Raw genomic sequence first — 107,422 nt, forward strand, 5'->3', positions numbered from 1 at the left:
GCCTTATCATCGGTGAAATATGGTCCTTCTATCCTAGCTTTGGGCCGCCTTGAAGTCACGCCGGATGGTCCTGAAAACCGGGCTCCGATCACGTTTTTTGAGGTGAGGACGTGACAATTTCACACTGTTTGCTAAAATCATTTTGAACATGATCAAACCAATCGACAGTCAGATTCAGTCGATGCAGGATCTGGTTCCCGTTTTAAGCCGAAACGAAGGATTCGCAGCTGTGGTTGCGGCTCTCCAGTCAGGCCAGAGCGGGACAATTGACGGAGCCTGGGGAGGATCGTGCGCGCTGACAGCGGCAACGATCGCAGAATCTCTCAAATCGACCGTACTAATCATCCTGCCTCGCTTAGGGGAAATTGAAGAATTCAGCGGTGATCTTGTCAGTTTTCTGGGAAGAAATCCCGAAATATTTCCTGCCTGGGAAACACTGCCCGATGAACATGACGTGGCGGACTCGGTTTTTGGCGGTCGTCTGCGAGTATTAAATCAGTTAATGCAGACTGAACAAACTTCCGACAGTCACCCGCAAGTGATTGTGACCTCGTTTCCCGCTTTACTGCAGCCGGTTCCCAGTCGTCAAAAACGTCGCGAAGCGACTCGCACCATCCGGGTGGGGGATGAAATTGATACCGATCCGTTTATGAGCTGGCTCATCGAACGCGGTTTCGAACGAACGACTGCGATCGAACTGCCGGGCGAATTCAGTATGCATGGCGGTATTCTGGACATTTTTTCGCCAGATAGGACGCTCCCCATTCGTATCGAATTTTTCGGCGACGAAGTCGAATCCATCAGACAATTCGATGTCGAAACACAGAGAACCGTCGAAACCTGCGAACAGGTTGATCTGACTCTGATTTCCCCCGTCTCTGCCGCTGAGGAACAGTCACAACGCCCGACACTGGCCAAGGATCTGGATGAGAGCGCTTCTGAAAGTCTGCTGGACAATTTACCGGATCATACCTGTATTATTCTGGTTGAACTCCCGGAACTGATTGATGAGGGCAAACGTTATCTGGATCGCCTGGAAAATCCAAGAGGTTTATTCAGTGTGCCAGCGACGATGTCCCGCTGCACCGATTTTCCAACAGTGACCATCGCCCCTATTTCTGCTGAATCGACGGAGATATCTTGTCATTTACAGATCGAATCAATTGAGCGTTTTTCGCGCGCCAAGTCGGAAATGATCGAGGAATTAGCTTCGATAACCAGTCCTCAGGATAGAGTTGTTATCTGTTGTCATAATCAGGGGGAGGAGGATCGTCTGCAGGAAATATTGGCCGAGTCCGAATTGGAAATCACCGGACGCGTGACAACCTGTATCGGCAATCTGGCATTAGGCTTTCGGATCGTGCCCGAACATCTGGTGGTATTGAGTGATCATGAGCTCTTCGGGCGCGCCGACATTCGACACAAGCCGCGCAAACGCAAAGTCGAAAGCCGGGCCATCGACAATTTTCTCGACTTGAATGTGGGAGATTTTGTCGTGCATCTGTCGCATGGCATCGCCCGTTTCAAAGGCCTGGAGCTCCTGGAGAAAGATGGCTGTCGCGAAGAACATCTGTCATTGGAATTTCGTGAAAAAGTGCAGATGTATGTGCCAGTTTCTCTGGTTCATCTTGTGCAAAAATATATCGGGGGAGGAAAACATATTCCTCAACTCTCCAAGTTGGGGGGCAAAAGCTGGGCTAACAAAAAGGAAAAAGCGGAACAGGCCGTGCGGGATATGGCCAGCGATATGTTGCGAATGCAAGCCATGCGTTCTGCACAGCCTGGCATTGCCTATCCACCTGACAGTCACTGGCAAAAAGAATTTGAAGCTTCGTTTCCGTACACAGAAACAGCCGATCAACTGCATGCCATCAATGATATCCGGCTTGATATGGAGCGGCCTCAGCCGATGGATCGTTTGATCTGTGGTGATGTTGGATATGGCAAAACAGAAGTAGCGATTCGGGCCGCTTTTAAAGCCATTGATTCAGGCAAGCAGGTTGCTGTGCTGGTTCCCACAACTGTTCTGGCAGAGCAACACACGCGAACTTTTAGTGAGCGGATGGCCGATTACCCTATCACCATCGAAGGTCTTTCGCGTTTCAAAACAAAAGCGGAACAGCGTAAGACTCTGGAGGGTATGGCATCCGGTAGTGTCGACCTGGTGATCGGCACACATCGATTAATTCAGAAAGATATCAAGTTTAAAGATTTAGGCCTGCTGGTTATCGATGAAGAACAACGCTTTGGTGTGGAGGCCAAAGAAAACCTGAAGCATCTCAGATTGCAGATAGATGTGCTCACGTTGAGCGCCACCCCGGTGCCGCGGACGTTGCATATGTCGTTACTGGGAATACGCGATATTTCTAATTTGACCACAGCGCCCCGTGATCGAGTTCCGATCGAGACCCGGATCTCCCGTTTTGATCCTGAACTGATCCGGCATGCGATGGTGCGTGAATTGAATCGGAACGGGCAGGTTTATTTTGTGCATAACCGTGTCCACGATTTACAGAAATATGCAGACCGGATTCAGCAGATTGTTCCCGAAGCCAGTATCGGGATCGGGCATGGGCAGATGAAAGAATCAGAACTCGAAGCGGCGATGTATGATTTCGTGTCCGGCAGGATTGATATCTTTGTCTGCACAACCATTATTGAAAGTGGGTTGGATATTCCGAATGCCAATACGATGTTCATTCACGATGCCGGCAATCACGGTCTTTCGGATCTGCATCAGCTGCGCGGACGCGTGGGAAGATCGCATCATCGCGCCTATTGTTATCTGCTGTTACGCGATGGACAGATTTTGACGCCGGTTGCTGCAAAACGATTAAAGGCCATTGAAGAATACAGCGAGCTGGGGGCCGGGTTTAAAATCGCAATGCGCGATCTGGAAATTCGTGGTGCCGGCAACATTCTGGGAACGGAACAGAGTGGCCATATTTCCGCGGTGGGCTATGAATTGTATTGCCAACTACTGGAAAACGCCTGTAAAAAGTTAAAAAACGAGCCACTGCGGGAACACCATCATGTCGCCATCGATCTGCCTTGTACTGCGTATCTGCCTTCCGATTTTATCCCCCCCGGCCGAATCAAAATCGAAATATACCGCAGATTGTCCGCAGTACGTTCCCTGGAAGAACTAACGGAACTGGAAACAGAAATTGAGGACCGCTTTGGTAATATTCCACATCCTGCGCGACAATTAATTATTTTGAAAGAATTACAAATCCTGGCGCAGCACTGGCAGGTGGATCGCATTCGGCTGGAAGATAACTTCGCTGTTTTAGGCTATCGAGATAAAAATCACATCCTGGCTCTGGCCAAAAGTAATCAGAAACGGATTCCTGTTCGCATTGTCGATCATAAGTCAGCATATATTCCCTTGCCGGTTTCTGCCGTAAATACGGAAGCAATCATGTTAGAGCTCAAATCGGTATTGCAACAAAGTTTTGATCCGGCCTATAATCTCGCACCATCGTCCTGACAGGTTGGAAAACGAGTTGATCTTCGATTTATTTTCAATCTTTTTGGATGGTATTGATAGTGGATCAGTCATCTTTCCCTTCCTTACATTTCCTTGTAATTCTGACTGATAACAGTATCGCCCTTAGATTGTCTCTCAAATTCCCGAATTTAGTAATTCATTCATCAGCTGCAGGATGCATCTTGATGCGCTACGCGCAAGTATATATTTTGTTTCTTGTTTCGCTTGGCATGGCAGGTTGTGAAACTACTCCTAAAGTAGACAACCCTGTGCTGGGACCGCCACCGCCGCGCCTGGAATCTGCGCTGAAGCAACAGAAGCTGAGACACGCTGAAATTGCCAGTCGAACGAATGACAGGCAGAATATTCTGGAAGGGGATTTCGAGGATTCCGGCAATCCCTTCGAAACTCCGGTGATCACCGCTTCCACCACTTCGACCGACAGCACTGTTGAAGAAACAGATGACTTTCTGACCGATAGCACGGTCGTTGCCATGGTGAATGGAACACCTCTGTTTGTGTCAGATGTAATTGGTATCTACGATTTTCAGCTCAAACAGGCAGAGCAGAGAATGCCGCCTGAAGAATACAAGAAATTACGCCGTGCTCTGGTGAAACGTGATCTGAAAGGACACATTGAACGCCAGCTCCTGATTCATGAAATGAAGAGCACACTTAAGAAAGAGCAACTGGAGCAGTTGCAACAAGTTTTGGCAAATGCCTTTGAAGAAGAACGAATCCCCGAATTGCAAAAAGGGCTGGGAGTGAGCTCTCCGCAGGAACTGGAAGAAAAACTCAACCAGCAGGGACGTTCTCTTTATCATGAAAAAGAGCTGTTTATGAAACAGCAATCTGCCATTCAGTTTATGCAGGTGAAAGCAAAAGCAGCGAATGATTATAGCCGTGAAGAAGTACTTGCACGGTATAAAGCAAATATCAAAGAATACGAAGTACCGTCCAAAGTGCGTTGGCAGCGTGTCCGAATCACCTATGCCAAGCAGGGGGGTAAGGATAAGGCTGTTGGTCTATTAGATGAAGTGATTCATAAACTTCAGGCTGGAGACGATTTTGGCGAACTGGCCAAAAAATATTCCGATGGAACACGTGCTGAAAAAAATGGTCAATGGGGTTGGACACGTCGAGGCAGCCTGGCAGAGCCAGAAATCGAAACTGCACTGTTTGAACTTCCGATTGGACAAACCAGCCAGGTCTTTGAAACAGCAACTTCATTTCAAATCGTAAAAGTGAATGATCGGAAAGAGGCAGGACACATTCCTTTTGCCGACGTCCAAGGCAAACTTGAGCAATCGATGATTACCGAAGCTCGCATGAAAGCCACAACAGATATTTTAGAGGAACTACACGCGAAAGCGATAATCGAAACGATGTTTGATCTGGATGAGGAAGATGCAGAATCTACCAATCCTGCGGTTCAATAAAGCATTTGGAAAAACAAAACATTAATAGTTCGCTTGTATTTAAGAGTCTGGCATTTATTTTTAAAACCACACAAGTTTTTTTGAAAATATTGTCATAATCATATTGACCTGAAACGCAGAAATCGATTATTAACCCCACACACTTCTCTCAACTCTCAAAAAATCAAATCAATAATTCATATCACTAACAATCGTCTGTTATTTTTGCCGCATGGCAAACATTCAATTGCATTTCGTTTTCTAGAATCCTGATTTCGCATACGAAATTCGTATGGCACTAAATCCGGATTTCGGACTAAAATCCTATCCACTTTTAGATAGCGAGTTGGAAGTCATGATGACTCCTCAAAATAAACATAATCAAAGTTGGTGTTCTGGCTTGAAGGAGGGACCTACATTGGGCAAGGCATTTGGAGTACTGGCCTGTACGACGCTGATCGCAGCGTCAATGTGGCTGGCCAATCTTGGCAACACGACCAGGAAGGTCGCTGCTGATGTCGAGAATGATGGCCAGTCGATTGCGGGGCGTCAACAACGCTCGGCTCGTTACTATCTGAGTCTGGGGACTCGATATTACGAGAGAGGACAATTCGCTGAAGCGGTAGAAGTGCTTGAACAAGCTTCTGTCTCTCCAGGTCGTTTGTCATCTGCAGAGTTTCGCAAAATGAACGACTATCTTGGTCGTGCTCGACAGCGAGCTGCAGCACCTCGGGACAAACGGATTGTCAGAGCACAGTCTCCCGCTGCCGACACCAGTTATTCCACTAATTTCTCCAGTGGGGCAGGGAAGTCGCTCGAAGATCAGAAGCAACTGGCACGTCAGTTACTTCAGTCTGCAAGTGAAGACCTTAAACTGAATGAATTTGCAAAAGCCCGCCAGAAAGCCGGACAGGCTGCATCAATGCGGCTGGAGTATGGTCCGTTTGATGAACGACCAGAACAGGTACTGGCTGCCATCGCTCGCGCAGAACAACGAAATCAGAAGAGTGCTCCGATTCAGCAAGCCGGTGGCTTTACTGATAATCGGTCGAATATCATGCAGGTTGCTAACGTTGAAGAATCTGCTGATAGTAATCCGTTCTCCAATCCTACCGCCAATCCGTTTGATGGAAGTCAGACGAAAAAACTGTCGGAAAAAGAACAGGCCTCTGTGCTGTTAAAGCAGGCTCGTCAAGCCTTAAACGGCGGTCACTATGATGATGCTCGAAACTTGGCGATCCAGGCACAGGATTATGAGGTTGCTTACAAACTGTTCGAAGAACGTCCGCAGCACATTCTTTCTGAAATTGAACGGAAAACTGGTGCTAAGATCTTTGCTGGTCAGTCAACTCCTTCGATGCCAGTCGCTCAATCTAATGCTCAATCTTCAGATAATGATCAGTCTGCAAAACTGTTAAAGCAGGCACGTGCTGAATTACAATCAGGTCACTACGACTCTGCACGCGAACTGGCACTTCAGGCAAGCAATCTGGATGTTGCATATCGACTTTTTGATGATCGTCCTGAATTGATTCTCGATGAAGTTAAGCGGGCACAATCAAGTGGTTCTCTGGCAGCGACTGGTTCCAGTCGTGCTCAGAATACGCCGGTTACAGTTCCTCAAGGTTCATCTAAAACACAGGCGACAGAATTGCTACGCCTGGCGCGTCTGGATATTAAACAACGTGATTTCGACGGTGCCCGTCAGAAGGTGAATCAGGTTCAACAAATGCGGGTTTCTTATGACCTGTTTGATGACCGCCCTGAACTGGTACTGGCAGCCATCGATCGGATTTCCGATGAAGCAGCCATCATTTCAGGGATCAAAGGCCTGCAGCAGAATCAGGATGCTGTTCGTCCTCGGATTAGTCGTTTGATGGAACAGGCTCAACTCGCTTTGCAGCAGGGAAATAAAGACGAAGCATTGATGTTCGCTTCCTCTGCTCAGAAACTGGCTCAATCACTTGATCTTCGCTTCTCAAACACAAATGAATCGCCTGCCGCATTCATTCAACGTGTGGGAGTCAGCTCTGAATCCAGACTGAATCCGGGAACGTCGAGAACAACTGATGGAAAATCGAGTCCAGAATATGCACGTCAACTGCTGGCCTCTGCCCGCAAGGATCTAGCCAATAACCGAGTGGAAGAAGCACGTCAAAAGGCGGAAGCCGCACAAAAAGTAGATACCGCGTACACACTGTTTGAAGATCGTCCTGAACAGGTTCTGGCCGACATTCGTAAAATGGCAGGGCAACCTGGTGGACTTTCACCGGAACAACTTTACGCCACAGAAAATGAGCGTAAGAAACAATTCTCACAAAAACTGATTGCTCAGGCCAGAACAGACCTGAAAGCAAGACGATTTGAAGCTGCTCGTGCGAATGCACAAGAAGCATTGCAGGTTGGCGTTGAATTCAAACCGGGTGAAGACAGCCCGCAAGCCATTCTGCGTGATCTGGAAACCAGAATGGGAACACAACCCACTCAGGTGACGCGTCGAAACAATAACACTGCCAGTGAGATTGCCGTGATTCATCCCGGTGCCTCTGCTTTAGAATTGTATAACCTGGGAATGGAACGGCTTTCTGAAGGAAATCGTGAAGCCGCTTATCAGGCATTCTTAGCCGCTTATCAGTCTGGTGAAAAACTTGACAACCATCGTGCACAACAACTGCAGGATGCCGTTCGCGAGTTGGCACCTTCACGGTCCGACAAGATTCGACTGGTTAAGAATCAGAGCTCATCCTCAAATCCGGTAGCAGACGCTAAGGAATCGAGCACGATTGATCTGGTGGAACAGAAACAGGCTATTGAGTTCAGTCGCCTGCGATCTGATGTTCTGAATGCGATCTTCAAAGCAGAAAGAATGCGTGAGAACGCTCCGACAGAAGCTTTGGAAATTATCGACCAGACGATGTCCAAAGTAGAAAGTTCCAGCCTTAACAAAAAAGCAACAACAACTCTCATCGGTTCGCTGCAACGAACTCGTGAATCCATTGATTCCTTCCGCAAACAGGTTGCTCCTCTGGAAGAATTAAAGAGACGCAACCAGGAAGTGGAAGAACATATCTCTCAGGAAATCAAAACTCGAATTCGGGTTGAGCAGGAAGTTGCCGAGCTGGTTCAGAAGTTTAACGAGTTGATTGAGCAACGACGTTACGCGGAAGCCGAAGTGGTTGCCAAACAGGCCAAAGACCTCGACCCACAGAATCCGGTCGCTGTCACAATGGAATGGAAGGCACGCTTTATTCGACGTGAACAGTCAAATAATGATATGCGTGAACGCAAAGAACAGAACGTCTGGGGTCAGCTGAACGACGTGGAAGAAGCATTGGCAGACGCCTATACTCCTGACATCAAATTTGGTCATGATGCCAAAGAATGGGCCGAGCTCACAAAACGTCGTGACAAGTACCATGCGAAAAATCATACCCAGAAGACAGAAAAAGAAATCCAGATTGAAGAGAGCCTGGATCGTCCGGTAAATCTTCAGTTTGAAGATGAATCACTGGCAAACGTGATGAATAAGATTCAGACACTCACGGGAATCAATATCTTCCTGGATGGTCTCGGTCTGGAAGAGGAAGGCGTCACCACTGATGCTCCTGTGACGATCAACGTCAACGGGATCAAACTCAGAAGTGCGTTGAACCTGCTGCTGGAACCATTGAATCTTTCCTACACGATTGACAACGAAGTATTGAAAATCACCAGCCGCATCCGTCAGCAGGGAACGTTGAGAACTGAAACGTACCCTGTGGCAGACCTGGTGGTACCGATTCCTAACTTTGCCTCCAGCGGCAGTATGGCAAGTAACCCTTACAGCCAGATTGGTGCTGTCAGCTATGGATCAGGTATTGGTGGTAATCAAGGCGCACCTGGAAACTTCCAAGTGGCAGACCCTGTGATGGGCGGAGTGCCCGGATCCAATCCATGGAGCAGTGGCGGTGCCACATCACAAGTTGCTGGCGGTGGTTCTAATATCGACTTCGATTCATTAACCGAACTCATCGTCTCTACCGTGGAACCCGATTCCTGGGAAGAAATCGGTGGTGCAGGCAGTGTGCGTCCATTTGAAACAACCTTGAGTCTGGTGATTCGTCAAACACAAAAAGTACACGACGAAATTGCCAACCTGCTCGATCAGCTGCGAAGACTGCAGGACCTGCAGGTGACGATTGAAGTACGCTTTGTCACTGTCTCCGATCGATTCTTCGAGCGAATTGGTGTCGACTTCGACTTCAATATCGCAGATACCGTTGGCAGTCCGACTGTTGACAATAGTGGAAACCCCGTCCCCGCCTTTGGTCAGGTCGATCTGCTCCAGGGAGCAAATCAGAATGGTGGTCAGGGGGGTCAGCAAGGTCAACAAGGCCAAACGACGTCAGGGCAGACCGGTGGACAGGGAGTTGCTCCCTTCAGTGATCCACCTACGAGAACTTTGCTCAACTTCGATAACTGGCCCAAAAGTGGTACAGTCGTCGGGATGGCTTCGCCAGAATCGTTTACACCGGACCTCGATGTTCAGTTCCGCCAGGGATCATTTGAAATCGGTGTTCCTGAATTCGGAAGTTTCAATGCAAACGCTGGTGTGAATGTTGGTCTGGCGATTCTGAGTGACATCGAAGCCTTCTTCTTCATCAATGCTGCTCAGGCAGATGAACGATCTAACTTGATGTTCGCACCGAAAGTAACACTCTTCAACGGTCAGGTTGCCTTTGTGACCAGTAATGTATCACGGCCCTTCGTGATCAGTCTGGTGCCTACAGTGGGTAACTTCGCTGTCGGATTCACACCTGTGATCGCAAATATTCCGGAAGGGGTCTCACTGACTGTGTCAGCTGTGATCTCCGCAGACCGACGTTATGTACGACTCTCCGTTAATCCGAACTTCACCAACGTGACCGATGTGTTTACCTTCTCCTTCCAAGGGGGCGGTGGCGGCGGCCAGCAGGGTCAGCAAGGCCAGCAGGGTGGCCAGCAAGGTGGCCAGCTTGGTCAGCAGGGTGGTGGAAACTTTGGTAACGGTGTTGGAGCCGGTAATGGTGGTATCGGTGGCCAAGGTGGTGCTGGTGGCCAGCAAGGTGGTCAACAGGGACAACAAGGTCAGCAAGGTCAACAAGGGCAGAATGGTGGTGGTGGCTTGGGAACAACCACCATTCAGCAGCCTGTTGTGGAACAGGTCACGGTGACTACGACAGTCAGCGTGCCCGATGGTGGTACTGTGCTCCTCGGCGGTGTGAAACGACTCCGTGAAGGACGTAGTATGGCCGGTGTTCCGATTCTGAATAAACTTCCCTACATCAGTCGTCTGTTCAAGAATACTGGTGTCGGTCGTGAAACCGAAAGTTTGATGATGATGGTTACGCCCAGAATTATCATTCAGGAAGAAGAAGAGGAAGCTCTCCTCGGGTACTAAGGAATGGAAACGGGATCGCCTGTCGCAACAGGTGATCCCGGGAAATTGCAGATCGCGGGATCTGCAGAGGGGCTGATCGTCAGCAGCCCCGGGCTCTGGCCGTCGCGAATTCTCCCCCCCCCTGATTCGCGGCGGCTTTTTTTACGTAGACACACAAATTATGACTTTGCTCCACGAGCCCGGCTGAAGAACAGGGAATCGCTCTTGTGACAACCACCGGAAATCAATTAGACTTTTACCGGCGTAAATGGAATTCCCTGATCAAGATTCGGTAAAAGGAACTTTTGGTGTGTCTGCATTAAAAACATATCTGATTGTGGCACTGACATTGGCTTCAACACTACTTTCAGGAGCCATAACCGAGGCAGATGCCAAGGCTCCCGAAAAATACCGTGTTAAAATGGAGACGACCAAAGGCACGTTTTACATTGATGTGACTCGCAAGTGGTCTCCCAATGGAGCGGACCGGTTTTATGAACTGGTGAATTCTGGTTTTTACAACGATTGCGCTTTTTTCCGGGTGATCGACGGCTTCATGGCGCAGGTGGGCATCAATGGAACCCCTGCTACACAAGCGAAATGGCGAGATCAGACCTTTCAGGACGATCCCGTTGCGAAACCAAATCTCCGGGGATATGTCTCATTTGCAAAAACAGGCGCTCCCCATTCGCGGACGACACAGTTCTTCATCAATTTCGGCGACAATCGACGCCTGGATGGATATGGTTTTGCTCCCTTTGGTGCCATTTCCCATAAAGAGATGAAAGTCGTCGATGCACTCTATTCCGGATATGGTGAATGTGCTCCTTCCGGACGTGGTCCCTCACAGCAGAGGATGCAGCTGGAAGGAAACCGGTACCTGAAACAGGACTTTCCTCGTCTGGATTACATCACCAAAGCTTCGGTCCTGCAGCGCTAAAAACAGGCAGACTCTTTTATTTGCTGGTCTCGTCTGTCAAATGCGGTTGAATAAACAACGCCTTTTTTTCACCCGGCAAGGTAAAATCAAAACCACAGTTTTGGAAAAAGACGTCTGAGGAAGTCACGACCATGACTTCCAGGATATTGCGCTGGCGGGCTCTTTCCAGGCAGGCGGTTACCAGCTTTTTACCGACTCCAATCCCCTGCCGATGTTCGGCGACGACCAGACTGCGGATTTCCGCTAACTTCCGTGAATAAATTTCCAGCGAGGCGAAGCCGACAATTTCGTCTGTTTGTTCTACAGCCACAAAGCCCGTTTCCACCAGGATATCTAATTCTTCCGAGGTGCGAGGTAGAATTTTCTCCTGTTCCACAAAGGGGACAATAAACTCAGCCAGCTTATCAATATCATCCGGCTTTGTAGAACGTATGTGAATCTGATCGGTCATCTCAAAAGATCTTCATATAAGTCATAATTTTTGAACGGAAACACGGCTTCACTAACCTGCCCCGGGGCGAATGCGAGAGCATCATCACTCGTGGAATGCCGGGATCCGAAACTCCAAAATCAGAGAAATTCGGGGAAATCCCGCACTCTTTTTCTGATCTCGTGAAAAGTAAGACACCTTGATGGTGCAACCTGCTGGTCTATTGGTTATGTTATCGAGCAGAATCACATCTGTGAATAGGGCCGCAGTAAAATTGTTTGCCTGAAAATAAGGTATATTCCCCATGAAAAAAATTCCGTTTTTAATTTTGTGCAGTCTGATTTGTCTCTCTTTTTCCGGTTGTGGCAACAATCTACGACAGGGAGAACAGTCCGAGCCAAACGAAGGCACTGCAAGAATGCAATCAGCTAACTCCTCTCAAACAGAAATGGATACTCAAGTGACTGACGAAAGTGCGCCTGGCTACTTATCGACCCCATCGGGATTAAAATATCGTATCGTTCGTGAAGGCAGTGATAAAAAACCAGGCCCTCAGGACAAAGTAACTGTTCACTATCGGGGAACACTTGAAGACGGAACGGAATTTGACAGTTCTTATAAACGGGGAGAAACGATTTCGTTTCCTCTCGGCGGGGTAATTCCAGGCTGGACAGAAGGCCTGCAGTTAATTGGTGAAGGCGGCGAAGTCGAATTGATCATCCCGTCTGAACTGGGATATGGAGCCGCAGGTTCTCCTCCCGTGATTCCCGGCGGTGCCACACTGCATTTTAAAGTAGAACTCTTTAAAGTAAATTAGCTGAAGTCGCTCAGTCTCAGCCAGTTTTTTCTATGCCTCTACCCGCGCGTAATTCAGGAGAGAAACAGTGACTCACTGTTGGCATGATGTGATTCCCGGGGAAAATTTACCCCGCGATTTCACTGCCGTAATTGAAATTCCCACTTTTTCCAAAGTGAAGTATGAATTGGATAAAACCACGGGCCTGCTCAGGCTGGACCGCATGCTTTACTCTGCCGTTCATTATCCTGCTAACTATGGGTTCATTCCCCAGACTCTGGCCGAAGACGATGACCCGCTTGACGTATTAGTGCTCTGTCAGGAACCAGTTGATCCGTTGACGATTCTTGATGCCCGCGCCATCGGCGTGATGACCATGATCGACAGCGGTAAACCGGACCATAAAATTCTGGCCGTTGCCGTCAATGATCCGGAATATAATCCGTTTACAGAAGCATCGGAACTTCCGCCACATCGTCTGGCGATGCTGCGACGCTTCTTCCAGGATTATAAAACACTCGAAGGGAAGACGGTTGAAGTGGAAGAGTTTCAATCTGCTGCTGCTGCATTTCCTATTATTGAAGACTCACTGCAACGCTATAGCAACCAGCGACGTCGCGGCTTTCTATAAGATTGGCCCGCGTTCCGCCAAAAAGCAAAAAGCAGCTATTTCGTTCGAGAAATAGCTGCTTTTGTCGTTGGTCTGGGTGTCTTCAGATATTGGATTAAATCGGGTTGTCCACACGCACCTGAGCCGTTGGGATGCGGATTCTCTGCAGTGTCGCTCTGATCTGTTCTTGAATTGTGGGGTTCAGTTGCTTAAGTTCCTGAGTGAAGATCTGGTTGCCCATAATCTGATTTACATTTAATTTCGGGCGATTTCCAATATGGTGATCAAGTTCCACCATTCGGACAGACTTTTCTTTCGTGCCTCGACTCAAGAAGACGCGAACGAAGCGTACATTTCCCTGCATATGCCCTTTCATCTGGAAGCGAAAAGTGGGCTTGCCCTGCAAAGCCATTTTCAGCTCTTTCACACGCTCGTTAATCATCATCTGCACATGATCAGGCAGATCAATAATTTGATTGCTGATCTCAACGGGATTCCCTTTAAAGTGGTGTGTCTGCAACGTGTCATTATCGTCCTGGTAACTGACTTCCACCGAATACCCCTTCTGCAAACTGCCAATAAACAGCAAAGAAAGGTTATGGGTCGTCGTAACTGGGATATGACTCATGCCTAAAGGTAGCTTACGCCCCAACAGGTCTGTCTCAGTAGAGCGAGAGGCAATCGGACCATCCTGCACCGCATTCTGAACCGGCTGTGTCCTGGGCCGCGGATTTTGATTTGTTGCCAGCAATGGTTTCTGACCAACCGGACTAATCGAAAATTTATGAAATCGAAACAGTTTCTGAGTGAGTGTGACTTCAAGCACCTGATGCTTTGAAGCCCGGATGACACCAAATCTGACCAGACTTCCTTTTTTGGAATTCATGACAAATTCGCGTAACACTTCTGAGGAAGTAATGGCTTTGCCGTTGAAGGTGGTCAGGACATCAAACATTTTGATTCCCGCCTGCTGGGCAGGGGACTTAGGCAGCACCAGTTTCACGCCGACTCCCTGACCGGCCTTCATCATCGTATTGAGCTGGGCAGCCAGAGCAGCGGGAATCGGTTCTGTCACAATGCCGACAAAGTTTCGCTGTTCTGTTTCTCCAGTCGGACGACTGGTGATAGTGAACTTCCCTTTAACGGCATCTGTGTTTGTACCGTCAACGGGACGCATCTGTTTGGGTTGAGAGGCAGTCTCCGTTTGTGTTGTTTCAGCCTGACCGGGTCTCTTTGCTTCAAGGGGCAGCTCATCAGCAAACGACTGTTGTGCTGCCAGCAGAGAGAAAACGATACCGCTGAAAAAGAACCATTGATACTTTTTCATTGTTCTGCCTTGGAAATGTTTCAAAAAAGACAACTCCCCTGCTTCAGAAATCTTAAGCAGTTCCTGAGTCGGAAGTCTCTTCTTTGTGGCCCGTATTCGAATTCCTACTTATTCCGCTAACTGATCTCTTCTTGTGCTTACTCGCTTTTTATTGCCCGGTGGATTAACGCTACTGACCATTCCAGTCTGACTCTTCCTTGATCAAGGAAAGGCCGGCTTTATTGACGGGAACAAAGTCGATGGTTAATTCCGGCATCGACATCTTTACATTGGCCCCTGTTTCGGGGTTCTGAACGGTAAAATTTGTCCAGGAAAGTTCGGTCCGTTGTTCAACAGGACCCAACTCGGTGTTGTAGAGTATGATATCAATGGAATCTTGTATGGTTTTATCGACTTCGGATGTCATCTCGATAGGCGTACTGCCGTGATCAACGACGGCCAATGCCTTCGATTCGATAAGGTTCGAAAACTGAGGAACCCTGTATGGCTCTGATGGTTGCGTCGGCACAGAAGGAGCCGGCGTTTCCTGTATCACAACAGGTACATTATGGGGCACTGGCTGAAATTGGGTGAATGCAACCATCCCGATGATCAGGCACGCACAAACGGCAGTCATCAGATAACGCAGCTTGAACTGTCCCTGGTGTTGTTTTTCGAATCGATCAGGTACGCCGTTTCCCAAGTGTGTGATCTGCCTGAATCGTTTTTCAAACTCTTCATCAGAAATCTCGGGAAGCTCCTGCAGCTCGAGAGGCATTTCCTGTTGGAAATATTCGCGCAGGACACTCTCCAGCTCATCATCATTCTCGAGCATTCCTGAAGTGTCATACGGTTTCATGATCTATCCCCACTTTTTCCAACTCTTCACAAAGCCGCTTTCTCGCACGAGAAAGCCGCATATCAATCGCCGACGTAGACGTGTCCAACGCGATTGACATTCGTTTCGATGACCATCCTAGTGCATAACGAAGTACGAGAACCTCACGGTCCTCGGCTCGAAGTTGTTGAAGCGATTGCCGGACTCGGCTGTTTCTCTCTTCTTTTTCCAGATCTTCTGACGGATCTGAATGTTTACCTACAATATTATCTAAAAAATCTGCAGGCCTCGCTGCATGGTTCTGCCGTCGGGCATAATCACGCAGCCAGTTTTGAGCAACAGTCAAAACCCAGGCCCGGATATTTCGAATTGACTCGACTTCTTGAGATTGTAAACGTACGAACGCTTCCTGTAGCGCGTCATATGCACGATCCGCGTCAGAGCATTGAGCATACAGTAATGCCCAAATTTCTCGACCTTCACGCAAATACACCGCCTCTATTTCTGCCGACCACCGTTTGGCCTGCTTATCAGGCATGCAAATTCCAATACGCTAGAAGAGGGAAATCTAAGTCTATTGGAGAGTGTTAATGGCTTCATTTCATTTGCCAGCTTAACAACACTCGGCTAACTCACATGCATTAGAATAGACGGAACCCCTACCAGAATCTAACGTCGTTTTAGGATATTTCCCGTTTCCTGAGAGATTCGACAGGCTCCTGCCATCAGCCTTTAACAGTCGTCGCTCGGATCTGGATTCATGAAAAATCCAGATCCTGTTAAAACATAACGACTTAAGTCAAATATCCCAGCTCAACGGCAGACATTTCTCGCTGATCCGAATTTTCCGGGAAGTTCTATTATTCCGGCGGGATCACCAAGTATGTCAGTTAGTTTATGAGAGCCAGCCTCACATTCAACCACCTGTCAGATTACTGAATTTCGGAGAACGATAGCGGCTCCAGATACCATTTTGTGATCTTGGAAACGGTTCCCTTATACTTGTCCATCTTCTTCATCCGGTCCCACTCGGGGTGATTGATAAATCCTTTCCAGTGTTCGTCGTGGGCTTTTCGATTCGGCCCAGACAGCATGTAGGTCAGATTCGGAACGTCATCGCCAATCAGCATCTCGCCAAAGAAGACCGGGCTCAGTTTGACGTTCTTCATGATGTCAATTTCACCGGAATTGAACATGTCCACTTTTAGACGAGCCAGATTCGCATTGCTGCTCTCATAGGTCCGCAGCTCAAACAGGTGCGGGCCTTCTCCTTCCGGAACTTCGAGGACCGGCATGCCACTGAAGGCTTTCATCAATCGGCTCTCAATCCGGCTGTAAGCAGCCGATTTATTCGGCAGCGCGAAAAATGTTTCGGCGGCTTTGTGGTAGGCCGCGTCTTTTTCCAGAACATCATTCACAGCAGAAAACTGGTCCAGGGACTTGAAGGGAATCAGCACATACAGCGAGTGATCGTCTTTGCCATCCATTTCCTTAAAGACGCCGACGCGGTCGATGCCCTGCCGTTTCAAAGCGGGTAACAACGCATTTGCCAGATAATCGCTCACGAGCTTCTGCTTGGCGGCGTCTGCAATCCGATACGTGCGCAGTTCAAAAAACTCTTGCTTCTGCTGTGGCGCTGCGGAGTGAGCCGTCTGTCCCAATCCCAGTGCGACTGCCGCTCCCACACTGCCTGCTAAAAACTGCCGTCGATCTGTTGTATTCTGTGTCATGATGTTCCTCGTTTCGAGTTCGTAGTGATGGAGATGATCACTTCCCGCTTAAACGTCGACCAATCAGGGATTGACCGGTGCGAGAATACGGGAAGCCTGCTGGGGGCTGTGATGAATTTTATTTTTTGCCACAACAACTTTGTCCGGAAATTCAATCGTGATCGGCTCTCCGGTATTCGGATTCGGCTCATAAAACGGTGCGCCGGTCGAAGCAACCGTCACGCGGATTTTATGTCCTTTGTTAAAATTTTGGCTCAACCAGCCGATATTAAACCCCACCTTGTAAACGTTACCCGGCTCCATCAGTTTTTGTTGTTCAAAGCCGTCCCGGTAGCGGGCGCGTCGGATCATATCGATGATCAGGATCGAACGTCCGTCGGGATAAACATCGCTCACACGCACAATAAAATCGGTGTCTTTTGCAGACGAAGAAACCAGTAGCTCCGCTTTCACATTGCCGGTCCACTCGACCGCTTCGGCCAGCGTATCCGTCGTGAAGGTCAGAACGTTTTCCTGCTGTTCCACAACACGGGCATCGCGGGCACCAGGGAAGCCACGCCCTTCAATCTTCTCCGGGTTCAGCGGATCAGCAATCAACTGAGTAAACGAATCACCGGCGGATGGCTTCGAGGTCGCTAACTTACCGCCAGCCTGCAGATAGTAGGGTGTTTCCGTAACCGGGATCGGCCAGTCATTCGCTGAACGCCAGACATTTCCAGGCGCGCCGGGCTCACCCACCGCCCCCATCACGTAGTACCGCACGTTGGGATCTTTCGTGATGCCGTTCTCCACATCTTTCAGATAATGGTCGAACCAGCGGATCATCTCGGCCACCACATCGAACTTCGCATTTTCGGGATACAGCATCTCGGCGACTTTGTTTCCCTTGTTGGTTCGACCATGCAGCCAGGGGCCGATATACAGTTTCTGATGGCCGCGGGAATTCGGTCCCCCTTTGTGCTGGCGTCCGATATAACTTTGAATCGAACCAACGCACATATAGTCGTACCAGCTGCCGACGGTGAAGCAGGGGACGTTCATCTTGTCGAAATGCAGCGTGCAGTCTTCGTCTTTCCAGTACTCATCATAGTCAGGATGCGAAAACCATTCGGCCATCACAGCCCGGTTGTGTGCAGGTACGCGACAGACCGCGTCCATGCCCTTAAACCGATTCGGCTTCCCGGCCCCGCCGATAAAATAACCTTCGTGATACAGGCTCAGTCCGGTATCGATCATGAATTGGCAAACCAGATGCGGCGGCTGAGTGACGGCCAGATAGTTCTGAGCATAGCCCCCCTGCGAACTGCCGAAGGTTCCGATCTTGCCGGTCGACCAAGGCTGTTTAGCCAGCCATTCGACGACATCGTAGCCGTCCCGTTTCTCGCCCCACTGCAAACCGCGGTAAGCGATCCAGGTTCCCTCGGAGATCTGGGAACCCCGATAGTTGACCGCACACACGATATAATCATGGCCCGCCATTTCAGCAAAGGAGAGCCGCGAGCCTTTGCCGCGCAGACTGGCGTACCGCTGTTCCATCAACACCGGCCAAGGGCCTTTTCCTTGGGGGATATAGAGATAGGCGGACAGTTTGACGCCATCCCGCATGGGAATCATCACATGTTTTTCGGTGACCCCTTTGTCAAATTTGAGCGGCGGTGCTTCCTGTGCCGACAGGGCAGGGGAGAGTATGAGCAGCGAAAGCATCATCAGGCAGGCGTTGGCCAGTTTTAGCATGGAATTGTCTCCGGCTGGAAGTTCAGGGCGGGAAATTATCTTCTTCGATTGTGGCTAACCGCCGCCGATTCAGCAAGCATAAACGCCGCTGGATCTGAAGACCCGACCGTGATCCGGTATAAGTGTCAGAACTGACATACCCGCTATTTTCGTGGGATCAGTGTGAATTCATCCCGTTGTTTCCGCTGCCCGTTCCGGCTGGGAAATCAATTTTTCAGCGATGAAATGGGGGCTGAATCCTTTCGAAAACCGAAAAAAGGGGGTATGCTACCGCCAGAGCGGGTCTCAAAGTTTTTCCGCGAGGCCCCTCAAAACGTTTCCCGCCAGGCGAACCTCAGGCACGTCTGATGAATCTATGCTGATAGTATCCGGGAACACCGCCGCCGTAGCTCAGTTGGCAGAGCGACGCATTCGTAATGCGTAGGTCAGGAGTTCGACTCTCCTCGGCGGCTCTTTTTCTGCGCCTCAACTCACCTGTTTGTTGTCTTGGCTCTTCACAATCCTCTTGTGTACTCAAAAGCGTAGGAGTTTAGGACGTTCAACAATCCCGTTGGTTGAATTTCATTATTGAACGCTCCCCCTAAACAGCATTAAAAGCGGCTTCCGGTCAACAGGTTGATATCGGTGTCGGTCACACTGCGAAATGAATTTGTACCGCTGCAGGATGTTTAGGGACGTGAGTAACGCGGTTCGATTGTGGCTTAAATAGAGACACAGTGAATCGAACGTAATGCCATCGCAGGTCGCGTCATAGTGCAGCTTAATAGCTTCGAAGACGCGGTGGTTTCTCTTGCTCAAAATTCTTATATAGTGGGGCATGGTCTCACCTCAACGCGCAGGGGTAACGACTCAAGCACAGGCGCGCAAATTCCCTGTGATTGACTTTCTAAGTTGTGTTGGTCCGGATTCCGAACAGACCAAAAAGAAACGCGGATTTAATAATCAATCGTGATCATCTACAGCAGATCACACGCGGCCGCCACCTGGCGAAAATGGGAGTAGGTAGGCCCAGAGTATATCTAACGTTCAGGCGGCCGCAATGCAAAACCGAGAGGAATTTTCAGATTGTTTTCTGACAGGTTGAGAGGTGCATTATTTCCCAGGAAATAATGCAGTACACTTGAGACTTGATTTGCATACATTCAGACAGAACAATAAATCGAGATGATCGCGATAGCGAAAGCAGATACGCTTTCAACAATAACAAAGAAAAAATAAAGCTGTGCAAAGAAGATCAATTCTTACATCAAATTACATGTTACAACGATGATGTCCGAATCCCCTGTTTTTTCTGTGAGATTACGCGTTCCTCTTCAGGATGTCCCAGAAAGGGATGGTTTCATTTCATTGGATCTCAGAATTGGCTCTTAGAAATGAGGCGTTTTCTTGAGCGTTTCAATTTTTTCCAGTGCAGCCGTGACTTCTGGATCGTCAGGATTCATTTCCTGGAGTATGCGATAGCTGGTTTCTGCTTCCGGGACGAGATTGTAGAACAGTTGGGACTTTGCCAGTAGCTTCAGAATTTGTTGATTCAAGGGAGCTCGCATGTGGGCCTGTTTCAGTAATTTGAGGGCCTTGCCTGGAATTCCCTCTGATTCGTAGATTGAGACCAGTTTTAAAATCGCTGTTTGATGTTGTGGCTCCAATGCATCTATTATGTCTGTGTTCTTTTGGGGATTGAACTCGAATATGTCGGCGAGCGATTCTTCCAACTGGATCCTGTCGCGTAGTTCATTCGCTTCGGCATTCTTTGCTCTCACTTGCTTCAGCGCTTCTACGGCCTGTGGAGTATGCCCTTCCAGTAAATGCAGTCGCGCCAACATCACGTGTGCCTGATCAAGCTCCGCTTGACTTGCCTTGTCTGAATCTAAGACTTTTTGTGTGAATTTGAGAACCCGGTCGAAGTTTGACAGCTTCCAGTATTCTTTTGCAACGAGAAGGTTTCTACCAGGATTGTCTGCTTCTTTGGATGGTGCTGTTGCTTTGTTTTTGTTCAACTGTTGTTGTGCTAAGGTCCCCCCCCGTCGAATCGATTGACTCACTGACGACTGTCCCGGCATCCGCGACGCTTTGGAAAATTCCTGCAGCGCCTGTTGATAATTACGCTGTCCAATGTAGGCCCAACCCAGGAAATTAACGATACGGACATCACTGGCCACTGGCAGCGTCTGGACGAATGAAATGGCTTCGTCATATTTTTCTGCCTCCAGTAATCGACCGAGATAGGCGACCTGTGCCGAGACTCGATTCGGAAATTTGTCGAGCACCTGTCTGGCACGATTCATCGCTTCGTCTTTTTGCCAGTATTGATGCCGAATGGTGCCTTCATAGTTCGGTTGCACTTCGATGATCTTGACTCCTGATTTTGTGTAAACGGGAGTCAGGCGGTAGACCAGATCATTGTCCAATAAGTGCCACGGGAAGGCACCGGCTGAGTTTTTGTCAAAACTAACCAGATAGCGAGGCGAGAATGTTTGAATCAATTCATGAAGTTTGGGTGGGCTTGTTTGCTCAAAATAGACCAGTTTCTGAAAGCGATGACCGGTGGTAGCAACATCGTTTCGGCGTGTGAAAATGCGGGCGTTCTCGGGCGAGTTCTCTTTGATCCAGTGACCGGCTTCGACAAAATTACTATAGTGACTGGAAGGGAACTTCGTTTGATAAAAATCCGTTCCCTGGGAGAGCAGTTGCTGATTGGCATAAATCAGGTTGTAATCTGTAATCGACTGGGCGCAGAGCATCGTAATGCCGGGTACGATTATGATTCCCGTTAAGACTTTTTTCGTGAATGTCGTTGATGCTGCCAGGTGATTGAAAAGGGCGAGAACTCCCACAGGCAGAAAGGCCAGGATGACTGGTAACAGCGGCAGAATATATCGCGGCTGCATCCAAGGCCATAATGCCAGAATTCCGAATGTGATCGCAACATAGAGCAAGCTCACGGCTCCTCCCTTGTTCCAGAGTTTGAGCATGCCATAAAGGGCGATCGAGAGAATCAGGATGCTGGCAAGATAATAAATGAGTTGTGGTCCAGGCAGTACATGATTGCCGTCCAGCAAAAATCGTTCATAACGCGGAACCCCTCCCGGCATATTGGGGAACAGATTATTGCACAGACTTTCAAAGTGATTCAGACTTCGATTCATCATCGAAAGCAATGTGCTGCTGAGGCCCGCTCGCCGTATTTCATCAAACGTCGACGACGTATAAATGTCGGATTTTAGCGAGTTGTTTCGCAGTATCCACATTGCTGTCGCTGCGATAGAACAGGCAACGCTCATCAGATAAGGCCAGCGTTTTCGTTTGAAAACAGCCCAGACAGCGATGGCCAGAATCAGTGCAACACCAATCGTCCGGATGAATGGGAGAAACATTAATAAGCAGGTCAGCAGAATCAAATGACGTTTTTTGATCGTGTCTTCAGCATTGGAAATGAGATACAGAATTGCCACCGTAAACGCCATAAACGGAATTTCACTCATGATGATGGTGGAGAACAGTACGATATAGGGATTGGTAGCCAACAGGAGTATGACGAACAAAGTCAGCCAGCGGATGGTACGATTTGAAACGGGAGCGGTTTCGACCGTGAAATGTTCCAGGCGCGACATCCATGCATACAGCAGCGCCAGCATGAGCAGGCCTGTCAGAATCACCGTGATCTTGGCCGCGATGGCACTATAGGGAGCGACTAAGGCAGCCGGAATCAGCAGCACCGACATTCCCGGCGGTCGTTGTGTGAAATAAGGGGCTCCCGGGAAATCGATTTGGCGGTATTCGAAGTCGTTCACCAGTCCGCGTGCCATCAAGACGTAGTCGGGACTATCCGGGGAATAGAAATAGATCTGATTTAACCGCGCCACTGACAGGACGCCAAAAAATAACAAGATCGCAATCATCAAATTGCGAGTTCGATGACTCTCAGATCGTAATAAACCACTCATCGTCATTCCGTAAGCCGAGACCGTGAATTGAAAAATAGTGCTGAAACAAACCAGGAAAACTCGATCTGGCGTCAGAATCGCAAGTTTCAATCATACACGGGGTCAAAGGCTCTGGCGAAGCTTTTTCCAGGGATTCTGATCGATTCCTCAGTTGTGGCTTCAGCGAACAGCACAAGCGGGTAAAGTCAACACACGCCACAGCTTAGTTGACAGAGCAACACATGCGTAAAGCGTCGCTGAGAAGTTCGACTCTCCACGGCGGCTCTTTTCTGCCGCCGCTCGTTTTATTCGTAGATACGTCCACTTCTAAAGTGGTGATTCGGCTCAAAAAAAATTCGGTGGCGGTACGGGCGGTATTATTCTGAACCTTAAAGGCCCAGGCAATCACATGGACGGCGACTCGCCAACTTTCTACTTCGGTCTTTAATCCCAACGCGAGTTGGCGACTCTGCTTCACCACAGAAGTTTGTCCAACTTCTGCGGGTTGGACTTGACGCCAATCACAGTCGGTTTTGGCGACCGGACGAGCATAACGCCGCGGCTCCGTGTGAAACGGATTGTTATGTTGGTTTTTGTTGAGGTATCGCGCTTCGATTTACTGTGCCGCCGTTTGAGGACCAAAAACGCATTGGGAAAGACCATTCGTTGGAGTAGAAGTGCGGACTTAATTCATTTCGCCGTTCAGCAATGAACATATCGGAAACCGGAAGGCCGGTCACCCTAAGCACGTCAGCATACGACAATGATTGCAGCACTTCCTTCTTAAAGAACTTGTCACCACCAACCAAACCCTTGCAGCATGCAATCAGGTCTTTCAATCCAGAATTAGTCGGCAACGATTCGATCGATGCCAGTAACGGTTCAAGCCATGGGGCGGATTTTGCAGGCTTTCCAACGTGATAGTCCAATGGCACGGCCAAGTCGCACCATAAATACGCGAGATCATCTCTCTCAATCGCCCCGCCACGGAATAATTTGAGAAACAGGTTGCGGGCAATTTCGACCATGCCCACTCCTTTTCCACTCCACTCGAGTGATTTGATGCGTGAGGTGTTGATGCCACGCAAGTAATGATATGACGCAAATTCAGAGACATATCCGTAGTTTTTGGTTACAGCTGCAAGAGTAAAATTTGCCCAGACATGATTGATGGATTGAGCAGCATGCGATTGACGCAAGTCTTTCGACGCGCGATCGAAGTCGAGCGTAAAATCAGGAGGAATCGCTAGCGTTTCGGCGATCCAGTGAAGTTGTTTCTCAGCAGCTCGTGAGAGTTTAGAGTTATTGACCCATCCGATAGGTTCGTTTCTGAATTCCGTGTCATAATCCCACGTGAAATTCGCCAATGCAGACACGAGTTCGAGTTCGACGCCAGAGGCCTTTGCCAAGCTCTTGAGCTTTCGACGTGCCGAATCAGATTGGTTGCGTTCATCGAATGACTTGGCCATTTGGAAATGTCTCAATATTTACAGGATAATGCCCGCGAGGTACGAGCGTCGCCTTTGACGCGATTGTGATACGATTTCTCAAGATCCAAACTACGGCATCTCTTCCGAATACTTTAATATATCGCCGACAAACAGCTCAGAACAACAAATAGACTAACGAAAATATAGATAAACGAAAACGGCTCCAGTTCAACTGTTTCTTAGACAATTCGTTTGGCGATGTTGCAGGCGATTCGAGTCTTCTCCAACGCCAAAATCAGTCTCTGCCGCCGGTCTTCATCAACCGGGGCAATAAATGGCTTCTCTACAAGCGTGTCAGCCAACCCAGCATAGCGTGCTGCCAAATCCTCTCGTGACGAGTCGTAGGCTCTGAAAATCAGCCCGGGGCGATACTGGATGTCTTGCCTGCCAACGATAGTCTCTGCCACGATAAGATGATCTCGCTGTGACCGCATCACACCCTCGATTGATGAAGATGCATCCAATAGAGGCTCAAGTTGGTCGTGGAACCTTCCATCGAGTACCAGCGTTGTGACGGCTGAATGAATCGCCCACAATTCCTTGCGGGGAGTTTCGCCCGACTGGAGACGATCGAGTGCGGATAAAATCTCCTCGCGCGTCCACTCTGTCTCCTTGGATTTGGGGATATTCAGCCCCCGGTACTCGCTATATCGTTGAGGGATCTCTCGGGACATGTGAAAGTGAGAGCACCCCATCGATTGGAAGTAGCGCTTCGCCGCGTCAACACTCGTGATTGGTTCGTCGACTTCCATTTTATTGAGCTAACAATTGATAGACAGAACTTGATTCTATCTAAAGCTATCAGGATTTCTGTCTATTATCAAATGACACTATATGGACTTGTTCAGGGAAGCCCGATATGACAGCGGGGGTTGATTCTCTTCTCTCTATCAGGATCACGCAGCATGACCACTGCCGTTTACCGATCGCCCCAACTCCTTGACCAGTTGCGAAATCAGTTGCGAGTAATGCACTATGTCTGGAAGACCGAGCAGGCTTACGTGATGCTTGCCGGCGGCTTAGCGTTCGTTTCAACACGGGGCCGCTCAGTTGCTTGCCGTCTGATTCAAGTCGCATTTCTTTCGCGAGAGATGGGAACGTTAATGCGTTCATTCCCTCTGATTGTCTCATTTTTGAAAGAATTATGATGATTTTGTCGCAGATCCATTTAAAATGACGAATTGCTGAGGGGACTCTGTTCTTTGGTCTGCTGCCTCATGTTTCTTTTTTCTACTCTTTTCTGATCATTCTGGAACGCGTTCAATGTCCTGTTTTTTAAAACGCTTGATACTGGCTGGTTGCCTGCTGGCAGGCTGTAGCGGAGGGGCCGATCTCGCTTGGGCTCAGTCGACGACGCGGAAGACTGATGCGGCCGGTCACCAGAAAGTGGTGGCGCCGTTCTTGCAGAAGTATTGTCTGAAGTGCCATAAGTCGGGAAGCAAGGACAATGAGTTTCGCGTGGATGCGAGCCTGACGAATGATTTTTCTGATCCGACCAGCACAGGAAAATGGGAAGAGATCGTCAATGTACTAAACGGCCATGAGATGCCGCCCGAAGGAGAGCGGGCACCCAAGGCGAAGGAAGTAGCGGAGGTAGTGGACTGGATCACGGCGCAGATTGTCAAAGCGGAACTGTCGAAACGGGATTCTTCGATTGTGCTGCGTCGACTGAATCGGGCCGAGTATCGGAATACGATCCGGGATCTGATTGGCATCGACTTTGATCCGGCCGGTTTCCCGCAGGACTCGCCTGCCGGGGGCTTCGATAATAATGGCGGGGCACTCACGCTGTCGCCGTTGCATTTGGAACTGTATCTGGAAGCCGCGCGGAAGATACTGGATCTGGCGTTGGTAGAAACGAGCCAGCCCCCCATTTTGAAATGGCGAATTCAACCTGATTCTGGTGATTCGGACCGGAACCGGGTGAATTATGATGGGCAACGCATCATTGTGAACGGCGGCAAAAACCGGGTTGAGAATGGCTTCAAGGTGCTGCATCACAATAGTTGGGATAAGAAACTCAACGCGCGTGATTTCAAATTACCCTACGCCGGTAACTATTTGATTCGAATCCGTGCTGCCGGGAAAGTTCCGGGTCGGGCGGCCGTGGTCGCATCTGCGAAAGCGGCGCTGCAACACCGGATGGAGCAGCAGAACAAAAAGAATCCGAAGGGCGCCAAATGGACGAAACAACAACTTGAGCGGGATCTGAAACATTTTGAAACCGACTCAATGTATGACTATGGCTATCCCCGCTTGAAATTCACGCAGCATTTGGGAGGGCAGCCTAAGGTACTGGCTGAACTTGACATTGATGCGCCGTTGTCACAGCCGAAGGTTTATGAATTTTCCGGTTACTTCTCTACGGAAAAAGCGGGGGTCACAATTGAGTATGCGTATGACCTTCCCCGCGCTCTGGAAAACTTTTGGATGCAGACCGGCGATCAGTTTGCCCGTCCGGAACTGCATGTGGACTGGATCGAAATTGAAGGGCCGCACTATGAATCGTGGCCGCCCGCCAGTCATCGGCAGATTATGGGACGCCACACGAACAAGCCCGGTGATGAGCGACAAGCGGCGAAAGAGATCATCAGTCAGCTAATGCGGCGGGCGTATCGCCGTCCTGTAACCGAGCAGGAAATGGAAGAGAAGCTGAGGCTGTTTGTGTCCGTTCGTAAAGACGCACCTTCTTTTATTGCCGCTCTCAAGGCGCCTTTGATGGCGGTTCTGGTCTCTCCTCATTTTCTGTATCTGGCAGAAGCACCGCGCGCCACGGGCGCTGGTGCCGATAGTCAGTTGGGTTCACGCAAATTAAATGACTATGAACTGGCGTCCCGGCTCTCGTATTTTCTCTGGTCGACGATGCCGGATGAAGACCTGCTGAGTGCGGCAGCGAATGGCAGATTAACACAGCCCGCCGAATTAACGCGACAGGTAGATCGAATGCTGGCCGATCCCAAAGCGAGTGCGTTCACGAAAAACTTTGCCGGTCAATGGCTGGGGCTAAGGGAAGTCGGAGCGAACCCGCCGGCCGCCGATTTGTATCCCCGCTATGATCGTCATCTGGAAACGTCGATGGTTGCCGAATCAGAGGCATTTTTCTCAGAGATTCTGCAGCATGATATCAACATGATGAATCTGGTGAGTTCTGATTTTGTGGTGGTGAACCAACGCATGGCCCGTTTTTATGGAATTCCCGGCGTGAAGGGAGATCACTTTCGCAAAGTGAGTGTGCCCGCGGGCGTACATCGCGGCGGAATTGTGACACAGGCGTCTGTGTTGACGATCACCTCCAACGGCACGCGAACCTCACCTGTCAAACGGGGGACGTGGGTCATGAAGAATCTGCTGGGGTTAGATCCCGGATTGCCGGTGGCGAACGTGGGAGATATCGCTCCTAAAGTTCCCGGCATCGATAAAGCCACGGTTCGCAAACGCCTGGAAATTCACCGTGAACTGCCACAGTGTGCCCGCTGTCATAATAAAATTGACCCGCTGGGTTTTGCGCTGGAGAATTTTAACGCCGCCGGCGAATGGCGTGCGCAGGAAGGCTTTGGTTATAAAGGTCGAATTGGTTCGAATGACCCTCGCATTGATGCATCGGCGAGTATGCCGGATGGAACCACATTTGTCGGCGTCGATGGCTTGCGAGATGCGTTGACAAAACAGGAAACGCTGTTCCTGAAGTGTTTGAGCGGGAAACTGTTAACGTACGCTTTAGGGCGTGAAATGGGTGTTGCCGACAATCCGACGGTGGATCAGGCGGTATCCGAAATCAAGCAAAACGATTATACTCTGAGATCGCTGATCAAATTTGTGGTTCTCTCAGAACCGTTTCGGTCGAAATAAAAAGACGCCGATTGCCGGCGCGCGGAGACACATTGATGACTGCATTTTCACAAGAACCAATGTCGCGGCGACATATGTTAAAAGGGCTGGGGGTCTGCTTAAGCCTGCCTCTCCTGGATGCGATGATTCCCTCTGCCTACGCCCGGCCTTCCACGTTTAAATCCTGGAATCAGTCGGCAGGCAAGCATCCACGGATGCTCTGCTGTTATGTGCCCAACGGTGTGAATATTCTGGAGTGGGTGCCTGCGACCTCGGGCAAGTCGTATCAGCTCTCGCCCACATTGTCGGCACTGAAAGAACATCAGCGCGAATTCAGCGTTGTTTCGGGAGTCGGTCATCTCGCTTCGAAAGGGGGACATTCGGGCGCGGATACGTGGCTGACCGGCGCCGATTTATCGGCCGTGCCTGGCAGCGATTATGCGAATACGATTTCAGCCGATCAGATCGTCGCCGAACATCACGGGAAACAGACGCGGTTTCCTTCGCTACAGATTTCCGATGCTTCGGGCACAGGGAGCGCAGGGCACAGCCATACGCTTTCCTTTGACCGGAGTGGGACGCCAATGCCTGCGGAGAACTCGGCACAGCGTCTGTTTGATCGACTATTTATTCCTGAGACGAAAGCCGGCAAGCAGGCGACGCTCAAACGGTACGCCGAACGGAAATCGATTCTGGACAGTGTGCTTTCGGATGCGAATTCGCTGAATCAAAAACTGGGAAAAAAAGACCAGCAGAAACTGGATGAATATCTTAACTCGGTCAGAGAAACCGAGCAGCGAGTTTCGCGGCTGGAATCATGGATCGATGTTCCGAAGCCGAAAGTGGATCCCGTCGGCTTACAACTGGCCAGTCAGTCTCGCAATGCGCATGACCGTCCGATGTGGATTGATGTGATGCTGGAAATTTCGTATCTCGCTTTTGCGACTGACACGACGCGTGTCATCACGTTTGAATGGTCGCGGGAAGCGGGCGGTTATGGCGGCGGTGGAGAGAACCATCACGAGCTGTCGCACCATGGCGGTGATGCGGGCATGTTGAGTAAGCTGGCGACGATTGATCGCTTTCATCTGTCAAAACTGGCACGATTCATGACGCTACTCAAATCGACGCGCGAAGCGGGCGGCAGCATGCTCGACCAGACGATTGTGATGTATGGTTCCGGCATGAATTCGGGCAAAGGGGGCGAACACTCTCCCAAAAACCTGCCCACGCTGATTGCCGGCGGACAGCAGTTGGGCCTTAAACAGGGGCAGCATCTCGCCTTTGATGTTGAGAAACATCCGCCGTTGAGTAATCTGTTGCTGTCATTGATTCAGGCGATGGGCGTCGAAACAGACCGGTTCCAGGATTCGACATCGACGTTAACCGGACTGGCTTAATCTTTTTTGTACTTTGATTTTGATCCTGCTCAAATCAACTTGGGTAAGAGTGCCTGGGCGAAGGAGAGCACCAGGAAGAAACCGCACATATCGGTGAGTGTGGTCAGGATCGGGCCGGAGGCGAGTGCGGGATCGAGTTTGAAGCCTTTCAGTACCAGGGGAATCAACGCACCCAGGCAGACAGCCATCAACGTGTTGAGAGCCAGTGCACCGCCGATGACCAGACCGAGGTACGGGTTTCCTTTCCACATGTAGGCGACGCCTCCCAGTAGAATTCCGAGGGCGACTCCATTGACCAAGCCGAGCCCGAGTTCTTTGCGGAAGACGTGAAACCAGTCGCGGGGACGAATCACGCCGAGCACGAGTTCCCGGGTACTGACGGCGATCGACTGATTACCGCTACAGCCACTCATGTCGGAGACGATGGGTAAAAAGACCGCCAGTGCGATCACCGCTTCCAGAGTTTCCTCGTACATGGCGATGATACTGGCGGCGACAATATTCAACACAATGTTAATACTGAGCCACGATAGTCTTCTCGCGCTGCGAATTTTGAGTGGCAGGCTGCGGAGTTCTTCACCACCCATAATCCCGGCAAATCGCAGAAACGTGCGGCCCGCCTGTTCTTCGCCGGCCTGTTCGACGTCTTCACGCCGGACGACCCCCACCAGTTTCTGGTCGGCATCGATGACAGGCAGACCAAACAGGTGATGTGAATCGAAGAAGTGTTGTAGATCCTGCAGACTGGTGGAATCGAGAACGCTGGTGGGGTTGGCGATCATCATTTTCGAAAGCTTACGACCGGGAGGGGCCATCAGCAGATCGCGTAAACGGAGGACACCGACCAGTTGCAGATCTGCGTTGATGACATAAATATATTGGACGTTGTAGGTGGTATACTCTTCGGCATTCTGACGCAGCTCGGTAACGACATCATCCACGGTCTGAGATTCAACAAATGAAAGCAGTTCGGTAATCATCAACCCGCCCGCAGACTGACTGTCATACTGCGCCAGGAAACGAACATTCTCTGCTTCTTCCGGGGCCATCTGTTCGATGATCGCTTCGGATTGCTCATCGGTAAGCTGGTCGAGCAAGTCGACCTGTTCGTCGCTGTGCATTTCATCGACGATCAAAGCCGCCTTTTCCGGTGTCAGCGCGGAGAGCATCTGTCCTGCCTGTAGTTCTGGCAGAGATTCCATCAACTGTGCTGCATCTTCATCGTTGAGTAAGGCGAGAAACTCCTGCTGTTCGGCATCTGATAATTGCGCCATCACGCGCGCATCTTCGCCGGGCGGCAGTTCCTTCAGATAATTGTGGGCTGCATCAGAGTCACCCGTAGCGACGATTTGTTCGAGTTGTTCCCAGGCATCCGGTTGTTCAGCGTTGAGGTCTTCCGTGGTCTCAGCCGGTTCATTCATCTTAATATTCCCCATGTCTTTCACCGATTCTTCGGTTTCCGATATCTCAGCGATAGACTCTTTGTTTCCTTTGTAATTACTCCCGGCGAGTAGTCTACACTACTTTAGAGAATGCAACAAACCGCTCAAAACACGGAATTGAATTTATCTGAACTCATGAAGAATACCTTTGGTCTAAGTAGACGCGGGGCGAGTTCAATCAACCTGCTGGTAGCAGATGTCTCGAAGGACTAAGGCGAATTTCGAAACTTTGTTAATTTTCAACCCTAAACAGTCTTCTATCGGATAGCAAGTCGGGTATTCGCTTTAGGGAAAGCAGAGCGAGGACCAGACGATTCTCTTGTCCCGCGTTTGATTTGTAATTAGAATTAACTAAGGCAACAAATATATACATCAGGTATTCGATTATTCCTCTGTTTAGAAAAGAACGTCGATACCCAAAACATGTGTCACTGGTCAGGCCAGATTTGATGAACGAATTCACTCAGGTTATCAATGCAATCGAAGCTGATGATCCGCAAGCAGCTGAGTTCGTTCAACTGCGATATTTTGCTGGACTTAAGCTCGAAGAATCTGCCCAGCTGCTCAAAAATTCTTTCCGTAGCGCAAGCAGAATCTGGGCTTATGCCCGCGCCTGGTTACGCCGCGAAATCGAAGGCTGTTAAAATAATTAAGTTTTCTGACCAGTGCTGTGCGTGAATCTCGCACTGTAGGTGAGGCCGGGTATTTCCTTTGAAATTCCCTTTGTTGATCCCAAATCAATCATAATTTAACCAGCGGAGCCCTTCAGATGTCTGTGCGTCTTCATTCTCAATGCATTGGTTTACACAAGTTGACACTGACTCTCGTAATCGTATTGGTATTTCTATCAGAGAATCACATGATGTCTCGGGCGATAGGCAATGATGGAGGGCAGTTTGAGGGAGCGATCTGGAAATTCACGTTGACCTCTAAAAATACTAATAAAAAACTGAAAGGGCAGTTTCGAGTTTCAAATAAAGTCCTTTATCAGAAAGTCAATAAAGAAGATCCCACTTTTACAAAACCGATCGGTAAAAATTATCCCAAAAAAACAAAAACAAAAATTCAATTTACTGATTTACGAGCCTTCACTTCCAAAGGAGTACAGAAAAACGGAATACAAGCAACCGTCTGGCTAAAGTATCACCGCTTTGGTCACTGGTCCGGAACATTCATTGATGGGAAAGGGGCTCACTGGAATATCAAATGTGTGCGGTTCCAGGAATAATGAATTATCTGAGTGAATAAAACCGGTTTACTTCAGGCTGGAAATATTTATTGAGCCAGCAACCGAAAGACAACATTCATGATAAAACAGCAAATGAAGAAAGTATTTTTCTCGCGGCTTTGGAATACGCCGATCTCGGTCAGCGCGCAGACGATCTAGATCATCACCGAGTACATTGAATTCGGAAATCGACCTTTCCTTTTTGGATGCATCTATTAGTGGGCTTAGAGTGGCCCGTGTGCCCAGACATCCTCAGGGATGATGGTGCACGACGATGATGGTGCACGACCAGGGTTGAACTTACTTCAAAAGTCGGTCGACCGTGCGCAATGATTCTTCAAAACCCCCAACGAAGGCGACATTTCCCTGTTGGTCGATGACGGCTGACTGGGGAATGCCGCGTATGCCAAAGTCGCGCATGGTCTGACCAAACCAGCCTTTTTCGGTCGCAGGCCGGTCGATCGCGAGTTGATACTGGAGATCTTCCTGCTCCGCAAATTTCTGCAGATCGGAGACACTGATATGACTGTCGTGGATCCCGATCAGGACAAACGGGTGGTCGGCATAGTAGCGGGCCGCAGTTCGAACTTCGGGGAGCTGCGCGATGCAGGGACCACAACGAGTGCCCCAGAATTCGACGAGCACGACTTTCCCTTTTAGATCCGGCGCTTCCGATTCTCCTTTGCTTGTGACCCATTTGGCGGGTTTGATCTCAGGAGCGCGTCTGCCGTAGTGAATCTTTTGTTCTACTTGATGGCTGTATTGAGGATGACGTTGCAGATACGCAGCGAAATCGCTGACCGGTCCTCGCATTGTAGTTTGGATATGACGCACGGGTCCCGATCTGGAAGCACGGGGGGGAATGTGGCGAGAATCAACAATCAGTGCGCCCGACGGTAACGGTATAGCAAATGCATCGGCGGGCAGTTGAGTGAAGACTTCGACCGCTTTAATCTCGTATACTTTGAGCAAACCTAATTTTCCTTTTGAGCGTCTCCAATCGATAAAGAGACGGGGCAGGATCAGGCCGTTCGCGTGTTTTTGCGGGGCGAAAAACATGGAGACTCGTTGAGATTCGTATCCAGCATGTTCCAAATAATTTTCAAAGATAAAACCGGTTTCCTGGTCGAACACACGTCGATGGGTATACTTTTCGGTCTTCCTGTCATAGATGGTTCGTCGTCCTTCCTGACGGATTTTGACTGCCGGTTTCTTTCTTGGGGAGGATGGCGGACGCTGCACACGCAGCGAAGGCCAGTCACTGAATTCCTGTGATGATGCGATGTGCATATATGCTCCGCTTCCACCTCTGCGAGAGACAGAGGCCTGGTTGTTGGCGGTACTGTATTGAAGTGTATCCCACTGGTCAGTGAATGTGGCCGAGTCGGGGAGCCGCGTTTTGTCTTCCCGAAAGAAACGAGGATTTCTCGCTTGATTATAACGCGTTTCACTGCGCAGTTTACCAGATGAAGTCAGGATGGCATTGCATCGATATGAGTCCCCTGCCTGATGTTTTTTGAGTAGTTTATCAATATCAGGCAGTTGATAGGGATCGAGGGATCGCAGGTCTTTCATCAGTGCTTCTGTGTCAACCGGTTTCCGCGAAACCAGAATCATATCTATGTTTACTCTCAGATGAGAAAGACGGAGTAATTCGGACTGAGTGTGCCATTTGAGTTGCAGGTCTGGGGGATAGATCGAATCCGGATCAGGTTTTGGGGTTTGGTCGGCAAGATGAGCGGGGAGAAACTGGGGAGGGGTCAGCTTGAATTCCACTTCTGTCAGTTTGCCCGCAGAAAGTTTGACACGTTCGCCACGACTGCCGTCTGCCTGTGCCAGCGATAACGGTTCCGTCACCACAAACCGCCGCATTCCGGGCACCATAAATGCCTGGATCTCTCCTGCCGCATTGGTTTCCGGGTAATCCACAAACACCGACTGGGTCGAGACCGGCAGTTGCTTGCTGGTGTCATGAGTTTCATAGTTAAACCGTACGCCGGGGATTGGTTCGCCGGTTTCCGCATTCACAGCTTTCAGAATGACAATCGCCGCTGGTCTCAGTTTGACCGTATGTTGAATAGCCCCTGATTTATCTGAAACAATAAACTGTTCACTTTGAAAGTAAAACGGTAGATCGGGGGCCGGCTCGGCAATTAACTTGTATTCGCCTGGCAGGAGTTGCAATCTGGCATTCCCCTGACTGTCCGATCGCGCCTGAATACCGGCTCGTCGAATCTGTCCTACCGGGAGGGCTGTGATTTGAACATTCGAGATGGGCTGCTCCGTTTTCTCCTGGACCACTTGTACTGTCACATTGCGGGGCATTTCGAACTCGCGATTGAATTCTCCATCATAGCCGACCGCGATTATACCTCTGCGGACTTTGTTTTCTGGCGCTGTGGCCAGCCTGAAGTGCCAGGGATCAAATGTGGGGCCGGGGTCGATGTTGGCCAGGTAGCTGGTGTCGCGGCGGAGCTGAGTAAATTCGTAAAAGCCGTTTTTGTCGGTCCGTGTTTCACGGAATTCTGTGGGCAGTGATAGAATGGAATCAAAGAAACCGGAATCATCAACGGGATGATTCTCATTACCCAGAAAGCGGCACGACCAGGTTCCCCACTGGTTCCGCACGCGGAGATTATCAATCAGACCGACCTGTACTTTCGCATTGGCCAGGGGCTTTCCCTGTTTGTCAGTGATGCGCCCCTTGAGCTTTGCATCGCGTTCGAAGATCAGATCGACCACGATTGGTTCATTCAGATAAAAAGCACGCGCTGTGACCTGCTCGTTTTTATCGCCGTTCTCGGTTCCTTGCGGTCGTGTGTCCGGGCGATACAAGCGGCTTGGATGCCAGGTGAACCCGTAGCCCTCTTTAGTTCCGAATACAGTAAATTTCCCTTCTACCGGCTTGGGGATGGGATTAGCACGCTGGCGCACAACGAGCAGTTGAATGTCTTGGACTTCGAAAAAACCAAATTCGTCGCTTTTTGTATGACCGCGCAGTCGTTCGAAATTGCCTGGTGTCATCCGCGCAGAACTGGCAACATAAATGTCCGCGTCTTTAATCGGATCTCCGGCGGCGTTGCGCGCAATTCCGGTGATTGAAACACGGTGTAATTCTTGTCCATAACCGCCACCATTCTTGACCGTGCTGAGGATTTCGACTTCAGGAGGTCGCTCTGGTTCTGATTTTTCATCCACCGGCTTCGCTGTCTTCGGCTTTGATTCGTCTGGTGCCAGGGCGAGTTGGTTTGCTGCGCCAGCTTGTCCTTCTTCCGCCGCGACTGGCTGAGAAAATAAAGGGCTCGTTGGAATAGTGCATATCGCAAGCAACAGAACCAAGACCGTGTGACATTTTTTTCGAGACCAGAACCACTCACTACAACGACCGACCATCGGATCCTCCCGGGGACATATTTGGTTGTTTTGATTGTGTTTGCCTGGGGTAATGGCATCAGACTGTGAGGAAATCAGTATACACTATCTGAATGTTTAGATGCAAAGGCGGGCTGAAAAAGTGGGGAGCCGAGACAGGAGAACGAAGTGGCCAGACAAAGAAAAAACCCCTGTTTCAGAATAAAACAGGGGTTTCTCTATTTGTAATTAGCAGAAAAAACTGCAAGTGGGCGATGAGGGGCTCGAACCCCCGACCCTCTCGGTGTAAACGAGATGCTCTAGCCAACTGAGCTAATCGCCCGGAATTTTGATTAACATCGGTAATTTCGATATTATTCTTGCGTCTTTATGTATGACACGCACGTATTATGGCAGGTTCGTAGCGAAATGCAACTCTTGCGTGTAAACTGTTTTAAGCCTTCGCCGACTTTGGGCCGAATTTCGCATTTTTGCGGTTTTTTCCTTTCTTGAGAAAGATCTGATTTATGTCTCATTGCCTGGTCACCGGTGGTGCCGGTTTTATTGGCAGCCATATCTGCGAGCAATTAATTCAGCAGGGGCAACACGTTACTGCCGTTGATGACCTCTCGACCGGATTTTTAAAGAATCTGGATGAGATCATAGATCATCCTCATTTCACATTTCGGACCGGTTCGATTACCGATCCGGTGTTGATGGCAGAAATGGTGCAGGGCGTCGATACGATTTATCATATGGCGGCTGCGGTGGGTGTGAAACTGGTAGCAGATAACCCGGTGCGGACGATCGAAACGAATATCTATCCGACCGAAGTGTTACTACGACACGCGGTGCAGGGAGGGCATAAGTTCTTTCTGGCGTCGACGAGTGAAGTCTATGGGAAAAACCCAAAAGAACGCTGGACCGAAGAAGATGATCTGCATTTTGGCCCGACGACCCGGCCGCGATGGGCCTATGGCGCTTCGAAAGCCATCGATGAATTTCTGGCGCTGGCGTATCACCAGAAATATGGTCTGGATGTACGAATCGGCCGCTTTTTTAACGTGGTTGGCCCCCGTCAAGTAGGAGAGTATGGGATGGTAATCCCCCGCTTCATTGATCAGGCGCTGGATGGCGGGCCGTTGGTGGTCTTTGATGATGGCTCACAAGTACGCTGTTTCGGACACGTTTCGGAAATCGTGGACTGTGTGATTGATCTGACGAATCTGGATGGAGCCCAAGGACACGTTTATAACATCGGCAGCGATGAGCCGGTTTCCATTCGAGGACTGGCGGAAAAAATTATCGAGAAGGTCAATCCCGCTGTGAAAATTGAGTATCTCCCTTATAACAAAGCATATAATGAAGACTTCGAGGATGTGCAGCGTCGGGTACCCGATTTAGGACGTCTGACGGCGACTCTGGGACGCAAGCCGCATGTGAAGCTGGATGAAATCCTGGATGACATCATTGCGTACAAGAAACAGATCCGCGGGCTTGCCTGAGGGATACTTAAAACTGACAGAGACGGAATAATCCTTACGACCTGAGTCCGAATTGGGAGCGGATACGGATTCAGGCATTGGTCTCTCATTTCCCGAGTTCTTCTGATCCGATGATCAATGGTAAGTGTGGTTCTCTTACCTCATCACACAGAACAAGGGAATGGAGAGTACGATGAAGGGATTTCAGATCAAGCTGTTTGCTTTGACCATCTTGTTGGGAATGTTCAGTTCCGGCCTTGCGATCCAAACGGCGCACGCAGGCAACGGTCGATTCTTTCTTTCCAAATGTGAGCTGTGTGAAGAAGAGTACGAGGGACGCCAATATAATGGCAGCACGTACCCCTGGCCCCGTTATTCGTACCATCTGTATCGCGGCAAACGCTGTGACGCACGCATGCGAGCGGGCCGCTATCGACGCTATGAATATGATCGCTATCAGGTAAAAAGCACGCACCCCTTTCATGGCGAAATGCTGCCACTGCCGTTGCCTGAATAAGCAACTTCAAACAGTGCGCTCAAAAAATGCGATTTGACGAGGGACGTGATTCTCCTGCATGTAGGTGCAAGGGTGAGTTTCAAGACTGACCTTTCTACGAATGCAGGAGAATAGTTTCCTGTTTCGCCTCGCATTGCTGTTTTCTTTCTCATTCCCTTTCAAATGCTTCGTGCTGCGCGACCCTTCTTGGATGGGAAGCAGAAGGCGGTTCTCAAGATAGGCGATTCTGCAGAACAAGTTCCTTCCAGAGGCTGATTAAGCTTAGGGAGTTTTGAACGAGACACGCGTCAACGAAACTCGCAATTCACCGAAAACTGAGCGACGTTTGTTGCCGACTACAGGGGCAGCCGGGTAGACTAGATGGATCAATGAGTGTTGATGGGACTGGGCTTTTATGAACTGAGTTCCAGTCAGGCAGCATTTTTGTGTTTCGCATTCCTCCTACCCACCTGAATCACCCCACTGGAGTCAGCATGTTTGCCCCCCTCAGGAATTTATTTCGACCCGCGATGTCGTTGCTCGTTCTTTTCTCAATGGCCGGCATGCTTTCGGCTGAAACGGCAACAACGATTTTTCAAAACGGCAAAGTGATTACGCTGGACAATCAATCGCGGATTGTGGAAGCGATTGCGATTCGCGAGGGAAAGATCCTGGCGGTGGGGAGCAATGCAGAGATGAAGTTGTATCTGGGGGAGCAGACGAAGGTGATTTCTCTGGATGGGAAAACAGTGATTCCGGGGTTAATCGAATCTCATGTGCATGCCTTGCGTGCGGCCCGTGCCGAATTAATACAACCCCATCAGGAGTTGAATTCGGTGGCAGAAATTCAGGCCTGGATTCGTGAAAAAGTGAAAGATGTGCCCGCCGGTCGTTGGATCACGGTGCCTCGCACGGATATTACCCGTTTGAAAGAACGCCGCCGTCCGACGCCTGCTGAGCTGGATGCGGCTTGCTCGACACACCCCGTGCATATGAATATCGCCCGCAAAGATGTGTTGAATACTTTGGGGTTTCAATTATTGGGAATCAAGAGTGACAAGGACAAGCTGGCGGGGGCCCGGATTCTCTTCGATGCCAACGGTAAGCCGACAATGATGGAAGGGGGCGGCGGGGCGATTCGTAAACTGATCCCACGCGAAACCGTTTCGCCCGCAGCGACCCGCGAAGCATTGAAGAAGCTACATGCGATTTACAATTCAGTGGGGATCACGAGCATTCTGGAACGGGGTTCGGGAGTAGCAGAGTACCGTGAATACGAATTGCTGAAAGCACAGAAAGAACTGACAGTGCGGATGACGATGACGATTCGCCAGCAATTGCGCAGTGCGGCCGCCGTCAAAGAGTTTACGAAAAAACTGGGACTGATTACCGGCGACGGGGATGACTGGGTGCGTGTCGGGCCTTTGAAAATTTCGGTCGATGGCGGCATTCACTGGGGGAATACGCGGCTTTCCGAACCTTATGGTGAAAAACGCCGTCAGTTTTATGTGTTGCAGCAGGATGCCGGCTATCGGGGGGACCTGGCTTATTCGCGCGAGTTGATGGAAGAAATATTTGAAGCAGGGCAGAAGCTGGGTTGGCAGATGTGCTGTCACGCGACCGGCGATGGCAGTGTGAATGAAATTCTAAGCGCGCTGGAAAATGTGAATCAACGGCTGCCGGTGAAAGAACGTCGATTTTGTATTACACATGCCTACTTTCCGACTCAGGAATCAGTGAAGCGTTCGAAGGCGTTGGGGGTCTGTTATGATACGCAGACCTATTTGTTCTATCGCGATGCCGATGCGATCAACGAAGTTTATGGTCCTTCCTGGGTGAACCGGTTTATGGGGCTGAAGACCTTTATTGACGGAGGCGTGCCGATTGCGATCAACAGCGATCATATGAACGGCTTTGACCCCGATCATTCGATGAATGCCTTCAATCCGTTTCTGGCGCTGTATATTGCCGTTAGCCGCCGCGATATAGATGGGAATGTATTTGGCCCGCATCAGAAATTATCCCGCGAGCAGGCGCTGCGTTGCATGACGATTGATGCCGCCTATATCAGCTTTGAAGAAAAGGTGAAGGGGACGCTGGAGCCGGGAAAACTGGCTGATCTGGTGGTGCTGGACCGGGACTATCTGACGTGTCCCGAAAACGAGATTTTAGAGATCAAGCCTTTGCTGACGGTGTTGGATGGACAAATCGTCTATGATGCTGGGAAGACAAGTGATCCTTAATCGCTGCAACAGGAAAATCTGCTCTATTCCGGCTGGAAGATCCATTTTTTGATCCGAAAAAGCGTTACCCTTGGACATTAAAATTGTCATTAGATATGATGCGGGCTCTAATCTCTCGGATTGAAGCCGAATTATTGTGTTCTAAACCATTTCTGGACTCTGCACGGAGTAGTTGATTTCTTATGTTGGATTTGCAGTTCATTTGCGAGAATCAGGAAGCCATCCTTGAAAATTGTCGCAATCGTGGAATTGAAGTTGACCTGGCTCGACTGACAAAACTGGATCAGCGTCGTCGCGAATTGATTGTTCAAGGCGACAAAATACGGCAGGAACAGAAGTCGGTTTCCTCTCAAATTCCCAAAGCTGCAGACAATGATGCGAAACAGGCGTTGATCGCGCAGGGGAAGGAATTACGTGAGCAGGTCTCTGCGCTCGATATTGAATTGCGTGAAGTCGAAACCGAATTGAAACAGGAGCAGGCCCGAGTGCCGAACCTGGCGCATCCGGATGTGCCCGTCGGGAAAGAAGACAAAGCCAATACGATGGTGCGAATGTGGGGTGAAAAACCCGCCTTCGATTTTACGCCCCTCGATCATGTGGCACTGGCGGAAAAGCATGATCTGATCGATTTCGAAGCGGGCACACGCGTGGCCGGGCATGGGTTTTATTATCTGAAGAATGAAGCCGTTCTGCTGGAGATGGCATTGTGTCAATACGCGATGCAGAAGCTGGTGCAGGAAGGATTCATTCTGCACAGCACGCCCGACCTGGCAAAGAAAGAGATCCTGGAAGGGATCGGCTTTAATCCCCGCGGAGACGAGACGCAGATTTATTCCGTGGAGAATACGGATCTGAGTCTGGTGGCGACTGCCGAGATCACACTGGGTGGATCGATGAAAGATCAGATCATGGATCGCGAAACGCTGCCTTACAAAATTGCCGGCCTGTCACACTGTTTCCGCACCGAAGCCGGCGCGCATGGTAAGGCGACACGTGGCATCTACCGCGTGCACCAGTTTAGCAAAGTCGAAATGTTTGTCTTCACAGAGCCCACGAGTGCGGCCTCCGATGCGATGCACGAGGAAATTGTGCGGATCGAAGAAGAGATCTTTCAGGGGTTGGGCTTGCATTACCGCGTGGTTGATACCTGCACGGGAGATCTGGGGGCGCCCGCTTATCGGAAATACGATCTGGAAGCCTGGATGCCCGGTCGTGGCGAAGGGGGCGCGTATGGCGAAGTGACTTCTGCTTCGAACTGCACGGATTTTCAGTCTCGCAGGTTGGGAACCCGTTGTAAGTCCAGCGGCCAGAAGGGAACCGAATTCGTGCATACTCTGAATGGGACAGCTGTTTCGATTGCACGGGCGATTATTGCGGTTCTGGAAAATTACCAGCAGGCGGACGGTACGATTCTGGTTCCTGAAGTTCTTCGTCCTTGGATTGGAAAAGACAAGATTGGGTAAAAAAGCCGATTTGGAACAAACAGTGTCTGCTCAGATCTCGTAAAAGAGCCAGGGAGTTTGCCCGAAAGAATGATTCCCGCAGGAGCTGGTTGATCTTAGGAAGCTGCCGAGGATTGCTGGTTTTCGCCCGTGTTCGGGCTGATTGTTGCGTTTCCAGAGTGATCTGGACCTAGTATAATCGACTGTTGGCCGCTACGAACTTGCGGAATCCACGCTTGCAGAACCATCTGAGTGTTGACCCGCCAAAACAAGTCTCGGTGTGCTGTTCACATTTTTTTTTCAACCCTGTTTCAGATTTTGAGAATTTCCGTGAATGATCATCCAGACAACGATTTGCCTGACGAGAACACTCCCGATCATACTGATCCCCATGCCGATCAAAATCTGACTCCCGATGAATCGAATGCGAATCCGGAAAATACTCCGGGGCCGACCGATTCCGAAATGGACAATCAGGCGAGCGAAGAGGGACTCCCCGAGTGGGAGCCATTAACGCCTGAGTTAGTCGAAGATGAAGCGATCCGCGGGGACTTCATGTTGCGCTGGGCCGCCATTCTGTTGGCCTGTCTGTTTGCAGCGACATTCATTTCAGAAACACAAACACTGGTGCATGTCAAAACAGGACAGTATCTGGCCAGCCATGGGTTTTGGCCTCCTGCGACGGATGTGTTTTCCTATACTGCTGCCGACCGACCCTGGCAGAATAACGCCTGGCTGTTTGATTTATCTCTCGCAGCTGTATACGGCGTGCTCGGTGCGACAGGACTGACCTTGTTTAAGGTACTGTTGCTGGGGATTACGTTTTATGTGATCGTCCATCTTTGTCAGCGAGAGATTTCGACGTGGTGGGGTTCGATTCTGGCAGTGCTTGCTTTAATCGCCTGCTTTCCACAACTGACGGTGACGCCAGAAATTATCACCATCCTGGGACTCGTTCTTACCCTGCGTTGCCTGCAATCCTGGCAGGAAAATAATTCCACTCGCGCCTTGTGGGCGCTGGTGCCATTGTTTTTGTTGTGGGCCAATTTTGATTCGCAGGTTTCGCTGGGAATCGTGCTGCTCTTGTTGTATGCCCTGGGGGAAACGGTGGCTGCGTTCATGGATCGGTCTGTGTTGAATGACGACACCGACTATCAGGAACTCTGGCTGGTTCTGGGGGGCAGTCTCGTCGCCACGTTGCTGAACCCGACTGGCTGGCATTCACTGACTGCCGGTTTGAATACGTATCTGGTTGACTACCCGATCATGCGGTCCATGTTTGCCGGAAAAGTAGGCCCGGAAGAGCTGGGCTATTTCTCGATGACGTCGCCTGTATTCTGGGAGTCATTGAATCATTACACCGTGGCTGCCTTCATTTTGATTTTACTTACGTTCGTCAGTTTTGTGCTGAATCAGACGAAGATGAGCTGGGGACAATTGTTTGTCTTTCTCGGTTTTTGCGGACTGTCAATTGTGGCCAGCCACGAGCTTGTGGTGACCAGCGTTCTCTGTGCCATTTTTGCCAATATGAATTTGCAGCACTGGTATCGTGATAATTTTCGACAGACTTACAGCGTGGAAACGTCGGAGCTGTTGTTCTCTCGTGGCGGGCGGGCACTGACGGTGCTGACCTTTTTTGCACTGGCGTATCTAGTTGTCTGCGGTCGTTTTCAGGGGCAGGGAGCAATCCGGCACGCAGTGGGTATGGGATTCAGCCCTGCATTGACTCGAACGATTGAAGGTTATCAGAGTGCCCTGGCTGAATCATTGGATGATCGTCCGTTTCATTTTGTTCTGGAGCAGGGCGACCTGTTAATCTGGCTGGATCAGAAGTCGTTTGTCGATAATCGTCTGTCCCTGTTTGCCGGCAACGGAGAAAAAAACCTGATCGATTTACACGACAAAACGCGACGGGCTCTGCGGATGCAGCGTGAAGATCAACTGGGAAGTGGCGTTCCCGATGTCTGGAAAGAAACCTTTAATGAATATGGGGTCACCCATGTCATTCCGCGTCTATCGGGGGTGAATCCGGACTATCGTAGTTTCTATGATTTACTGACGACGCCGGACTGGCAACTGACCGATTTAAATGCGGCGACGGCCGTCTTTTATCGAGCGGATACTGACGACGACAAAACGAAATGCTATCTGGCATCTCATCAGCTTGACTTCAAAAAACGCGCATTTCAGGAAGAAAAAGAATTCCCGGAAATTCGTTCGGACTGGGCACGGCCCAAATCGTTCTACGGCCGCTATTTTTTGCCTCAGACAGAAACGCTGGATAATGACACGCAGACCGCGCGGCATTATCTGGGGCTGATGTCACAGGCTGGCGGGAATCACGAACTGGCTTCCAGCTTTGCGATCCTGGCGATTCAACTGGCCAATCGTGGTCTGAGTGAAAATCCAAACAGCGCAGAAGCCTATCGAATTCTGGGAAGTGCCTATGGCTATCTGGCAGGTTTGGAAGCACAGTTACTGATACCGCCGGCGGCGCGAAATCAGCAGAGGCAGAGTTTGCAAATTGACCGGATGCGATACTTTCAAATTCTGCATGCCTATCATCAATCGTTAATTATTGAACCGGAATATGCACCGACGCACCTGTTTCTGTTTGACCTTTATTCCACTATGGGCAAGGTCGATCTGGCACACCGTGAATTACAAACTTATCTGAGCATGGTCGAAGATCAGGAGCAACTGGAAGATGATGCTCTGGCACGATTGCGGGCTTATACGGAGCATTTGCAAAAACTCAAAACGCAAATCGATCAGATATCGCAGGAGTTAGAGAAGCAACTGTCGAAAGGGACAGACCGGATGCAGCTGGCAAGTCAGGCATACCAGAATGGATATGTACTGCTGTCACAGCGATATTTGGATGATCCGGTTTACATTGCAAAAAATCCGCTGGCACAAAATCTGAAAGCAACAGTTCTGATGGAAGTCGGACTGTCAGAAGAAGCGGACTCTCAGATGGCGCAACTGGAGACGCTGGCACAAAATGATCCGCGGATTCCCTGGCGTTCTCAAGCTGCCTTTACCAGTCTGGGAAATGGCAATTATCGAGGCAGCTTCGACTTGTGGCGACAGGAACTCAGGTCGCATGAAGAAGCACGGATTGCCGGCGTATTGCAGTCGCTGCCGTTGATCCAGCCACCATCGAATAGTTTCTGGCCCGCACAGCACACAGCCTCTGTGGCCAGCTATCTGTATGGACTTTCGCAGCAGCAAACGCCTCTCAAATTGAATCTCGCCCGCTGTGAAATCGAAGCCGGGCAGCCCAAACAGGCGGCTGCCGTTTTACACGAGATTGTGGATGAACAACCGGAAACACCTTACCGGCCGCTCATCCGCTTTTATCTCTATCAATTAACGGGCGAGCTGATCCCGCTTCAAGTGGAAGCCCCTGCGGGACAGACGGAACCAGAGCCAACCGAAGCACCACTGGTTGCTCCCAAACCATAGCCCGTATTTTAGCAAGTGCTGATTAAGCAGGCTTAAGCACCTTGATGGTCGTCCCTTTGACCAGACCTGCCACCTGTTCCCGGTAGGTTGTCATGTGGGGGGCAGAGAGGTGTGCTTTCAGAGCATCGACACTCTCCCATTTTTCCATGACGGTGACAATCTGGCTGCCGTTTTTGACCTGCACGGGGATGTCTGTTTCTTCGTCGACAGCGGGCCCGTATTCAATGCAGCCTTCTTCAGCCAGAACCAGAGGCACCAGTTGGTGGAACGCTTCCAGAAATGCGGCTTGTTTTCCTTCGGCCAATTCAATATCTGCGATGACAAAAATCATGCTTCTTCTTTCTACTCAGGCGACGATCATCCGGCCTGTGTCCAGGTTTACTGTAGCGTCAGCAAGGACCGGTGGTCCGAGTGTCATAGAATGAGCGACGCTGTGGTTAAATGGGGTTCGATTTAGTTTGGAGCCGTTTAATTAACTGGTGGGCTTGAATAATGCGGCGGGAGTGTAAGCCTTTCGCGATTTTTTCATTCCCTGCGTGTGCTTCAACACTAAATCGATACACGGGCCCATCCTGGTAGATGAGTCGGGCGGTACAATTCACGGTGGCACCGATGGGAGTGGGCGCCAAGTGCTCCACATCCACATGAGTGCCCACACTCAGGGACTTGTCATCAAGCCACGGTTCCAGGAATTGTAACGCAGCCTGTTCCAGAAACCAAATCAGTGATGGCGTCGAGAGGACAGAAATTTCTGGTTCCTGCGAAAACGTAATCGAATGATTCTTTTGTACTTCAAATGAAATCGTATTCGAAGTACCGATCCGCGGTGCCTGATCCATAATTGGCTATCTCAATTCCTGGTTGTCTGCAGAACTATTGCGAAATTTCAATCGGGATGGAATCAGAAATCCGGGAGTCACTCGTTGAGATCTTGAGAGTCGATCGGATTAACTGTTTGGATAATGTGGACTTCACATCAGGCGTCACTGTGACTGGTAGCGTCACTGTGATTTTCGAGACACCACCAATTTTTGTGGGGATATCTAGAGTGGCCTGTGATGAAGTGCTGAGATTCGTTTTCGCAGCAGAAGCATCGACCAGTTTCTGTGGTCCTTTGATTTTTAGGATATAGACGTCGGGTCTGCCGACAGACAGAATACTGAGTCCGATTGAGCCTTGCAGCTTCACAGGGATTCCCGGGAAATAGGCGTCTAATGTAATGGTACCCTGACTATCTTTTAAACCTTCATCGTAAGGAACCGTGAAGAAGGTATCGACGGCGGCGTACAATGTTTCATAAGGTTTACCCGGTTCGGGACGGGGAATATTATTGAATGATTTTCCGCGTCCGAAGAACGAGCCTTTATGCGCTTCTACCAGTTTGCCATCGGCGCCTTTTTTATACAGACGATGATCGATCCGGCCGCTGAAGCCTTTGTATTTTTTATCATCGGGCGGAAAGGTCAGTCGCACGCTGGTGGTTTGGCTTTCACCACTTTCCGGTCTCCATGCGGGAATGTCCAGCTTTCGGAATGTGCGGTAGTTGGCCAGAATCGGAAATTTCTCCTGTGGCACAACACGTGTGAATGCTCCCAGGCTGCCCGACATGCTTCTGACCTGTCCTGAGGAGTTGGAAAACGTGATTAGCTTTTCGGCATCTTTTCCAGTGTCGACAGTGGAAAGTGCCATTTTATCAGCCGAGGCACGGAATCGCTGTGCTTCGACCAACAGGTCGTATTTAGATTCATTGAGCCAGTTGCCGCTAAAGGTACTGACCACGACTTCATGAATGCCTTCCTTTTTTGTCGGAACGGTCAGGCTGGCGTTGGAACGATCGCCTCCTAATTGTGACGTCTGTTGAATGGTTCGATAGCCGATTTCATCTCCATCCGGATCAAACACACTTACCAGCAAACGTCCCGAACTATTGGCTACAAAGCCCAGCATCACCGTCAGGCTGCTGTCGCGTCGAGTGACGGCGATGGGATAACGGTGATAAGCACCGGCGGAGATCGTTTTTTGTGGTACAACAAACGCAGCGATGCGTTCCGAATCTTGTAACGCAAGTCCGGGCAGGCTGACTTCTGTTTCCAGATCCGATAACTCAATTGGTTTGTGAACAACGTCCAGGAAGCTGAATTCCCGTTCGCCATGCTGAGTCACGGTATAATAAGCCAGGTAGGTTTTACCGGTTTCCATTAAATCGCGTTTACGAGTGCTGTAGAAAAACGATTTGCTGCTGTTTGAGAGTACCAGTGAGATCTGATTTCCCTGCGCTTCTTCTTTTCCGGGTAAGGCAATGGAAAACGGAATTTTTTCCTTGTTGCCGTTCACGTCGAGAATGGTGACTGATCCATCGGTGTCCTGGATTTCGACCTTTTCCAGTTTCACAATCGCAGGAGTGTTTTTTAATAACAGGCTGCCACGGTCCGAAACTTCGCCATCGATATTCAGATCCAAGTCTACTTTCTTATGAGCGGCGATATTATTCGAACGATCATAAAGACGATTGAATTTGGAATAGTTGTTGATACTGAATTCAGCAGTTTGCTTTTTGGCATCAAGGGTTAAATTCGCCAGACGCAGGAATTCCGGGTAGGCTTTGTCGATGTCGATTAAGCCGGCTCCTTGTTGAGCATAGGTGAACCCTTTCATCCGCATCGCCGAGTTTTCCAGAGCGAGTCGCATGCTCAATGCCAGGGAAGTCAGTGAGTAGCGGCTGTCCGATGATTTTTTGCGAATCGACTCAATTTTCTTTTGCTGCCGTTCGAGGACAGCTGCATATTCTTTATCCGCTTTGACCAATGATAACATGGCGGCAGCGGCGCCGGCGGCGATGGGCGATGACATACTGGTTCCGTTAAACATGCTTGAGCCATCGGAGTTTAACGGTGTTGATGATAGTGCAGAACCAGGGGCTACCACATTGGGTCGCATTTCTCCGGTGTAAGAAGGGCCGAGTGAGGAAAAGTATAACAAACCATGCTCGGGAGCATGCACCCCTTCAGCGAGACGGTAATGTTCTCTTAACGTATTGGCTGAGACTTGAGCGCCGACAAAGACAGCAGGGCTTGATCCTGCCAGTCCGTTAATCGTGCGATAACCGGGGCCGTCGTTCGAGGCAGAAACAAAGAACGTGGTTCCGAATTTTGCCGACAGGTCCTGAATCAGAATGCTTAAAGGACGCTTGAGATAACCTTCGTGGCTTCCCAATGAAATATTCACGACATCAGGGACGTATCCTTCAGGGTTAAAAAACGCAGCAATTATCCCACGCAAAATCGCCTGGTCGGTACAACTGCGTCCCGAGCAGACTTTAATGGCCATCAATTGGGCTTTGGGAGCGGCACCTTCAATTTGCAGACCGCTACCGGCAACAATACCCGCGACGTGTGTTCCATGTGATTGCTGATCGAAGGCGACCGTGATTTCTGTGACCTGTTTTTTCGCGTCCGGACGGAACAGCAGCGGATATGCGATGCGTTTTGTGCGTGATGGAAATTCCAGCATTTTCTGGTAGGGAACTTTCATCCCGTCTTTTTGCATTTTTCGAGCGGTATTGAAATCGATGATGGGAGTGTTCGCTTCTTCTTTGCTGAATTTTCCATCCATGTCGACATCGACAAATGCCAGTGTGTATTCTTTGGGTAAGTCCCGTTTTTCCAAATCGGGCTTTTTCGCTTCTACTGGTGCTTCGGGATCTTTCGCTTTTTTCTCGGCGTCCGCTTTTTTCTTGTCTTCTTCTTTTTTCAGCTCCGGGTTTGGGATTAAGCCAACAACGACGAGCAGCTTGTCGTCTTTAGTACCATTACGGTTGATATCAACGCCCTCTTTTCCGAGCGTGGTCCAGATATCCCCTTGTTGAAAGCCGAGTTTTTTCTCGTCGATATAGCCAGCGAAGACATTTTCGTTTTCTTTGATGGTTTCAGGCAGTGAGATAAATTTGCCGTGTTCCAGTTCGAATTTACCATCCCGCTGTCTGACTTTGGTTAGCTTGGTCCGGCCTTCCCGTGTGGCATCGTTCCAGAAAATCACGCGATCTTGAAAGACGGGGTGGCTGGTATCAATGCCGGTGTCGATAATGGCGACAATCGTATCTTCGCCGAGACCTTTGCCGGCGACTCGTTTTCGCAATGCGGGAACCTTGATGTCATCCAGAGGGACATACAGTGAATCAAAATTGGGTTCGGGGGCTACCTGTAGTTCGGTTGACTTGTCCCCGTCTGCGGCAGGTTCGGGTGCTGCCTGAGGAACAATTTTAGACGGCATAATTTCTTCCATCACGCCGGAAGGAAGCTTCAGTGAATCAATGAATTTTTTATCGTTCAGTTTGGTGGGAGGGAGGTTCACGACCAGGAAGGGAATGTCATTTCCGATACCCAGGTTGGGATCGTAGACAATCTTTCCGCCCGCTTTTGTCACCAGCTTGGCGGTCCGCCTGACATCGTTCACTCGTAGTAAGAGCGTTAGTTCAGGCGAACAATCACAGAGTTCTTCTTTGAGTGATTGTGCAGCGACGCGATCCGTCGATTGGAAAATGCTGCAGGCAATGACCGCCAGGATGAGAGAACAACGTGATCGACTTTGACGATGGAAAATATTCATCAGACCCTCAAGCTTTCGGGAATCAGGGCGAATGGCCCTGTTTTGATCGTTGAATTAATGATTTAAGTGTTTTCAGATAGTTAGGTAGGAAATATTGTTGAGAAATGTTTAACAGAATGATTGTGGTAAACGGTAATTCTTTCCTATCAGACCATGCTTTAATATAAGACACATTTTGTAGAAGTTGTTTATATTCTCACATGAACATCATAGTTTGTGAATGCCAGAGAACAAGGAAAATATGATTTAGTAGTGAGTTGGAAAGCACTTAGGAACCCTAATCTGTGAGGGATTACGCTGAGCCTTTCCTTATTCTAGGTTAGTTCACAAACGCGTCATTGACAAAGTAAGAAACATAAAATACGATCTATGTATGCTTCAGTACCCTCGCCAATCTCTGATGTTTCTATTCTGTACAGTGTTTTTGCTGGACATGATGTTTCTATTGGCCGGACCAATTCTCGCTGATTCTCCCGAATCAAATCCTGACTGGCTCTACTCTGAATTTGAGCTAGAAGAGAATGAAGAGAGCGGTGAAGAGGAGACTTTGATTCAGGATGCTGCGTATTTAATCGGAGTTTCGATCTCCAATTCTCTGATTCACAGCACTGATTTCAGTGTCAAAGAATCAGATCGATATGAAACCCATACATCCCGTGGCCCGCCTCGCATCTGCTAATTAATGCTCGGCTGCTTTCCGGCATTCTCCGCTTTTCGTATTCATTTGCTGCGCTCGCAAATCATCATTTTTGATCAATGTCACTTTGGCGTTGGCAAAATGACTGGTTCCCTACATGTGGCCTGCGCAGTTCTCCCGAGAATGCTGTTTCTATTTCATTCATCCTGAGAGTTATTATTCAGGCACATTTTATAATGGATCTCGTTCATGTCTCAAATTGATTCGAATCAACCAAAGTTTAACCTTAAAAACTATCTTAACGATTTTAACCCCTGGCATAACATCAAGATTATGCATACCAATGTGCCGAACGATATCCTGTCTGGTATCACGGTTGCTGTGATCGCCATGCCGTTGGCTCTGGCATTTGGGGTTGCTTCCGGCCTGGGAGCAGAAGCAGGGATGTGGGCGGCCATTTGTGGTGGTATTCTGGTGGGGATCTTTGGTGGTTCCAATACCGGGGTTAGTGGTCCTACTGGTCCGAAAGTCGTTCAGTTGGCGGCGATTATTGCTGCCACCAAACTGGCAAGCGGTGAACCGGATATTGTATTTGCCATGTCGATGGTCTTTTTGAGTGGTCTGGTCTGTATCGCGCTCGCTTTGATGAAAATCGGGCGGTTTATCTACTATACACCTTACTCGGTGGTGTCCGGTTTCATGTGCGGGATCGGCGTGATTATCATTTTACTTGAAATTCCACCGATGCTCGGCTTTGCGACACCGCATTCCGTGATCGGCGCCATTAAACAAATTCCTTATGACATCATGCATGAAAAACCGCATGCGTTGATTATTTCACTGGCGACCTTCTTCACCATTTTGCTCTGGCCTCGGGTTACCAAGAAACAATGGTTGCCGGCACCTCTATTGGGCTTGATTGTGGGAACCAGTATCGCGCATCTCTTCAGCTTCAAGGATATCGAATACATTGCATCGATGCCCGTTGGTTTGCCTCACATGTACTGGCCCGATTTTACTCGCTTCGGCGAAATGATTGGTGGGGCTTTTGCATTGGCCGGGCTGTGCATCTTTGATTCACTGCTGACCTGTCTGGTTGCAGACAATATGACGAGCGAGCGGCATAACAGTGACCGTGAAATTTTCGGACAGGGCATTGCCAATCTGGGCTGTGGGATTGTAGGTGGAGTGACTACCGCGACTGCCACCATGCGGACCGTAGCGAATATAAAGTGTGGTGGTAAAACCGGCCTGGCATCCATTACTCACGGACTGGTACTGCTGGCATTGATGTTGGGACTGGCTCCGTATGCCAGCTACATTCCGATGGCCTGTCTGGCTGGGATTCTGCTCAAAGTGGGTATGGATATCATCGATTATCGTGTTTTGCCCGTCTTGCACCGTATGCCTCTTACAGACTCGATCTGTTTCTGGACGGTTTTGATTTTGACGATCTCTGTCGATTTGCTGGTCGCGATGGGGGTTGGAATTACGATTGCCTTTGTCCGTATCGTGCAGGAACTGGGGCAGGCTTATGAACAGGATGTCGTTAAGTTGAACGAAATGAGTCGGCCCTTACCCGGTGAGGCTGATATGCCTGATGAACTCAAGGAAAAAGTGCTCAAATTGCGACTGGAAGGTCCGTTATTCTTTGGTGTATCGGATACCATTTATAGAGCATCTTCTGCATTGGTAGATTACAAATATCTGATTGTCCGTATGGCCCGTGTTCCGATGGTAGATATGTCAGGCGCTTATTTGCTGGAAGATATTATCGAAAAAGCACACCAACAGGGGGCAATCGTATTCTTAACCGGTTTAAGGCCACAGGTAGAACGCAGATTAGTTCGTTTACGTGTGATTGAAAAACTAGCTGACGGGCACTGCCTGGCATCATTCAACGACGCCATCCTCAGAATTCAGGAACTTGAAGCTGATCTGGCATCAGGCAAATCAAACATTGAAGAGGAAAACTTGAGTAAGGTTTGAAGTGTGCACTGACTTTCAATGTATATTTCGGCGCAATCTTTTCTGAATTCTGGCAACGGTGTGAATACCGTTGCCAGAATTCAGAGGGAGCATCGCCAGCGCGATGATGGAAAGCGAAAATGCAGTACATGGTAAATGTGCCAGCAGCATTCTCGTTTTTTACCAATCGCCAGTCACATTGGTCTCTTGGAGTATTTGTTTTTCCAATTTCCAGAAATAGTTCCATGGCTATTGGACTGAATCATCGGTGACAAAAATGATCCAGTTTTCAAAATCGCTACAAACCGACTCGCTCGACGCAGACTTGCGCCCTCAACTACAACACATCACGGCTCAATTCCATTGGCCCTCTCATGTTAAGCGTTTGGATCAGCGAATCAAAAACGGCCGTCGTCGCTCTGATTATTCGTGAATGCTGAACGTGACGACACCCAGCTGATGAGCCGATTCTGCCCCTCAATATCCGCACTGATGGTTACAAAATTGCGCAAATGATTACAACAGGTCTGTTTTATGACGAAATGTAACGGTTGTATCAATCAGATCCAGGCTGACGATTACGTGATCTGCACGAGATATGTTTCGGTGAGTAATTTAGGCCCTGTTTTACAGTGTTGACAGAGAGTCATGCACTTTAATCAATCCATCAAATTTCGAAGATTTTTCAAAACATTTTTATTGTGTTTGGGATACCTCTCTGGCAAAGTAATACCAGTCACTTACCAAGTGTAACTGATTTCATGACGGTGCCTGAAGGCATTATTTTAAGTACTGCATGAAGCATCTGAGATCTACAACTTTTGCCAAGCGATTATTAACATGCTTACAATTTCCAAAGACATTCTGCCTCAAACATTTCTCAGCTATATCGCATTTCGGATTGCGTTCATGGACACTCTGGAGCGAATCGCTCTGGCGAAGCAAGTGGGAGATGATCCTTTTGAATCATTTGGTTTTCTGACAGAAGTTCCATTTTTACGGAGCGTGCCACCACACGTCCAACTGGATCTGTTGTCAATTACCTGGGCCAAGCATCTGGCCAGTGAGCACGTCGAAGGCGACCTGGTCGATGAGAGCATGGTTTATGCTGTCTGCGAAACGGCGGCCCGCATTATCGACGAACAACCGGATGAAGCACGTCGTCACCTGCAGGGGGGGCCATTAGACGTGCACATCTCCGTTGATCATTTTCTTTCATCGGAAATTCGCAATCTACATTTGAACCTGTCTAACGAAGGCGACTTTTTACTGATTAGTCAATTTCAGGATATGGATCCAGAAGAAGCGAGGCCGATGAAAGCAGAATTTGGGATTCAAGAAGAAACAATTGAACCCATGTTTGATGTTTTGATGCAATGGTATATGTCGGTTGATTTCATGCCGAGCCTGGAAGGGTTATTGCAGGAACGGGAAGTCGCCAAGGCCATCACAATTGTCGGTTTGAAGCAGCAGCCGCTGTGCTAGAGTGCCTCGAACCATAGCGTCACTCATGCAAGACTACTCGGTCTGAGTGGCCTTGGAGACGCTAACAATAAACCTGGACACAGGCTGAGTTGACGAAGATGCACCAGAGGGGGATCAGGAACGGTTGTTATCATCCGTTCCTGTTTTTTTGCGCCGTTGCTTAAAGACTTCCAGCCGTTTGCGAATGGTCGCTTCAAAACCCCGTTCGACCGGGCGATAGTATTCTTTTTCGACTCCCAGATAGTCCTGGTCGACCCAGCCCTCTTCGGAAGCATGGGCATACTGATAACCTTCTCCGTGCCCTAATTTCGAAGCACCAGAGTAGTGACTGTCCTTCAAATGCATGGGGACCGGCAGCAGTGATTTGTTTCGGACATCACTCAACGCTTCATCGATGGCGACATAGGCTGCATTTGATTTCGGTGCGGTTGCGATATAAGTGACCGCTTGCGAGAGTAAGATGCGCCCTTCGGGCATGCCGATCTTTTCGACGGCATTAAATACGGACATTGCCAAAGTCAGTGCCGCCGGATCGGCGTTGCCGACATCTTCCGACGCTGCTATGACGATGCGGCGGGCTAGAAAACGGGGGTCTTCGCCCGCTTCAATCATCCGCGCCAGCCAGTACAAGGCGGCATCAGGATCACTGCCACGCATACTCTTAATCAGCGCACTGGCGGAATCGTAATGATTATCGCCGTCCTGGTCATACTGGATCGCCTTTTTCTGGATTGATTCCTGTGCGACTTCGAGGTCGAAAACGCGTTCACTGCCGTAAATGGAAAGCACGCCGATTTCCAACGCATTCAACGAACGCCGGGCATCGCCATCGCAGACTTCGATCAGAAAATCGAGGGCTTCTTGCTCCACAGTCACGTTATAGCGGCCCAGTCCCCGTTTCTCATCGCTGAGCGCACGCTGCATCAATGTCAGGATTTCATCGGGCGTCAAGGGCTGGAATTCAAAGATCTGGCTGCGGCTGATGAGGGCCGAAACGAGGGAGAAAAACGGATTTGATGTCGTCGCGCCAATTAATGCGACCACCCCCGATTCCACATCGGGCAACAGGACATCCTGCTGGACCTTGCTGAAATGATGGAGTTCGTCGATGAATAAAATGGTTTGCTTGCCGCCGGTAGCCAGTTCATTGCGAGCCCGGTCCAACGCAGCGCGGACTTCTTTGATTCCCGCAGACGCGGCGTTTAACGCTTCAAAACGGCGGTGCGACTGGCGGGCGATGAGTTCGGCGAGAGACGTCTTTCCGGTTCCGGGAGTGCCGTAGAAGATCAGAGAGCCGATCCGATCTGCTGCCAGGATACGGCGGAGTAATTTGCCTTCACCCAGAAAGTGCTGCTGCCCGGAAAATTCTTCGAGCGATTGGGGACGCATGCGGGCTGCCAGCGGCTTGGCTTTTTCCAGATTGCTGGATTCCTGCTGGTCGAACAAGCCCATATAAAAAACCTCCACCAAGTGATTCAGACGCGGGTATATTAGAACCCGTGATTGCAAAGTGGGAACCTGATAACCCGGGTTGTGTGAGCCGGATATACCGGATATACACGCAGCCGAATTTCGGGGGTCCCCAGTTTAGTATTTGTAGGGTCAACTCACGATTTTGAATCAACAAGGCAGAGGCTTATTTCTCTGTTTCGTTATGACTTCATTTTAGCCAGCAGTCCTACGTAAAACAAGGAGACGATTTTATAAATATATTCCAGAGGAAACAACCAATGTTCAACCCTCATGTTTGTTGGAAGTCGCTTTCTGTTTTTGTTTCTGCTGGCTGAGGAATTCCACCAAATCGCGCAAATCGTCTTTGCTGAGCTGTTTTACAATCTCATCAGGCATGGCTGACTTACCCGATGCCCGTTCGTCAATGTCTGCTTTCAAGACCCGACTGATGGTCCCTTTTGCGTCCATCAATATGAGTTCTTTATCGTCTTCTTTACGCACAATCCCCACCAGAACTTTTCCATCCAGCATCGCCAGCATCGTTGTTTCAAATCCTTTGGCGATTGATTTATTTGGGGCAACAATGGCTTCCAGCAGATAACGCCGATCTTTGTCGATTCCGATCCCAGATAAATCAGGGCCGACTTCGCCGCCGTTATTCTTGATCTTGTGGCAACGGCGGCAGGAAGTGTCGCTACGTCCATAAAAGATCTCATGACCGCGGGCCGCATTTCCACCAGACAGCGTTTCCATATAACCGGCAATCGCGTCGCCTTTTGGTCGGCTCTGATCGAAGGTCACCAGCAGTTTGTCCAGTGCGGGAGTCTGCTTCTGCTTTGCCGCTTTGAGTAAGTCGAGTTGAATCTCAGCCGGAACGTCGCCCTTTGCGAGTTGTTGCATCCAGCGCACTAAAATTTCCGTCGCGGCTGGTTTTTTCATTTCGGCCAAGGTCTGGATCGCCCCCTGTTTTTCAATGGTTTGTCCATTTTCAATGGCCTGTTCCAACTCTTTTAGTGCGGCTTCTGGCTGATGTCGGGCCAGCACGTTTCTGCCTGTTACCCGTAGTGCCGCTTGTTTGTCGTTAATCGCAGCCTTTGCGACGTCGGTGATTTTGGGATAGCCCAGCTTATCCAACGCTTTTAAAGACGCAACACGTACATCTACGGGGCGCTTTGCATCGGCGACCAGCTCTGCCAGCATCGGAGCCGCTTCCTTGATGCCGTATTTCGCAGCCAGTCCTGTTCCCGCTGTTTTGATTTTCTCCGAACTCTGGAACAGATCCGGAACGATAGGACCGACAATGCCCGTCAGTTCAATAGCGTTTCGATTTTGAATCGGCTGCCAGCGACCTAAGACCCGATCCAGGGGTGAAGGCTCGTTCCATTGGCTCAATTCTTCAATCGCTTCCAGTCGAAGTGCTTCGGGAACTTTGCTGTCAGCGGCGATTTTCGCGACTGCCACTGCATTCTCGGCTCCACCCAGGCGGAAGTTGGCATTCATCACACGACGTAATAATGGGTCGGACAGATCAGAGCGAATCGAAACGGCTGCCAGATCAGAGACTGCCTCGGGGATTGGCTCGTCGTTGATCGCTCGGGCTGCTTCGAGTACCACCAGTGGGTCAGAGTCCTGCAGAAACAGTCCGACTTCTTTGCGTTGCAGGCGTCGTAACGCAACAACAGCACCCAGTCGTACCGCCGCTGATTCGTTATTCGCGGCTGCGATCAGTTGCTCGACATCACCAATGCGTGCCAGTGACAGAATCGCTGCGTGCCGCAGTACTGGGTCGGCGTTGTTATTTTTCTTGAGCAGTTCAAACAGTGCGGGAATCGCATCGGCTGCTTTGAGACTTCCAAGGGCCACCGCCGCGAAATATTGCACGCGGGCATTCGGATCAGAAACCAGTTCGATGAGAGTCGGCACTGCTGCTTTCCAGCCCGCTTCACCTGTGACTTTTACAGTCTGTCCACGAACTTCACTGTCGGCGTCTTTGAGCAGGCTTTGAATTCCGGAAACCGCAGAGGACGTTTTACGTCCCAGTTGGCCGATGCCCCAGATCGCATGCAGTCGGGCGAGCTGATCTTTAGAGTCGAGAGCCACAGTCCGTAATGCATCCAGTGCATTTCGGTCGACGAGTGCAAACTGGGCTTCCATGCGGATACGTTGATCCGGGTGTGCCAGCAACTTCGTCAATTCTTTAACGGAACGCTGAGAAAAACCCTCTTTCATGAGTTCGGCTGAATGAGCCTGCTCAGCGGCTTTGACGTGTTCGGTATCGGTGAACTCGTAGATCCGGCCTTTGCCCAGGCCGTTCCAGCCATTGACCCAGTCGCTGACATACATACTGCCGTCGTAGCCGAAGTCGACATCGGTGGCCAGAATCTGCCAGATGAATTCATGGGAATCGGTCAGTTCGAACGACGCACCTTTGGGTTTTACAGCGAAGGAACGAATACCGCTACGTGAGGGAGTGCCACGGAAGTCGGCCAGGAAGAAATGATCTTTGTAGCGATCAGACAGACCAACGCCCGGATAATGCACAAGTCCGGAAGGGCCGTCGGCGAGATTGATCACCGGGGGCACCATGTAAGCGGGCTGTCCCTTGTGTGCAGGATGCCAGATCTTTTCCCGGTTGAAGGGGCCACGATCGCTGAGATATTGATAATACATCCGCCAGCCTGTGTCGCCTCCTTCGACAACATACACCCAGCGAGCCTTGTCGCCACTATCAGAATTGTTATCGCCAGTGAAAAGGTTGCCGTAATCGTCAAATGTCAGTTCCTGTGGATTTCGCAGGCCGTAAGCGAACTCTTCCAGCTCGGTTCCATCCAGATTACAGCGGAAGACGGCTCCCGTATCCGGCCGGAACAAATGCTTGCCTTCTTTGGTTTTGATGTTATATCCACGGTCGCCGATACTGAAATAGAGGCGGCCATCAGGACCCAGTTTTAAGCCGTGCAGGTCATGACCGCGAAAAGCGACCCGGATACCGTAACCGCTACTCAGTTTTTCCCGCAGTGTCGCTTTGCCTTCGTTGGCGGTATCGCTGAGCTTCCAGACATGTGGAATACACGTGTAATAAACATATCCCCCGCGGGCGAGAATACCGGCACCAGTACCTTCCAGAATCCCGTTGAATCCGTCGGCGAAGACACTCGCATGGTCGGCTTTGCCGTCATGGTCACGGTCTTCCACCAGACGGATGCGGTCGTGTTCGAGTCCGTACTGTTTGATGTCATCTTTGAGATGTTTCTTGAAGTACGCCATGCGATCTTCAAGAGTCTCCGCTGCCAGATCGTCATGCAACCAGTTCATGTGGCCGCGATTGTCTTCGACGCCTTTTCCTTGGCGAAATGTTTCTGCGACATAGAACCGCCCCTGCTCATCGATACAAAATGCCACCGGATTAGCCAACAAGGGTTCCGCAGCAAACAGGCTGACAGTCATGCCCTTGGGAACCCGGAAACCTTGAATCGCCTGCGCGCCTTCTTTCGAGGCTTCTGCGATCGCGGGGGTATAGGGCGTTTCTGCGAAACTGGATTGCACACTGAATTGCACGGTGGCCAATAACAGCAGACAGGTACAGAGAACAGACAGAGTACGACGATTGAACGACAACAATTTCAGACAATGGGCAGGAAACAAAGTGACACTCCTCGGCGAGACAATGATGTATCAAAATCAGAATAGATGCAGAATTTATCATATCTTAACGCTGGCGTTAAGCAGTTCACAGTCTGGAATTCTCCTAAATTGCCTGATCAATACAGATTTGAATCAGACCGAGAATTTTCATGAGCCTGCAGAGTACAGGTCTTTATAAACTGGCTAGAACGCCGAAATCTGAGTAACATGAAGTATATACGAAAGACAGTTATCAACGGGCAGACAGTTCATTAAGTTTGCTTATAAAAATGTACGAACTTACGTTATCAAGTACGTCACGCACTAGAATCGGGTCACTCTATGAAAAATGTCGTCAGCCTCATCCTGGGGGGAGGGAAGGGCACACGTCTGTTTCCGCTTACTCAGTATCGTTCCAAACCTGCTGTTCCGTTGGCGGGAAAATATCGGTTGATCGATATTCCGATTTCGAACTGTATCAACAGTGAACTGAGCCGCATTTATCTGATCACGCAATTCAACTCGGTCAGTCTGCACCGTCATATTCGCCAGACGTACAAGTTCGATTCCTTTGGTGGCGGCTTTGTAGAAATTCTGGCTGCCCAGCAGACCATGGAAGGGGCCGACTGGTATCAAGGCACGGCTGACGCAGTTCGCAAGAATATCCGCTGCATCGAACAGCCAGACATTGACTACGTGCTGATTCTCTCCGGCGACCAGCTCTACCGCATGGATTATTTGGAAATGCTGCAGACGCACATCGACTCGCAGGCCGATGTAACGATTGCCACGGTGCCGCTCTCCAGCGAGCAAGCCTCGGCATTCGGCATCATGAAAGTGAATGATGCAGGACGCGTGGAAAGTTTTCTGGAAAAACCACAGACGGAAGAAGATCTGGCGCTGGTCCGCACACCATCGGAGTGGATCGATCAACAGGGCATCGAAAGCCGCGGCCGCGACTGTCTGGCCAGCATGGGCATCTATCTGTTCAATCGCGATCTGCTGGTGGATCTGTTGAAGAAGACCGATTACGAAGATTTCGGTAAAGAAATCTTTCCGATGTCGATTCGCACGCACAAAGTCCACGCGCATCTTTTCGACGGTTACTGGGAAGACATCGGCACGATTCGTTCGTTCTACGATGCGAACCTGGCGCTGACGCATCCGAATCCGCCGTTCGATTTTGTGGTCGAGAAGTCGCCCATCTATTCGCGACCGCGTTTTCTGCCTCCCACACGCTGTGAAGGAGTGACCATCAATCGCAGCCTGATCGCCGATGGTTGTGAAATCGACGAAGGTGCCGTGATTGAAAATAGTGTGATCGGCCTGCGTTGTCGGATTGGCAAGAACGTGACGATTAAAAATTCGGTCTTGATGGGATCCGACTTCTACCAAGACCAGTGTAAACAGACAGCAGACGACAGCCTGCCTCCGTTTGGCATCGATGAGGGGGCATATATCGACGGTGCGATCGTCGATAAAAACTGCCGCGTCGGCAAAAACGTCCGCATCGAACTCAACGGCCACACCGAACAAGACTTCGACCACACCGACGTCCTGATCCGCGACGGCATTATCGTCGTACCCAAAGGCACCGTGCTGCCAGACGGGTGGAAGCTCTAACGCTAGTCAAACAACAGTCAAACAACAGTCAAACAACAGTCAAACAAGTGAAAGCAGCCTTCCGGGGCTGCTTTTTTTATTGTTCGCTTGAAATTTGATGGACTGTGTACATAATAGTGTATAAGCGGTTTGTGTACGCCTGTTTTGGTTGAGGGATGAGGAGCTTTTTTCATGCGCGTTCTAATGTCTTGTGCTACTTTACTGATCGGTACATTAACTGTATTCGCAGCGGATCCCCCTTCTCAGGAATATGTTGTGTTGGGCTTTAGGACGGTTAAGGTATTTGATTACAAGAAAGCACTGCGGGAAGCTGGAGAAGAGATTCCCCGGTTTCCATCACGTACCACAAATGCGCTTATCGCGGAAATAGTCTATTCTCGTTCGAGATTAAAAAAAATCCGTTCGCGTGCAAAAGATGCCGGTCTGAAAGACCAGGATATCATTTTTCTCATCAATGGTGAATTACTAAAAACGCCCACTGACGGTAATAAGATCCTGCAAAAAATCAGATATAGTGATGCTCTCGAAATGAGAGTCATTCGGCGGAATGAGAATCAATGGGAGCGTATCAACGTGCAAGTTAAACCTCTTACTGATCTTGAGTATTATCGCACTCAGGTTTTCGATCAGTTGCGCCGTGATGAGGAATTAACAGTATGTCGAATTTGGTCTGCTAGAGAGAGTCTGCACAGGTTTACCGATGATGATATTCAGTTGTATTTCAAGAAAAAAAGGAAAGAACCACTGCAGCTTATGATTCAGTTGGAACTGTTTCTTCCTGATGCACCTTTGTGGAAAGATCCTGAAACACTGTCCTGCTTTATGATTAAAACTGATCAGGCTGAGTATAAACTTACTTACGATGATTCAGAATTTAAGAAAGAATTGGAAGTTGATAAACAGTTTGAGGAAACGAAAAAGTCAATTCAAATTGCGCAGGAACAACTGGATGCTGTAGCGAAAAAGTATGGTCAGGACAGTTTGGAATATACAGAAGCCTCAAACACACTGCTGGTTGCAAAGCGGAAGTACATCAGACTTGAAATAGCAGAGGAAGAAGAGCTAGCGAGGCTAAGACAGAAAAGCAAAGAAGATAATAAAGTATTGAATGCAAATTTCAATAAGATCTACGCAAACGCTTCTGAACAAATGCGTAAAATGTTAGACGAAGTGTTAGATAAGCTAGGGACACAGGAGAGAATATCGAATGAGACACTTTTCAGGCTAGAAAGTATGGGGTTGATCAGGGGACAGATTACGCTGGCGAAAATGTTAAACGGCTGGAAATATTACGAGATGCCTTTGAAAAAAAAACAAAGGAAGATGATCGACGATATAATTAATTCTAAAACCGTATTCATGTACCACGAAAGAGAACCCGAAAAAAAATACGAAGTGACTCCCAAACAGAAAGAACAGATGAAAGCTGTGTTAGGCGTATTCGAAGCCGAAGGCGGCAAGTTGGGAAATTAGAGTTTCCGTCTGGCCGCTTTGTTTACAAGTAAGGATCGAATACACTAGATCTCAGTTCCTCGCCAATCAGCTCAAAGTTGCGGATTGATTACGAGTAAGGATCGAATACACTCGCTATACATGTAGCGATTCAGAATGAATTGTTGCGGATTGATTACGAGTAAGGATCGAATACACTCACGGGTCAAAGCTTGGTAGGTTACCGATTGTTGCGGATTGATTACGAGTAAGGATCGAATACACTTTGAAAGGATCTACATTACAACGCCGGAAGGTTGCGGATTGATTACGAGTAAGGATCGAATACACTCCACTCGAATAGGTCTCCAATCGCAACTTCGTTGCGGATTGATTACGAGTAAGGATCGAATACACTTTGGCTGAACTGGATGATTCCTAGTTCCGGGTTGCGGATTGATTACGAGTAAGGATCGAATACACTGCACAAGGAACAGTAAGAAAAGCTTGGGATGTTGCGGATTGATTACGAGTAAGGATCGAATACACTACAGCAACTGGCGGTAACTTACGCAAGCTGGTTGCGGATTGATTACGAGTAAGGATCGAATACACTGGAGAGCTTGATCTTAAGAAGCTATTCCCTGTTGCGGATTGATTACGAGTAAGGATCGAATACACTGACCGTATTTAAGAGATGGTGGCAGATGTTTGTTGCGGATTGATTACGAGTAAGGATCGAATACACTCATACCAAGTCGGTGAGAATGGTTGTTCAAGTTGCGGATTGATTACGAGTAAGGATCGAATACACTCTGAAGGCGACCGTATTGGTCGCTTGATTCGTTGCGGATTGATTACGAGTAAGGATCGAATACACTGAGATAACCCTTGATCATTGCATCGGCCTGGTTGCGGATTGATTACGAGTAAGGATCGAATACACTAAATGTCTCGACGTTATCCTTCAGGCTCATGTTGCGGATTGATTACGAGTAAGGATCGAATACACTATTGATGAGCAGGTACACAAACGAAAAACTGTTGCGGATTGATTACGAGTAAGGATCGAATACACTGAAGTGGCTGGAGGAGTTACGGAAACGGTTGTTGCGGATTGATTACGAGTAAGGATCGAATACACTTGAGAATCCCGACACCGCTACTCAGTTCTGGTTGCGGATTGATTACGAGTAAGGATCGAATACACTGTTGATAACCTGACCCTCTTCGACGTCAGTGTTGCGGATTGATTACGAGTAAGGATCGAATACACTCTTTCCTGCTCAAATCGTTCACTAGAAAGGAGTTGCTGCAGAAACGCGTCAGAAAAACTCGAGCTGGCGAGGTGGTTTGTTTGTTGGTTTGCGCATTTTTCCCCAGAAAATGCGCATCTTTTCGAACTGCTTGTCGGTGACGCTGAGGATGCGCACTTCGCCGTCCGGGGGGATGTTCTGCTCAATTCGCCTGATATGGACATTGGCTTTTTCCTCGCTGGTACAGTGCCTGCTGTATATCGAGTACTGCATCATATCAAATCCGTCTTCCAAAAGCAGCTTTCGGAACAATGTATATTGCCGACGGGCTTTTTTCGTGTCGGTGGGCAGGTCGAACATGACTACGATCCACATGCTTCGGTATCCGCTGAAATGCATAATACGGGTATCTCCAGATCTTTGCGTTTCCCTTGAAAGCATTGCACGAGGGAACTGGTCATGCGGTTGATCGCCACCATGAGTGGGCCTCTCTGATCGGCGGTAACGACCGTTTCGGTTAACAGGTCGAGTAGGATCTGTTTGGATTCCTGATCGAGGTCGGTATGTCCTGCGAAATAAAGCTCTCGCGCCTTGGCGTCTACAAGAGGCCTGAATGGTTCTATCAGGTCGTCTGCCAGACAGAAGGCGTTCGAGCGGTTGCGATGATGAATGCCAATTGCCGGGAGTAGACCCGATGCGACCAGCGAACGGGCAATCGCGGCTCTCAGAATCGCGTAGCCATAATTCAGAAAGTTATTGGGCGCGTCACCATCTCGGTCGCGACGGAAGGTGTCGACCGAATCAGGGCCTTCACAGTTCACCAGCCAACTCGACCAGTAAAGTCGTGCGGCGACCGCTTCGCGATTGGTAGTATCGTCGACTTTAACCTCTTGAGCGTAGTTGAGTAATTTGCGATGCGGTACCGAGTCGACGGTCAAGTTGGCGGCCTGGGCGCGGATCTTCGCCTGGACGATCTGTTTCCAGAGTCGTTTACGGACCGGCTTGGAAACACTGGTTTGTTCGTCAATCCTCCACACGATTTCGAGATGATCGGAGAGAGGAATCAGAATGCCTTTGGGCAAATGATCTTTCCCGCAGACGACGAGTGCCGCGTTGGCATCGAGCAGTGCGGTAAGGGCATTGTGAGTATAAGTGGTTCCCGGATGATCGACGAGAACCAGTCCCAGGTCTTCACAAGGAACCGAACCGACCACGGCTCCTTCACGTTTGAGCTGGAGTTGCTTGTGCCGCGTCGTCAGGTGGGCGGCTTCACGGGAAATTTCAATCGTACGTTTTAACATCGAGGCACCTTCGGGAAAAAGTAAAACCGAAGAAGCCCTCCGTGGATTCACTGTGTGAGAGAGTCAATCCATGAAATGCTGCTGGTAATTAATATCGTATAGGGGACAAACAGCCAAAAGCCAGAAGAATCTCATGTTTTTAATTTAATCATTGGCCCAACGCACCCGACCGAGGAAATCGATGGTTACTTTTTGGCCTCGGAGTGTGTTGGGAGATTTACGTTGAACGAGTGGAGGCTTATCTGAATTATTAACCTGACCAGCATAGGTGTGAGGACGCAGAATGATTCGCCCCAGACTTAGTTTTTGAACGCGATGTAAAACGGGATCAGCCTGTCCCACATCTAAGAGGATCATTTCATTGATACCCAACGACATCACAAAGCGGGTTTTGGAACCGTGATTTCGGTTGATCAGAGGTTGCTTGTTTTTCGCCCGTTGTGCTGCTTCGAACATGGTGACAATAGTGCCTTCCCGTTTTGGGGAACCGTCTTTGTTCAGGATTGGCTCTCCCGATTCATCGAGCAACTCATAGATTTCGATGTGGTGGTTACTGCCGGGGGCTGTAAACTGGTTGGGCCGGATCTGGAGCATGCCGGTACTCTCTTCGAGCATGCGCACTTTTTTCACAGGGACACCTGAAGGCATAATGACGCCGTCAGCCCAGATTTTTTCGTTGATCTTCAGGCTTTTCTTCTCAATATCAACCCCATGCTGTTGCAGATATTCCTTGATGATCTGTTTGATTTGGGGATCGCGTACCTTTTCGACTTGTGACGTATTATTGATTGAAGAAATCGGTTTGCGGCGTACATAGGTAGTCGCTGATTCTTTCGTGGCACCAAAGATCGTTTCTTCATGCAGGGCGCCCGAGATCTTTCGTCTGGTGCGGTGCGAAACATGAATACTGTTTACAGCCGCTTCGATTTCGGACCGGAAGTTCTTCCAGGGCTGATTCAGATGAGCTTGTCTGGCTGCTTTCCAAAATCCGGAAAGTTTTTGTAAGTTGCTCCGGTTCATCAGTGCAACGATAATTGCGTCGATGGCATGGTGACGATGATCGTCCCGATTTTTGATATTCAAGCCATCGTCGTGTAGGATATTATTCAGTTCCCAGTACCGGCGATAAAGAGACGTTAACTGACCTTTGGTGCAAATGACATCGGTGTCTAAGCGACTCATATATTTCCGGACTTCAGAGGCGATATAGCCCGTATCTACCAGGTTGCGTTCCAGAAAGTCATTTAATTCCAAGGTTGGTTGAGAAAATCGTTGGCGTTTCAGGTAGGGAAGTCGAGCGGCACCTTGCAGCACTTTGTCGTACCGTTTCTGTGACACTTTAAACAACCATTCAAACGGCGTCTGGTTGCCTTTGGCACTATTGCAGTCTCGACAACAAACCACTTTATTCATCCAGGAATTATCCAGGCTGCGCGAGCGGGGCAGGATATGATCGACTTCAATTTCGCTATTCGCGTTAAACATAGTGGGAGGCGAAAAGTTTTTATCACAATAAGCACAATGTTCGCCTTGTTCTTTCCAGAGCAAATAGCGGTCAATGTTGTTGCGCGAGACCTGAAACCCTTCCTGTCGGAGGTAATCGGCGGCGGCATCTCGTTCCCGTTCGCGTTCCCGCATTTTGAGTGACATCTGCAGCCGTTGGTCGGCAGAACCGCTGACCGAACGAGCCATCTCGATATGAATCGCGTCGGGAATTCCATATTCATCGATTAATGTATTAACGAGTTTACGGACTTCATGCAGTGCCTGTTTCACAATGGGGTTCGGAATATCGGGCGGGACAGGCAGTCTTTTCGTTTTTGATTTGCTGCGTTGATCTGCCCGTAAATAACCGGCTTTGTGCAGAGCATTCTCAGTGTCATCTTTTCCTGTGAGAGGTAGGCCCTGTATAATGAAGGGAAGCAGTTTTTCAATCGCCTTGCGACTATAGTTGACGCGACCTTCTGTCAGGTCAATTTTTAATAACGCGGCAGTGGCTTCTTCATCAAGGCCCCATTCATTGAGTGCTTTTTCCTCAATCAGGTCGGGTGTATCATCATGGTCGAGAATGAAACGCACGATCTCTGTTTTTTCCTGTTCGGGGCGTTGATACCATTTTTTCGTGAAAATATTCTTATGCGCGAGACGGGCGTCAACGGGCATCCCCAGTAATTTAGACCGGTCTCCTTCTTCAAGATTGAATTTCGCGCTTTGATACAGTTTCAACTTTTTTCGAATTTGGTCAAAGGTGCGTTCTTTGCCGGTAGATAAATACTCGAGCAGTGTTTCTCTTTCTTCGGGGGAAAGCCTGCGTTCCGTGCCGGATTCAATCAGACGCAGATTATTGACTTCCTGATACAGGCGGAACTGTTGAGCCAGCCGGTCCATTTTTTCGCAGCGAACTTCTTTCATTTCCAGTTCACATTTACCAATGGTTGATTTTTTCCAGTACATTTTTCGCTGGCCGAAGATGAGCCCCTTATGAACCCAGGTCTCTGTTTCGACTGGATTATTCAAGCGTTGTTTGAGTTTCGCTGTCAGTTTTTTGGGATGGTGTTTGGCCTGCGCATTCCAGAGTTGTTCGAACTCCTCCAGGTACATCGCCCGAAGTGTATGACGGCCGCGAATCGGATTGCCAGATTGTAATTCGCTGGCAAAATGCTCTCCCAACGTTTTGTGATGATTTTCCTCGATCTCGCTTTGAAGCTGATTGATCTCCGCCAACAATCCGTCGGTTGCTTTTTGATCTTTGCGGTCTGTTTTGCTGTTCGATTTATAACCGCGACGTTGAGAGAGTGCGTAGAGAATACGTCCGAATTCCTGTAGTGTCAGTTTTTCGGTGAGCCCTTTTTGCCGCAGGTCGTAGGGGTTCTGTTCCAGAAGCTGCGTTTGCTGTTCGGGATCTTTGGGAAAGAGCCCCGCTTCGATTAGCGCATTGCGGACGGTCTCTTTGCGTTCCCTGCGTCGTCGGGTCTGTCTGCGTGTGCCACGAGCGGTGCGGCGGGTTTCGTTTTTGGAAACTTCGCCACCGGTCTGGGTTCGGTCAACGCCCTCGGGAAAGACGCGGACACCGGTCGCCAGAATACGTCCTTCCTCATCGTCTAAGAGTGACCAGCCAAGAGAGTTAGTACCGATATCGATTCCCAGAACTTTGTGTGACATAAGATGTACCTCAAAGGATTGATACATGGTGCGATCATAGTTATATGAATGTTTTATTGTATATGCTTGACAGATGGGTATCAATTATGTAGAGTTAAGACAGTGTATTCGATCCTTACTTGTGAAATATCTTTCCGTAATAAGAAGAAACATTCGCAAGTAGTATCCTACGGGATACCTGGCCGCTTTGTTCGCAGGGCGGCTTTTTTATGCGCGGGGAGTCGTGCGTGCTTGTTACTGCTCTCCCCCAAACACAAAAAAATGCCCGACAAGGTTCAGACCTCGTCGGACGTTTAATCGGGGTTGCATTGCGAGTCATTCGCTGATCTCTCTTAGAAGCTGGCGGCGGGGAGACGGATCATTTCGACCGTGGTTCCCATTAACGGGCCGTCCAGTTTTTCGTAGAGTTCCATTTCCAGGACGCCGCCGGATTCGGCGATGACCTGGGCTAAGACATCGTTGTCGGTAATCGCGACTCCATTACATTTTGTGATGACCATGCCGGGAGCCAGTCCGGCTGCTGCGGCAGGCGAGTCTGGTTCGACGGACTCCACGCCGACTCCCTTACCAGGCAACATCATGCCTTTCATACCGAGATACCATCGAGCGTCTTCCACAACCAGACCACCGGGAGTCACATAATCACACGTCGGGTAGATGTAGTCACAGTAGTGTAAGTCAGCTGGTCGACAGTTTTGCAGCGGTGTGCAGTAGTTGAACCACCACCGGCAGTAGTTGGGGCGAGCGTGGAACCAGGGTTTGCCGTGGTGTCCGTTATGGTGACCGTGACCGTTGCCATTTCCGTGACCATTTCCGTGGTGCCCACCGCCACCATTGCCGCCACCATGGTGACCGGGTACTGGTTTGTGTGGTCCATTTGGTCGTGGCTTGGGTGCTCCGTTACCAGGACGAGGACGAATTCCGCCGTTGCCAGGTCGCCCGTTGCCGATACCCGGATCGATGGGTTTGATCGTGGGCCGTGGCTTGGGTGCTCCGTTACCGGGACGAGGACGAATTCCGCCACTGCCAGGTCGTCCGTTGCCGATGCCCGAATCGATGGGTTTGATTGAGGGCCGTGGTTTCGGTGCGCCATTGCCGGGACGAGGACGAATTCCACCGTTGCCAGGTCGCCTGTTGCCGATGCCCGGATCGATGGGTTTGATTGAAGGCCGTGGTTTCGGTGCGCCATTACCGGGACGAGGACGCATCCCCGTGAACGGTTTTGTCTGTGGCCGTGTGGCTCCGTTGCCCATTGGTCGACCATTGATCGGTTTCATTGTGGGGCGTGGTTTGGGAGCCGAGTTCACAACCCGTGGTCGCGTTGTTGTGCCGCGATGATCACGGAAGGTGGTTGTTTTACCGCCGCGGTGATTGCGGGTGGTTCGTGTTTGCGGCTGGCGAACATTTCGCGTGGTGGAGTTACGGCTTGTGGAGCGTTGCGGCGATCGCGAACTCGTTGACCGGCTCTGATAGCGTTGTGGCGAGCGGCTGGATGAACTCCGGCGTGCTCCCGAATGACTTGAGCGAGACATACTTGATCGGCCTGAACGACCAGATGAGCGACCGTTGCCTTTGGCGTAAACGTCCAGGGAAACCGTGCCGAACACCATTGTCATGATAACCATACTGAGTGCGAAGCGTTTCATTGTTCTAGATCCTTTTCTCTCGTACCAGAATGCGGTGAACGACAGAAAATATGGTCTGGCCGTCCCCATGTGTGTTGCAGGTCACATGCCTGCCTACTTCACTCAGCGAGAACCGCGGAAATCTGTTACAGGAAATTTGAGAAAAAATGGAAAGTCTGTAATTTCAGCAGTTTTTGGGGCGAAATGAGGATTGTTGGTAGCACGGAAAGCACTGGATACTGCTTTTTGTGTCCGCTGGTTGCAATGTGCGGCGGGGCCGTGGATACTGGAGTGATTCGCCTTACTCTGTATCAGGCGATGCTGAAGGACTGATTTTTTAACCTAGATATTCAATAAACAGGAATCCGGATTATGAAGAAGTGCTTGTGTTCAATTGCGGCGGCTGTTGTGTTTTGTCTGGCGGTGCCAGGGTTTGCAGCGGAGAAGGTGGCTCCGGTGCGAATGGGCAGCGGGATTATGACCTTTGATACGGTGCCGGGCTGGGGCTATGACGAGCAGGGCCGCTCTGTATTAGGGCCGACGCACGGCGGTGTCGTCGTTGACAAAGCGGGCAACATTTACACGAGTGCCCGGATCGGCGTGGTAGTGTTCTCACCCGATGGAAAAGTCGTACGTCGGTTTTTGGGGCCTGAATACTCCAACATTCATGATATGGAAATTCGCGAAGAAGCAGATGGCGAATTCATTTACGGGGCACGGAATGCGAACGCCGAGGGGATCAAATTCAATGCACTGACGGGAGAGATGATCCTCAAGCTGCCATTCCCGAAAGAATCGGGGCTCGATCTGAAGAAGTTCGCTCCGACTGCGATTACCGTCGCACCGAATGGCGATATCATTTTGTCGGACGGTTACGCAAGTAATTATATTTTCAAGTTTGACAAGACAGGCAAGTATCTGTCGCACTTCGGCAAAAAAGGGAACGGGATGAAAGAATTCAACACCGCCCACGGGATGACGCTGGATACACGGTACGACCCGCCGCGACTGTTGATCTGTGACCGGAACCATCAGCCTAAAGGCCGCCTGCTGCATTACGATCTGGATGGCAAATTCATCGAAGAAGTGATCACCGGCTTGGGCATGCCGACCTCGGTTTCCATTCAGGGAGATTACGTTTCGGTGCCGGACCTGCATGGTCGATTGGTGATTCTGGACAAGAGCAACACTATCGTCGCGGTACTCGGTAATAACGAAGACCCGAAGACCCGCGTGAATTTTAATGTGCCTCAAGACAAGTGGCGCGAAGGCATCTTCAGCGGCACGCACGGTTCGTACTGGGACAAAGAGGGCAACCTGTATGTGCAGGACTGGAACGTTTCCGGCCGCCTGATGAAGCTGGTGCGCGTGAAATAGGATTGGGATGCAAGTGGCGCATGTGTATAAAGAGTGAGGAATCCTCATGGATACATCAGGCTGGATCGCTGGTGAACTTGCCGAATGGCCGACGAAATCAGAGATGGCTCAGATATTAGATGAGGCAGGTCTCGATGTGTCTGTCGGGCTTTATTCCATTCAGGTTTTACTGAGCGGTAATGCATGCTTTGCTTTCGAAGAGTACGGCGGTGATCTCGGTGACCCTGTGATTAATGCGGACGCTGATTCCGCCGAGGAATTATTACGCGAGGCAAGACTTGTTTCCGATGCACTGATGCGTGCAAAATTACGTCATCGATTTGAGATTTATAGTCATGGACCCGATCTGCTTGGATACTTGCACTTTGACTGGCCACTGAAGGGAGAACGAGCAAATGACTCCAGATGAATTTCGTGATCGATGGTGTGATGATGAAGATGAGGAGCTGGTTCTTTTTTCAGCAGACGCACTCGCGGGAATTTCCATTCCTGAAGAATCTCGCGAGTTTCTTACCTCTTCCGGATTGCCTGAATCCGCAGCTCCCTTTCTGGGTTTTGGCACATCCGGCAGACATTTACTTCCGAGTGTCGCCGACGCATGGAACAAGAACACGGAATTCCGTCGATATCGTGAAATTGGCAACAATGACTCTGGCGATACTGTCTGTCTTGATGAAGCAGAGAACGGTCAGGTGGTTTTTCTGAATCATGACCTCAACTTCAAACGCGTGCTGATGAATTCATCGATACCGGCATTAGCAGAGTCGTTAGTAGCCTATCGTCAGTTAGTACGTGACACACAGGAACGCAATGGAGAGGACGCCTGGCTTGATGGTGACGTTCCTGATGACCTTAAGGAATGGCTCATCGGCGAATTGAAACGGATTGATCCTGTCGTAATACAGCCTGATTGTTTCTGGGGCGAAGCAATAGAAAATCTTCAAGAAGAACGCGCATAACGATTCTAAAGTGAGCTGATCAATTCTTGAGTTCGGTTAGTTATCTAGATCGGCGTCCAGCGGTCAAGTGTGGGTTTGCTGTCTGCGTGATATGCCCTTAGCCGAACGTCTCTGATAAGGGGGTGAACGGTCACCGAGATGTAGTGATCTGGCGTTGAAGCATGGCCGAAGCGTATCGATAGCTCGTGTTTGTCGCAGTGCACAGACTGAACTGGGGCGGCTCAGTGATATCGGTTATACTCTGTATTTGTAGAGTAAAACGTTTCTCTAATGCTTGTGAATTGTTTCTTCTCATCAAATGGGGCTCTTAAATGATGATTTCGTTAAGTCGAGTAAAGAACAGGCAATGAGAGCAAACGAGAAATATGTGCCTCGCACGCGCGACGCATGTACGACACAGTATGGCTCGGTTCGGGAACGTGTCAAGCTGATGATGGGGAAGCGGATTCCGAGTTTCTGTAACAGGAAGGGAATCGATGAGCATTCGTGTGAGAGAATGAAATTCTGTAATGAAACAGAGTGGAATTCTCAGAGAAATAACTAAGGTACTGCGAACGCGGCCACTGGATACAGTGTCATTCGGTTAGTTTGAAACAAAAAAATGATGCCGCTTTGGGCTGGTTTTCTGTTTTTGATTCCCCCCTTGACCATGATTGTGCCTCTGCTAATGAATAAGTCACCTGTCACTAATGAAGAATGGCTGGGCTGCGAATTCATGGCCAAGCCAGACTCGACGTTCCTGTTGGATGGCATCAAAGTTCCTCATACAAATATTGATGCTCCGTTTACCGTTTCCAAGGTCGAAGAGAACAGACTGTGGGTGGGTGAGGCCTGGATCACTCAAGACGAGGTTATTCCAGTTGCAGAGTCAGCAGCCTTTTACACAGAGTATGTCCGGAAGCATCCTGCTGAGGCATGGGGCTATCTTTCTCGCGGCCTTGCATGGGCGGCTGTCGGTAACTGCGACAACGCAATCACTGATTACACGAAGGCGATTCGCCTCGCCCCGGAATATGCGATAGCCTACTACGATCGCGGTCTTTCATGGGCGGAAAAAGGTGAATTCGACAAGGCGATCAGAGACTTTAACGAAGCGATTCGTCTCAATCCAGAATATGTGCGTGCTTACTTCAGTCGTGGTGTTACCTTGCAAGAATGTGACGAATTCGAGAAAGCGATCAAAGATCAGACGAAAGTCATACAGCTTGATCCGAAATGTGCGAGTGCTTTCAACAGTCGGGGAGTTGCATGGAATCGAATTGGCGAACCCGACAAAGCGATTCAAGATTTATCCAAGGCGATTTGGCTCGATCCAAAATTGGCGTATGCTTTTAGCAATCGTGGTTCTATTTGGAATATAAAAGGCGACTACGCTAATGCGGTCAATGACATTGCCGAGGCAATCCGGCTGGACCCCAAAGATGAGTCTGCCTGTAATGAATTCGCCTGGCTTCTGGCAACTTGTCCGGAAGCTGAATTTCGAGACGGACTGGAAGCAGTTATTTTGGGTGAAGCGTTGTGCGAGTTGTCAGAATGGAAGGAAGCGGATTACATCGATACTCTGGCGGCTGCGTATGCTGAATTTGGAGATTTCAACCAGGCGGTGAAATCTCAGGAACTAAGTCTTAAACTTATTGACAGGGATGAAGAAGAGGAAGAGTATACCGAGCGTTTAACGCTCTATCGTGCTGGTAAGCCGTATCATAGAGAAAAAGTCGATACTGAGTTGGCGTAAGCTAGCTCTAACCTTGAGTCTTTGGAAACGAGTCAGGTCGGCATTAATCTGTATTCGCGGCCCAGTAGATGCCGGAGGCGATTAGGGATTTGGGGCCGGTTTTGGTTTCCGCGTGGGGGCTGAAACAGATGACGCGACCGGAGCCGAATCGGGAACGAATAATGGCGTGTGTACCAACCATCGCTTCAGCGGGGGCGCCGTTTCGGGCGACTTCCGTTTCAAAGCGGGCGAGGACTTCATAGCCGGGGAGATTGGGTTGATTGTCGGGGACGAGCAAGGGGCCGTTAGCATAGTAGATTTTGAATTTGGATTTGGTGTTACTGAGGACTTCTTGCCCTGAAGGAGTTAGTTGGATGGAGACATTCTTTTGACCACGTTTCCAGTGCGAACGATCCCAGACGCGGGCGTTGATCAGATCGAGCGACCAGTCGTAATGCGAAGAGGCGAGATACGCGCCGGCGCAGATGCCGACGTAGCCGCCTCCGTTTTTGACAAAAGTGCGGACCGCTTCGCGGCCTTGTGGTTTCAGGGTCTTAGCCTGTTTTCCACCACTGCCTCCCGGCATGATGAGGACGTCAAAATCCTTGAGGGAGCCGTTCCGTATTTCCTCAGCAGTGATGACTTGATTAGAGAAGCCATGTTCGGGTGTCAGAAAGCGTTTCAGATTTTTGGGTCCGTTCGATTCAACTCCGGAATAATCAAATACAGCCACTCGAACCAGTTTCGTCGCAGGCTTGGCTTCCTCGGCAACAGCCAGACAGGGAAGAATCAGAAAACAAAGGACAAATAACCGGGAGAGTCGAAACGTGAAATGGTGCATCAGTACCAAATCCTTATATATGAATTCGAGGTCAGGGAATCACGATGGTCTTTTTGACCGGTGCAAATCGAGGCGGCGGTGGCGCTGGCAGGGAGAGTGCCGCCTGCTTCATTTCGCGGAGTTCTTTTTGCATCGCAGTCATCGCAAGTGACGCCATTTTCTGATGAAAGCGGGTGACAGCATCGGCAGAATAACCATGCTCACGTCGTCCCTGCTGAAATGACTGGGTAAGTTTCAGGATTTTGTCTTCGACGGTCCAGAGATCGGACCAGATGTCGGGCAGGTATTCGGTTTTGATACCTTTGCCGTCGTTAGTTTTACTCCAGGCACGCAGGGTGATGGCGATCTCGCCGAGCGCGGCTCCGTTGTCATCGGTGAGCGGATCGGCGATGTCCTGCACTGCAACCCAACAGGGGACGGCGAGGGAGAAACTGGGATCGCCGAGGATGGTCCACATCGTGGCGAGGTTTGGATCTTCTCCCGGTTTGACGCCTTGAAAGACGGCGGCGGAGACCGTCGTGCTACGGCTGATGGTGTTGTTGGTCTTGATGATGGCAGGCAGTGTTTGTTTCGAACCATTGACGGTGCCGGGCCAGGGAGTGCCTGTTTTACTGGAAAGATCACGCGTCAGATTACGGATGAGATAGTCGACGGTGATGCCTTTTGGCTTTTGCAGGTCGAGTCGGGAACAGGCCTGCGAATAACGTTCGGCAGAGTAGATCTCGCCGAGTTGTTGTGGTGTGGGATTGGCCGGAAAATCGCGAGCGGTGGTGGCGAAGTTGGACCGGACGATATAACCTTGGGGCGCTGCTTCGGGATCGTTGGCATCGAACATGGTGTAGTTGTCGGGGCCGGTTTCAAACAAAGCGGCTCCTCCTTCGGCATCGATGACGCCGAAATTCGAAATGGTTCGACGGCCGGTCTCGTTGGTTTCGTCGAGCAGCTTTTGGAAGTCTGCGACTGTTTTACAGGTCTCCAGTGCCTGTTTCATGAATCGACCATTTGCAGGTCCCGATTTATTACCTTTGGTGCGGAGGTCTTTACTCAATGAGTTTTCGATACAGAAACCGGATTCGTTCATACCCATCCAGGCCGACTTGCGAGCGCCCGCATTCACAACTGCGACAGCACGGAGAGGACCTGCAGTGAGCAGGATGACTTCGTTATGCCTGGCGGAAGTGTCACGGTTTTTCCAGAGCAGGGGTCGGCCGTCGGCCGTCGCGCTTCCACTGATGACGGCGGTGGTACAGGCTTGTAGTTCGAGTGGGGGGCATTCCCAGATCAACAGCAGTATGAGCATCCGAATCAGCGAGGCCCGGTTCGCGAACATAATCGGTGCATCCTTTTCAGGGAGTTAAACGGTTGGAATCTTCACATACAGAAGACTTCTAAATGGTTGGATCATTGTGAGTTTGGTTCACAATTCACTCAAGCGTCAAAATGCGGGTTCATCAAACCTGCATCAAATCTTCATATTGTGCAACAGGAGAATGCGGAGTGGAATCAAAAAATCTTGATTTTAAGTGAGGAATGAAGATTATCTATCACCGGCCGGTGATATCTTTTAAGATGGGGAGTATTGAGCTTACACGCTGGCGAAGTAGTTTACTGTTAATTGCCGAAAGGGGACTTCGATGACGGAGAAGCAATTTACGGAAAAGCAAATTCTGGCCGGCATTTATGAATGCTGGTGTGATGCGATGGGAACGGAGCGTCCCTTTGATGCTGAGACACGCATTGATATGCATATGAAAGAGGATCATTTAAGGGCTCCGGTTGATCATCTTGATTTCATTTTCCGTCTGGAAAAGTTGTTCGACATCAAGATTTCGCTTAAAGAGCTGTATGAAGAGTTGGGGTTTCCAGAAACGCCTAATCTTAAAGTATTGAAAAACGAGATCGCGCCGCAGTTAACGTTTGGTGTACTGGCACGATTTATCCAGAAGCGGGCCGTGAATACGGTTTCCTTTGAGCCCGTGATGGTGATCAACAAAGAGTGTCGACCGGCGGGTGTGTTTTATGGCATCGAGCAGATTCCAAATCAGCTGATTTCAGCGAAATGTCAGGTGACGCCGAGTACAAACATCATTGACGCGTTTCGTGGTTATCAGCTGGATAAGTTCTGGAGTCAACTTAGCTGGAGATCAGAGGTGCGGCTGCCTCAGCTTTCGAGACACTGGGGATTTCTCACGAATTGGGGCTGCATGATTGCCTTCTGGGGTCTGTTGATCGCCTTCCCCATGGTGTTCTTAACAGGGAACTTCTACATCTTGCTTGGTGCAGTTCTGTATGTAATTACAACCTGGTTTGTTAGTTCCCTTTACACTCATCGTTCAGATCCACTGCCACCAGAGCTGCAGACGTTTCGCGATCTGGCAGTCTGGATTGCAGGCCATGATGGTGATGCGATACAAATTCCTGCGAACGGTAGTCCCATTCAAAAGTGAGAGGAGTTTGCATGAGTCAGCTCAGATATTCTGAAAAGCAGATCATTCCGATACTTGCAGATTGTCTGGTGGATACTTTGGGGCTTGATGACGACGAAGCTTTAGATCCTGTGACCGATCTTGATCGTAGAATCGATCAATACCTCAAGGACATCAACGAATGGAACGCGTTCGATTTTGCCGACTTTAGTTATGTCATTGAGCGTCTGTTTCATTTCGAATGTCCCCCGCAGGAGTGGAAAGCGTTCTTTGGTGTCGACTGTGGTTATCAATCTGAAGAAGAATGGACAGAACAGGTGGGACTGCATCTGACGTTCAAGGCACTGGTTGAATTTATTGCAGCGCGTGCGCTCTATATTTCGTTTCAACCTGTCACAGTGATTGACCGTGCGTGCGGCCCTGCCGGTGCCTTTTACGGGCTTGAAGAGTTGTCGGGCAAGTATTTTTCCGCCACCTGTCGCGTGACTCCCTCAACTCAAATTCTGGATGCGTTTCGTGGCAGGCAACTGGAAAAATTCTGGGGCGAATTGCAATGGCGCTCAGGAGCTAAACTGACGGACCTGAAATCATTCTGGTTTCTATTAGAAGGTTGTGGCTGTCTGATGTTTTTTCTGGCTCTATTCATTGCAGTAGTGATTTTTCTTCCGGGCGGTGACTATCTCGCTCTGACAGTCACGGTTCTCTCTGCCTATACCGTGTGGCGCGTTATTTCAGTCTGTTGTTACTGGTCCAACCCGCTACCACCAGAGACACAGACCTTTCGGGATCTGGCAGTGTTGATTGCCAATCATGATGGTGAATCGGTGCGGCTTCCTGCAAACGTTAGCTCCAGTAATAACTGAGAGGAATTTCCCAATGAGTCCGTTACGATATACCGAGAAGCAGATTCTGTGTGGAATAGAGGAATTTCTGACGTCTGATACGCCAAGTTGGTTAAGTCGCTATCCGGCTTTGGATGCAGATGCTCGCATCGATGATTATCTGCAGACCCCCATTCCCCGTTGGGCACGGGAAGAGATTGAACTCGATGATGTATTCTCATGGTTCCAGATGATGGAGTATTTTTTTCATTTTCAATGTTCTGAAAAGGAATGGACCGAGTATTTTGGACTCGATCTTTTTGAGGACGATCGAGAAGAGTGGGAGTGTCTGCACGCTGCGGATTTTACTTTTCGCAGGTTGGCACAATTTATCGCAGCACGGGCGACGGTGATTTCCTTTCAGCCAGTCGAAGTGCTGGGAACAGAGTGTGGGCCGGCGGGCACGTTTTATGGTATTCAACAACTCGTTAGAACGTTGAAAAAACGATCTCCGGATTTCGGCCCAAGTACAAAAATTCGGGATGTTTTGAAGGGGTATTCGCTGATCAATTTCTGGTCACACCTTCGCTGGATGACAGGACAGAGAGTGGCGAAGCTTCCCGTCTACTGGTTATGGATGGATGTGATGACCTTTATCGTATTGTGCTTCCTCTGGGGAGCATTGATGCCGGTGATGAGTTCATACAATATCGGGGAAACCTACATTGTGGGGCTGTTTTTCATGATCTTTCTGGGGACGATTGCAGCGTTCATTGCGAGGCATATAAAAAACCCACTACCGCCAGAGCTGCAGACGTTTCGGGATCTGGCGGTGTTGATTGCCAATCATGACTGTGATGCGGTACGTGAGTATGAATCTAAAAAATAATGGATCGTGCGATTCAATCGCGGAGTTTTTATTCAGGGAAAGAATGATTTGATGACTTATAATATTCGAGATCGGGTCGCTTTGGTAACCGGGGCGAATCGGGGAATTGGCAAGGCGATTCTGGTAGGACTCCTGAAGGAAGGCGCCGCAAAAGTTTATGCGGCTGTGCGAGATATCTCATCAGTGGCTGCATTGAATGAAGCTTATGGAGACAAGGTGGTTCCGCTGGAATTTGATCTGACGAAGCCGGTGTTGATCAAAAAAGCGGCGGAACTGGCCAGTGATGTTTCGCTGGTGGTGAACAATGCGGGAGTGCTCAAGGCGGCGACTCCGCTGTCGGCTGATGCGATTGAATCGCTGCAGTATGAAATGGAAACGAACGTGTATGGCTTGATTCGTGTCTCTCAAGCATTCGCGCCCGTGCTCAAAGCCAATGGTGGTGGCGTGCTGGTGCAATTGAATTCAGTGGCTTCCTTCAAGAGCTTTTCGCCGTTCTCGACGTATTGTGCCTCCAAGGCAGCCGCGTATTCAGTGACTCAGGCTCTAAAAGAGTTACTCAAGGAGCAGGGAACGATGGTCATCAGCGTTCATCCGGGACCAATCGATACGGATATGGGAGACTCCGCAGGTCTCAAGGAGATTGCCGAACCACCGGAGTTGGTCGCGGATGCGATTGTGGATGCTTTGAAGAGCGGTGAGTTTCATGTGTACACGGACACGATGGCAAAGCAGGTGGGGGCAGCCTATCAAAGTTTTGCTGAAAACGTGATCGAAGCGGAGCTGCTGGAAGGTTAATTACCGAAGCAAACTGCTCAATCCACCCGGCCGGGTTGGCGGTTGTTTTTGCCTTTGCGTTTGGTGCCGGTGTCGCCGAGGTCGGTGCGGGCCTGTTCTGCGAGTGCGGTCAGGCGTTCGACAACTTTGGGATGCTGGTCGGCGACGTTTTTGCTTTCGCTGATATCGTTGTTGAGATCGTACAGAGCGAGGCCGGTTTTCTTTTGAATGTAGGGGCCGGGTGTGCCGCCGGAACCGGGTTTGTCTTTCAGGCTGCGATAAGGGTGAGGAAAATGCAGCTTCCATTTACCGCTACGGACGGCGTTCAAATGACCGCCCCAGTAGAAGTACAGCGCTTCGTGCGGCGATTGGGCTCCTTTTTCGCCGCTCATGAGAGGCCAGATATTTTTACCGTCGATGATGCGCTCCTCTGGAACTTTTCCGCCGGAGAGGTACGCGATCGTGGGCAGGATATCGATAGTCATTGCCATCTGGTTGCAGACGGTGCCTGCGGGGATTTGTCCGGGCCAGGCCATGATGCAGGGCTCACGTTGGCCGCCGTCCCAAGCAGTTCCTTTGCCTTCGCGAAGTGGCAGAGCCGAACCGGCGTGATTGCCGTAGGAGAGCCAGGGGCCGTTGTCGGAGGTGAAGATGATCAGTGTGTTTTCTTCGAGGCCGTTTTCTTTGAGTGCCTGTCGGATTTGGCCGACGGACCAGTCGATTTCCATGATCACATCGCCGTAGAGTCCCTGCTCGGATTTGCCTTTGAATTTGTCGCTGACAAACAGCGGGACGTGAGGCATGGAATGGGGGACGTAGAGAAAGAACGGCCGGTCACCACATTTGTGGATGAACGATACGGCGTATTCGGTATACCAGGTGGTGAGCTGTGCCTGTTCTTTGCCTGTGACTTTGGGGTTAATCACGGTTTCGTTTTTGATCAGCGGGAGATCGGGAAACCGTTTGCCGGCCGTCGGGTGAAAGGGCCACATGTCGTTGGAGTAGGGGAGCCCGAAGTATTCATCGAAGCCGTGTCGGGTGGGGAGGAATTCGGGCAGGTGTCCGAGATGCCATTTGCCGTAGATGGCGGTATCGTATCCTTGTTGCTTAACGACTTCGGCGATGGTGGTTTCTTCGGCGTTGATGCCGATTTTTGATTGCGGGCCGAGTGCTCCTTTGATTCCGATACGATTCGGATAACAACCCGTGAGCAGGGCAGCACGAGAAGCAGAGCAGACCGCCTGGGCGGCGTAGAAGTCGGTAAAGCGAACACCTTCTTTTGCCATCTGGTCGAGATGGGGAGTTTTAATGTTGGGCGAGCCGAAAACGCCGACATCCTGATAGCCTTGATCATCGGTAAAGATGACGACAAAGTTGGGATGCTGTTTTGCCGGTCGAGTGGCTGCGGTCGCGGGTGGAACAGAAGCGGTCACGATTAAGAGGAGCAGAAGACTGAGACAAGAGATCCGTGTTCGATTCAGATACGTGGGGCATCCAAGATTAAAACCGGGCATGAGCGCGCCTTTCTGGTCATCTAATTGTGTTATTCGCTATTGTATTCCGTTCTGCTCGTTTGTGTTTTATTCGCCTCGGAAGTGGGCTTCCTGTACGGGAACCAACTGTTCGAGGCATGCGAGCAAGACGCCAGCTGGTGAGCCGATGGCATCAATGTGTGCGACGATTTCTTCGGGATAACAGCTGAGGACGAGCGATGATTCTTCGCGGTAGATCTCGAAGCGGCGTCTGATGACGCTTTCGTTGGCATCGTCGGCCCGGTTTTCCCGAATCGCACGGTGACGGATACGGTGAATCATTTCCTCTTCGTCGCTACAAGTTAGGTGCAGGACTTTGAGAACATCAATGTATTGTTCCAGGATTTTAGACTGCTGAATGTTTCGCGGAATCCCGTCGAGAATCAGAATGTCTTTGCTCGGCTTATACATCGAGAGGGTAGCGCGGGCATCAAGGCCCTGTTTCCAGATCTGGATACTGAGATCGTCGGGAACGAGTTCGCCCCGCGAACTGTATTTATAGATTTCCTGGCCTTCAGGTGATTCAATGTCGATCGATCGAAAGACATCACCACTGGAGAGGTGGAAAAAACCAGGGATTTGACCGAGGATTCTTCCCTGAGTTCCTTTACCAACTCCGGGAGCACCAAACAGCAGGACGGCTTTTCGACGTTCCGTCGCCATAATTATGCCTCTATGTTTCAAGGCCGATAATGATTTCAGGAACCACGGCGGTTTCTGTATTCAGATCCAGGAAATAGTGACCTGAGATCAGTCTCTAACAATAACGTTTCATAAATGAATTCTCACCCCAGAGGGGGAGATATTAATGAAGGTAAATAAAAAACACTCCGAAAAGCGAATGAGCTTTTCGGAGTGTTGATTTGTATTTTTGAGATTCCCTTATCGGGAGATCAGAGCCACAACCTGACCGACGTCTACCGGCAGGCTGACATCTTCAAATGTTGGCGCTGTGACCACGTTGGCAGCCAATGCTTTTTTGTCCAAGGAAATCCAAGAACATGCGGGACGACCAGAAGAATCAACGAGCTCACTATAGAGCTTTTTGAGATTCGGTCGATTTCGAACAGTAACGACATCGCCGGGTTTGACCCAGATTGATGGCTTATTGACAGTCACACCGTTCAACTGGAAGTGAGAGTGAACGATACCCTGTCGGGCCTGTGGTCGAGTTTGAGCAAAACCAGCACGGCAGACAACGTTATCGAGACGTTGTTCGCAGAGAACCAGCAGGGCTTCCCCGGTGTTCCCTTTGATGCGGCGGGCTTTATCGAAGTAGCGACGTAACTGACGCTCACGTAGGCCGTAATAGAATTTGATCTTCTGCTTTTCGATCAAGGCCAGACCGTAGTTAGAGGCCTTGCGACGACGCTGTGACATTCCTGGCGGAAGGTTTCGCTGGTCCAATGCGCGTGTCGCACCTGCATCTTCAAAAACCAAAGCTCCTAAGCGACGGTTTACCCGTCCTTTTGGTCCAGTGTAACGACCCATTCAGACTTTCTCCCACATTAATCACAAGCTGCCGTTCTCTGTACTTGATAAACGGCAAAGAATTATTATTAGAGTCTGATCATAGTAAACTATTCTTACATAATAGTTTACAGTCAAATGCCAAGAGGATCAGACTAGATATAGCAGTCAGGGCTATAGTATTCGTCACAATGCTGCGCGTACCACAACCTTTAAAGCGGTCCGTTGTTATCGCAAATTCAATCAGAATCGTCAACCAACTGGGCTATAGGATCACAAATTCTCAGAAAATATCAGGAAAGAAGAGTCAGGAATGAAAGATACCATGCAGGAGAGCAGGTCGTGGAACGTAGCTTGTGTACAGTTTATTCAGCAGAATACTTGTGGAAGTGAAACCGCGGCGCGAAAGAGGGTGGCTGGTTCTTCGGATTCGACTGCGATCCGTGGGATGTCCCAGTTGTCATGTGTGTCGAGTTGAGAGTAACCACCATAATAACTGAAGCCCCAGCGATAACCGGATTGTTTCAGGCAGTCTCTGGTTCTTTGATCAAAGCAGTCTTTCCCCCCCACGGGGTAGCTGAAGGCGGAGATCGAGTTATTGATTTCCGCTTCAATTCTCTGCTTACAGTGCTCAATTTCAAACCGCTGTTGTTCTTCCGGATGGTTTGCCAGAATCGGATGGTTAACGGTATGGCCGCCGATATCCATGCCGGCTTCATTCATTTCTCGAACCATGTCCCAATTCATCCAGGCCTGGTCTGCGATTTCCTGAGGACAGCGACCTGCGCCTGTTTTTTTAGCCAGAAAGTTCAGAAAGGCTTCCGTTTTATCGCCAGATAATTTTTTGAAGACGCTGAGCAGTGTTTTAATAGACTGATCACAGTTATCTGCTTTTAGCGAGATAGCGTCTCCCGTCCATGAATTTTCAGGTAACGATGATTGAGTCGCACTGCGAACCATCCAGGAGATTTCGTCCCACCAGGCCACTTTTCTTTGATCCAGGAAACCTGTGGTCAGAAAGAATGTCGCGGGAGAATTGTACGCTTTGAGAATGGGAAACGCCCATTCATAATTGTCGCGATAGCCATCGTCGAAGGTAATCAGGACATAGCGACCTTTGTTCCGATTCCAGAGGTCGTCCAGATCATGAATACGGACTAGATCAAAATTTAGACTGAGAAAACGTACCTGCTGGTCGAAATCTTCGGCAGAGGCACTCCAGAGATCGTGATCAAACAGTGAACCATGTGCCTCGCCGATCCGGTGGTAATTCAGGACAATCAGTCCGTTCCAGAGATGGGTCGATCGGGCGAGTCTGTTTAAGCCAGACCAGTCGAATGCTTTTGCCAGGAGTTCTTTCTTACTCACAGTCCTGTTTCCTATTCGTTTTTTGACGGCTGGGGAGTAAGCTAAACTTCGGCATGTTTTGATACGGAATCAATCAACTGAGGTGGCATGTGTAAATAACGGGCCGCTTTTCTTTTGGATTCGATATCGCCGTAAACCAGTTCGACCTGTTCGGTAGGCAGCCCAATGCCTGCTGCTACATCTGCAGCTGGGAAACCGTGGTTTAAACCGTAGAGACAGCAATCCAATTTATCGTAGGAGACAGCGAAGAAGAATTCTTCCTGAGATTGCTCCAGGGAATAAGTGTCGGTTGTGGGAGGCCGCATGCAAATGACTTCCGGCACGTCCAGATAGGCGGCCAATTGATAGACCTGTGATTTATAGAGGTGGGCAATCGGTTTCAAGTCGGCTGCACCGTCGCCATTTTTCACAAAGAACCCTTGATCGTATTCAAGCCGATTCGGCGTTCCCGGGACGGCATAGTTCAAGCGGTCTGCGTGATAGTATTCCATCATTTTACGGCAACGCTGTTTAAAGTTGGTCGCAGCGACAATGGTTTGGTAAGCAGATAGAGGGAGACGTTTTTTGATGAATTCTCCCGATGGTGTTTGTACGACAACAGAGAAGACGCGGTAGCCGCCTTCCTTGAGCAGATTGGGCAGGACGATTTTTGATTTCCAGTCCGGCTGATATTCCGGGATCACCTGTTTGATGGCGACATCGCGACGTTCGTAGCAGCCTGCTCCCTGCAGCATTGGTGAAATGTTTTCGACGATGGCTTCGACATTAAAATGATCAGCCAGTAGTTGGCCGTAGGTCAGGCTTTCATCTTTCGTGTCGTGTTCGGGCATCATGATTCCCAAGACACGGTCGGCACCGAAGGCGCGAACGCACAATGCTGTGACCACGCTACTGTCGATCCCGCCGGACAAACCCAGCACGGCTCCTTTTTTACGCATCGTTTTGCGAACGGTTTCCTGCATCCATTTGACGATGCGGTCTGTTTCCGCTGCATAATCGAGGTTCAGTAATTCAGGGCTGAATGCTTTTGTCTGAGTAATCATAGTTTTGCGTGCTCCATATTTGCTGACAGCTTTGTTCAGCAAATCATCTTGTTGGTTGTAGTAACGTTGTTTGTGTTTGTTCTGTCACTTCAGGGAAGTGTGAGTTGTTTTTTATCGATCTTACCGTTCGGAGATTTGGGGAGTTCATCCCGAAATTCGATTTTTTGTGGCACCATGAAATCTTCCAAATGCTTTCGGCAGTAAGCGAGAACTTCTTTCTCAGCCAGTTCCTCACCGGGCATCAGAGTGACGATGGCACGGATGGATTGTCCTAGTACCGGATCTGGATCACCGACGACGGCTGCTTCTGAAATTTTCTCGTGGGTAAACAGGACATTCTCGACTTCCTTCGGGCTGACTTTTTCTCCACGACTTTTGATGATGTCATCCCGTCGGCCGACAAAGTAGAGATATCCTTCCCGGTCCATGCGGAATAAATCGCCGGTATACAGCAGCATTTCTCCCGGAATTTCCGCCGGTTTTAAACGTTCGGCTGTTTGTTCGGGCGATTCCCAGTAGCCCTGCATGACGTTCGCACCGCGTACGACCAGCTCGCCTACATGTTCTGGTGGCAGACGGTGACCTTGATCATCCACGACAAAGACTTCGGTGTCTGGCATGGCAATGCCTACCGAGTCTGTTCTGGTATCAACCTGATCCAGAGGGAGGTAAGAGACCCGTTTGCATTCAGTCAGACCGTACATCGAAAAGATCTGCACGTGGGGCAGTTGTTTTCTGAAGGTCAGAATGTGTTCTGTAGGTAAGGCTGCTCCGGTGTTTGTGATGTAACGCAAATTCGTAAAGTCATATTTCGAGAGATCCATTTTCAACAGAATGGCAGACATCGTGGGAACCAGCGGGAAGCCAGTCACACGCTCACTGATTATTTTCTGCAGGACCGCATGTGGGTAGGTGAATGATTTTTCAAGGACCAGTGTTGCGCTCACGCGAAATGCCATCAGCAGTTGATAGAGGCCGTAATCAAAAGAGAGCGGGAGCACATTCAGGATGATGTCCGAAGACTCATTCATTAAGTACGTCGTAATGGAACGTGCTGCCGAGGTCATGTTCAAATGAGTCAGCATCACCCCTTTGGGGTTTCCGGTTGAACCCGAAGTATAAACGAGGGCTGCCAGGTCGATGCTGATCGTGGGAATTGCCGGTGGTGTAATGTGTTCGGCGAACTCTGCCTGTAGTTGATCCCAGGATTCAAACCGAGGCATTTGCAGTTCATTGTGTTCCTGTGATTTTGCAGCGGTTCCGACAGTAATCGCAGTTTTCAAATGCGGTAGCAGGTCGGAGTGTTCGACAATGTTTTTTTGCTTCTTTTCCGGAATGATCAGAACGCGAGCGCGACTGTTATTCAGAACGTACGTTAATTTATCGATCTTTGTGGTGGGATTCACCATCACAAACACGCCGCCCGCTTTGAGCACGGCGAAAATCGCGACGGCGGCTTCCAGCGAATTATCGAGATGGATGGCAACCCGGTCTCCGCGTTCCAGTCCGCGCTGCAGCAATGCTTGCGCCAGGCGATTGCTTTGCTGTTCGAGTTCCAGATAGGTATATCGTTTCTGGTCGATGACCAGCGCGACTTTCTCGGGATGATCTTGCGCACTTTGTTCTAAAAATGATTGCAGCAACAACGGCCTGCTCCTTAGGAAATTAAGCTAATTCTTTGAGTTTGGATTCAATGAAATTGATCAAACGATCAATCGAATCCAGGTTTTCAGGGACCAATTCATCATCATCCACTTCAACGGAATATTTGTCTTCGATGAAGGCAACCAGTTCGAGGACGCCCGTTGAATCGATAATTCCTGTTTCCAGAAATGAATCATCGTTGTTGAGCGACTCTGGATCTTCGCCGAATAAAAAGTTATCAGCAACAAAATCCCGAACGTCAGATTGAATCGATTGGATAGAGCTCATTTTCTTACCTTTAGACTGTAGATATTGGTTAAGGGGGTTGTGTGTAATGAAAAAACTAAGTTTGTAACGCCGCACTCTCAGTGCGTTTGTTTTCGGCTGATACTGGTTGTCCCTGAATCATTTGTTCGACCAGCAATTGTGTTGAAAGAACACCAACCAGTGCCATGTTATCGCGGGTGCCGATGGCGCGTCCCTGTTCAATTTTCTTTACCAGTCGCTGGACTGCCTTTGGCTGGAACAGACCATTGTCTTTCAGTTTTTCGGGTGATAATAATTGTTCGACATATTCGAAGCGGGCTTTCTGTTTGTCGGTATCAATAAAGCTATGTGCGTCTGGTGCCCGGTAGGGTTGTTTGGGACGTTTGCGGATACTTTCGGGAATCAGATCTCGCATCGCGTATTTGAGCAGAAACTTTTCATTTAACCCGTTCATTTTATATCGCACGGGAATTCGGGAGGCGAATTCGACCACGCGGTAATCCAGAAACGGAAAGCGGCCTTCAATGGAATTTCCCATCGCCATGCGGTCACCCTGAGAAGACAGGATGTAGCCGGGCATCAGGTTGACGGATTCCAGGTATTGTGCCTGACAGAAGGAAGGCCATTTCGAAAACCGTTCGGGTAATTGATCGGAAAAATCAGCCAGTGGATCTTGGTTGACCAGTTCCTGTTTTACGTCGTCACTGAAAAACGTTTTTAATTTGGATGTTAAATCCCAGCGAGGCAGGTGTGAAAAGAACGGGCTGTTGATTTCGTCTTCTCGGATTTTGAAAAACGCCTTGAGGTAAGCGGGAGACTGTGCCTGCAGATTTTTCATATACGGGTAGAGTCGCTTTAGCAGTAGCGGTCGAATCTTTGATTCGGGCTGACGGCTCCAGAAACGCCGGATCTTGGTTTCTTTGAAAATATCGTAACCGCCAAGCACTTCGTCGGCCCCTTCGCCGGTCATTACGACCTTAAACTGGTTCTCTTTTACCAGTCGCGACAAGAGATACATGGGCGCGGGAGCGGTGCGTAAGACGGGTTTTTCGGTATGCTGAATCACCTGGGGGAAGATGCGCCCGATGTCTTCGTATGAGCAGCAGACGGTCTGATGATCGGTTCCCAGTTCCCGAATCATCTCCTGCTGAAACTGGCTTTCATCATACTCTTTGTCGTTGAAATTCACCGAGAACGTATTGAGCGGCGCATTCGTAAAGTTGCGAATGATGGCGGCTGTAACTGATGAATCGAGTCCACCACTAAGGTAGGCACCAACGGGGACATCTGCCCGTAGACGGAGCTGTGTCGCATCAATTAGCAGCGCTCGCAGTTCGTCAGCCCAGTCATCCAGCGTTCGGTTTTCTTCATTCGGACTGTAATCCAGGTTCCAGTATTGCCAGATCTTCAGTTGGCCGTTTTTGACAATCATGGAGTGTGCGGGAGGGAGTTCAAAAACTCCCTCAAAAAATGTTCGTGGCGGCAGAGGCGACCAGAAAGTAAACAACTGGTTCAGCGCGGTCAGATCGACCTTGCGTTCGACATCAGGCAGCGAAAACAGGGCTTTCACTTCCGATGCGAAAATGAATCGGCCTGGTGTCTGCGTATAAACAAGAGGGCGAATTCCCATGCGATCACGGGAGAGAAACACCTGTTGTTGTCTTTTATCATGAATGGCAAAGGCCCATTGGCCGTTGAATTGTTGAACACATTCGGGGCCATATTCGGCATACATATGCAGAATGACTTCTGTGTCGGAATGAGTACGGAACTGATACCCTTTGCTCGAAAGCAGGGCACGGAGTTCAATATGATTATAAATTTCACCGTTGAAGGTGAGCGTCAGCATTCCGTCTTCAGACTGCATTGGCTGTAAACCACCAGCGAGGTCGACAATACTCAATCGGCTGTGTGCAAATCCTACGGGGCCCAATGGTGCGATGCCTGAAGCATCGGGGCCACGATGATTGAGTGTCTCAATCATGGCCTGTAATTCTGCCTGTGAGACAGGTTGTCGGTCAGACTGAATGATTCCCGCTATTCCACACATATTTTATCCGATACGAAGATGAAGACAGACTTTGCCCACCCGAGAATGGGACCTCTTAGTAGAGGAAATCTAGGTCACTTCGAAATCAAGTCAAATCGTAAGTCTTTGATCGCACGGTCGTTCATAAAAATAAACAGCCGTATCTTCTCTGCGATGCTTAATCCAATCGAATGGTATAAACAGACTAATCGATCCCCGCACTCATTTGGGTATTCACAGGATCATCTGGCAGGGACGATACTGAAAGCTTGGGTATCTTGTTCATTCTCATTCGGAAGGGATTTGACTTGCGAGTTATATGACCTAAAGTTTCCTTGCATCTAAGAAAATGAAATGTCACTGCATTTTATCTGGATCATTACTGGCAGCCTTTGATTGTCAGTGCGATATCATTCAGATGATGCGCTCTGTTTATTTCAGTGCAAATAGACTGATTGCGAACCGACCATGGCAGTAAACGACTCTGAATCCGATCTTTCAAGTTTCTTAAACAAAAGCAGTAATCCTGATAAAAAGGACAAAACTGCATCGAATACTGTCAACACGGAAGAATTACTTGCTTCGCTCAGCATGCTGAATCTGACCGGCGATGGTGACTCTGACGAGGAATGTAGTGAAGCTGCGTTCGAAGAGCTGGCTGTCAAAACTGCGGAAGAGCTTTCCGGGGGAACCGACGCTGTAGAGCCCATGCGCGTGATTGGTAAAGATCAGCACCTCAGTCAGTTGTTTAATCGTGTACAGTCTCTGTTAAAGAGCGATGCTGAGGAGCAGCAGGGAGGGTTTATTCCTCAATGCCCTGAAACCTTAGAAGACACCGGCTTAACTCAGGATGAAATCGAACGCCTGATCTTAAAGTACCTGCTTGCTAAAGGAACACAGACCGGGCGGCAGGTCAGTCAGCAGGTCAAACTTCCGTTTGGTATTATCGACCCGATCTTGAAACGTGCCAAGCAGGACCAGTTGGTGGCCTATGGTGGTACGGCTGAGATGGGGGATTATGAATTTACGATTACCGAACTGGGACGCGAGCGCGCTCGGCGTTTCACACAAGAATGTACCTATTTCGGTGCGGCCCCCGTTTGTTTCAAAGATTACTTGCGGGCAATGGAAGCCCAGAGTATCGCCAAGCAGGAAGCGACAGAGGCCGATTTGAAGGAAGCGTTTTCAGATTTGATTATTAATCCGAAGATGTTGGATCGCCTGGGGCCCGCTGTGAATTCGGGACGCGGAATGTTTCTGTTTGGTGAAGCCGGAAATGGTAAAACCAGTATTGCAGAACGAATTACAAAAGCGTTCGGCTCAACAATCTGGATTCCCCGTTGTCTGGGCATTGATGGCGATATTATCCGTATCTTTGATCCCGGCCTGCATGAAGAGGTCATTCAAGAAGACAATTCTGAAAGTCTGTTTGATTTATCAGGCGTGGACTCACGCTGGGTACAGATCATTCGTCCTACTGTGATTGCGGGGGGGGAATTGACCATGAAAGAACTGGAAATTACTCAGAACCCGCAAACAAAAATCTGTGAAGCGCCACTGCAGTTAAAAAGCAATTGTGGCACATTCGTGATTGATGACTTCGGCCGTCAGCGAATGCCCGTTGATGAATTGTTGAATCGTTGGATTGTGCCTCTGGAAAAACGTTACGACTTTTTGAATCTTCCCAGTGGTAAAAAGATACAGGTTCCTTTCGACCAGCTGATTATCTTTTCTACGAACCTGGAGCCGAAAGATCTTGTTGATGCTGCATTTTTGCGGCGTATTCCGTACAAGATCGAAGCCCTCGATCCTTCGGATGAGGAGTTTCGGGCGTTGTTTGAGTTAATGGCACCGTTGATGGGTTTTCAATTCGACGAAAAGTCGTACCAGTATCTGGTCGACACGCACTACAAAGCCGTCAATCGGCCTTTCCGTGCCTGTCAGCCACGCGACCTGTTGCTGCAAGTGAAAAATTTCTGCGTTTACAAGGAACTGCCTAAGAAACTTTCACCAGGCGCTTTTGACTTTGCTGTCGAAAACTACTTCTCAGTGATGTGATGCGATCGGTGATGTGATTCGATCGATGCCCGCGAGGTCAGGCGGGCCATTCCGTATCACAGCATTCACACCGAAAACCAACAACAGTTGAAGTACCGGGAATCATACGGTTCTTCTGGTTCAGTAAACCATCTCGCAGTTCCAGTTTTTCAATAGTCGAACTATTGCAAGCAGGGCACTGTTGGTTCTGAAACAGAATCCGGGCTCGGTTCAATACCCAGTCCTCTTTCTTAAGTTTAAGAAAATGAGGTTCCTTCGGGTATCTTTTCTGAAACGGAAGAACCATTGAAGAAGACTCTTCCTGCGAGGCGACGGGCTCGCAGTGTGTATTGTCGGGGTAATAAATCTTTAAAATGCTCATCCATGAGCTCCTTGCGTTCAATCCCTTGATAAAATATTCCTGTAAATCCAAACGGGAATCTTTTGTGGGGTAGAATCCCTTATGCTGATCGAAATCAACTAAGATCGATAAAACATATGAAGAGGTAAGCAGGATAAAATCCTCGTATTAAGTTGGCAAGAGGTTTTAACGCAAAGCTGTAAACATTGTAAAAAATTCCTGTTAGAAACGCATCGATCTTGGGGGAATGGGATGTTTCAGAGGTCTGGCGGTTTTTGTTTCTGTAGCTGGATGCGATAGCTTGATGTATGATGGCGGCAGATGATGCGATACAAACATGATGTTTCACTTCGTGATCCAAGTAATATCGATGCGTTATTTCAGGAGAGATTCAAATCAATAAGTCAAAATTGATCAAACTGATGCTCGGAGTCATCATCACAGTCGCTTGCCTGATGGCAGCGGTCTGGGGGGTTGATCTTGATCAGATCAAAGAAAGTTTTAAGCGTGCGCATTACTGGACACTACCTGTTTTGTGGGTATTGCTGTTTGTATTCTTCTGGCTCAAAGCGTTGCGTTGGCGGATGTTATTGGAGCCGGTCAAAAACCTTTCCGTATCGCAGGTGACCCCGGCGATGATGATTGGCTTTATGGGAAACAACCTTCTTCCCGCTCATCTGGGGGAGTTTTTGCGGGTCTATGTACTGAGTAAGCAGTTTCAGATTCCCAAAACGACCGTCCTGTCGACGGTGGTTCTGGAACGGTTGTTTGATATTGTGGCGATTTTGTGTTTCCTGGGAGTTGGGGTTTATTTTACGCCGAATATTCCTGATGAATATCGCTCTTTCAGTCTGGTCATGGCACTTGTCATTTGTATGACCATTCTGGTGTTAGCCGCCTATCTGATCTGGACACAAGCTGCCATTGGTCTGTTTCGAAAAATCTTCAGTTATCTGCGATTCCTGCCTGAGAAGTTGACACATCTTGTTTTGGAGATGATGCAATCGGGTGCCATCGGAATGGCATCGATGAAAAGTAAACGACTCACTTTTGGAATTATCTGGACTTCCTTTGCGCAATGGGCCATCAACGGCCTGAGCATTTTTATTGCGCTGTGGAGTTTCGATATCAAAGTCAGTCCATTAGCAGCATTTGTGGTGCTGGGAGTGACCGCGTTCTTCGTGACTGTGCCTTCCACGCCGGGGTTCTTTGGTGTGATTCAGCTTGGCTTCTGGCTCAGTTTAAAGGGGTTCGGTGTCTCGCAGGCCGATGTCTTTGCCGCTTCCATTTACTATCATCTTTCACAGTACATTCCGGTGACACTGATCGGACTCTACTTTTCGAACCGCGAAGGTCTAAAGCTCAGTCAGGCGGAGCAGGAAGCAGAGAAGGAGCTCGAAGAACTGGAAGGAATCGATGGCGAATAAGCAATGCTGCCGGAAACCAATGGCTGAAACGTCAGGGAGTGACGGTACCTTTTTTGCTGAGCTCTGTCTGCTTGAGATCGGCGACTCCCTGCTCTGTCACGAGCAGGTCTTCCAGGCGATTGTTAATCAGTTTGGAGTCGATCACTTTGACTTGTGAAGTTCCGTTAACCGAAAGGCCGCTTCGCCCGTTTCCTGAGCAAATCACTTTCTCTAATACAACATCCTTGCAGCGGTCATGGATGTTGATCCCGTCGATTCGGAAATTTTCGATGTTCAAGTCAGAAATGTAAACGCCCTCTACATCAATCATCGAGAGGCCAACGGAATTTCCTGCGAGAGAAAACGCTTCGGTGGGCGGCAGTTGATTTTTTGAGCCGCGATAATAGATGGCTCCCTGGTGAACGGCCCATTTTCCCGCGGGGATGTCATCCAGTTTGACAGGTTGTTTTTTCTCGGGTCGGTATTCCGGCAGAACTTTTCCATCCAGGTACAGATTGAAATATCCTTTTCGATAAGGAGAAACCTTCCAGAGATCATTTCCCAGCTGTTTCCAGCCGTTCATGGGAATCTTGATGCTCCCATTTAGTGTAACGCCGTTCCCGAGAATGGTGAATTTTTCTTTTCCGATGCCACTAAATCGTTTTCCGGACAGGCTGATCGATTCGTAATAGGGGGTCTGATTGTTAATCAGAATGATTTTGTCCCCACGTCGTGCGTAGTCCAGTGCTCGTTGAATCGTTTTCACAGGGCCGTTGTTACCATCAACAATTTTGGGTGAGAAGCCGTTTAAGGCATTGTTTCCCGCGCGATTATCCACGTAAATGACACGCGCATCAACTGACTGTAGTCCACACAACAGGAGAGTCAGGCAGAGTAACCCGGATTTGAATCTGACAAAACGGACTGCGTTTCGCATTGTTAGCTCCCTGTCTTATTTCAAAAACATACGTTGTGGAACAATCAGTGTTTGATTTCGCGAATTCAATCGTAGAAAAAACCCCGGTGTAAAACCGGGGTTTGAGTGGTCAATGACGGTCTTTCGCTTAACGCTTAGTTACTGAAACGTAAGCTCGTTCTTCATAGCCGATGTAATTGGCTTTCGGCCGGATAATTTTGTTTCCGTCAAGCTGTTCCAGAATATGAGCACACCAGCCTGCGATGCGGCTGGCAGCAAAGATGCATGTGAACAAGTCGCCGGGGATTCCCATATAGTGTTGCAAGCTGGCAGAATAGAAGTCGACGTTGCAGTTGCGTTTGATTTCAGCGTAAACCAGCTTCTCCATCTCGATCGACATCTCGTACCATTTGGGTTCGCCGGTTTCATTACCCAGGCGTCGTGAGAGTTCTTTTAAGTGTTTGGCGCGAGGATCTTCGACCTGATAGACGGCATGGCCAAAGCCCATGAATTTTCCTTTGGCTTCGCGCACTTTTTTTACATAAGGTCCGATGTTCTCTACAGAGCCGATTTCGAACAGTGTCTTGAGGACTTCTGTATTTGCTCCGCCATGCAGCTTCCCTTTTAATGCGCCTATGGCACCTGTGACTGCGGAATAGATATCAGGCAGCGTTGCAATGATCACGCGGCTGGTGAATGTGCTCGCATTCAGTCCATGCTCTGCGTGCAGAGTGAGGATCAGGTCCATCGCTCGGGTGGCGTCCTCACTCGGTTTCTCTCCATTGATCATGTACATGAAGTTTCCTGCGTGACACAGGTTGGGATCGGGATCGACCGGCTCAAGGCCTTTTCGCACACGATGAATAGCAGCGACAATAGTTGGGATTTGTGAAATTAACTTGATCGAGATTTGTAGCCGCTTGTCACTCGATTCAGATTCTGCGTCAGGATCGTAAACTCCTGCCAGCGATATGAGAGTTCGCAACATCGCCATTGGTGGTGCCGATGTCGGAAGTATTTTAAGGGCGTCGATCAGTTCACCTGGGACACTGCGATATTGCTTCAGGCTTTCCTGGTACTCTGCCAGCTGGCTTGCATTGGGAAGCTCTCCGTTCAGCAACAGGTAAGAGACTTCTTCAAATGTCGCATGTTCTGCCAAGTCGTCGATGTTATAACCACGATACAGCAGTTTTCCGATGGTTCCGTTGACTAGACAGATCGAACTGTCAGCCGCAATGATTCCTTTAAGCCCTTTGACAGCTTCGCTCGATGTTTTCTCTACGTCGTCTGCGCTCATTTGAACTGATTCCACTTTCTCAACTACAGCCAATAAATTTACAGTGAGGTTTGCAATCACGAACCAAGGCTCTGGTTTGGACAGTAATCCTCGACCGACTTTTATTAAACAAACTATTGAAAATTCGCAGTCTCCAGTATATCAAGCCCTGTCATAAGTTCAATCTAGCAAAATTGTTTCCTCACGGGAGGGGGCAGAGTTTTTGTTAGAATCCAGATAGACTGGATAAACGCCCTATTTGATAAATGTTCATCTATGCTTCTCCAGGTTTTGAATCAGGGGATTGACTATTTACCTGAGGGTGTGAAAATAGAGGTAAGAAGCAGAGGTGTGTTCGTTTTTTGCTGGGGTAGTTCTGCTGCTTAAGACATTATTACTTTGAGGTTTAAACAGAATAATTGGGTTCGCAATCAATACTGCTTCTAAGAATGAGGGGAAAACCGTCAGCTTACGTAAGTTGTTAACTGGTAACGTTGCAGAGGTTTTTTAGAAAATATTTAAACCGTCGTTGTGGATTTCCGTAGACGTTACGAAAAGTTGTGGTAGGATGGGGCTAAATGAGCTGGAAGCTTATTAGCTTTTTCAGGTTCTCGGGAGAAGTAAGGATGCCTTGGGAGAGAACCCTCTTGATTAAATATGTTGGCGAACCGGATGCTCCGACTAAGAGCGTGAAAGCGTATTCGAGCAACTTAGTTTTTCAGATGCTCTACGCGATGCCCATTTTACCGCTAACGATCAGGTTGTATTTTAGATCGATCTACTTCTGTTTTCGGTTATGGATGAAGGAATCTGAACTCAGTTTGAAAACTGCTGACAGGTTTTGGGGTTTTTGCAATTATTTCATTGCTCTATCGCTATAGGAATTGATAGGTGCAGAGTAGAGTGACATTAATAAATATTGAGTAAAGTTAGTAGCAAAATTTTGGAAAAGGGTAGTGAGAGAAGCAAGCTTGATGTCTTCTGGAAATACGATCCTTTTATTCTCATAAACTGACCGCCGTGGTTACACACGGACGTGTGGCCGTAATTTTTTTGACAATACATATTAAGGGAGTGACCCGTGCACCGTTTCGATGCAAATCTGAATTCACTATTTCAGGAAGCGGAAAAACAAGGTTTTTTAACATTTCAACAGGTTCATACCTTCCTCCCTGATGAAGGAGGCGATCCTGCCCTGATCGAGTATATTGTGGTAGGGCTGGAAGAACGCGGTCTCGATCTGATTGATGACCCGAATGTGGATATCGATGAAGAGGAAGTGGCATCAGTTGGGGGAGCGGCTAACGCCGGGACTGGTGCGGCCCAGAGGGCAGATGATGATTCTGATGAATCGCCCTCATCAATTGTGGAGCCGGAAACCTCTCTTTCTTCTCGTGATCCAATTCGCATGTATCTGAGCCAGATGGGAAATATCCCTCTGTTGAGTCGTTCACGCGAAATTTTTCTCGCCAAGAAAATTGAAATCACCCGCAAACGATTTCGTCGGACTGTGTTGGAATCTGATTTTGCTCTGAAAATCGCCATTGATACTCTGGAAAAAGTCTATGCCGGCGAACTTCCCTTCGAACGGACTTTGAGAACTTCGGATACGGAAGACGCCACTAAAGATCAGATTATGGGGCGCATGCCTTATAATATCGCCACTTTGAAGGCATTGCTCGAGAAAAGTTCGAGTGATTTTCAATTGCTTTCGTCTGGCGAGCTGACCAAACCAGAACAACGCGAAGTGCAGAAACGGATCATGGTTCGTCGTCAAAAAATGGCAACACTATGTGAAGAACTTTGCTTGCGTACTCAGCGTCTTCAACCGGTGCTGAAGCGAATTCATCAAATTGCCGGCCGTATCCGGGAAGTGGAAGAGCAGCTCAATGATTTCCAACAGCTGCGACATAAATCGACCGATACGCGTTTGCTGGAACGTGAACTGTCTGAGTTGACCATCATGGTTGCCGAGTCTTCGGAAGATTTCCAGACACGTTCTCGTGAAATCAAACGCCGCTTTGATGACTGGACAGAAGCCAAACAGCAGCTTTCAGGTGGTAACCTGCGATTGGTTGTTTCGATTGCGAAAAAATACCGAAACCGTGGTTTAAGCTTTCTGGATCTGATTCAGGAAGGGAACGCCGGTTTGATGCGTGGCGTAGAAAAATATGAATATCGTCGTGGTTATAAGTTCTCAACTTACGCCACATGGTGGATTCGTCAGGCGATCACCCGTGCCGTTGCAGACCATGCTCGTACGATTCGAATTCCCGTGCACATGTTCCAGAGTATTTCCACTCTGAAAGCACGTAGTGAGCAGATTCGTCAGGAGACCGGTCGCGAACCAACGATGGAAGAACTCGCTGATTCCGTTGGTCTTGGAGTCGAAGAGACCGAACGGATCATGAAGACCTGGAAGCATCCGATCAGCTTGGATACTCCCGTTGGCGAAAGCGAAGACAGTAGCTTTGGCGATTTCCTGGAAGATGGCCATGAGTCTTCTCCTGCCGATGCCGCCATGCGTGAAATGCTGAAAGATAAAATTGAGCATGTTCTCAAGAGCCTGACTTACCGTGAACGGGAAATTATTCGTCTGCGTTACGGTTTAGGCGATGGTTACAGTTATACACTGGAAGAAACAGGCCGTATTTTCAAGGTGACACGCGAGCGTATTCGCCAGATTGAATCGAAAGCCCTGCGGAAATTACAGCATCAGACCCGTAGTGCTCACCTTAGAGGTTTTGTTGACGCCATCTTCCCAAGTAAGGAAGATGAGGAAAATGAAGTGGAAGAGGGAGCACAGTCTGAGCAGGAGCCTTCCACAATGGTGGGGGCGCTTGAATAGGCTCTGACAATCCATTCAAAAAGTTTCATATTAAAGGCGGTTTGCTGTTTTCACGAACAACAAGCCGCCTTTGGCTTTTCTATTTCGCGCAATTCGAATAGTTTATACGGATTCAGCGAAAACTGACATCAGCAACAGATTGGACGTTCCACGAACTTCAATCTTCTTAGATCTCATAATATTTACGGAGTACCACAGTATGGGGCTTTTTGAAGGCAAAAAAGGTCTGGTTTTTGGCATTGCAAATGACCATTCAATTGCATGGGCCATTACGGAAAAACTTTATGACGAAGGGGCCGAGATTGCGTTTACTCACCTTCCCGATAAAGATCCCGAACGCCCACGCATGGAACGTCGTTTGAGAAAGTTGGTTGAGCCCAGGGGAGCAAAGATCATGCTTCCCTGTGATGTGACTAAAGACGAAGACTTGGATAAAGTATTCGAAGTCGTCAAGGAAGAGTACGGCGAAATTGATTTTGTGCTGCACTCCGTTGCTTATGCTCCGATGGATGACCTCAAGGGGCCTGTCTACAATGTAAGCCGCGATGGTTTCAAGCTATCTATGGAAATCAGTGTCTACAGTCTGCTGGCGATTGCCAAGCGATCAAAAGAGATTCTGAAGCCTGGCGGAAGTATTTTGACTCTGAGTTATCTGGGCGGCGAAAAAGTCATTCCCGGTTACAATGTCATGGGAATCTGCAAGTCAGCACTTGAGAATTCGGTCATGTATCTAGCGAACGAGCTCGGACCAGAGGGCATTCGTGTCAACAGTCTGAGTGCCGGACCTTTGAAGACACTCAGTTCCTCTGCCGTTGGCGAATTTGATATGATGATGAAGTTGTATCAGACCATGTCACCGCTTCGTAAAAATATTACTCCAGATGATGTTGGCAAGGCCGGCATGTATCTGTTGAGCGATCTGTCGAGTGGCGTATCTGGCGAAAATCATCACGTCGATTCAGGCTACCACATTATGGGCGCCCCACCGATTGAAATGCAGCAACAGCAGGCTGAAGCTTAACAGCACCTGCAGATTACATAATGCTTTCAAGCCATCTGTTGAACATAACCGTTACAACAGGTGGCTTTTTTCACGTCTTGATGTCCCAGCTTACATGTAAAGCACAATCGAAATCTTGAGCAAAAGTTGACTCACAGGAATAGATTTTCCATTTTGCTCAGCCGGTTGTCTTACATTGAATGCTCTCGGCACAACTCCCTTTTTGCTAACGATTCCGACATCGAGAAAAAATCTGCCGGTTTCGCAGGTTTTCGTGATCCGAATCGGGAAAATTACGTTCTCAATGCTATGGACTCGGTTTTAGGGTTCATACTGAAGTAACCGTACACGTTGAAATGTTTTTGATACCGAAGACGAGAGATCAATCTCACTTTCCAGCTTCTAATGAGAGCCGGGGGGCAAGTCTGCCTTTTACCTCTCCTTAGAATGGGAGCGTTCAGTGATCGAGTTTATGCAAGCCTGTTTTGAATGGCCTACGTTACCGGCGACGGTGCTGGTGGTAATTTGCCAGCTGTACTGGCTCAGTATCATTCTGGGAGTGATGGACCTTGATTTGCTCGATTTTGATTTGGATTATGAGATTTCTGCAGAGGGGCCCGCGTTTCTTAGCTTTGGATTTATTGGACTGAAATTCCTGAATCTGGGTGATGTACCAGTGATGCTTTGGCTAAGCATTTTATCGCTCTGTATGTGGATGCTTTCGATTAATTTTGATTCCAAAATCGAGATCAATTCACTCTTGGATTATCTGCCATTGGCTGCGCGAAATATGGGAATCAGTCTGGTGGTGACCAAGCTGTTGACACAACCTTTAAAAGGATTATTCAAGTATAGCCCTCCTAATGAAATTGATGCGTTATTGGGAAAGACCTGTCATGTGACAAGTTCCTCGGTCACAGATCGGTTTGGGCAGGCTGAAATGGAAGCGGAAGGAGCCCCATTGAAATTACACATTCGTTCCGAAGGCGAAACGATCCAGAAAGGGGATTTGGTTCGTTTGGCTGACTTTAACACAGAACAACAGGTTTTTTACGTCGTAAAAATTAACCAGGAGTCTTAATACCATGTCCATGCCGGCATTTACTTTATCCTCTTCCTACCTGTTAGGATTCGAATTCTTTGCCTTATCCTTTATCAATATGGTCATTTATGTAGTGATCGTCATTGTCGGACTGCTAGTCGCTTTTTCACGATTTTATCGCAAGGTGGGGCCGGAAGAAGCGTTGGTGATTACTGGGCTGGGAGGGCTTAATGTTGCCACCGGTAAGGGGATCATGGTGATTCCCATTGTACATCGGGCTGAGCAAATGGATTTGTCGGTTAAACGAATTGAAATCGCCCGTAAAGGGGAAGTGGGTCTGATTTGTCGGGATAATATTCGAGCAGACATCGAAGTGGCCTTCTTTGTACGTGTGAATAATACTGTGGGTGACATTCGCAATGTCGCTCAATCATTGGGATGTCGCAGAGCATCCAGCCGTGATGCATTGATCGAATTATTTGATGCCAAATTCTCCGAAGCCTTGAAGACGGTCGGGAAGCATTTTGATTTTGTAGAACTCTATAACGAACGAGATAAGTTCAAAGAAGAGATCCTCAAAATTATTGGTACTGATCTGAATGGTTATGTTCTAGATGACTGTGCGATCGACTATCTGGAACAGACGCCCGTTGAAAAACTGAGCCCCACCAATATTCTTGACGCGGAAGGAATCAAAAAAATTACCGATCTGACAGCCCGTGAGCATGTCCTGTCGAATAACATCACCCGGGAAAAAGAAAAAATCATCAAGAAGCAGGATGTGGAAGCCCAGGAAACCATCTTGGAACTGGAACGCCAGCGTATCGAAGCAGTTGAAAAACAAATACGAGAAATCGCCTCGTTAACAGCCCGCGAACATGCAGAAGCCAGCCGAGTCGAACATGAAGAACGTTTGAAAGCAGAATCTGCACGCATTCGCACGGATGAAGAACTGGCGATTGCGGAAGAAAACAAACTCCGGCAGGTGATTGTTGCAGAGAAGAGTAAGGACCGTACACACGCGGTCGAGACTGAACGCGTTGAAAAAGATCGACAGTTGGAAGTCACGGAGCGCGAACGTGTCGTGGGTGTAGCCGACATCGAGAAAGATAAAGCGATTGAAGTTGAAAAACGCAATATTCAGGAAGTGATCCGCGAGCGTGTGATTGTGGAACGTGCCGTCGTGGAAGAACAGGAACGGATCAAGGATACCGAAGAATTTGCTGGTGCAGATCGGCTCAAGCAGGTGACCGTGACCAAGGCGGAGATGGAAGCCGAAGAGAACCTGGTCAAAGAAGTCAAAGCCGCAGAAGCACAGAAAACCTCTGCCGGACTGTTGGCTGAAAAAATCGTGATTGAAGCCGAAGCTGATAAGACGGCAACTGAGAAGAAATCCGATGCAATCAAAGTTATGGCAGAAGCCAAGACAGCCGACGGTGCTGCTGTCGGACTGGCGGACGCCCAGGTCATGATTGCCAAGGCAACCGCGACCGAGAAGACTGGTCAGGCTGAGGCGAATGTCATGATCGCGAAAGCGGAAGGCACACAGAAAACCGGAGAAGCCGAAGCCAATGTCTTAATTGCCAAGGCCGAAGCTACAGAGAAAGCGGGAACTGCAGAAGCCACTGTCATGCAACTCAAGTTCAGTTCGGAAGCGACTGGCATTGTAGAAAAAGCCAAGGCGATGAAACTGTTTGATGGAGTTGGCCGCGAGCACGAAGAATTCAAAATTCGGATTAATAAAGATAAGGATATCGAACTGGCGGCCATCGCTGCTCAACGGGAGATTGCAGAAGCACAAGCCGGAATCGTTGGGGAAGCACTCAAGTCAGCCCGAATTGATATTGTTGGCGGCGAAACCACATTCTTCGATAAGATCGTAGATTCGATCAAGAGTGGAAAATCGATCGATCGCTTCGTGCATAACAGCGAAACGCTGACAGATATCAAGAATACCTTCTTTAATGGAAACCCTGAGTACTTCGAAGATCAACTCCAGACGTTTATTTCCCGGTTTGGAATGTCCTTTGAAGATGTGAAGAATCTTTCCGTGGCAGCTTTGATTTCACAATTGCTCGTGCAAGCGGACAGCGATGAAGACAAGTCTGTCTTGAATCGTCTGTTGGCGACTGTGAAAAATCTCGGAATTTCAGAGAAAAAAGTTTCTTCCTTCATCAATGCAAAAGTCAAAAAGTAGAAAAGTGTAAACCTAAATTTTCGACTTTTTAAGGTTGCCCTATCGGCCTGCTCTCCAGCTGAAGTTTACCCTTCAGTGGAGAGAGCCGATTGAATTCAAGGCAATGGCCTGTAAAATTTATGGTATCAGGTGCCACGGGAAATAAGATCAATGGCTGATTTGGAAAATAGTTCAGAAGAGGCTGCCGCAGGCAACGCAGATGCGATTGCCCTCGAAAGCAGTACATATGAAATTATTCAAAATCGCTTACAGAGCCATGGAAAAGAACTGAAGACGCGGCTGGGGAAACTCAATGAGCAGCGCAAAGATGTCTTTGGATCGATTGAAACCCAGTTGCTGGGCAGTGACCGCATCACGACCGAGCACAACTGTATTCCCCGTGATATGTTGGCTGTGGGGAACCGGTTTCTGTTTGGTTACAACGTGCACTTCGGTCTCAAATCAGAAACGCATCTGAGCGATGTATTCTCGGTTTACGAATTCAAAGAGGGCACGTACCATGCTTTGCCACTCGATCTGATTCAGGATGACGGGTTCGAAAAAGACTTCAAAGATATCTACCGCTATTACAAAAATGCGACCTTTGCCAAGTTTTTTGTCAAAGGTCCTTTTCTGTATATGCTGTTTAAGGTCGGGAATGGTCCTAAGGATTTTAAGTCATTCAAGTGGGCGTTCCAGGGCGACCGACTGGTGTATGTGGATAATCGGAGTGACCACGAAGTCCAGTATCCACCGCAGCAGGAATTTGAGTGGACGCGTACTCACCGCGATTTGCACTACAAAGGGGCACATCCTCATATTTCCATCGATGATCGACTGTTTGTCGAAACAATTGGTGGCGACCTAACCATCAAGATTGAAAACAATACGGAAACCGGTGAAGGGATCTATTCCGAACCCGTTGATGATCCCGACCAGATTCTGGATGATGCTGAGATCTTCTATGCACTGATCGGTTCCTTAATTCTGCTGAAAATTCGTCCGTATAAAGAAACTCAATTTCGATATTTCATCTATAACGAAAAATTGCAGAAAGCCCAGCGGCTGGATTCGATTCAAGATGCCTGCATTTTGCTTCCCGATGATCATGGACTGGTTTTCTCAAACGGCTATTATCTGCAAAACGGAGAATCGAAAACCTTCGATACAGAATTGCAGGAGATGCTCTATCAGGAACGCATTGCATCTCCCAATGGCGAAGATTATCTCTATGTATTCTATCAGCAGGATCAGGGAGTCTACGTACTGCTGCAGTATAATGTGATTGAGCAGAAGCTTGATACTCCCTTGATTTGTCATGGGTTCACCCGCTTTGAAGGGGGGGAGTTGATCTGTTTTTCCGGTCAGGATGAGCCGCAAAAACATCACATGATTCAGCTCTGGAAAACTCCGTACATCAGTGATTCATTTCAGATCCCACACGAGGCAGATTCATATCTCAATAAAATCGGCAACAAAGATATCGTGCGCGGCATGGCCGAATGCAATGAACTTCTTGGGTTGATTTACCGAAAAGATGCCTACGAGAATCTGTATGTTGATCTGGTCAAACAGACCAGTGCTGTACTTGATTCTTTTTTCTGGATTAACCACAACGAAACATTTGCCTTAGGTGAGGTCGTACTCGAGATCAAGAGGGCGGCAGAAGCTGCGGTCACCGAGTATGAGAAAGTTTTACAGCTCAGGCAGAGTACAAAAAAAGCAACGTCCGAAATTGAGTCACAGGCAAAAAATGCCTTTACCGACATCGATCATCGACGGTTTGATAGGATTGATGACTTTGTCCAGAGTCTGGCAAGCTTACGCAGCTTGCGGGGCGATGTGATTTCGTTACGAGATTTGCGGTATGTCGATCACAGTCTGGTCGATCGGCTGGAACAAAGTGTCGGCGAGCGAACCGAAAAACTGGCGACACGTTGTGTCTCGTTCCTGCTGAGAGAGGATGCGCTCAAGCCGTATGCAGATCGAATTACAGCTGCGACAGAGCAGATTCAAACTGTGGAGAAAGTCGCCGACGCACGAAAAGTCGAACAGGAGATCGAGGCCAGCTCGAACGAACTGGAAATGCTGATCGATATTGTCAGTAATCTGAAAGTCGAAGATACAACACAGCGCACTGCCATCATTGATAATATTTCAACGAACTTTTCCCGGATCAATCAATCCCGGGCTGCCCTGAAACGACGCATTAAAGAGTTGATGTCCGTGGAAGGCGTGGCGGAATTCAACGCTCAGATCAAGCTATTGAATCAAGGGGTGGTCAATTACCTTGATATTTCTGATTCACCTGAAAAATGCGATGATTTTCTCACCAAGCTGATGATTCAGGTTGAGGAGCTCGAGGGCCGGTTTTCGGAATTTGATGAATTCGTCGAGCAATTAACCGAAAAACGGGAAGAAGTTTACGCCGCCTTTGAGACACGCAAGCTGGCGATAGTCGAAAGCCGCAATAAGCGAGCGACTTCGCTCGCGAAGTCGGCAGACCGCATCCTGACCGGAATCAAAAGCCGGGCAGAGCAGCTAAAATCGATCAATGAAATTAACGGTTACTTTGCTTCGGACCTGATGATCGACAAGGTCCGGGACATCGTTCGGCAGTTGGGCGAGTTGCAGGATACGGTTAAAGTCGATGACATCCAAAGCCGTCTGAAAAGTGTTCGCGAAGACGCCGTCCGGCAGTTAAAAGACAAGCAAGAACTGTTTGTTGACGGCGAGAATATCATTAAGCTCGGTAGTCGCCAGTTCACTGTCAATCGCCAGCCACTTGATTTAACGACTGTTTATCGTGATGACGCCCTGCAGTTACATTTAACGGGAACCAATTTCTTTGAAGTAATCGAAGACGAACGTCTGTTGGCGACCAGAGAGGTCTGGAATCAGGAAGTCGTTTCGGAAAACCGTAATGTATATCGAGCGGAGTATTTAACTTTTTGCTTGTTGAAGTCGCTGGAGACTGATCCGGAGCATTCTGTAGACTCACTTGCCAAACTGCCGGATGAGGACCTGCTGGCATTCATTCAGAAGTTCATGGGACCGCGTTATAGTGAAGGCTACGTGAAAGGGGTCCACGACCAGGATACGCTACTACTGTTACGGTCGCTGCTGAATGTGAAACCAGCTTTGGGGCTCCTGCGATATCAATCGGGTGCGCGCGCATTAGCGTCTTTATATTGGGAGTATTTTTGTGACCCGGAAACGAAAACCCTCTTTGCCACGAAATTAGCCGGTTTTGGCAGGGTCATGCAGGTCTTTCCTCAAACCGGGCAACAACAATTTTATATCAATGAATTACAGCAGCAGCTTTCACCATTCGTACAAGGTGTCTCCTGTTTCGATCAGGCATTGGTTCCGGAAGCTGCCGAATATCTGTTTCAGGAACTGGTACGCGGGGAAGCGTTCGTCATCAGTAAGCGGGCAGCCGACCTCTATCATGAGTTCGAAATATATTTAAAACACAATAATGCGCTGGAGCGTCTGCAGGAAAGTCTGGCTGCTACGAATAAAAATCCGGCGAACTGGTTTCTGTTAGCTCGCGACTGGGTTCAGGCGTATCTGGATCATCTGGATTCGGACGAAGATTGCGATTATCTGGATGAAGTGGCGCTGCTGTTGCTTCAGGAAAAACTCGACCGTAGCCGCCTGGTTGATGCGACCGTGACCGCACAGATATCTGGCCTGTCTGGCTCGCATGCACGCATTCAAAATGGGGAGTATCATCTTCATTTCAATCGCTATATGAAGCGGTTAACCGAATTTGAGTCTGTGAATGTTCCACGGTTCGAATCGTATCAATCCTTAAAGAAAGCGATCGTGGACCGGACCCGTGATGCAATGCGGCTCGATGAATTTCGTCCGCGTGTGCTGACTTCTTTTGTACGCAACAGACTGCTTGATGAAGTCTATCTGCCCGTAATTGGTGATAACCTTGCCAAGCAGATGGGCGAAGCGGGCGAGCAGAAACGAACCGACCGCATGGGGCTGCTGATGCTGGTCTCTCCCCCCGGTTACGGGAAAACAACGTTGATGGAATACATCGCCAATCGGTTGGGGATTATTTTCATGAAAATCAACGGACCGGCGCTGGGGCATCAGGTGACCTCACTTGATCCGGCGGCCGCTCCAAATGCGGGTGCCCGGGAAGAAGTCAAGAAATTAAACCTCTCTCTGGAGATGGGTGACAATGTCATGATCTATCTGGATGACATTCAGCACTGTAATCCAGAGTTCCTGCAGAAATTCATTTCGCTCTGTGATGCCCAACGTAAAATTGAAGGCGTTTATCAAGGCGAAACGCGCACCTATGATTTACGAGGCAGAAAAGTCGCCGTCGTGATGGCAGGCAATCCCTATACTGAAAGTGGCGAGAAATTTCAGATTCCCGATATGCTCTCTAACCGGGCCGATATTTATAACCTGGGTGAGGTGATTGGTGAACACGCGGATGCATTCGAAATGAGTTATTTGGAAAACTGCATTACCTCTAATCCGGTACTCAATCCGCTCTCTTCGCGCAGCCAGAAAGACATTTACACCATCATTCAAATGGCACAGGATGGAGCCGGCGAACGCGGCGAGCTGGAAGGCAATTACTCGGTGGAAGAACTCAATGAGATGGTTTCCGCTATGAAAAAACTGATCCGGGTGCGCGATGTGATTCTCAGTGTGAACCGCGAATACATCCGCTCGGCAGGCCAGTCTGATGAATACCGCACGGAACCCGCATTCAAACTGCAGGGCTCTTATCGAAATATGAACCGCATCGCCGAAAAAGTGTTCGCTGTCATGAATGACAAAGAACTTGAGACGCTGATCATCTCTAACTATGAGAATGATGCTCAGACGCTGACCTCAGATACCGAAGGCAATCTGCTAAAGTTCAGAGAACTGATGGGCATTTTAACGGAAACAGAGCTCGCGCGCTGGAACGACATCAAGAAATCGTTCCAGAAAAATCAGCAGCTCAAAGGCGTGGGGGGCGAAGATCGATTGGCCCAGGCAGTGCTGCAGCTCAGCAATGTCGGCGAGGGACTTCAGGACATCCGCGAAACGATGGACGCCGGCATGAGTCGTTTGACGGAGAAGAAAGAGACCAACCTCGATATTTATGCCAAAGACTTCTCAGAGCGTTTCCAACATCTGGCGGAGGGTATGAACGCCATCCAGACGGCACTCTCCTCGGGCGCTAAGGATGTGACCACACTGTTTGAGCAGTCGCTGCAATCGCGTTCGGCACCATCAGCGCCTGCTCCCCAAACTGCGGTGCCAGCACTCACTCCTGACGACAAAATTACGGTTGTCAATAAAATTCCCCGCTCACTGCTGAATGTACTGGAAACACAGTTCGATCTGATGCAGGGCTGGATGCAGCCACTGCTGACTTCTACGCACGCGAACCAGGCTGAGTTCAAGGAACTCAGAGAATTGATCACGCGCTGCCTCACTGATTACAACGCACTGTTGAATCGGATGGATGACGAATAAAACTGCTTTCTGTTGGTTTAATTCATCCAGGGGAGTTGATTCAAATTCGTTTTCTCGCACCGAATCTATCAGAACGCTTGAAGGTATTGCTTGGTGTGTATACTCTTTTGTTCTGTGTTCAAATGGATTGGTATGTTTGCTGGTTATGCTGCCTGTTGAGGTAATAGTGGATATGATTATAGCAATGATGTCATTTTTGGTAGCAAATCCTGCTCCAATGCCTCTTTCAGTGCCCATCATTTTTGCCCTGCTGTCCTTACCCATAAGTGCTATGATCTTGAGGAAAGCGGTCGGTATGTTTAATAACAGGACAATTTCAGATGATGAATGTGTTCGAATACCTTCTTTCTTAGTCGCGATGGGGATTTCATTGTTCGCGACTATTATTGCCGCCATCGTTAGCAGTAGCACCGTATTCGTTTCACAGAGTATTTTCAGGCTCAGTCCTGAAGAATTACGAAGTGGGTATATTGTTCTTTTAATGATTCCTTCAGTGGTTGTCAGTTTTTTTGCCTATAGTGGTGTACTGCGCTGGTTGATGTCTGTCAATTATGGGACAGGAATGCTGATTGTCTTGAATGACTATGTCGTCCGATTCGTGATACTCCTAATCTTAGGTGGGATTGCTTTTGTGCTTGACGGGATTCGATTGAGCTTAAGCCGATAGTAGAAGTGAAAGTAGTGTGGCGTTTCTTTTGGTTTCCTTTGAAAGGAACTACGCCAACTTATGTAGCAGCTCAGCGTAAGGGATTGTCACGGGGCGTGAAGCCATAGCGTTCCCGTTTGTTGTTGCGTTCCGCATCCAGATGTCCTGAGCGATCCAAGTTGGTGTGGATTGATCGAAGCCTTTCAGTAAATCTTTTCGCTGGCTAAAACGAGTGTCATTGATCCCTTCCACCCTTTCAACAAATCACGACGGTTAAGTCGCGAACGAATTGTTATGGGAGCTTTTGGTTATCAGCATTGTTTATTGAATCTTGCCACGCCCCAGAATCGGCCAGACGACTTCCAGGCGATCGTTGCGGAAGCCGTAGAAGTTTTCGTGCAGGA

At 49.2% G+C, this 107,422-nt stretch carries 72 protein-coding genes, 2 tRNA genes and 1 CRISPR repeat array; of the genes, 38 read left to right on the forward strand and 36 right to left on the reverse strand.

Annotation, left to right across the window (positions count from 1 at the left end):
- Positions 1-148: 148 nt before the first annotated feature.
- From mfd to AAC022_RS13310, 3 genes are all read left to right on the forward strand, one after another.
- On the forward strand, positions 149-3,490 hold the full coding sequence (mfd, locus tag AAC022_RS13300) for a transcription-repair coupling factor (protein ID WP_339731634.1): 3,342 nt from the start codon (positions 149-151) through the stop codon (positions 3,488-3,490).
- A 185-nt stretch (positions 3,491-3,675) separates the two neighbouring features.
- Entirely contained in the window at positions 3,676-4,929 is a 1,254-nt protein-coding gene (locus AAC022_RS13305) for a peptidylprolyl isomerase (RefSeq protein ID WP_339731635.1), read from the forward strand.
- Between the two features lie 397 nt (positions 4,930-5,326).
- Positions 5,327-10,327 carry a hypothetical protein gene (locus tag AAC022_RS13310; protein ID WP_339731636.1) on the forward strand — a complete coding sequence of 1,667 codons (5,001 nt, stop codon included), beginning with the start codon at positions 5,327-5,329 and terminating at the stop codon, positions 10,325-10,327.
- On the opposite strand, the gene AAC022_RS13315 is transcribed toward AAC022_RS13310, so the two are convergent.
- Positions 10,324-10,482, reverse strand: a complete 159-nt coding sequence (locus AAC022_RS13315) for a hypothetical protein (protein ID WP_339731637.1) — start codon at positions 10,480-10,482, stop codon at positions 10,324-10,326. The genes AAC022_RS13310 and AAC022_RS13315 overlap by 4 nt on opposite strands.
- Positions 10,483-10,616: 134 nt before the next feature.
- Here AAC022_RS13315 and AAC022_RS13320 point away from each other — a divergent pair, with 134 nt between their 5' ends.
- Positions 10,617-11,246 carry a peptidylprolyl isomerase gene (locus AAC022_RS13320; RefSeq protein ID WP_339731639.1) on the forward strand — a complete coding sequence of 210 codons (630 nt, stop codon included), beginning with the start codon at positions 10,617-10,619 and terminating at the stop codon, positions 11,244-11,246.
- A 16-nt stretch (positions 11,247-11,262) separates the two neighbouring features.
- On the opposite strand, the gene AAC022_RS13325 is transcribed toward AAC022_RS13320, so the two are convergent.
- Positions 11,263-11,697 carry a GNAT family N-acetyltransferase gene (locus AAC022_RS13325; RefSeq protein ID WP_339731641.1) on the reverse strand — a complete coding sequence of 145 codons (435 nt, stop codon included), beginning with the start codon at positions 11,695-11,697 and terminating at the stop codon, positions 11,263-11,265.
- 283 nt (positions 11,698-11,980) lie between these two features.
- Here AAC022_RS13325 and AAC022_RS13330 point away from each other — a divergent pair, with 283 nt between their 5' ends.
- Both AAC022_RS13330 and AAC022_RS13335 read left to right on the forward strand, forming a co-directional pair.
- A complete protein-coding gene (locus AAC022_RS13330) occupies positions 11,981-12,493 on the forward strand; it encodes an FKBP-type peptidyl-prolyl cis-trans isomerase (protein WP_339731642.1) in 513 nt (170 codons plus the stop codon).
- A gap of 67 nt (positions 12,494-12,560) precedes the next feature.
- Positions 12,561-13,103: an inorganic diphosphatase gene (locus tag AAC022_RS13335; RefSeq protein ID WP_339731644.1), complete on the forward strand. Its 543-nt coding sequence runs from the start codon at positions 12,561-12,563 to the stop codon at positions 13,101-13,103.
- Between the two features lie 94 nt (positions 13,104-13,197).
- Here the strand turns inward: AAC022_RS13335 and AAC022_RS13340 are convergent, their stop codons facing one another.
- The 5 genes from AAC022_RS13340 to AAC022_RS13360 form a co-directional block, all read right to left on the reverse strand.
- Positions 13,198-14,409 carry a PDZ domain-containing protein gene (locus AAC022_RS13340; protein WP_339731646.1) on the reverse strand — a complete coding sequence of 404 codons (1,212 nt, stop codon included), beginning with the start codon at positions 14,407-14,409 and terminating at the stop codon, positions 13,198-13,200.
- Positions 14,410-14,578: 169 nt separating this feature from the next.
- Positions 14,579-15,247 (reverse strand): hypothetical protein, encoded by a 669-nt coding sequence (locus AAC022_RS13345; RefSeq protein ID WP_339731647.1) that lies wholly within the window; start codon positions 15,245-15,247, stop codon positions 14,579-14,581.
- Entirely contained in the window at positions 15,234-15,764 is a 531-nt protein-coding gene (locus tag AAC022_RS13350) for an RNA polymerase sigma factor (protein ID WP_339731648.1), read from the reverse strand. Before AAC022_RS13350 ends, AAC022_RS13345 begins: the two co-directional genes overlap by 14 nt.
- 394 nt (positions 15,765-16,158) lie before the next feature.
- Positions 16,159-16,956: an NIPSNAP family protein gene (locus AAC022_RS13355; RefSeq protein ID WP_339731650.1), complete on the reverse strand. Its 798-nt coding sequence runs from the start codon at positions 16,954-16,956 to the stop codon at positions 16,159-16,161.
- A 63-nt stretch (positions 16,957-17,019) separates the two neighbouring features.
- Positions 17,020-18,690 (reverse strand): CocE/NonD family hydrolase, encoded by a 1,671-nt coding sequence (locus AAC022_RS13360; RefSeq protein ID WP_339731652.1) that lies wholly within the window; start codon positions 18,688-18,690, stop codon positions 17,020-17,022.
- Positions 18,691-19,069: 379 nt separating this feature from the next.
- Between AAC022_RS13360 and AAC022_RS13365 the strand changes: the two genes are divergently transcribed.
- A tRNA-Thr gene (locus AAC022_RS13365) sits at positions 19,070-19,142 on the forward strand.
- 915 nt (positions 19,143-20,057) lie between these two features.
- On the opposite strand, the gene AAC022_RS13370 is transcribed toward AAC022_RS13365, so the two are convergent.
- The 4 genes from AAC022_RS13370 to AAC022_RS13385 all read right to left on the reverse strand — a co-directional run bounded on the left by AAC022_RS13370 (position 20,058) and on the right by AAC022_RS13385 (position 24,777).
- Entirely contained in the window at positions 20,058-22,634 is a 2,577-nt protein-coding gene (locus tag AAC022_RS13370) for a hypothetical protein (protein WP_339731654.1), read from the reverse strand.
- Positions 22,635-22,836: 202 nt separating this feature from the next.
- Positions 22,837-23,091 (reverse strand): hypothetical protein, encoded by a 255-nt coding sequence (locus AAC022_RS13375; RefSeq protein ID WP_339731655.1) that lies wholly within the window; start codon positions 23,089-23,091, stop codon positions 22,837-22,839.
- Positions 23,092-23,194: 103 nt separating this feature from the next.
- On the reverse strand, positions 23,195-24,082 hold the full coding sequence (locus AAC022_RS13380; RefSeq protein ID WP_339731657.1) for a hypothetical protein: 888 nt from the start codon (positions 24,080-24,082) through the stop codon (positions 23,195-23,197).
- Between the two features lie 200 nt (positions 24,083-24,282).
- Complete coding sequence (locus AAC022_RS13385) at positions 24,283-24,777, reverse strand: hypothetical protein (RefSeq protein WP_339731659.1); 495 nt, start codon at positions 24,775-24,777, stop codon at positions 24,283-24,285.
- Between the two features lie 231 nt (positions 24,778-25,008).
- On the opposite strand from AAC022_RS13385, the gene AAC022_RS13390 reads away from it, so the two are divergent.
- The 3 genes from AAC022_RS13390 to AAC022_RS13400 all read left to right on the forward strand — a co-directional run bounded on the left by AAC022_RS13390 (position 25,009) and on the right by AAC022_RS13400 (position 29,331).
- A complete protein-coding gene (locus tag AAC022_RS13390) occupies positions 25,009-25,251 on the forward strand; it encodes a hypothetical protein (protein WP_339731660.1) in 243 nt (80 codons plus the stop codon).
- A 115-nt stretch (positions 25,252-25,366) separates the two neighbouring features.
- The gene (locus tag AAC022_RS13395; RefSeq protein WP_339731661.1) at positions 25,367-27,952 is read left to right on the forward strand and encodes a DUF1592 domain-containing protein; all 2,586 of its coding nucleotides are present in this window, start codon (positions 25,367-25,369) and stop codon (positions 27,950-27,952) included.
- Between the two features lie 35 nt (positions 27,953-27,987).
- Positions 27,988-29,331, forward strand: coding sequence for a DUF1552 domain-containing protein (locus tag AAC022_RS13400; RefSeq protein WP_339731663.1), 1,344 nt, complete (start codon positions 27,988-27,990; stop codon positions 29,329-29,331).
- Positions 29,332-29,360: 29 nt separating this feature from the next.
- Here the strand turns inward: AAC022_RS13400 and mgtE are convergent, their stop codons facing one another.
- Positions 29,361-30,752: a magnesium transporter gene (mgtE, locus tag AAC022_RS13405; RefSeq protein ID WP_339731664.1), complete on the reverse strand. Its 1,392-nt coding sequence runs from the start codon at positions 30,750-30,752 to the stop codon at positions 29,361-29,363.
- Positions 30,753-31,198: 446 nt separating this feature from the next.
- Here mgtE and AAC022_RS13410 point away from each other — a divergent pair, with 446 nt between their 5' ends.
- Positions 31,199-31,417 carry an ECF-type sigma factor gene (locus AAC022_RS13410; RefSeq protein WP_339731666.1) on the forward strand — a complete coding sequence of 73 codons (219 nt, stop codon included), beginning with the start codon at positions 31,199-31,201 and terminating at the stop codon, positions 31,415-31,417.
- 125 nt (positions 31,418-31,542) lie between these two features.
- Positions 31,543-32,001: a hypothetical protein gene (locus AAC022_RS13415; protein WP_339731667.1), complete on the forward strand. Its 459-nt coding sequence runs from the start codon at positions 31,543-31,545 to the stop codon at positions 31,999-32,001.
- A gap of 300 nt (positions 32,002-32,301) precedes the next feature.
- Here AAC022_RS13415 and AAC022_RS13420 read toward each other — a convergent pair whose 3' ends face one another.
- The gene (locus tag AAC022_RS13420; protein ID WP_339731669.1) at positions 32,302-35,394 is read right to left on the reverse strand and encodes a redoxin domain-containing protein; all 3,093 of its coding nucleotides are present in this window, start codon (positions 35,392-35,394) and stop codon (positions 32,302-32,304) included.
- A gap of 227 nt (positions 35,395-35,621) precedes the next feature.
- A tRNA-Val gene (locus tag AAC022_RS13425) sits at positions 35,622-35,695 on the reverse strand.
- A gap of 184 nt (positions 35,696-35,879) precedes the next feature.
- Here AAC022_RS13425 and AAC022_RS13430 point away from each other — a divergent pair.
- The 5 genes from AAC022_RS13430 (at position 35,880) to AAC022_RS13450 (ending at position 44,485) form a co-directional block, all read left to right on the forward strand.
- Positions 35,880-36,857 (forward strand): NAD-dependent epimerase/dehydratase family protein, encoded by a 978-nt coding sequence (locus AAC022_RS13430; RefSeq protein WP_339731671.1) that lies wholly within the window; start codon positions 35,880-35,882, stop codon positions 36,855-36,857.
- 172 nt (positions 36,858-37,029) lie between these two features.
- The gene (locus AAC022_RS13435; protein WP_339731673.1) at positions 37,030-37,353 is read left to right on the forward strand and encodes a hypothetical protein; all 324 of its coding nucleotides are present in this window, start codon (positions 37,030-37,032) and stop codon (positions 37,351-37,353) included.
- A 473-nt stretch (positions 37,354-37,826) separates the two neighbouring features.
- The gene (locus AAC022_RS13440; protein WP_339731675.1) at positions 37,827-39,575 is read left to right on the forward strand and encodes an amidohydrolase; all 1,749 of its coding nucleotides are present in this window, start codon (positions 37,827-37,829) and stop codon (positions 39,573-39,575) included.
- Between the two features lie 182 nt (positions 39,576-39,757).
- Entirely contained in the window at positions 39,758-41,038 is a 1,281-nt protein-coding gene (gene serS / locus AAC022_RS13445; protein ID WP_339731677.1) for a serine--tRNA ligase, read from the forward strand.
- A gap of 309 nt (positions 41,039-41,347) precedes the next feature.
- Positions 41,348-44,485: a hypothetical protein gene (locus tag AAC022_RS13450; RefSeq protein ID WP_339731679.1), complete on the forward strand. Its 3,138-nt coding sequence runs from the start codon at positions 41,348-41,350 to the stop codon at positions 44,483-44,485.
- A 22-nt stretch (positions 44,486-44,507) separates the two neighbouring features.
- Here the strand turns inward: AAC022_RS13450 and AAC022_RS13455 are convergent, their stop codons facing one another.
- The 3 genes from AAC022_RS13455 to AAC022_RS13465 all read right to left on the reverse strand — a co-directional run bounded on the left by AAC022_RS13455 (position 44,508) and on the right by AAC022_RS13465 (position 49,090).
- A complete protein-coding gene (locus AAC022_RS13455) occupies positions 44,508-44,816 on the reverse strand; it encodes a putative quinol monooxygenase (RefSeq protein WP_339731680.1) in 309 nt (102 codons plus the stop codon).
- A 106-nt stretch (positions 44,817-44,922) separates the two neighbouring features.
- Positions 44,923-45,324, reverse strand: a complete 402-nt coding sequence (locus tag AAC022_RS13460; protein WP_339731681.1) for a thioesterase family protein — start codon at positions 45,322-45,324, stop codon at positions 44,923-44,925.
- A 34-nt stretch (positions 45,325-45,358) separates the two neighbouring features.
- Positions 45,359-49,090 carry a S8 family serine peptidase gene (locus AAC022_RS13465; protein WP_339731683.1) on the reverse strand — a complete coding sequence of 1,244 codons (3,732 nt, stop codon included), beginning with the start codon at positions 49,088-49,090 and terminating at the stop codon, positions 45,359-45,361.
- Between the two features lie 433 nt (positions 49,091-49,523).
- On the opposite strand from AAC022_RS13465, the gene AAC022_RS13470 reads away from it, so the two are divergent.
- The 3 genes from AAC022_RS13470 (at position 49,524) to AAC022_RS13480 (ending at position 53,180) form a co-directional block, all read left to right on the forward strand.
- On the forward strand, positions 49,524-49,769 hold the full coding sequence (locus AAC022_RS13470; protein WP_339731684.1) for a hypothetical protein: 246 nt from the start codon (positions 49,524-49,526) through the stop codon (positions 49,767-49,769).
- A 207-nt stretch (positions 49,770-49,976) separates the two neighbouring features.
- Positions 49,977-51,716, forward strand: coding sequence for a SulP family inorganic anion transporter (locus AAC022_RS13475; protein ID WP_339731686.1), 1,740 nt, complete (start codon positions 49,977-49,979; stop codon positions 51,714-51,716).
- A gap of 819 nt (positions 51,717-52,535) precedes the next feature.
- Positions 52,536-53,180, forward strand: coding sequence for a hypothetical protein (locus tag AAC022_RS13480; protein ID WP_339731688.1), 645 nt, complete (start codon positions 52,536-52,538; stop codon positions 53,178-53,180).
- A 114-nt stretch (positions 53,181-53,294) separates the two neighbouring features.
- Here AAC022_RS13480 and AAC022_RS13485 read toward each other — a convergent pair whose 3' ends face one another.
- Positions 53,295-54,632 (reverse strand): replication-associated recombination protein A, encoded by a 1,338-nt coding sequence (locus AAC022_RS13485; protein ID WP_339731690.1) that lies wholly within the window; start codon positions 54,630-54,632, stop codon positions 53,295-53,297.
- 282 nt (positions 54,633-54,914) lie between these two features.
- Complete coding sequence (locus tag AAC022_RS13490) at positions 54,915-58,277, reverse strand: PVC-type heme-binding CxxCH protein (RefSeq protein ID WP_339731692.1); 3,363 nt, start codon at positions 58,275-58,277, stop codon at positions 54,915-54,917.
- A gap of 321 nt (positions 58,278-58,598) precedes the next feature.
- Here AAC022_RS13490 and AAC022_RS13495 point away from each other — a divergent pair, with 321 nt between their 5' ends.
- A complete protein-coding gene (locus AAC022_RS13495) occupies positions 58,599-59,879 on the forward strand; it encodes a glucose-1-phosphate adenylyltransferase (protein WP_339731693.1) in 1,281 nt (426 codons plus the stop codon).
- A gap of 171 nt (positions 59,880-60,050) precedes the next feature.
- Positions 60,051-61,352 (forward strand): hypothetical protein, encoded by a 1,302-nt coding sequence (locus AAC022_RS13500; RefSeq protein ID WP_339731695.1) that lies wholly within the window; start codon positions 60,051-60,053, stop codon positions 61,350-61,352.
- Positions 61,353-61,362: 10 nt separating this feature from the next.
- A CRISPR array of direct repeats spans positions 61,363-62,587; the repeat unit is 36 nt; unit sequence GTTGCGGATTGATTACGAGTAAGGATCGAATACACT.
- A 48-nt stretch (positions 62,588-62,635) separates the two neighbouring features.
- On the opposite strand, the gene cas2 is transcribed toward AAC022_RS13500, so the two are convergent.
- The 4 genes from cas2 to AAC022_RS13520 form a co-directional block, all read right to left on the reverse strand.
- A complete protein-coding gene (gene cas2, locus AAC022_RS13505; protein WP_339731696.1) occupies positions 62,636-62,926 on the reverse strand; it encodes a CRISPR-associated endonuclease Cas2 in 291 nt (96 codons plus the stop codon).
- Between the two features lie 2 nt (positions 62,927-62,928).
- Positions 62,929-63,867 (reverse strand): type II CRISPR-associated endonuclease Cas1, encoded by a 939-nt coding sequence (cas1, locus tag AAC022_RS13510; protein ID WP_339731698.1) that lies wholly within the window; start codon positions 63,865-63,867, stop codon positions 62,929-62,931.
- 144 nt (positions 63,868-64,011) lie between these two features.
- Positions 64,012-67,029, reverse strand: a complete 3,018-nt coding sequence (cas9, locus tag AAC022_RS13515; protein ID WP_339731700.1) for a type II CRISPR RNA-guided endonuclease Cas9 — start codon at positions 67,027-67,029, stop codon at positions 64,012-64,014.
- A gap of 332 nt (positions 67,030-67,361) precedes the next feature.
- Positions 67,362-68,675 (reverse strand): PDZ domain-containing protein, encoded by a 1,314-nt coding sequence (locus AAC022_RS13520; protein ID WP_339731702.1) that lies wholly within the window; start codon positions 68,673-68,675, stop codon positions 67,362-67,364.
- Between the two features lie 351 nt (positions 68,676-69,026).
- On the opposite strand from AAC022_RS13520, the gene AAC022_RS13525 reads away from it, so the two are divergent.
- From AAC022_RS13525 to AAC022_RS13540, 4 genes are all read left to right on the forward strand, one after another.
- Entirely contained in the window at positions 69,027-70,031 is a 1,005-nt protein-coding gene (locus tag AAC022_RS13525; protein WP_339731704.1) for a 6-bladed beta-propeller, read from the forward strand.
- A 46-nt stretch (positions 70,032-70,077) separates the two neighbouring features.
- Positions 70,078-70,440, forward strand: a complete 363-nt coding sequence (locus AAC022_RS13530) for a hypothetical protein (RefSeq protein WP_339731706.1) — start codon at positions 70,078-70,080, stop codon at positions 70,438-70,440.
- Entirely contained in the window at positions 70,427-70,990 is a 564-nt protein-coding gene (locus AAC022_RS13535) for an SUKH-4 family immunity protein (RefSeq protein ID WP_339731707.1), read from the forward strand. Before AAC022_RS13530 ends, AAC022_RS13535 begins: the two co-directional genes overlap by 14 nt.
- Before the next feature lie 601 nt (positions 70,991-71,591).
- On the forward strand, positions 71,592-72,725 hold the full coding sequence (locus tag AAC022_RS13540; protein WP_339731708.1) for a tetratricopeptide repeat protein: 1,134 nt from the start codon (positions 71,592-71,594) through the stop codon (positions 72,723-72,725).
- Positions 72,726-72,768: 43 nt separating this feature from the next.
- On the opposite strand, the gene AAC022_RS13545 is transcribed toward AAC022_RS13540, so the two are convergent.
- Both AAC022_RS13545 and AAC022_RS13550 read right to left on the reverse strand, forming a co-directional pair.
- Positions 72,769-73,545: a BPL-N domain-containing protein gene (locus tag AAC022_RS13545; RefSeq protein ID WP_339731709.1), complete on the reverse strand. Its 777-nt coding sequence runs from the start codon at positions 73,543-73,545 to the stop codon at positions 72,769-72,771.
- Positions 73,546-73,576: 31 nt separating this feature from the next.
- Entirely contained in the window at positions 73,577-74,875 is a 1,299-nt protein-coding gene (locus AAC022_RS13550) for a peptidase C45 (protein WP_339731710.1), read from the reverse strand.
- A gap of 304 nt (positions 74,876-75,179) precedes the next feature.
- Between AAC022_RS13550 and AAC022_RS13555 the strand changes: the two genes are divergently transcribed.
- The 4 genes from AAC022_RS13555 to AAC022_RS13570 are packed head-to-tail and all read left to right on the forward strand — an operon-like array spanning position 75,180 to position 78,476.
- Positions 75,180-75,992 carry a hypothetical protein gene (locus AAC022_RS13555; protein WP_339731712.1) on the forward strand — a complete coding sequence of 271 codons (813 nt, stop codon included), beginning with the start codon at positions 75,180-75,182 and terminating at the stop codon, positions 75,990-75,992.
- Between the two features lie 11 nt (positions 75,993-76,003).
- Positions 76,004-76,834, forward strand: a complete 831-nt coding sequence (locus tag AAC022_RS13560) for a hypothetical protein (protein ID WP_339731713.1) — start codon at positions 76,004-76,006, stop codon at positions 76,832-76,834.
- 13 nt (positions 76,835-76,847) lie between these two features.
- Positions 76,848-77,681, forward strand: a complete 834-nt coding sequence (locus AAC022_RS13565; protein WP_339731715.1) for a hypothetical protein — start codon at positions 76,848-76,850, stop codon at positions 77,679-77,681.
- A gap of 51 nt (positions 77,682-77,732) precedes the next feature.
- A complete protein-coding gene (locus AAC022_RS13570) occupies positions 77,733-78,476 on the forward strand; it encodes an SDR family oxidoreductase (RefSeq protein ID WP_339731716.1) in 744 nt (247 codons plus the stop codon).
- A gap of 17 nt (positions 78,477-78,493) precedes the next feature.
- Here the strand turns inward: AAC022_RS13570 and AAC022_RS13575 are convergent, their stop codons facing one another.
- From AAC022_RS13575 to asnB, 8 genes are all read right to left on the reverse strand, one after another.
- The gene (locus AAC022_RS13575) at positions 78,494-79,969 is read right to left on the reverse strand and encodes a sulfatase (protein WP_339731718.1); all 1,476 of its coding nucleotides are present in this window, start codon (positions 79,967-79,969) and stop codon (positions 78,494-78,496) included.
- A gap of 66 nt (positions 79,970-80,035) precedes the next feature.
- The gene (locus tag AAC022_RS13580; protein ID WP_339731720.1) at positions 80,036-80,650 is read right to left on the reverse strand and encodes a nucleoside monophosphate kinase; all 615 of its coding nucleotides are present in this window, start codon (positions 80,648-80,650) and stop codon (positions 80,036-80,038) included.
- Between the two features lie 219 nt (positions 80,651-80,869).
- Positions 80,870-81,478, reverse strand: a complete 609-nt coding sequence (gene rpsD / locus AAC022_RS13585; protein WP_339731722.1) for a 30S ribosomal protein S4 — start codon at positions 81,476-81,478, stop codon at positions 80,870-80,872.
- 348 nt (positions 81,479-81,826) lie between these two features.
- Positions 81,827-82,825, reverse strand: a complete 999-nt coding sequence (locus tag AAC022_RS13590) for a polysaccharide deacetylase family protein (RefSeq protein ID WP_339731723.1) — start codon at positions 82,823-82,825, stop codon at positions 81,827-81,829.
- Positions 82,826-82,866: 41 nt separating this feature from the next.
- A complete protein-coding gene (gene nadE / locus AAC022_RS13595; protein WP_339731725.1) occupies positions 82,867-83,868 on the reverse strand; it encodes an NAD(+) synthase in 1,002 nt (333 codons plus the stop codon).
- Positions 83,869-83,957: 89 nt separating this feature from the next.
- Complete coding sequence (locus AAC022_RS13600; RefSeq protein ID WP_339731727.1) at positions 83,958-85,514, reverse strand: AMP-binding protein; 1,557 nt, start codon at positions 85,512-85,514, stop codon at positions 83,958-83,960.
- Positions 85,515-85,533: 19 nt separating this feature from the next.
- Entirely contained in the window at positions 85,534-85,800 is a 267-nt protein-coding gene (locus AAC022_RS13605; protein WP_339731728.1) for an acyl carrier protein, read from the reverse strand.
- 55 nt (positions 85,801-85,855) lie between these two features.
- On the reverse strand, positions 85,856-87,829 hold the full coding sequence (gene asnB / locus AAC022_RS13610) for an asparagine synthase (glutamine-hydrolyzing) (RefSeq protein WP_339731730.1): 1,974 nt from the start codon (positions 87,827-87,829) through the stop codon (positions 85,856-85,858).
- Positions 87,830-88,276: 447 nt separating this feature from the next.
- Here asnB and AAC022_RS13615 point away from each other — a divergent pair, with 447 nt between their 5' ends.
- A complete protein-coding gene (locus AAC022_RS13615; protein WP_339731732.1) occupies positions 88,277-89,866 on the forward strand; it encodes an AAA family ATPase in 1,590 nt (529 codons plus the stop codon).
- 37 nt (positions 89,867-89,903) lie between these two features.
- Here AAC022_RS13615 and AAC022_RS13620 read toward each other — a convergent pair whose 3' ends face one another.
- Positions 89,904-90,227 carry a hypothetical protein gene (locus AAC022_RS13620; RefSeq protein WP_339731733.1) on the reverse strand — a complete coding sequence of 108 codons (324 nt, stop codon included), beginning with the start codon at positions 90,225-90,227 and terminating at the stop codon, positions 89,904-89,906.
- A 401-nt stretch (positions 90,228-90,628) separates the two neighbouring features.
- Between AAC022_RS13620 and AAC022_RS13625 the strand changes: the two genes are divergently transcribed.
- Entirely contained in the window at positions 90,629-91,633 is a 1,005-nt protein-coding gene (locus AAC022_RS13625; RefSeq protein ID WP_339731735.1) for a lysylphosphatidylglycerol synthase transmembrane domain-containing protein, read from the forward strand.
- A 31-nt stretch (positions 91,634-91,664) separates the two neighbouring features.
- Here the strand turns inward: AAC022_RS13625 and AAC022_RS13630 are convergent, their stop codons facing one another.
- Both AAC022_RS13630 and AAC022_RS13635 read right to left on the reverse strand, forming a co-directional pair.
- A complete protein-coding gene (locus AAC022_RS13630) occupies positions 91,665-92,549 on the reverse strand; it encodes a hypothetical protein (protein WP_339731737.1) in 885 nt (294 codons plus the stop codon).
- Positions 92,550-92,676: 127 nt separating this feature from the next.
- Positions 92,677-93,825: a citrate synthase gene (locus AAC022_RS13635; protein ID WP_339731739.1), complete on the reverse strand. Its 1,149-nt coding sequence runs from the start codon at positions 93,823-93,825 to the stop codon at positions 92,677-92,679.
- 1,060 nt (positions 93,826-94,885) lie between these two features.
- On the opposite strand from AAC022_RS13635, the gene AAC022_RS13640 reads away from it, so the two are divergent.
- The 6 genes from AAC022_RS13640 to AAC022_RS13665 all read left to right on the forward strand — a co-directional run bounded on the left by AAC022_RS13640 (position 94,886) and on the right by AAC022_RS13665 (position 107,039).
- Entirely contained in the window at positions 94,886-96,652 is a 1,767-nt protein-coding gene (locus AAC022_RS13640; RefSeq protein WP_339731740.1) for a sigma-70 family RNA polymerase sigma factor, read from the forward strand.
- Between the two features lie 199 nt (positions 96,653-96,851).
- Positions 96,852-97,673, forward strand: coding sequence for an enoyl-ACP reductase (locus AAC022_RS13645; RefSeq protein WP_339731741.1), 822 nt, complete (start codon positions 96,852-96,854; stop codon positions 97,671-97,673).
- A 439-nt stretch (positions 97,674-98,112) separates the two neighbouring features.
- A complete protein-coding gene (locus AAC022_RS13650) occupies positions 98,113-98,733 on the forward strand; it encodes a hypothetical protein (protein ID WP_339731742.1) in 621 nt (206 codons plus the stop codon).
- A gap of 4 nt (positions 98,734-98,737) precedes the next feature.
- Positions 98,738-100,891, forward strand: coding sequence for a flotillin family protein (locus AAC022_RS13655; protein ID WP_339731743.1), 2,154 nt, complete (start codon positions 98,738-98,740; stop codon positions 100,889-100,891).
- Between the two features lie 150 nt (positions 100,892-101,041).
- The gene (locus AAC022_RS13660) at positions 101,042-106,372 is read left to right on the forward strand and encodes a DNA repair ATPase (protein ID WP_339731744.1); all 5,331 of its coding nucleotides are present in this window, start codon (positions 101,042-101,044) and stop codon (positions 106,370-106,372) included.
- On the forward strand, positions 106,362-107,039 hold the full coding sequence (locus AAC022_RS13665) for a hypothetical protein (RefSeq protein ID WP_339731745.1): 678 nt from the start codon (positions 106,362-106,364) through the stop codon (positions 107,037-107,039). Before AAC022_RS13660 ends, AAC022_RS13665 begins: the two co-directional genes overlap by 11 nt.
- Positions 107,040-107,422 lie beyond the last annotated feature (383 nt).

The organism is uncultured Gimesia sp. (assembly GCF_963976445.1).
Taxonomy (GTDB): domain Bacteria; phylum Planctomycetota; class Planctomycetia; order Planctomycetales; family Planctomycetaceae; genus Gimesia.

Coding starts and splice junctions, on each gene's coding strand:
- AAC022_RS13625 (WP_339731735.1), top strand. CDS start 90,629: ATGCTCGGAGTCATCATCACAGTCGCTTGCCTGATGGCAGCGGTCTGG.
- AAC022_RS13475 (WP_339731686.1), top strand. CDS start 49,977: ATGTCTCAAATTGATTCGAATCAACCAAAGTTTAACCTTAAAAACTAT.
- AAC022_RS13635 (WP_339731739.1), bottom strand. CDS start 93,825: ATGAGCGCAGACGACGTAGAGAAAACATCGAGCGAAGCTGTCAAAGGG.
- AAC022_RS13390 (WP_339731660.1), top strand. CDS start 25,009: ATGACCACTGCCGTTTACCGATCGCCCCAACTCCTTGACCAGTTGCGA.
- AAC022_RS13435 (WP_339731673.1), top strand. CDS start 37,030: ATGAAGGGATTTCAGATCAAGCTGTTTGCTTTGACCATCTTGTTGGGA.
- AAC022_RS13620 (WP_339731733.1), bottom strand. CDS start 90,227: ATGAGCATTTTAAAGATTTATTACCCCGACAATACACACTGCGAGCCC.
- AAC022_RS13440 (WP_339731675.1), top strand. CDS start 37,827: ATGTTTGCCCCCCTCAGGAATTTATTTCGACCCGCGATGTCGTTGCTC.
- AAC022_RS13655 (WP_339731743.1), top strand. CDS start 98,738: ATGTCCATGCCGGCATTTACTTTATCCTCTTCCTACCTGTTAGGATTC.
- cas2 (WP_339731696.1), bottom strand. CDS start 62,926: ATGTTCGACCTGCCCACCGACACGAAAAAAGCCCGTCGGCAATATACA.
- asnB (WP_339731730.1), bottom strand. CDS start 87,829: ATGTGTGGAATAGCGGGAATCATTCAGTCTGACCGACAACCTGTCTCA.
- AAC022_RS13540 (WP_339731708.1), top strand. CDS start 71,592: ATGATGCCGCTTTGGGCTGGTTTTCTGTTTTTGATTCCCCCCTTGACC.
- AAC022_RS13485 (WP_339731690.1), bottom strand. CDS start 54,632: ATGGGCTTGTTCGACCAGCAGGAATCCAGCAATCTGGAAAAAGCCAAG.
- AAC022_RS13665 (WP_339731745.1), top strand. CDS start 106,362: ATGACGAATAAAACTGCTTTCTGTTGGTTTAATTCATCCAGGGGAGTT.
- AAC022_RS13470 (WP_339731684.1), top strand. CDS start 49,524: ATGATGTTTCTATTGGCCGGACCAATTCTCGCTGATTCTCCCGAATCA.
- AAC022_RS13465 (WP_339731683.1), bottom strand. CDS start 49,090: ATGAATATTTTCCATCGTCAAAGTCGATCACGTTGTTCTCTCATCCTG.
- AAC022_RS13460 (WP_339731681.1), bottom strand. CDS start 45,324: ATGGATCAGGCACCGCGGATCGGTACTTCGAATACGATTTCATTTGAA.
- AAC022_RS13570 (WP_339731716.1), top strand. CDS start 77,733: ATGACTTATAATATTCGAGATCGGGTCGCTTTGGTAACCGGGGCGAAT.
- AAC022_RS13380 (WP_339731657.1), bottom strand. CDS start 24,082: ATGGCCAAGTCATTCGATGAACGCAACCAATCTGATTCGGCACGTCGA.
- AAC022_RS13495 (WP_339731693.1), top strand. CDS start 58,599: ATGAAAAATGTCGTCAGCCTCATCCTGGGGGGAGGGAAGGGCACACGT.
- AAC022_RS13355 (WP_339731650.1), bottom strand. CDS start 16,956: ATGACACAGAATACAACAGATCGACGGCAGTTTTTAGCAGGCAGTGTG.
- AAC022_RS13645 (WP_339731741.1), top strand. CDS start 96,852: ATGGGGCTTTTTGAAGGCAAAAAAGGTCTGGTTTTTGGCATTGCAAAT.
- AAC022_RS13305 (WP_339731635.1), top strand. CDS start 3,676: ATGCGCTACGCGCAAGTATATATTTTGTTTCTTGTTTCGCTTGGCATG.
- AAC022_RS13630 (WP_339731737.1), bottom strand. CDS start 92,549: ATGCGAAACGCAGTCCGTTTTGTCAGATTCAAATCCGGGTTACTCTGC.
- AAC022_RS13345 (WP_339731647.1), bottom strand. CDS start 15,247: ATGAAACCGTATGACACTTCAGGAATGCTCGAGAATGATGATGAGCTG.
- AAC022_RS13370 (WP_339731654.1), bottom strand. CDS start 22,634: ATGAGTGGTTTATTACGATCTGAGAGTCATCGAACTCGCAATTTGATG.
- cas1 (WP_339731698.1), bottom strand. CDS start 63,867: ATGTTAAAACGTACGATTGAAATTTCCCGTGAAGCCGCCCACCTGACG.
- AAC022_RS13480 (WP_339731688.1), top strand. CDS start 52,536: ATGCTTACAATTTCCAAAGACATTCTGCCTCAAACATTTCTCAGCTAT.
- AAC022_RS13400 (WP_339731663.1), top strand. CDS start 27,988: ATGACTGCATTTTCACAAGAACCAATGTCGCGGCGACATATGTTAAAA.
- AAC022_RS13615 (WP_339731732.1), top strand. CDS start 88,277: ATGGCAGTAAACGACTCTGAATCCGATCTTTCAAGTTTCTTAAACAAA.
- serS (WP_339731677.1), top strand. CDS start 39,758: ATGTTGGATTTGCAGTTCATTTGCGAGAATCAGGAAGCCATCCTTGAA.
- mgtE (WP_339731664.1), bottom strand. CDS start 30,752: ATGAATGAACCGGCTGAGACCACGGAAGACCTCAACGCTGAACAACCG.
- nadE (WP_339731725.1), bottom strand. CDS start 83,868: ATGATTACTCAGACAAAAGCATTCAGCCCTGAATTACTGAACCTCGAT.
- AAC022_RS13525 (WP_339731704.1), top strand. CDS start 69,027: ATGAAGAAGTGCTTGTGTTCAATTGCGGCGGCTGTTGTGTTTTGTCTG.
- AAC022_RS13340 (WP_339731646.1), bottom strand. CDS start 14,409: ATGAAAAAGTATCAATGGTTCTTTTTCAGCGGTATCGTTTTCTCTCTG.
- AAC022_RS13500 (WP_339731695.1), top strand. CDS start 60,051: ATGCGCGTTCTAATGTCTTGTGCTACTTTACTGATCGGTACATTAACT.
- AAC022_RS13360 (WP_339731652.1), bottom strand. CDS start 18,690: ATGCTAAAACTGGCCAACGCCTGCCTGATGATGCTTTCGCTGCTCATA.
- AAC022_RS13565 (WP_339731715.1), top strand. CDS start 76,848: ATGAGTCCGTTACGATATACCGAGAAGCAGATTCTGTGTGGAATAGAG.
- AAC022_RS13545 (WP_339731709.1), bottom strand. CDS start 73,545: ATGCACCATTTCACGTTTCGACTCTCCCGGTTATTTGTCCTTTGTTTT.
- AAC022_RS13420 (WP_339731669.1), bottom strand. CDS start 35,394: ATGGTCGGTCGTTGTAGTGAGTGGTTCTGGTCTCGAAAAAAATGTCAC.
- cas9 (WP_339731700.1), bottom strand. CDS start 67,029: ATGTCACACAAAGTTCTGGGAATCGATATCGGTACTAACTCTCTTGGC.
- AAC022_RS13330 (WP_339731642.1), top strand. CDS start 11,981: ATGAAAAAAATTCCGTTTTTAATTTTGTGCAGTCTGATTTGTCTCTCT.
- rpsD (WP_339731722.1), bottom strand. CDS start 81,478: ATGGGTCGTTACACTGGACCAAAAGGACGGGTAAACCGTCGCTTAGGA.
- AAC022_RS13430 (WP_339731671.1), top strand. CDS start 35,880: ATGTCTCATTGCCTGGTCACCGGTGGTGCCGGTTTTATTGGCAGCCAT.
- AAC022_RS13560 (WP_339731713.1), top strand. CDS start 76,004: ATGAGTCAGCTCAGATATTCTGAAAAGCAGATCATTCCGATACTTGCA.
- AAC022_RS13325 (WP_339731641.1), bottom strand. CDS start 11,697: ATGACCGATCAGATTCACATACGTTCTACAAAGCCGGATGATATTGAT.
- AAC022_RS13580 (WP_339731720.1), bottom strand. CDS start 80,650: ATGGCGACGGAACGTCGAAAAGCCGTCCTGCTGTTTGGTGCTCCCGGA.
- AAC022_RS13520 (WP_339731702.1), bottom strand. CDS start 68,675: ATGAAACGCTTCGCACTCAGTATGGTTATCATGACAATGGTGTTCGGC.
- AAC022_RS13535 (WP_339731707.1), top strand. CDS start 70,427: ATGACTCCAGATGAATTTCGTGATCGATGGTGTGATGATGAAGATGAG.
- AAC022_RS13350 (WP_339731648.1), bottom strand. CDS start 15,764: ATGCCTGATAAGCAGGCCAAACGGTGGTCGGCAGAAATAGAGGCGGTG.
- AAC022_RS13385 (WP_339731659.1), bottom strand. CDS start 24,777: ATGTCCCGAGAGATCCCTCAACGATATAGCGAGTACCGGGGGCTGAAT.
- AAC022_RS13605 (WP_339731728.1), bottom strand. CDS start 85,800: ATGAGCTCTATCCAATCGATTCAATCTGACGTTCGGGATTTTGTTGCT.
- AAC022_RS13575 (WP_339731718.1), bottom strand. CDS start 79,969: ATGCCCGGTTTTAATCTTGGATGCCCCACGTATCTGAATCGAACACGG.
- AAC022_RS13395 (WP_339731661.1), top strand. CDS start 25,367: ATGTCCTGTTTTTTAAAACGCTTGATACTGGCTGGTTGCCTGCTGGCA.
- AAC022_RS13415 (WP_339731667.1), top strand. CDS start 31,543: ATGTCTGTGCGTCTTCATTCTCAATGCATTGGTTTACACAAGTTGACA.
- AAC022_RS13455 (WP_339731680.1), bottom strand. CDS start 44,816: ATGATTTTTGTCATCGCAGATATTGAATTGGCCGAAGGAAAACAAGCC.
- AAC022_RS13530 (WP_339731706.1), top strand. CDS start 70,078: ATGGATACATCAGGCTGGATCGCTGGTGAACTTGCCGAATGGCCGACG.
- AAC022_RS13660 (WP_339731744.1), top strand. CDS start 101,042: ATGGCTGATTTGGAAAATAGTTCAGAAGAGGCTGCCGCAGGCAACGCA.
- AAC022_RS13550 (WP_339731710.1), bottom strand. CDS start 74,875: ATGTTCGCGAACCGGGCCTCGCTGATTCGGATGCTCATACTGCTGTTG.
- mfd (WP_339731634.1), top strand. CDS start 149: ATGATCAAACCAATCGACAGTCAGATTCAGTCGATGCAGGATCTGGTT.
- AAC022_RS13555 (WP_339731712.1), top strand. CDS start 75,180: ATGACGGAGAAGCAATTTACGGAAAAGCAAATTCTGGCCGGCATTTAT.